This is a genomic window from Streptomyces vulcanius (genome assembly GCF_042653945.1).
Classification (GTDB): Bacteria; Actinomycetota; Actinomycetes; order Streptomycetales; family Streptomycetaceae; genus Streptomyces; species Streptomyces mangrovi.
Genome location: NZ_JBHSFK010000048.1, coordinates 1 through 88661, shown reverse-complemented (window position 1 = coordinate 88661; position 88661 = coordinate 1). Strand labels below are relative to the sequence as shown.

Here is an 88661-nt window from a genome sequence, read left to right as displayed (position 1 = left end):
GAACCTCGTTGAAGCCGAGTGCTTCGCGGAGCTGGACCAGCGCCGAGCGGAAGGATTCGTCAGGGAAGACGGGCGCCGCGACGAAACGTGCGCCGTTTGTGGCGAGGTAGAGCGAAACGCGGCCGGAGCGGCCGGCGGCTCCGAAGTCGCCTGTATGCCGGGCGTGGTTGTCGGCTGCGACGGGGGTGCCCTCGTTGTGGCAGAAGGTGCAGGTCATGCCGCAGGCGTCGATGACCTTTACGCGTAAGGTCCGGTCCATCGAGATGCGGACGGGAATGGCACTGCTGATACCCCGCAGGGCATGGTGCTGGATCATCTCAGGCTTCTCCATGGTCTGGGGCAGGGCGGACCAGCCAGCTCCTCGCCTCCGCCACGGCCGAAGGATTTCCGTGAGCGTTAACGGGTAGAGGCGGGCGTGTATGAGGCCGAATCGGCGTCAGCTCCGGGGCGACAGCCGGTGACAGAGGATGCTGTCCGCCTGGAGCACCTCCGGATCGATGCCCTGCGAACACTCCAGAAACGACGCGGTTGGCATGGGACGGGCGGACAGCACGTAGTGCGCTTCGTCGTCGTACGTGGTGACGGCGGACAGATCACCCGCGCCCAGCACCCGTAACGCGGCCTTGTGCTCGACGGCGCTGCCACACCACTCCCGCACCGGATGGGCGGCTGCGGCATCAAGCTGCTCCACGCTCCAGTCGGCCTCATGCTTGAGCCTGAAGTCGCACCACACCGTCTTGCCGCCTTGTCCGTCAACGACGCCCCAGTCATCGGACAATGCCTCGACCAGCAACAGCCCCCGGCCAGAGGTGCCCTCCAAGCGAGCCGCCCGCTGCACCGGCAGTCCGGCACCGTGGTCTTCCACCTCCACACGCAGGAACCGGGCCCATGCGAGCAAGCGGAGGGTGAAGCCGGACTGAGATGCCGCGTGCACGACGGCGTTGGTGCTCATCTCGCTGACACAGAGCTGTATGTCGTCGGACCGCTCCGTGATGCCCCAGTGAGCCACGGCACCCGTCACGAACTGCCGGGCCGCAGCCGCTGCCGCCGGGCAGCTGCCGAAGGACCGCTCGTCGGATCGGAGCGGCCTTCCACCATCTGCGTAAGCGTCTTGCAACATCGTCATTCGCACCGCTTCCTCCAGGAGAAGCCGACGGCCTCTGCGAAGGCGTCCAAGTGGTCCCGCCCGCGTATGTCCGAAGACTCGCTGCGAGCGCGAGATCAGGTTGGCTCGGGGGAAGGGCTACGAATAAGGCCCAGGTGATTACCCAACATGGGTAATCTCCTTGAACGCCCAGATCACCGCACGCCATGTCAGAAACCCTCGGAGGGAGGGGATCCGACGATGCCCGCCCCGGAACGACCCTGCGAGCTGCCCACTGCGCTCCTGCACGATCCGGAGATGGCGCACGCCTGCCGGATCCGGGACTTCGCCGCGATCTTCTACCTCGTACGTCGGCGAGCAGGGATCTATCCCTCCCGCATCGCAGCCCTGTGCGGGATGACTCCGAGCCGGGTCGGCGAGATCATGAGCGGCCGACGCAAACTGGCTCACATCGACGTCATCGAACGCGTCGCCGATGGACTCCGCATCCCCGGCGCCATGCTTGGGCTCGCTCACCGCCCCTGGGAAATCCCGTCCCGAGCCATGGTCACCGAGCCCGAACTCTCCTCGGTGGCACGAACAGGGCAAGAGGAGGAAGCCGACCGAGGCGGCATGAAGGGCCTCGACGACATCCTGTCGCTCGTCAACGAAGACCGCGTCACCCGCCCCATGCTGACCGCGATCCAGTCGTCCATCGAGGACTACTGGCGTCGCGACGACCAGCACGGCGGAGCAGCCCTCCGCCCGGCCGTAGTCGGCCAGCTGCGCCATGTCCAACGTCTCATCGTCAGCACTACCGACGGTGGCCTCAAGCGCAGCCTGCAGTCCCTGGCCGCCGAGTTGGCGCGGCTCGCGGGGTGGGCCTACTTCGACGCCCGCCGGTACAGCACAGCGCGGTCATACTTCTCCCAGGCCCTCTTGCTCGCAAAAGACATCGGCGACCAGCAGTTCACCGCCAACGTCCTGTCCTGCATGAGCCTGCTAGCCACATACGAGGGTGGCGCCGGCGAAGCTGCTGCCCTTGCCTGTGCCGCTCAGGACACCGCCCGTGACACAGCACCGTCCGCGCTCGTGATGTCCATGCTGCACATGCGCGAGGCCTTCGCCCTTGCGTCGCTCCGCGACGCCGCGGCTTGCTACAAAGCCATCGACAAAGCCCACCAGAACTTCGAACGGGCAGCTGACGAAGGCCCGGCACCTCAGTGGGTGCGCTACTTCGACGAAACCAAGCTTGTCGTCGACACCGGCATCGCCCTGGCCCAGCTAGGTGAACCCCACAAGGCCGAGCCTCTCATCGCCGAGGGCTTGCGACGCGAGAACGCCACCCAGCAGCGAGGGCGGGCCTTCCACGCGTTCTGGCTCGCCACCACCCAGCTCCAGCAGGGTGCCCTGGATCAAGCCTGCGACACCGCCGGCCTCGCCCTGGAGCTGGCGACCAGCGTCGAATCACCCCGCGTAACGGGCCACGTCCGCGAATTCCACGCCCGACTTCATCCATACGCCCGCGAGACCTCGGTGATCGCCTTCGAAGCCAAGATGCGCGAAGCCCTTTCCTAACCGGCCGTCGCCTCGTCCAGAAGCAGGTAAAGCAGCCCGATAAGGGAGCCGCTGCTGACGACCTCCCGACGGTCGATCATCCCCCGGATGTCCTTGAGCGGGATCCACTCGATCCGGTCCGACTCGTTCTTCTCCGTCGGCGGACCCACATACGAGGCAGCGTCCGCCCGGAAGACGTAGTGCTCGGAGTCGGTGATGCCATTGGCCGGCTGCCCATAGATCAGCGGTTTGGCCCCCTCGACCCGCCAGCCGGTCTCCTCCTCGACCTCGCGCACGGCCGCCTGCTCCGGTGTCTCGTCCGCCTCGATCAACCCCATGGGCAACTCCCACGCCCAGGTGTCCGTGATGAACCGGTGCCGCCACATCATCAGCACCCGCTTCTGGTCATCCACCACCGCAGTGACCGCCAGATGCCGCATCCGTACGACATGGTGCTCCCACCGCCGCCCATCGGGCTGCTGGACATCCACCAGCCAGAGATTGACCCAAGGGTTGCTGTAGATCTGCCGCTCACCGTGGATCTCCCACTGCATACGTCCAGCCCCTCTCAACGCCAGGACTCCAGCATGCCAGCCCTCAACTGTCGTTGGTTCAGTGCAGTGCAGTGCAGTGCAGTGCGGAGAGGAGAGGTTCAGCCGGGTCCTACCAGTTGGCTTCGCCGGGGACCAGGCGGCCTGCCTTGCGGTATTCGCGGCGGGCGCCCTCGAGGAGGTCGCCGTCGCCGACCTCCGCGCCGCGTCCGGCGGCCAGGTAGGCGGCGGTGACCACGGCGCTGCGGATCGAGCCGCCCGCCAGTTCGAAGGCGTCGGCCAGGGGGCTCGGGTCGACCCCCTCGACGCACGGCACATGGGCCAGCCCGTGCCGCCACAGGGCGAGCCGCTGCTCCTTGTCCGGGAACGGGAAGTCCACCACCAGGTCGAGCCGGCGGGTGAACGCCTCGTCGATGTTGGCGCGCAGGTTGGTCGTGAGCAGCGCGATGCCGTCGAAGGACTCCAGGCGCTGCAACAGGTAGGCGCTCTCCATGTTGGCGTACCGGTCGTGGGAGTCCTTGACCTCCGAGCGCTTGCCGAAGACCGCGTCGGCCTCGTCGAAGAGCAGTACGGCGTCGGTGCGGTCGGCCTCGGTGAAGATGCGCTCCAGGTTCTTCTCGGTCTCGCCGACGTACTTGTCGACGACGGAGGAGAGCTGGACGACGTAGAGGTCGAGCCCGAGTTCGGCGGCGACCACCTCGGCCGACAGGGTCTTGCCGGTGCCTGATTCGCCCGCGAACAGGCCGAGCACCCCTCGCCCCCGTCCGCCGCCCGCGCTGAGCCGCCAGTCGCCGAGGACGCGGTCGCGGTGGCGGGCGCGCAGGGCGAGTTCGTGGAGCTGGGTGAGGGGGCGGTCGGGCAGGACGAGATCCTCCCAGCCGACGGCGGGGCGGATGCGGCGGGCGTGCCGCTCCAGACCGGACGCCGACTGCTGGCGGGCGGCGAGGCGTACGTGGTCGGCGGTGAGCGGGCCGCCCTCGAAGGCGGCGAGGGCACGGGCGGCGAGCGCGGCGCGGGCGACCCGTTCGCCGCCGAGCCGGTACGGCGCGACGGTCGCGGCGAGGTCGAAGTCGAGGCGCGCGTCGAGCGCCGCTTCCCAGGCGGCCGTTCCGCCGGCCGGGCGGCGCGGGGCGTCCAGGACGAGCGGGTCGTCGGCCGACCAGTGCGGGTCGTAGGGGCGCGGGTCGGCGATCAGCACGGTCACGTCCTGCGCGGCGGTCAACGCGGCGACGAGCGCGGCCGGCTGGTCCGGGAGCCCGGACACGACGACCGCCCGCCCGGTGAGCCGGGCCTCCCGCAGCAGACCGGGCAGCTGTTCGACGGGCCCGGTGAAGCGGAGGGCGTCCATCCGGGCCGCGTCCAGGGCGGTGGCCACGGCGGCCAGTCCGTCACCCTCGCGGTGCTCACGCAGATAGACGCGGGTGGGGGCGTACGAGACCAGCTCGGCCAGCCGGCGGGCGAAGTCGTCGGCGGGCAGCGGGTGCGGCAGCGGCTGGAGGTGTCCGCGCAGGGCGGCGTCCGGGCTGTCGTCGCCGAGGAGATGCGCGAGCACCCGGTCCGGGACGCCCAACGAACGGCCCAGAAAGGGCCGTTCGGGCTCCTCGACCTCCAGCAGCCCGTACGAGGTGAGCGGGGCGGAGGAGTGGAAGCGGGCGCGGGCCGAGGCGAGGTGCGCGGGCGCCCCGCACAGGTCAAGGGCGAGCCCGGCCGTCGCCCGCCGGCGGCTGACGTCGTCGTTGAGATAGCCGTAGAGCGGCTCGAAGGTCCGGTCCAGATCGGGCGCGAGCGCGATGAGGAGGACGGCGACGTCGAACTCGGTGAGCCGCAGCCGGTCGGCGAGGGCGGTGAGCCGGTCGGCCGCGTGCCCTGCCACCGGCGTTCCGGAAACCGGGATCTCCGGAGCCCGGTGCAGCAGGTGCCGTACCGCCTCCTCCGACAGGTACAGCCCCCGCAGCGGATCCGCGGCGGTGGGATCCCCGGCGGCCCGTGCCTCGACGAACTCGCCGACCCGCTCCCGGAGGGCGGCGAGCCGGGCGAGCAGGGCCGAGGAATCGGTGGGTGCTTCGGTGGGCGCGCCGGTGGGTGCTCCGGTATCGCGGTCCGCCGTCGTGGTCACTGGCGGGCCTTGCGGGCGCTGCGGGCCGCCGCGACCTGGTGGGGGCGGTGGGCCCGTTCGCCGCTCTGCGGCGGATCGCCGTCGATCCCGCCGACGCGGACCGCCGCGCCCTCGGTGACCGGCGGACCGGCGTCGTACTCGGGGTACGCCGGGAAGGGCGCCGTGACCACCAGGTCGAGGGAGGGCTTGAGTTCACCGCCGAGGGCGGACCAGATCTCGGCCAGCGAACGGGACTCGGTCTGCACGCCGGCCACGCTCACCGGGATGGCGAGCCCCAACGCGCCCAGCGAACCGGGCAGCTCGTCGGCGGTGAGCAGCTCACGCGGAATCAGGTTCGCCAACACGGCGGACAGCAGCCGGTGTTCGTCCTGCGGCGTCTTGGTCCAGGCGGTGACAAGGTAGGAGAGACGGAACCAACGCGGCGGCTGACGCCTCTTCACTACGACATCACGCTCGTCGCGCACGGGTACCTGCCCGCGCTGGCGACGGGCAATGTCCTCGCGGATGTCGTACAAGTAGGCGTTCACCACGGGGGCGTTGCGGCGGGCCGACCAGTCACGCGTGGGAGCTTCGAAGGAGACATCGATGCCAGATCCGGTCAGCGCGCCGCCGCCGAGCAGGTCCTTGAGGACCTCGTCGACCTCGTGGATCACCGTCGCGCTCCTCAATCACCGTACATCGGCAGCTGTTCACCGATTATCCGCTCCATCGTCTCCCGGCGGCACGTTGATTCGCAGGCGCACGGGGGCCGGAGGCCGGGCACGACACGCTGCCCGCGTGTCCTCCTTCGAGTGCCCGTTCGGTCAGATGTAGCCTTCCCGGAGGGCATATGCCACTGCGTGTGCCCGGTTCCGCAGATGCAGGCGGGTCGTGAGTCCGTGCATCACGTTCTTGACTGTTCGTTCGGAGTAGGACAGCTTGCTGGCGATCTCTCCGGTGTCGAGGCCCTCGGCGACCAGCCGCAGGACGTCCACCTCTCGTGGCGCGAGGCCCAGTGAGGGCGCGCCCGGCCGCCCCGCCGAGCCCCGGTGCAGCGTGCCGACCTGGCTGATCAGCCGGCCGAGCAGATCGGCGGGCAGGTCGCCGTCGCCGCGCGCCGCGGCCGTCACCGCCTGCACCAGCCGGTGCGCGGTGGCCTCGCGGCGCCAGACGATGGCGCCGACGCCGCACTCGATGACGTCCAGGAGTTCGGTCTCGCGGATGGTTCCCACGACGAGCACGGCACGGGTGCCCTCGGTGCGCACGATCCGGCGCAGCCGGGCCAGCGCCGCCTCGTCGAGGGTGTCCTCGACGAGCAGCGCGACCGTGCCGGGGACCGGCGTCGGCTCCTCGCGGATCTCGAGCTCGGGGCGCCCGCGCAGCTGGCTGACCGCGCCCTCGCGGGAGATGGGGTCGGTGGCCAGCACGGCGACGGGTACACGCCGTCTGGTCGTCGGCGTCGGCGTCGGCACGGCGCCGCTGTCCGGTGTCCGGGGTGAGTTGAGCAACCGAGTCCCCCATGTTCACGGTCCCGCCGGTCGGTGGGAACCGGGGGCGGGTGGGTCGGTTCCAGAGTTCTGTGACGTACGGGGCGGCGCAATCGTGGACCACCACGAGGTGGACCACGAGAGCAGCGCGCACCACACCACGGGGTGCATGAATGACCGCAGGTCACTGCGGTCAACGGGGTCAACGGGGGTTGGTCGGTCGAAACAGGGGTTCCACGTGAGCCTCGCCACAGCGGTCGTACGAGCGGTACGACGGAGGAGGCAGAGATGACCACAACACCCGAATCCAACGGGTTTGCCGGGGCGACCGGGTCAACTGGCGCGGCCGGGTCTGCCAGGGCGGCTGGGTTTGCCGGGGCGGTCGGGATTACCGGGCTGGCCGCGTTCACCGGGGCGGCCGGGGTGGCCGGGTCCATCGGGGCGGCCGGGTCCATCGGGGCGGCCGGGGCGCCTGGGTCTGCCGGGTCTGCCGGGACTGTGGGGCTTACCGGGTCCGCTGGGGCCGCCGGGCTGTCCAAGGCAGCAGGGTCCGTTGGGTTTGTGGGGTCCGTAGGGCCCGTGGGGCTAACCGGGTCTGCCGGGCCCACCGACTCTGCCGGGGCGGCCGGGTCCGCCGGGGCGGCCGGGTCCGCCGGGTTCACCGGGCCAACCGACTCTGCCGGGCTCACCGGGCCAACCGACTCTGCCGGGCTCACCGGGCCAACCGACTCCGCCGAGTCCGCCGGGGTATCCGGGGCATCCGGGTCCGTCGGGCCAAGTGGGGCAGCTGGGGTGACCGGGGTTGTCGGGGGCTTGGGGGAGCGGGGTGATGCGTATGCGTTGCTTGCGGCGGAGGCTGAGCGGGCACGGGGTGGCAGTGGTCGGCTGGTCCTGCTGCGCGGTGCCACCGGAACCGGTCGTTCCGCGGTGCTGGAGGCCGCGGCGGCGGACGCCGCGGCGCGCGGAATGCGGGTGCTGCGGGCCCGCTGCTCCCCCGAGGACACCGCCCTGCCCTTCTCCTCGGTCCTCCATCTCCTCGGCCCCGTACCGGAGTTCGCCGGTGACGTCGAGCCCGGCCTGGACGACCGGGGAACCGCGGCGCGGCTCTGGCGGCTGCTGCGCTCGTACGCCGCCCAGGGCCCGGTACTGGTGGCGGTGGACGACGTCGACCTCGCCGACGACGCCTCGCGGCGCTGGTTGCTGGAGGCCGCCCGCCGACTCGACCGATTACCGGTATTGCTCGTCGTCACCGAGCGACGCCAGTACGACATCGACCCCCAGCCCCCTGGACTCACCCACGCCCTCACCCCGTCCCTGATCCGCACCCACACCCTCGCCCCGCTCTCCGACGCCGCGTCGGCCGAGCTGGTCCGCGCTGCCTTCCCCACCGCTCCGCCCCACTGGACGGCGGACTGCGTACGCGCCGCCGCGGGCAACCCCCTTCTCCTGCACGCCCTCCTCGACGACCTCGCCGGCGCCCCCACGACGGCACCCGTCCCGGAGACCTGCGCCGCGCTGTACCCGGGCTCCTACCCGGCCGCCGTCTCCTGGTGGCTGGACAACGCGGGCACGGCGACGGCGGAGGTCGCGAGAACCCTGGCAGCCCTGGAACAGGCGGCGGGCGCCACCCCTCCCACGGCGACCGCCGACACGTCCGCCGCGGCGTGGCCCACGGCGGCGACTCCTCCCGCCGCGGGCCTGCCACCCGCGTACCGCCCGGCAGAGGTCGCCGGTGCGGCCTCCGCAGAGGTCGCCGGGGCAGGCGTTTCAGACCCCTCCGGGGCAGGCGCCCCCGGTCCCGCCACGGCGCGCTCCTCGGAGGTCGTCGCCGTTGCCGGGGGCGGCGGTCAGGTGGATGCGGGGGTGTACTCCGCGGGTGCCGCGTACCTGGGGGCCGGTGGGGTGGAAGCCGGCGGTTACGTTGTTGACATCGGTGTCAGTGACAGCGTCGCCGGGCTGCTTGCCGAGGCATGTGGAGCCGATTCCGCTCGGGTCGCGGGGTGGCTCACCGCGATGACGCGGCTCGGGATGCTCAGACCGGACGCCACCGGCCGGCCCCGCTACGCGCATCCCCTCCTGCGGGACGCCGTACTCGCGGGCTGGTCGGCCGCCCGCCGGCAGGGCGCGCACCGGGCCGTCGCCGAGGCGATGCTGCGGCGCGGCGAGGGAGCCGAGGCGGTGGCCCGGCAGTTGCTGGGCTGCGCACCCGTCGGCCTGCCCTGGGCGCTGCGCGTGCTGCGCGACGCCGGCACCGTCGCCCTGCGCGCGGCCCGCACCGCCGACGCCGTCGGCTATCTGCGCCGCGCCCTGCGCGAACCCCTCCCCGACGATCTGCGCCAGCGCCTGCTGACCGAGCTCGGATCGTTGGAGTACGCCTGCGCCGACACCCCGGGCGGCATCCCGCGTCTCTCCGAGGCGCTCGACCTGCCCGCCGAACCGCGCGACCGGGTCCGTACGGCCATCGCCCTCGCCACCGCGCTCGCGGGCCGCGGGGAGGTCCGTACGGCGGTGGACGTGCTGCGTGGTCTGGAGGAGCGGCTGACCGGCCACCCCGACCTGGCCCGCACCCTCCAGACGGCGTCCGCGCTGCTCTCCGACCGCGACCAGACCGTCCGCCGGGACGCCTACCGCTGGCTCGCCGACACCGCCGACCGCTCCCCGGAACTGGTCGGCGCCGCCGGCCAGGCCCTGCTGGTGCGCTACGCGGCGACGGCCGGCGATCTCGGCGCGCAGGAGGCGATGAGCCGGCTGCGCACCCTGCTCACGGAACCCGCCGACCCGATGGCGGAGCCGTTCCTGCTGGGCACGGCCGCGGTCGTGGCCCAGTGGGCCGACCAGCTCGACGACGCGGAACGCCTCGTGGAGCGCGGCCTGGCCGGGCAGCGCCCGTCCCTTCTGCACCCGATGGGACAGGCCCTGCTGGACACCCGCTGGGACATCGCCGCGGCCAGGGGCGACTACGACACCCTGCTCGCCGCCTGGACGGGCCGCCCCGCCACCCGCGCACGCGGATCCGGATCCGGGCCCGGGCCAGGGCCCGAACCAGGAGCGGCACCCGGAGCGGCACCCGGATCCGGGCCGGGCAACGCCGACGCGCACGTCCTGCTCGCCCTGGTCGAGACGGGCCGCACCGACGAGGCCCGGCGCCTCGCCCACGGCTTCGACCTGCGCGAGGCCCCCGACTCCTGGGAACTGAACCGCTTCCTCTACGCGCGGGGAGTGCTGCGGTACACCGACGGGGACGTCACCGGCGCCCTGCACGACTTCCTGGAGTGCGGTCGCCGGCAGTCCGCGCGGGCGGTGCTCAGCCCGGTCGTCACCCCGTGGCGGACGGCCGCCGCGGAGTGCCGGCTGGCCCTGGGCAGCCCGCAGGAGGCGCTGGTGCTGGCGGAGGAGGAGCTGCGCCTGGCCCGGGTCTGGGGCACCCCGCGCACGGTGGGCCGCGCCCTGCGCGTCCTGAGCCGGGCGACGCAGGGCCGGCGCGGCCTGGAACTCGGCGACGAGGCGGTGTCCGTCCTGCGGGGCTCACCGGCCGAGGCGGAACTCATCGCCTCCCTCCTCGCCCAGGGCTTCCAGCTCACCGAGGCCGGCGAACGCGCCCGGGGCCGCGAGTACCTCCGCGAGGGCGCCGAACGCGCCGAACGCCTCGGCAGCGCACGCCTGTTGCGCTCCGCCGACCAGGCCCTGCGCACGGCCGGCGCCCGCCGCGCCGGCACCGCCCACACCGGATCCGCCGCCCTCACCAGCAGTGAGCGCCGGATCGCGGAACTCGCCGCGGGGGGCCGTACGAACACGGAGATAGCGAAGTCCCTGCACGTGGCCCGCCGCACGGTCGAGACCCATCTGACCAGCGCGTACCGGAAGCTGGGGATACGGCGGAGGGGGGAGCTGCGAGGCGTGCTGTGACGGTGAAGGTGCCGGTGCCGGTGCCGGGGTCAGCGCTCGAACCGCCAGGTCAGCCGCGCCCCCGCCACCTCCACCACCCGCACCGGGATGTCCACCGTCGTCCCGTCCGTCCGCCTGCCCGTACAGGTGATCCGGGTCCCCTCGACCGCCGTGAGCCCGGTCGGGCAGGACACCCGCACGTCCGTGCCGACCCACGGCAGCGGGTGGTACAGGCTCTCGGTGCGGCCGGCGACGATGTTCGGGGCGAGCGCCCGGTGGCCGTCGACCAGGACGGTGTCGTACCGGTCGAGGGTGGTGGTCGACTCCGTCCGGGCGATGAAATGCGTGACGACGCCGAAGGCGGCCAGCACCGCCGCCGCGCCGCCCGCGAAGCCGACGAGGAACCGGGTGTCGGGCATGGACGGGACGGTATCAGCCCACATCTGCCCCTTCCTCGACCATTCGGCCGATACCGTGATCGTCGCGCGCGCCTACCGTGAGCTGCATGAGAACCGGATGGCTGAAGGGCTGCGCGCGCGGCGCCGCCGTCGGCGCGCTGCTGGCGACGGCGCTCGTCGACCTGGCGGCGGCGAGCGAGATCGGCTACCCCCTGTGGCGTCCGGCGGCCGTGCTGGCGGTCGGGGTGACGGCCGTGCTGTGGCCGGCGGCCCGGCGCCCCGCCTGGCTCACCCCGCAACTCCGCACCGCCGTACCGGCCCTGGTCTCGCTCCTCTATACGGCGACCGCGTACGTCCTCCACCGCAACGCCCCCTTCGGGCCGGGCGAGGTGGCCGTTCTGCTCTGCCTGCTCTTCATCGCCGTACGGCACTGTCCGCCCCGATGGTCGGCGGCGTGCGCCGCGCTGGACGTCGTCGCGATGCTGACCACGCCGCTGCGGTACTACCGGGAGCTGGGGTCGGGAGAGGCGTCGGGCTTCGCCCTGGTCGGCCTGATCCTGGTCGGCCTGGTGGCCGCCTTCGCCGCGTACCTCCGCTCCCTGGACTACCGCCGTACGGTCGCCGTGGCCGACACCCGCCGCGAGGAACGCCTCGCCATCGCCGCCGACCTGCACGACTTCGTGGCCCACCACGTGACCGGGATCCTCGTCCAGACCCAGATGGCCCGCATGATGGCGGCGACCCGCCCCCAGGATCCCCATGACCCCCGGGACCCCCATGATCCCCAGGATCTCGATCCGGTGCTGGCCGGCATCGAACGCGCCGCGACCCAGGCCCTGTCCTCGATGCGCCGCACGGTCGGTGTGCTGCGGGACGCGGGCGAGGAGGCCGACCGCCGCCCGGCCGGCGACCTGGCCGCCATCACCGACCTCACCACCACCTTCGCGACCCCGGCCCAGCACGTCACCCTGTGCCGCGACCCGTCCCTCCCCGCCGACCTCCCCCACGAGGTGCAGGCCGCCGCGTTCCGTGTCGTCCAGGAGGCCCTGACGAACGTACGGCGCCACGCCGCCGACGCCACCACGGTCACGGTCGGCCTCCGCCACGCCGCCGGCCACCTGGAGGTCACCGTCCGCGACGACGGCCACGGCGGCACCCAGCTCCCCGCCGAGGCCCGCGGCGGCGGCTTCGGCCTCATCGGCCTCCGCGAACGCGTCACCGCCCTCGGCGGCCACCTCCACACGGGCCCCCACCCGACGGGCCCCGGCTGGGAGGTCCGAGCCCGCTTCCCGGCCTGATCGCTGCGCGTGGCCAACTCGTCGGCTTTCCCGCGCAAGCAGCGCTTACCGTGTGACGACGGGCCGTCGGCACGCGTCGTCGGCATCCATCGAACGCCCGTGAGGGAGGGACATGATCCGGGGGCGGTTCCGCCGCTACGGCGTACCCCTGCTGGTGCATCTGCTGATCGGCCTTCCCACGCTGCCCGCGCTCCTCTGCGCCCGCTGGTACGCCGCTCACGGCCACTGCGACATGGACGACTACGGCCGGTCCGGCCTGCGCGGATGCTCGTACGACCAGATCGAGGACAGCGGGTTCGTGCTGATCGGGCTGTTCCTGTTCGGCGGGATCGTCCTGCTGCTGCTCCTGCTCTACGACGTCCTGCGCGTCCGGTACGCCGGCCTGGCGCTCAGGCCACGACTGCTCACCCTGCCCGCCGTCCTGGTGCCGTACGTGGCCTACGTGGTCGCCGCGTCCTGGCGATGATCACCGGCCTCGGCTCCCAGCACGTTCAGAAGGGCCAGCGCCTCGGCGCCCGGGGATCCCGTCGGCGCGCTGTAGAGCACGAGGTGCTGGTCGCGGTCCGCGAGTGTGAGCGTGTCGCAGTCGACGGTGATCTCCCCGACGACCGGGTGGCGGAAGGTCTTCGTGAGCATCGGCGCGGCCTGCACGTCGTGCCGCTCCCAGAGCCGGGCGAAGTCGGGGCCGGCGTCGCGGAGTTCGTCGACGAGGCCGGTCACCGCGGGATCCGTCGGATAGCGGGCGAGGGTGGCGCGGAGCTCCATGACGACGTGGTGCCGGAACTCGGCGGCGTCGGAGATCCCGTACAGCGTCGCGTCGGAGTGCGTCGGCCCGAGGAACGCCCGGCGCGCGAGATTGCGGTCCTTGGGGGCTAGCCCGGCGAAGTCCTCCATGAGCGCGGCCGCGAGGTCGTTCCACGCGAGCACCTCGAACGCGGCGGAGATGACGAAGCCGGCCGTCTGCGGTATCCGCTCCAGGAGCGCGAGGATGCTCGGGCGGACGTCGCGCCGGTGCAGCCGGGTACGGGTCGGCGCGGTACCCGCGAGGACGTGGAGGTGGTCGGACTCGGCGTCCGTGAGCCGCAGCGCGCCCGCGATCCCGGCGAGGACCTCGCCCGACGGCCGCGGTGCCCTGCCCTGTTCGAGCCGGACGTAGTACTCCGTGGAGATGTGCGCGAGGACCGCGGCCTCCTCACGGCGCAGACCCGGTGTCCGGCGTCGCGGTCCGGAGGGGAGGCCGACGTCCTCCGGCCGGAGCCGCTCGCGACGGCTGCGGAGGAACGCCCCGAGCTCCTGTTTGTCCATACGCCCAGTGTGCGCGCGGCGCGGCGGCGGATCCTGGTACAGCCTGTGCCTGTATCCGGCCGGCAGCCGGCCGGACGCTGTTGCCATGACGAACAACACGAACAACACGAACACCACCGACAGCGCACTCGTCGGCCTGCTCACCGGCAAGGTCGTGTTCATCACCGGCGCCAGCCGCGGCATCGGGGCCGCCGCGGCCCGGCTCTTCGCCGCCGAGGGCGCCGCGGTCGTGCTCGCCGCCCGCAGTACCAAGGCCCTCGACGACATCGTCACCGAGATCCGCGCCGACGGAGGCGTCGCCGACGCCGTCACCATGGACCTCGCGGACCGCGCGAGCATCCGCGCGGCGGTCGACCGCGTCGAGGAGCTGCACGGACGGCTCGACGGCGCCTTCAACAACGGCGCGGTGATCCAGCGGCCCGGTCCGCTCGACACCACGAGCGACGAGGACATCGACGAGCAGTTCGCCGTGAACTTCCGCTCGCACTGGACCGCCATGACCGCCGAGGCCGCACTCATACGACGCGGCGGCGGCGGAGCGATCGTCAACACGTCGAGCATCGGCAGCCGCCGCGCGAACCCCGCCCTCCCCGCGTACGGCGCCATGAAGCGGGCCCTCAACAGCATCACCGAGACCGCGGCCGTGACCTGGGGCCGTCAGGGCATCCGCGTGAACGGCATCACCCCCGGCGGCACCGCCACGGAGATGATCGACGCGTGGGAGGCGGCGTCCCCGGGCATCATCGAAGCCGGCAAGGCGGCGACCCCCCTCGGCCGCATGGCCGAGCCCCGCGAGGTGGCCGAGGTCGCCGCGTGGCTGCTCAGCGACCGTGCCTCGATGGTGACCGGCGCGATCGTGCCGGTCGACGGCGGCCTCGGCGCCTGAACACCGACTCCGCGCCACCGGCGGGGAGTAGCCCGAAGCGCAGTCCCGGCCGGCGGTCTCAGGCGTCCGCGTCCGTCGCCGCGTGGCGGGCCAGGATCTCCAGTTCCTCCTCGTCCAGGCGGCGGGAGCAGCGGGCGGCGAGGTCGTAGGCGACGAGGGTGCTCAGACAGGTGCAGTAGATCCGCGGGCCCCGGGTGACATGGCTGACCAGGTGGAAGGAGGCGCGGCGGACGGAGGTGACCGTGGTGCGGATGGTGACCGGTTCCGGCTGGGCGGCCAACGGCTCGGTGTAGTCGAGTTCGTGGCGGGCGTAGACGATCCTGGGGCGGATCTCCTGCCCGGGGCGGGCCCGCTGGACGTAGACGAGGTCCATGTGGGCGTCCTGGATCATCTCCAGGAGGCGGACGTTGTTGACGTGGTTGAAGGAGTCAAGGTCGCTCATCCGGACCTGGCGGCTGTAGAGGTGCGGACGGACGGCGGGGGCGGCCGTGGCCGCGGAGGCCAGTGCGGGGGTCAACGGGTTCCTCCGAGCGCTGACTCGATCAGGTCGGCCGCCGCTTTCGTCCCTCCCGCGTGGGCGAGTTCGGTCCGGAGGGCCGAGATTCCGGCGCGGATCTGCTGGGACGACCTCACGCGCCATACCGCCTCGCGCAGGGCCTCCGGGGTGGCCTGCTCGCGGGGGAGGTGGGCGCCCAGGTGCAGGGCCTCGATCTGGGACGCGTTCACCCGCTGCTCCGACATCTGCGGGACCGCGACGATCGGCACCCCGTGGTGCAGTGCCTCCATCGTGCCGCCCATGCCGGCGTGCGAGACGAACACGTCCGTGTGGGTGAGCACGGAGAGCTGGGGCACGTGCGTGTGCACCTCGAAGTGGGAGGGGAGCGGGCCCAGTTGGTCCAGAGCGACCCGCGGGCCCACCGACATCACGACGTGGTCGTCGCCGTCGGCGAACGCCTCCACACAGGCCCGGTAGAAACCCGGCCGGCAGGTGAACTGGGAGCCCAGGGAGATCAGCAGGACCGGGGCGTCCGTCTTCGGATGCCAGGTGCCCTGGTAGGTGCGGTCGTCCAGGGCCGGTCCGACGTAGGCGACGTTGCGGGCCGCCACCGTCTCCGGGAGGCGCTGGAAGGTGTACGGGAGCGTGGCGACCGCGTGGACCGGGGCCTCGATCTCGTGGATGCGGGAGCTGTCCAGGCCGCGTTCCTCGAAGGCGGCGGCGAGTTCGGCGTAGCCGGGGAGGGCGGCGAGGCCGGGGGCGCCGTCGAAGAGTTCCGGGACGACACCGTCGTAGAACATGTGGGTGGGGGAGAAGAGGACCGTGGGGATCCGCCACTGCTCGGACAGGACGAGGCCCGCGAAGCCGTAGACGTCGTAGACGATCAGGTCCGGGCGGTCGGCGGAGTAGGCGCGGGTCAGGGCGGGGAGGGAGCCGAGGGAGGCCTGGACGGCCAGGGCGAAGCCCTCGGCGAGGCGTTCCGGGGGCTCCGGGGGCCGCGAGCCGTCGCCGTCGCCGACCGGGTAGAGGACCGGTTCGGCGCCCGCCGCCTTCACCGGGTGTACGAAGTCCTCCGTGATGGCGTACGTCACCCGGTGGCCCCGCCGGACGAGTTCCCCTACCACCCCCAGGGTCGGGTTGACGTGCCCCTGCATCGGCAGGTTGACGACGGCGATATGAGCGGGTCTCGTGCCAGACACGTTGCGTATGTCCTGTCCTGTGCGGTGCGTTGGAGTGCGCGGTTCTGCACAACGACCCGCCGGACCGGTCCGTGACCGTCACCCGTTGAAAGGTCACTCGATCGGGGAGGGCGAGGGTGTGGAGCGTTGACAGCGTGACTGGTGGTGGTACTGGGCCGTTGGGGTACCAGACCCCACGACAGGAGCAGTCACATGCCCGGATCGACGCGTCTGCCCTTCATGGAGGAGGGCATGGCCCGCTGGCCGTTCGGCCCGCCCCACGCCGGGATCGCCCTGGACTTCACCGGCACCCCGCCGACCCCCGACGAACTGCGGACCCTGGTCGCCGAACGGTGGGGCGGGCTGCCGAGACTCGCGCACGAGCTGGTCGCGGGGGGACGCCGGCACCGGTGGCGGGCGGGCGCCGGCTTCGACCCGGCCGCGCAGGTCGGGAGGGAGGACGTCACTCTGCGGGAGGCCATGGGGGAGTGGTTCCACGCCCCGTTCCCGCCGGGGACGCCGCCCTGGCGGCTTCATCTGCTGCGCGGGGCGACGACGGGCTCCGGTGAGTTCTCGCTCCTCTTCCGGATGCACCACAGCCTGCTCGACGGACGGTCGCTGACCACCCTGCTGCGGGCACTTCTCGACGGCGCGCCGCAGGTCGACGTCCCCGCGTCCCTGGCCGAGCCCCGCACCCGTCGCCGTACGGCGGTCGGCGGTCCGGGCATGCTGGCGGCGGGCCTCGCGGTACCGCTGCCGGGCAAGGGGGAACGGGCGCCGGCGTACACCGTCGTACACCTGCCCGCCGGCGCGCTGCGGGCCGCCCGCGCGGCGGGAGCGGGTGCGGTAGCGGGAACGGGCGCTGCGGCGGTGGGTGCGGAGGAAGGCCCGGCCACGGCGGGTCCGGGGGCCGGTCCGGCGGCGGAGGGTTCGGCCGCGTCAGCTCCGGCTGCGGCAGCTGCGGCGGGGCGGGTGGCCACGACCAACGAGGTGTTTCTGGCGGCGGTTTCGGGCGTGCTGCGGTCCTGTCTGCTCACGGCGGAGGGCGACTGGGGGGACTCCGGTGGCGCGCGGCGGGTCTGGCTCTCCGTGCCGGTCGACCAACGGCCGTCCGAGCACGGCGACTTCCTCGGCAACGCCTTCACCAACGTCCGGGTGCCCGCGCCCGTGGACCTCGCCGACCCGGCCGCCCGGCTCGCCGCCTGCACCGGGCTGCTGACCACCGAGACCCGGCCGCGCCGCACCGCGGAGAAGGTGACCGAGAGTGCCTTCGCGGCGTTTCCCGCGGTGACCCAGGCGCTGGCCCGGGGGCGTTTCTTCGCCGCCGACTACGCTCCTGCGGCCTGTTCCTACGTCCATCTCCGCGAGTCGGGCCGTACCCTCGCGGGCCGGGCGCTGCGGCGGGTCACCGTCGTCCCGATGGTGCCGCCGGACGACACCGTCACCTTCGGCCTCGGCGGCTGCTCCCGCGGCCACACCCTGAGCGTCGCCACCAACTCCGGCACCGAGGACGCGGATCTCCTCGCGGAGGCGTTCCTGCACGAACTGGGCCTGCTGGGCAGGCGGACCGAGCCCCGCAGGACCGTACGACCGTAGGCTCGTAGGTCGGACGCCGCCCTCGACCGGGGTCGCTGCTCGGTCACTTCAAGGACGCCGGCGATCCGCGGCGCAGCGAGACCGTCGAGATCAAGTGGGGCGTGCACCCGCGCGGCGACGAGCGTGCCCAATGGGTGAACGGGGAGGAGCGGACCGCCCTCCTCGTCCCCGTCAGCGACCACTCCTGGTACGCGGAGGAGGAGTCGGCCGTACTGGCCGTCCGCTGGCCGTCCGTCGGTCGGTCAGTCGAGACAGAACTCGTTGCCCTCGATGTCCTGCATCCCGAGGCACGACTCGTTGAAACCATCGGCACGCAGGAGTTGCCCGCGTACCGCGCCGAGCGGGACCAGTCGTGCGCATTCCGCCTCGAGTGCGGCGACGCGCTCTTCGCCCACGAGCCCGGTGCCGACCCGCACGTCGAGATGCACCCGATTCTTGACGACCTTGCCTTCGGGGACGCGCTGGAAGAACAGTCGCGGGCCGACACCTGAGGGATCAACGCAGGCGAACGCCGCACCCTGACGCTCGGGCGGCAGTGAACGATCGAAATCGTCCCAAGTGGCAAAGCCCTCCGGTGGCGGCGGTACGACGTACCCCAACACCTCGCACCAGAAACGAGCGACGCGCTCAGGTTCCGCGCAGTCGAAGGTGACCTGGAACTGCTTGATCGACGACATCGGCCCATCGTACACGTCCATCCATGTGAACAGAAATCATGTACACGTCCATTGACGTGTCCAGGGCGACAGTTCTAACTTCCCCGGAGAAAGCGCTTTCTGCACTTCTCTCCGCACCTTTCTCCGCACCTCTCTCCGCACCTCTTTCCCGGCCGCAGCGGCACCGCACCCGCACCTGCATCCGCACCCGCGCCCGCCCGTCGTTCTGGACATGGAGATCAACGATGCGTCATGTGCTTCACGTGAGACCCGCACTGGCCTGCACCGGTCTGCTGGCGAGCACTCTCGTCGCGCTCGCCGGCAGCGCCCCCGCCCAGGCCGCCACCGTCCGCCACGAGGCCGAGACCTCCCCGGCGGTCTGCACCGGCACCATCGACTCCGACTGGACCGGCTACTCCGGCAGCGGATTCTGCAACGGCACCAACGCGACCAGCGGATACGCCCAGTTCACCGTGAACGCGGCCACCGCCGGCACCGCGACCCTGAACGTCCGCTTCGCCAACGGCGCCACCACCGCCCGCCCGGCCTCGCTCGTCGTCAACGGCACGACCGTGCAGACTCCGTCCTTCGAGGCCACCGGCGCCTGGTCGACCTGGGTCACCAAGACGCTCACCGTGACGCTGAACGCCGGCAGCAACACCATCCGCCTCAACCCCACCACCGCGGACGGGCTGCCCAACGTCGACTACGTCGACGCGACGACCACCGACAGCACCACACCCCCCGCGAGCGGCGCGATCTACGTCTCCCCGAGCGGCACCGACGGCGCCGCCGGTACACAGTCCGCCCCGACCACGCTCACCTCGGCGATCAGCCGGGTCACCGCCGGCGGCACGATCTATCTGCGCGGAGGCACGTACAGCTACTCCTCGACGGTCACCGTCCCGCAGACCAGCAACGGGACCTCGGCCGCCCCGACCACCCTGTCCGCCTACCCCGGCGAGACCCCGGTCCTCAACTTCTCGGCGCAGAGCGAGAGTTCGTCGAACCGGGGGCTCCAGCTTTACGGCTCGTACTGGCACGTCCAGGGCATCGTCGTCGAACGCGCCGGTGACAACGGCATCTACGTCGGCGGCAGCCACAACGTCATCGAGCGCACGGTGACCCGCTACAACCGCGACACCGGGCTCCAGCTCGGCCGGATCTCCTCCAGCACGCCCGCCGCGCAGTGGCCCTCCGACAACCTGATCCTCTCCGCCGAGTCGCACGACAACGCCGACTCCGACGGCGAGGACGCCGACGGCTTCGCCGCGAAACTCACCACCGGGACCGGGAACGTCTTCCGTTACTCCGTCTCGCACAACAACATCGACGACGGCTGGGACCTGTACACCAAGACGGACACGGGGGCCATCGGCCCGGTGACCATCGAGGACTCCCTGGCGTACGGCAACGGCACGCTCTCCGACGGCACCGTGAACTCCAACGGCGACCGCAACGGCTACAAGCTGGGCGGCGACGACATCGCGGTCAACCATGTGGTGCGGCGCAGTATCGCCTACCGCAACGGCAAGCACGGGTTCACGTACAACAGCAACCCGGGCTCCATGGCCGTCTCGAACAACCTGAGCATCGACAACGCCACCCGCAACTACTCCTGGGACGCGGGGACCTCGGTGTTCCGCACCAACACCTCCTGCCGCTTCAACGTCAGCGGCTCCAACGACAAGACCGTCGGTGACGCCGACACCACCAACCAGTTCTGGACCGGGACCAACGGCTCCCGCTGCGCCTCCTCCTACGGCGGCGCGCTCGGCTGGTCCTTCGCCTCCGGCGGGCAGCTGGTGGTGACGCTGGGCGGCAGCCGGGTGACCTTGTAGCAGGGAGCGGCGGGTGCGGGGGAGGCCGGGGCCTTCTCCGCACCCGTACGTTCCGGAGAATTCGGTTTCAACCTTTGGCGGGCGGCAGCGCTCAGGAGAGGGGTGACAGGACAGGGCCTCATGGCAGGGCCCGGAGAGGAGAGCAGATGCCGGAGAACGGCCGGGGCTCCGAAGAGCCGGCGGGCTCCCGGAGACCCGAGAGCTTCGAGGCCTTCGCCCGCGTGAGCCAGAGACGGCTGTACCGGACCGCGTACCTGCTGTGCGGGGACCCGGACGCGGCCCGGGACCTGACCCAGACCACGCTCGCCAAGCTGTTCCAGCACTGGCGGCGGGCGAGCGCCGCCGACCACGTCGACGCCTACGCCAGGACCGTGCTCACCCGCACCTACCTGGCCGAACGGCGGCGCCGGCTGCGCGATCTGCTGGCGCACTCGCGCCCCGACCCCCGGCCCGCGTCCGAGCACGCCGACCTACGGGTGACCCTGCTCGCGGCCCTGGCCGGGCTCCCGCCCAGGGCCCGCGCCATGGTCGTGCTGCGGTACTGGGAGGACCAGAGCGTCGAGTCGGTCGCCGAACTGCTGAAGTGCAGCGAGTCCACGGTCAAGAGCCAGTGCTCACGCTCTCTGGCGAAGCTGCGCGCCCAACTGGGCGATGCCCATATCTACACCGCAGGGAGCTGAGGAACCGCCATGGGAGAGAACATGCCCGAAGCCGACCGCCGGAACGCCCTGCTGGTCCGGGACGCGATGGAACGCACGGTGGCGGAACTGCCGCCGCTGCACGACCTGGTGCCCCCCGCGGTCACCCAGGGCCGGCGCCGCAGGGCGCGGACCCGTCTCGCGGTCGCCGCCGGAGCCGTCTGTGTGGCCGGGGCGGTGGTGCTCGGCGCCGTGACGCTGCCGGGCGGGACCGACGGCGGTACGACGGTCGGTCCCGCCGCGAGCGGCAGCCCCACCCCGAGCGAGTCGCCCGACCCGGCCGGGGTCCGGGCGTTCCGGACGCCGGTCCACGTCGAACCCACGGACGACACCCAACGGACCATGGCCGACCTGCCGCCCGCCGAGCGGAAACGGCAGGAGGAGTTCCAGCAGCGGGCGGCCGTCCTTCTGGACGAACTGCTGCCGGACGCGGTGGGTCTGATCCGGCCGGTCGACAGCACGGTGCGCCGCTATCAGGGGGAGACCGAGGCCGGGAGGGTGTTCCCGATCATCTTCTCCGTACGGCCGTCCGGAGACGGGTCCGCTTCGACGCCCTGCTCGGCCGGGGCCGTCGGTCTCGCGGTCGGAGGCTGTGAGCGGGCCACGCTGCCCGGCGGTATCGAGGCGACGGCGTTCCGTGTCGTCGCCGACTCGGCGGAGACCACGGCCACCGCGGCGTTCTTCTCCTACGGGGACAGCAATGTCTCCCTGACCGTCGACCCGGACACGGACGCCACGGTCTCCGCCCCGGTCAGCGGCGAGGAGCTGCTGGCGGTGGTCGGTGACGCCCGCTTCCTCGAACTGGTGCGGTACGCCGACGCCGACCCGATGCGGGACTCCGGCTGAGGGTCCTGTGCCGTGGACTCCCGGCCGGTCAGCCGTCGATGTCGAGCGCCGTTCCGTACAGCCGGTCCACCTTCAGCCGGACGACCACCCGGCGTTCGGCGACCTGTTGGGCCAGGAACGGCTCCTCGTCCGCCGGCCTCGCGTCCGCCGGGATCATCCCCAGCAGCTCCCGTCCGACCGCGTCACCGGGGACCGTCGTGACCTCGGAGACCTCCGCCTCTCCCTCGGCGACGGCGAACGACCACACGTCGTCGCCCCGCACATGCAGCGCGGCATGCGGGTCGCGGCTCAGGTGCCGGAGCTTGACGCGGTCGGCCGTCGTCGAGAACCGCGCGATGCGGGCGTCGGCGTCCCACCTGTAGACCATGGTGGTCAGATGGGGGTGGCCGGTGCTCCGGACGGTGGCGAGCGTGCCGAACCGTTGGCTGCCGAGCAGTTCGGAAAGGGCGTCGCCGGACAGTGCGCGGGGCGCGGGGCCTTGAGTCATGACGTGATCAACTCCCTTGGCCGCCTTGGTATTTCCTCTTTCCGCCGGGTGCCGGCGAGCGCGCCGGTTGGTCTGCTCCATCCCTTCTCCCTACGGTGACATGACGGGCTTTTTGCGTGTCATGTCCTTCGGGGGGAGCCGTGGTGCGGGTACGGGAGTGGGTGGGCGGCCGTTGGCCGCTGGTGGGACGTGAGCCGGAACTGGACGCGTTCCGCGCGGCGTTGACGGACCCGGAGTGCCGGGGGTTCTTCGTGGCCGGAGCGGCGGGCGTGGGCAAGTCCCGGCTGGCCGAGGAGTGCGTGGAGCGGGCCGCGGCGGACGGGTTCAAGGTGGGGCGGGCCACGGCGACCGCCGTGGCCCGCGCGGTGCCGCTGGGTGCCATCGCGCACCTGCTGCCCGCCGGGGTGGACCTGTCCGACCCGGTGGCCGGCTTCGCCGCGGTCGCCAGGGAACTCGCCGCGGGGCCCGGGCGGCGCCGGCGCGTGCTGCTGGTCGACGACGTGCATCTGCTGGACTCCGCCTCGGCGGTGCTGCTCCGGCAGCTGATGGACACCGGGGCCGTCCGGCTGATCGGCACGGTCCGTACCGGGGAGCCGTACGGTGACGCCGTCGCGGCGCTCGCGGGCGGCGACACGGTGTACCGGGTCGACCTGACCGAACTGGGCCCGGAGCAGATCGCGGAGCTGCTGCAGGCCGCGCTCGGCAGACCGGTCGCCCGGGACACCGTGCACGAGTTGTCGGCCGCGAGCGGCGGCAATGTGCTGTACCTGCGCGAACTGGTCCTCGGCGCCCTGACCACCGGGGATCTCGCGGAGGACGGGGAGATCTGGCACCTGCGCGAGGGCCGCCTGCCGGGCGGGCCCCGGTCGGCCGACGCGGGCGGGGTGTGGGGGGCTGATGCGGTCGGTTCCGGGCTGGCGGGCGGGGTGCGGGGGGTTGATGCGCTCGGTTCCCGTTCGGCGGGCGGGGTGCGGGGGATTGAAGCGCCCGGCTTCCGTTCGGCGGGCGAGGCCCGGCGGGGTGAAGCGCGCGACTCCTGTTCGGCGGGCGGGGTGCGGGGGGCTGATGCACTCGGTTCCCGTTCGGCCGGCGGGGCGCCCGGTTCCCGTTCGGCGGGCGAGGTCCGGCGGGGTGAAGAGCCCGGTTCCCGTTCGGCCGGCGAGGCGCAGGGGGCTGAAGCGCCCGGCTTCCGTTCGGTCGGCGGGGCGCAGGGGGCTGAAGCGCCCGGCTTCCGTTCGGTCGGCGGGGCGCAGGGGGCTGAAGTGCCTGGCCCTCGGTTGGCCGGCGAGGCACGGCGGGCTTATGCGTCCGGTTCCGGGACCGCGGGCGACGCGTGGTCGGTCGAAGGGGGTGGTTATCGGCTGGCGGGTACCGTGCGGCTTGCCGAGGTGATCGGGGCGCGGCTGGCGGGGGCCGACTCCGCGGGGCGTCCCGTCCTGGAGCTGCTCGCGCTGTGCGAGCCGTTGCCGCTGGCCGACGCCGAGGCGCTCGCGCCGTCGCGCGTGGTGGCCGGTCTGGAACAGGCCGGGCTGATCCGGGTGACGCAGGACCGGCGGCGCACCACCGTGTCCCTGGCCCACCCCCTGTACGGCGAGGTGCTGCGCGCCGGGCTGCCGGTGCTGCGCCGCCGGGCCCTGTTACTGGACCAGGCGGCCCGCACCGAGGCCCGCGGCGCCCGTCGGCGGGGCGATCTGCTGCGCATCGCGACCTGGCGGCTGGGCGCCACCGGCACGGCCGACCCCGCCCTGCTCGTCCAGGCCGCGGTGCTGGCCCGTCACGCCCACGACTACGCCCAGGCCGTCGCACTCCTGGAGGCCGTACCCGACGACCACCACACCATCGCCACCCGCTCGATGCTCGGCGACGCCTTCTTCGAGATGGGCCGCTGGACCGAGGCCGAGGCGGTGCTCGCCCGGGCCGACGCGCTGGCCCGCGGTGAGCGGGAGAAACTCGCGGTCGCCCTGGTCCGTACGACGAACCTGCTGTGGAGCAACGCCCCCGTCGCCGAGGCGCTCGCGGTCAACGACGCGGCCCTCTCCCACATCACGCATCCGGCCGACCGCCGCAAGCTCAAGATCAACGAGGGTTTCATGCGGATCGCCGCGGGCCAACCCGCCGCGGGGCTCGCCCTGTTGGAGGACCTGGAGACGGACGTCCGGGACGCCTCCGACGTCGACGCCTGGCTGCGCGGGGCCTGGATGAAGCCCGCCGGGCTGGCCCTGGTGGGCCGTAGCCGCGAGGCCACGATCTGGGCGGAGCGCGCTCACGCCGCCCACCGGCAGGTCGACGAACTCGCCCTGGCCTCCCATCCCGCCTTCCAGCGCATTCCGCTCGTCCTCGCGCTCACCGAGGCGGGGTGCCCGGCCGAGGCGCGCCGGGTGGGCGAGCGGGCCTTCGCGGAACTGGTCGCCGCCGATTCCGTGGTGCGGGTCTGGATGGCGGTGCTGCTCGGCCGTACGGAGTGGCTGGCCGGGCGTCCGGCGACCGCCCGCCGCTGGTGGGCCGAGGCCGCCGCGCTGGCCCGTACCTTCGACCACGCCATGGCCCTGCGCCCGGTACTCGCCGGACTCGCCGCCTGTGCGGCCGTACTCGGCGACCTGGACGCGGCCGAGACGGCGCTGGCCGAGCACCGCACGCTGCCCCTGCTGGCGCCGGGCCTGCTGTCCGCCGGCGAGGAACGCCTGGGCGAGGCCTGGCTGCTGGCCGCCCGCGGGCATCTGGGCCGGGCCCGGTCCGTCCTCACCGCCGCCGCCCGCACCGCCCGTGCCACCGGTCATCGCACCGGCGAGGCGCTGCTGCTGACCGACGTCGCCCGGCTCGGCGGCGCCAAGGAGGTCACGGACCGGCTGACCGAACTCGCCCGGAGCTGCGACGGCGAACTCGCCCCCGCCCGGGCCCGGCTGGCGGAGGCGCTCACCGCCGACGACCCCGGCCGGCTCCTGGGGGCCGCCGACGCCTGCGAGGCCGTCGGCGCCGATCTGCTCACGGCCGAGGCGGCGGTGGCCGCGTCGGTCGCCTGGCACCGGGCGGGCGAGCCGCGCCGCGCCTCGGCCGCCGGCCGGCGGGCCGCCACGGCGGTGGCCCGCTGCGAAGGCGCCCGTACACCACTGCTGGCCACCGCCCGGGCGACGGCTCCGCTCACCGTCCGCGAACGGGAGATCGCCCTGCTCGCGGCGGTCGGCAACGCCAGCAACGACATCGCCCGGGCTCTCACCCTCTCCGTGCGCACGGTCGACAACCACCTGCACCGCGCCTACGCCAAACTCGGCGTCACCACCCGAGGAGAGCTGGCCAAGAGCCTGGGAACACCACTGCCGTCGAGGAGACCGGCGCCATGGGATTCGCCGTCTTCATGAACTCAGGGAGCGCCAGTCGGCGCTGATCCTGCGGGACGACGAGGAGGACGGGGCTCCGCCGCACCGTACGACGGTGGCGGTGGTCCGGATGCCGCAGAGGGAGTCACAGCGTCGTCGGCCGGATAGAACTGGGCGTACCAGCGCCGGAGTTGCCGGATCCCCTGTTCGTGGGGGAGCAGGACCGGGCGCGGCTGATGCACCTTGTGGTCCCAGATCCGTACCTCCTCGCGCACCTCGCCCAGCGCCTCCGCGCGGAAGACGAGCTTGAGCGCGGGCGTCAGGAAGCGGACGGGGCGGCCGGCGCGGCCCGGATGCCGGAGGTAGTACAGCATCCGCAGTTCGCCGGTGGTGTCGTCGACGGGGGTCGAGAGCGCGACGGCGGTCACGGAGAGGGCCGGGCCGTGGGTCCGCACCACCATCACCCCCGGCCCGTACATGAACGCGTCGAAGGTGTTGTCGATGTCCCACCCGAACACGCGCCGCCGGATCCGCCCGCGCGCCTCGGCGAACGGCCCGTCGGCCCGCCACTCCTGCACGGGGGGTTCGCTCTGGCCGTGGATGAAGTGGAAATGCGACTCGTCGACGATGTTCTCGCGCATCTCCTGGATGTGGATCCGGGCGCGGCAGGTGTCGTCGACGGGCGAGGAGAAGTCCCGGGACGTGGTCTCCGGGATCTCGGGCACCTCCCACTCGGGCTCCCCGGGACCCACGTACACGAACACGAGCCCACTGTGCTCCCGCACCGGGAAGCCGCCGAGCGCCACCTTGGGTGTGCGTACCGCGAACGGCGCCTCGACGCACCGGCCGTCCGGCCCGAACCGCCAGCCGTGGAAGGGGCACTGCACCGTCCCGTCCACGACCTTGCCGCCGGCGCCGAGATGCGCGCCGTAGTGCGGACAGTGCGCGTCGCGCACGGCCGCCCGTCCGTCGGCCCCGCGGAAGGCGATGAGCGCCCTGCCGAAGTAGTGCAGGCTGACGACCTTCCCCGCGCGCAGTTCACCGCTCCGCAGCACCCCGTACCAGCCGTACGGCACGACGGGCATCGGATACTCGTCGGCTCGCGGATCCCGGGGAAGCGTGTCGAGGCTGCCGAACCTGGTCTTGTCATGCCTCCGACGTAATGCCATGGGGGGATGTTAGCGGGGTGTGCCGGTGCGGGTCTGGATCTCCGCCGCCGCGCGGTGCAGTGCGGTGAGTGCGGTGCGTACGGCCCGTCGGGCGGTGCGTTCGGGGCGGTGGAGCACGTCGATGTGGCGTCGGGTGTGCACGCCGCTGAGCGGCCGGAGGACCAGCGCGGGGTGCGGACGGGTGGTCCACCGGGGCATCAGGGCCAGACCCCCGCCGGCGGCGACGACTTCGGCGGCCACCGCGAAGTCGTTGACCCGGTGGACGAGGTCGAGCCGCCGGTTCGCGGCGGCTGAGATCGCGTCGATGACGGCCAGCAGCGGGAAGCCGTCGTGAACGGTGATCCAGGGATGGTCCGCGACGTCCCGCGGGGTGAGGCGCCGCTTGGCGGCCAGGGGGTGGCCGGCCGGCAGGGCGATGTCGAGCGGCTCACGCAGCAGGGTGACGGCGGTGACCGAGGACGGCCACGGCGGCGCCTGGTCGAGCCGGTGGGCGAGGACGAGGTCGTACTCCCGGGTCAGCCGCGGGAAGTGGTCCTGGGTGACGTCCTCGTCGGCGAACGAGAACCGCGGGTGCCCGGGCTCGGTCCCGCCGAGGAGCAGGGGGAAGAACGTCGACGCGGCGCTGTGGAAGGCCGCCACCGACACCTCCGCGTCCGGCCGGTCGACGAACTCGTCGATGGTGTGCCGCGCCCTGGCCAGCGCCGTCTCCACCTCGATCGCCGCTTCGGCCAGGGCCTGTCCGGCATCGGTCAGTACCAGCCGCCGCCCGTCGCGTTCGGTCAGGGGGACGGGGATCGAGCGTTGCAGCAGCCGTAGCTGCTGGGAGACCGCGGAGGGGGTCATCAGCAGCGCCTCGGCCGTCGCGGTGACACTGCCCAGCTCACCGAGCTCCCGCAGGATCTGCAACTGCCGTTCGTTCACCCTCCCAGTGTAGGGATACCGTGCAGTGATGCTTAAGGGTCGATGAAGAAGCTGGTCCTTGGCTTCAGATTGGCGGCGGTGCACCGTAGGCGGTGTGATCGATGTCCTCGGCGTTCGCCGCACTGACGCAGTGCTTCTCCTCGTTGCCGTCGTCTGGGGTTCCAGCTATCTGGCGGCGAAGACGGCCACCCAGGCCCTGCCCGTCCTGGTGGTGCTGTTCGCGCGCTACGCGCTCTCCGCGCTCGCCTGTCTCGTCCTCGTCGCCCTCCGGGGGCGCTGCACCCGGGACGAGCTCCGGGCCGGGGCACTGCTGGGGGTCACCCAGGCCGCCGTCCTGGTGCTGGAGACGTACGGCGTCGCGAAGACCAGCGCGGCCAACGCGGGGCTGATCATCAGCCTCACCATCGTGCTCACGCCTCTGCTGGACCGCATGGTGGGTCCGGACTCCGGCCGGCTGCCCGCGCGCTTCTACGCCGCGACGGGCGTGTGCCTGCTGGCCGTCGCCCTGCTCATGGGCGGCAACGGCTTCCACGCCCCGGGCACCGGCGACCTGCTGATGCTCGCCGCCGCGGTGGTGCGCGCGGTGCACGTCGTCCTCGTGGGGCGGCTCACGAAGGGCCGCGCCGTACGGCCGTTGCAGCTCACGGCCGTGCAGATGGTCGTCGGCTCGGCGCTGTTCGCCGTACCGGCCGCGAGCGGTCTGCCGACGCTGACCCATCTCGGTCCTCCCGCCTGGGGGCAGCTCCTCTACCTCGCCCTGTTCTGCAGCGTGTTCGCCTTCCTCGCCCAGACCTGGGCGGTGCAGCGCAGTTCCGCCAGCCGGGCCAGTCTGCTGCTGGGCACCGAACCGGTCTGGGCGGTCGCGGCCGGTATCGGCCTCGGCGGCGAGAAGTTCACCGTCCTCGCCGGCCTGGGAGCGACGCTCATGGTCGCCGGAACGTACTGGGGACAGCACATCGAACGCGCCCACCGCACCGCGGACAACGAGGAGCCGTCCTCATCCACCGTGGTCCGCCGGCACCGCGTACACCCTGCCCCCGTTGCCGCCGAAGCAGATCACCCCGGCCACCACCTGCGATGACAGCGCCGCCTTGGCACCGGTGGCGAAGGACCGGCGTTTCCTGCCCGCCGCACAGCTGTTCGGCAGGCTTACAGGATCCGGCGCAGCAGGCGGTCCTTGCGGGTGGTGAAGGGTGGGTAGGCCAGGCGGAGGGTGTCCAGGAGGAGGGGTTTGTCGAGGACCGCCTTGGTGTGGCTGAAGGCGTCGAGGGAGTGGGGGCCGTGGTAGCGGCCGAGGCCGCTCGCGCCGACGCCGCCGAACGGCAGTCCGGGGACGGTGAGATGGGCGTTGGGGACACCGAAGGAGAGGGCGCCGGAGGAGGTTTCCGCCGTCAGGCGCTGCTTGGTGCGGCGGGAGGCGGTGAAGGCGTAGAGGGCCAGGGGTTTGGGGCGGCCGGTGATGAAGGTGATCGCCGCGTCGAGGGACGGGACGGGGACGATCGGGAGGATCGGGCCGAAGATCTCGTCGCGCATCAGGGGGGTGTCCACGGGTACGTCGGCCAGGACCGTGGGGGCCAGGTAGCGGGTCGTACGGTCGTGTTCGCCGCCGGTGACCACGCGGCCGGCGTCGGGCAGCAGGGCCAGCAGCCGGTCGAGGTGGCGGTCGTTGACGATGCGGCCGTAGTCGGGGCTCGCGGCCGGGGAGGGGCCGTACATCTCGTGGATGGCCGTGGTGAGGTGCGGCTCGATCTCCGTGGCGGTCTCGCCTATCGCCAGGAGGTAGTCGGGGGCCACGCAGGTCTGGCCGGCGTTCATGTACTTGCCCCAGGCGATGCGGCGGGCGGCCGTCGCGAGGTCCGTCCCGGGTTCGACGACCGCCGGGGACTTGCCGCCGAGTTCCAGGGTGACCGGGGTGAGGTGGCGGGCCGCGGCGGTCATCACGATGCGGCCGACCGTGCCGTTGCCGGTGTAGAAGATGTGGTCGAAGGGGAGGTCGAGGAGCGCTGTCGTCTCCGGTACCCCGCCCTCCACGACCGCCACCGCTTCCGGGTCCAGGGCTCGCGGGAGCCAGTGGGCCAGTGCGGCCGAGGTCGCGGGGGCCAGTTCGCTGGGCTTGACCACCGCGCAGTTGCCGGCGGCCAGCGCGCCGACCAGGGGTGCCAGGGACAGCTGGAGCGGGTAGTTCCAGGGGGCGATGACCAGGACGGTGCCCAGGGGTTCCCGTACCGTCCGGGCGCGGGCCGGGGCGAGGGCCAGCGGGACGGGGATACGGCGGGGGCTCAGCCAGCGGTCGAGGTGGCGCAGGGTGTGGTCGATCTCGTTGACGAGGAAGCCGGTCTCGGTGGTGTGGGTCTCGGTGGCGCTCTTGCCGAGGTCCGTCCGCAGGGCGTCGGCGAAGAGTTCGTGCTTCTCCGTCAGGAGGGCGCGCAGGGCGCGGAGCTGGGCCTTGCGCCAGGCGGTGGGGCGGGTGCGGCCCGTCGTGAAGGTGGCGCGGAGGCGGGAGAGCGTCGCTTCCGGGGCCTCGACGGCTGTGTGCTGGGTCGGCATGACCGGACCATATGCGAAACGGAAGCCTTTCGTTTCGTATTGGGTATGCTCGGGGGCATGGCCGCCACCCGCTCACCGAACGCACCGAACGCACCGATGCCTGACGTGCCGGAGCGGCGCCGGGGGCGGCCCCGGGACGTCGGGCGGGACCGGGCGCTGCTGGAGGCCACCCTCGCCGTGCTGGCGGAGAGCGGTTACGGCGGGCTGACCACCGGTGCGGTGGCGGCCCGGGCCGGCGTCTCCACCGCCACGCTCTACCGCCGCTGGTCCTCCAAGGAGGAGCTGGTGATCGCGGCGGCCGCGACCCGTGCCGAGGAACTGGTGCAGCAGCCCGACACCGGCAGCCTGGAGGGTGATCTACGGACCCTGCTGCGGGACAAGGCCGCGAGCCTGACCGGTGAGAGCGGGCGGCTGATGCGGGCCCTCGTCGGCGAGGCCGCGCACAACGACGCCCTCGCCGAGGCCCTCGGGAGCACCTTCCTCGCACCTGTCCACCGGAGGGTGGAGGAGGCGGTGGCCCGCGCGGTCGCCCGGGGGGAGATCCCGCCGGTGGACGACGACCCCGGCGTACCCGGCGCGCTCGCCGTGCTCGGCGATCTCGTCGTCGGGCCCGTCCTCAGCCATTTCCTGATCACTCCGCGGGACCCGGACCGGGTGCCGCCGGAAGCCGCCATGGCCATGGCCGACCGGCTGCTGCCCTTCGTGCTGCGCGCCCTCGGCGCCCAGGCCCGGGAGTCCGCCGCGCCGCCGCCGTAGACTCGGAAGTGGCCCGCAAGCAGGGGGGGGGAAGCGATCACCAGCGCTCACCCCAGGAGGTTGCGATGGCAGGGCAGCAGATCCGGCAGATCCGGCAGACCCGGCTGACCGGGGAGACGGCGGAGTACCTCGACGCCCGTGAGGAACTGCGCAGGGCCGAGATCGAGCTGATGCGCCACCGCGAGGAGGTCGCGGCGCGGCGGCGGGCGCTGCCGCCGGGGCCGGTCCTCGACGACTACGTCTTCCTCGAGGGCCCCGCCGACCTCGACGCGGGCGACGCGCCGGTCGAAGAGGTCAGGCTCGGCGAGCTGTTCTCCGCGCCGGACCGGCCGCTGATCGTCTACCACCTGATGTTCGGCAAGCTCCAGACCGAGCCCTGTCCGATGTGCACCCTGTGGCTCGACGGCTTCAACGGCGTCGCCCACCATGTCACCCGCAACGCCGACCTGGCCGTCGCGGCGGCGGCCGGGCTGCCCGCCCTCCGCCGGCACGCCCGTGACCGGGGCTGGCACCGGCTGCGGCTGCTGAGCTGCGGTGACAGCACGTTCAAGTACGACCTGGGCAGCGAGGACGACGAGGGATGGCAGGACTCGACCATCTCCGTCTTCACCCGTGACGGCGACGGCGCGGTCCGGCACCGCTACTCCGTGCATCCGCGCCTGGCCGAGGACATCGACGAGCGCGGCATCGATCTCTACGCGCCCGTCTGGCAGATCCTCGACCTCACCCCGCAGGGGCGCGGCGACTGGTACCCCACACTCGCGTACCACTGACCGGTCGGGCGCGTGGTTCGAGCCGTACCACCGGGCCCGGCAAAGGGGGGTCGCTTCCCCGTTCGTCCCCCCCTTCGCTCCCCGCCGCCGGGCCCGGTGGACGGGATCAGGTGCCGGAGAGGGTGATGGCCAGGTCCGTGATGTTCAGGGGGAACTGGGCGATCGGGGTCGCCTCGCCGGTGATGATGTTGACGCTGTAGAGGGAGGGGGTACTCGCGCCGTACGGGGTGAGGGCAGCGAAGGCGGCGACGGACGTCGTCTTGCCGTTGGTCAGGTAGCTGAAGATGTCCATGCCCGCGTTGGCGCCGGCGTCGATGCCGAGCGCGCCGGTCGGGGCCAGCGTGCCGTTGTTCGCCGGTGACTGGAGGACCACCTGGTCCGTGGCCGTGTTGATGTCGACCAGGGTGGTCACGGTGGCCGGGTCGAGGTCGTTGTTCGTGTACGCGGCGGCGGAGACGCCCGTGGCCGTCCCGGCCGGCGGGGTGGTGAGGGTGGCGTCCGAGGCCGTGGTGTGGTCGTTGAGGTTGTGCCGCAGGTTCTGGCCCTGGTCGCTGATCACCCGCAGCCGGTCGGCCGCCGGGTTGAAGTCGACGTCGAAGTTCGTGCCGTACAGGGTGACCTGGAGCTGGGAGACCTTGGTGACGACCACGTCCGTGGTGGCCGGCGGGGTCTTGATCGTGTAGATGCCGCCCCTTTCGCCGACGCCGTACATCAGGCCGTCCTGGGGCCGGACGTCGATGCCGACCAGCTTCGTGTCGCCGACCAGACCGGTGACGGCCCTGACCCAGTCGAGCACGTTCGGACGGTCGGTGGTGAACATGGCCATTAACGTGCCGTCGCCGGTGATCCCGAACGCGCGCAGGCTCGGAGTGGCCGCGGCGGCCGAGCCGCTGCTCGGCACGCCCAGCATCAGCGCGGTACTGGTGACCAGGGCCGCTCCCGCCGCCGCGATTCTCTTTCCGGTAGAGGATTTCATCGCTGTTTCCCTCCCGTTTGAACAAGCTGAACGAACTGAACGAACTGAACGAGCTGAACGAACTGAATGAGCGGTCGTATGCGGCTCCTATTAAGCCCAGTCCGCAGTTCCCTCACAACGGAAACGGGGGCGGAGAACGCCTCGATCCGGGAATTTTGCGCATCATGACAAAAGGGCCGTAGAAAAACCTGCCCGCCATTTATGCGGAGTGATAACGCGCCGTCCTGATTTCGGCTTTCGGTCGCCGAATCGGAATGCCATGATCGCGGGCATGGGGAGCCTCTTCTTGGAACTGTCCCGGCAGGCGGCGGCCAACGCACGCCGGGAGGTCGAGGCGTACACACGGGAGATCCCGGAGTTGGAGATCCTGGGCCGCAGCCGCCGGGCGCGGGACGAGACGATGGAGTACTCGGTGTGGCTGCGCCGCCGAACCATCGATCTCTCCCCGGACAACGACGCGTTGAGCGCGGACGACCTCGCATACATCGCCTCGATCGGCGAGACACGGGCCGCGGCGGGAATGTCACTGGACTCACGGCAGCGGGTACTGCGGCTGCACACCGAGCTCATGCTCCGGGACATCAACGAGGCGACCGTGGCGCAGCGCGGCGGCGGCGACGTCGACGAACTCATGCGGATCATGACCTGGTTCGCCCCGCAGGGAGAGCGCGGCATCGTCGCCTACAGCCGGGGGTTCGTCACCGCGCTGCGCCGCCGGATGCCGTACGCCGAACAGGCCGCCCTGCTGGTCCGCTCGCTGCTGGACGCCGAGCCCCTCGCGGCGGAACTCGCCACGGCCGTCGGCATGGAGGTGCCCGAGCGCTGCGCGGTGACGGTGATCCGGGTACCGGGCCTGTCCATGGCCGGTGACCCCGGCCTGGAGGGCGAACTCGAGGCGCTGGTGAAAACCCATCAGATGCCGGTCCTGTGGGACCCGGAGGGCGGGGGCGGGGACGGGGAGCTGATCGCGCTGGGACCGCTCCAGCAGGCGGAGCCCGACGAGTCCCGGCTCTCCGACGCCGTACGGGACTTCGCTGAGGCCCTCGGCCGGCCCTGCGCCGCCGGCACCGCCTCCGGGCCGGCGGACGGGCTCGGCGACGCCCTCGAACAGGCGCGGCGGATCAGCCGGGCGGCCCCGCTGCGGCCGGCGTCCGCGCGGATGCGGGCACACACCGTGGCGGACGTCTTCGTCGAACTCGCCGTCGCAGGGACGCCGTTCGCCGACGACTGGCTCCGTACGGTGGCGCGGCGGCTGGATCCGGGGCCGGACCTCTTCGTCACGCTCGACGCGTACTACCGGCACGACATGCAGCGCGGCGCCGCGTCGGCGGCCCTCAACGTCCACGCCCGCACCCTCGACTACCGGCTGCGCCGGGTCCGCGAGCTCACCGGCATCGACCCGGGCTCGACGCACGGTGTGCGCGTCCTCAGCGCGGTCGTCAACCGGCGGCTGTCGGGAGCGTGGCGCTGAGCCGGGGCGGATGCGGCAAGCTGGGACCGTGAACGACACGACTACCTCCCTGTTCATCAAGATCTGCGGGCTGCGGACCGAGCGGGACGTCGACACGGCCGTCGAGGCCGGGGCCGACGCCGTCGGGTTCGTCTTTTCGGCCAGTCCGCGCCAGGTCGACGCCGCCACGGCCGCGCGCCTGTGCCGGCGCGTGCCCGAGCACGTCCTGACGGTCGGCGTCTTCCGCGACGAACCCCTGCCCGATGTGCGGGCCCTGGCCGGCGAGGCGGGGATCCGGGCCGTCCAGCTGCACGGCTCGGAGGGGCGTGAGTACTACGACGACCTGGGCGCCGGCGGCTGGACGCTGATCCGGGCCGCCGCGTTCGGCGAGGCGGCACCGCCGCGCTGCGGGGAGCTGGGCGAGGACCTGCTGCTTCTCGACGCCCCCGTGCCCGGTTCCGGGGTCGCCTGGGACTGGTCCGGCGCGGCGGCGGCCGTCCCCGGGCCCGGGGAGAAGTGGCTGCTCGCCGGCGGTCTCACCCCGGACAACGTACGGGCCGCTGTCGCCGCCGCCCGCCCCTGGGGCGTCGACGTCTCCAGCGGGGTCGAGCGCAGCCGCGGCATCAAGGACCCCGCCCTGATCACCGCCTTCGCCGCCGCGGCCCGGGCCACCGCCCGACCCCCGGCCTGAGCCCCTCCCGCCGCCTCCCCGGGGGCGATCATGCCCGGGTGGCCGGAGAATGGTGGACGTACTCCGCTTCCTAGGCGGGGAGGTCGAGGGCCATGCGCGGGCTGAACGGGCGGAACGAACTCGACGCCGTCCAGGACGTGGTGCGACGCCTGGTCCTTGCCTACGACTCCGTCGACGCCGCTGTCGTCGAGGCGGCGGTGAAAGAGGCGTGCGAGGTGTTCCGGGAGGCCAGGGTGCGGGCCTTCGTGCCGATCCTGGTCGAACGCCGCGCACGGGGCGCGCTCACGTCGTACCGGCGGACCGGAAGTGGTTCGCACGCATCTGCACCGCGGCCGTACTCGCCCACACCCTTACGGCACCTCGACCCCCAGTACCCCACCGTCTCCGACACCGACGAGGCCCACAGAGCACGGCGGGAACTGGAGGCCGAGGGGCCGTAACGCGAGCCGGACGTCGGACGTCAGGGCCTCCACTCGGTTTCGGTTTCGAGCATCGAGTGCACGACCGAGTCACGCCGCCATGCGTCCGGCGAAAAACCCCGGCCCAGAACGCGAGCCGGGGCGGGTTCCGGGCCGGAAGGGGCGCCCTCGTCCGTACGGCGGGAGTCAGGAGCCGGATCGGCTCTTGGTTTCTGCGCGGGCGATGGACTCCGCCTCCGACTCGGCCAGGGCGATGGCGAAGCCGAAGGCCTCGGCGAGGTGGCCGGCCGCCGACATGACGCGGGCGGTGCCCACGACGGGGGCGATGGCGACCAGGACGTCCTGGAGGCGCTCCGCCGTCATGCCCGCCTTGATCGCGGGATCCATGTGGGCCAGGTAGGAGACCGGGGGTGCGTCCATCGCGACGAGGGCGGCGAGCCTGGTGAGGATCAGCGTCTCGTCGTCCAGGCCGCACCGCTCGATCGAGTCGACGGTCATCGCGGCGAGGGTGTCGAGGACGGGTGTGTCAGAAGCAGTGGCCATGGCTGGACCGCCTTCCCTTGCTGCTTCGGGGGTTCGGATTCGCCTCTTCACCGTACGAGCCCGACGCGGCCACCGCATTCGCGATCAGCCGAAGCGGCCCGCCACGTAGTCCGCCGTGCGGCTGTCCTTCGGGGTGCCGAAGATGTCGCCGGTCGGGCCCGCCTCGACGATGCCGCCGGGGGTGCCCTGTTCGGCCAGGAAGAACGCGCACTGCTGGGAGACCCGGGCGGCCTGCTGCATGTTGTGGGTGACGATGACGACCGTGACCTGCCCGGCCAGCTCCTGGATGGTCTCCTCGACGCGGCGGGTGGACGTCGGGTCGAGGGCCGAGCACGGTTCGTCCATCAGCAGCACCCGGGGGCGGACCGCCAACGCCCGTGCGATGCACAGACGTTGCTGCTGGCCGCCGGAGAGCGCGCCGCCGGGCTGGCGGAGGCGGTCCCTGACCTCCTTCCACAGGCCGGCCCGGGTCAGCGACTCCTCGACGAGGAGGTCCTTCTCGCGGCGGCCCGCCCGGGCGCCCGTCAGCCGCAGGCCCGCGACCACGTTGTCGTAGATCGACATCGCGGGGAACGGGTTCGGCTTCTGGAAGACCATGCCGATCCTGCGCCGGGCGTCGGTGAGGCGCCACGACGCGTCGTAGATGTCCTCGCCCTCGAAGAGCACCTCGCCGCCGAACTGGGCGGCCGGGATCAGCTCGTGCATCCGGTTCAGGGTGCGCAGGAAGGTCGACTTGCCGCAGCCGGAGGGGCCGATGAGGGCGGTGACCTCACCCGCGGGCATCGTCAGCGACACCTGGCTGAGCACCTGGTGGCTGCCGAACCAGGCGGAGACGGCACGGGCCTCCAGGGTGGCGGGGGAGGGGCCGCCGGGGGCCGCTGCGGGCAGGACCACCGTGTCGGTCAGCGGGTCGACTCCGGCGGCCGCGTCGGTCGCTTCGGCTTCTTTGATCAGGTCGGTCATTTCGGTCACCTCGGTCACAGCAGATTCGGGAGGAGCTCGGTGGTGCGGGTGGCGACCTGGAGGCCGAGGACCGCGACGACGGGGGCGAAGACGATCCACGTCTGGTGGCGGCCCCACCGGTGCCAGGTCCACACGGCGGCCACCGACGCGAGGAGCAGCGCCTGGAGCCACATCACCAGCGGCCAGGGCACCCCGGAGGGGCGGGCCAGGGGTTCCTCGGCGGACGGGAGCGTGCCGGAGCGGATGACCGCCGCCGGGGTCTGGAAGGGCGCGGAGACCAGGTCGGCGTCCACCCGCAGCAGGCCGGACGGCATGAAGCGGGTGCCGGTGGCGGTGACCAGGACCAGCCGGCCCTTGCCGGCGGCGAGCGGCGCCGGCGCCGGGTCTCCGGCCCGCCGTACGCCGCTGACCTGGTACGTCGACTTGCCCTGGCCGGTCGTCACGGTGAACCTGTCGCCCGCGCCGAGGGAGGCGAGCCGGCCGAAGGGGGCGCCGTAGGCGGCGGCGCGGCCCATCAGGACGCTGGTGCCGGTCTGGCCGGGCATGGGGGTGTCCCGGCGGTGGCCGGGGCCGTCGGTCAGGACGGAGGAGTCGGTGCCCTCCAGGACCACCTGGTTCATCCCCAGTCCGGGGACGGTGATCAGCGCGACCGGGGTGCCCGGCGCGAGCAGCCGGCCCTCCTGGTCGGTCTGGGCCACCGGGGCGGTGCCCAGGGCGAGTCGGCCGCGCAGTTCGTCGTACGCGGCCTGCTGCGCGGAGTGTTCCTGGACGCCGCTGACCAGCAGCAGTTGTGCGGTGACGCCGAGCAGCAGGGCGGCGAGGCCGAGCAGCCCGCCGCGGGCGAGGTGACGGACCGCGGTGACGGCGGTGACCCCGCCGGCACGGGTGAGCGTGAGGGGTACGGCGACCGTCACTGCGGCCCGCCTCCTTACTGGGTGAGATGAATCAGGTGGATCTGGTGGATCTGGTGGATCTGGTGGATCAGGTGGATCAGGTGGACTTGATGACGAAGTTGGCGCCGTTCCTGCCGTTCACCGTCGTCGAGCCCGCGTAGTAGGCGTGCAGGGTGTGGCGGCCCTTGCTGAGCTTCGGCAGGGTGATGACGACCTTGCCGGCGCGCAGGGTGCCGGTGGCGATCACCTTGGAGCCCTGGTAGACGCGGACCGTGCCGCCCGGGGTGGTGCCGGTCGCGGTGACCTTGACGGTGACCTTGGCGCGCACGGTGTGCTTCACGGACGTGGGCGCGGAGGTGGCGACCGACGGCGTGGCCTTGGTGACCTTCAGGGAGATCTTCGCCGAGGACGCGTTCAGCTTGGTGTTGCCGCCGTAGGAGACGGTCAGGCTGTGCGTGGCCACCTTGAGGTGGTTCGACAGGCTGACGGTGACCTTGCCGGTCGAGCTGAGGGTGCCGGTGCCGAGGGTGGTGGCGCCCTCCTTGACCGTGACCTTGCCGCTCGGGGCGACCGAGTGCGAGCCGGTGACGGTGACAGCGACCTTGGGGGCCTTGCCGTACGGGGTCGTCGCGGTGGTCGCCTTGGTGGTGCTGTTGTACTTGACCGTGCCGGTCCAGGTGGCGGCCGTGCCGGTGCCGTTGAGGTTGTTCGCGGTGACCGTGGCGGTATAGGCGCCGGTGGCCAGGCCCGTGAAGGAGTACGACGTGGTGGTCGTCGGCAGGTCCTTCGTGGCGACGACGGCGCCGTCCTTGTCGGTCAGCGTGAGGCGGTAGTCGGTGACCGGCAGTACGGGGGCGAGGGCGTTCGGGGTCCAGCTGAGCTTGAGGCTCGCGTCGCCGGCCGTGGTCTTCAGGGTGGGCTTGCCGGGCGTGGCGTTCGTCAGCCCGTTCTCCAGGCCGCCGACCTTGGCGTGCTTGGCCAGGTTGACCGAGCCGTTGTAGGACTCGTTCAGGAAGCCGAACTTCGCGATGACGTTCTCGGCGTTGTCGGAGGCCAGGGCGGCCTCGTGGCTGCCGCTGGTGACGAAGACGTCGTAGATGTCCTTGTCGAAGAAGACGCTGGTCGTGTCGATCGTCCGGCTCGGCACGACGTTGTAGACGTCACGGCCGAAGGTGGCGTTCTCGTAGTACCCGGCGACCGGGGTGAGCTTGCCGTTGACCGTGGTGACCGGGCTGGTCGCGCCGGTGTCGCCCGGCAGCTGGAGGCTCGCCAGGTGCGCGCCGGCGCTGACCGCGGTGGAGCTGTAGTCGGGGGCGATGCCGTTGTTCTGCGCGATCCAGCTGCCCACGGAGAACGGCGCGAGCGCGCCGTCCTCGGTGAGGGCGGCGTTGGCCTGGTTCTCCTGGACGGTCGGCAGAGTGGTGTCGACGGTGCCCTCGGTCAGACCGATCGCGTTGAGGAAGAACTTGCGGGTGCCGGAGCCGCTCTGGGGCAGGACCGGGTGCAGGGTCTGGCCGTTCAGGGTGCGCACGCCGCCGGACTTGTAGATGTCGAACAGCTGCGCGACCGTCAGCGTGTCGAGGCCCGGTCCGCGGACCGCGACGCCGACCGCGTCCCGCGCGAACGGGATGTACGTCAGGGCGTTGCCGGACGTGCTCGGACCGCCGGAGGAGCGGGCGAAGTCGACCTGGCCCTTGATGGTGGCGGAGTCGGTCGCGACGGCCTTGTCACCGGTCAGCGACGAGCTGAGCGCCGTACGGCCCGGTCCCGAGCCGTTCGGACGGGTGAACGACGGGCCGCCCGAGCGGGTCTGGATGGTGGCGGAGCCGATCGCGTCGTACGAGGCGATGCCCGCGCCGGACGCAGACTTCACGGCCGTCGAGGCGTAGGAGGTGCCGTTGACGGTGTCGCCGGCCAGGGCGTTGAGCACGTCCTGGGTGGTGTCGGAGCCCACGCCGACCAGCTGGCGGAAGGTCCCGGCGGGGGTGGGGTCGGCGTACGCGGGGCTCGCGAGAGCCATGCCGCCGGCCACCACTGCGGCGGCGACCAGGGCCGCCGTGGAGCGCGTTCTGCGCATCGAGAGTCTCCGTGACTGTGCGAGAGGGTGATGAGGAGAGGGATCTGGCAGGGTGGTGCGGGCCGTCCGCCCCGACTGTCCTTCGGGGCGGGCGGCCGTCTGTGGGGCGGCCCGGGAGCCGCCGGTGTGGGGCGACCCGGGAGTCGCCGTCCGAGGGGGCGCTCCGAGCTGCCGTCCGTGGTGCGGGCGAGGGCCGCCCTGCGTGTGGCGGCCTAGGGCCGCAGCAGCTTCCGCAGGCGTTCCGGAAGCGCGGGCAGGAGGGTCACCGTCCGGCCGCCGGGCAGCGGCACCCGCAGCGGGAGCCGCAGCCGGCCGCCGCCCGCGAAGGGCGCGCCCACCGCGGCCGCCGCGCCGAGGACGGCGCCCACGGGGACGGCGTAGCGCAGGGCGTTCGCGGGGTCGGCGGGGGTGGTGCCCAGGGCGGTGGTGCGCACGGCGTCACCGCCGTCGTACGACGGTGAGGCGGCCGGTGAGGCACGGGTGGGGGTGCCGGTCGCCGCGCCGGTGTCGCCGCCGGTCGTACCACCGGCCGGGGTGGCCTCGGTGCCGGCGCCCGTGCCGGAGCCGCTCGTGGCCGGGGTGCTGCCGGTGCCGCCGCTCGTGGTGCCGCCCTTGTAGTCGGAGAGGGCGTTGGCGGCGGCGGTGGCGCGCTCGCGCAGCGTCTTCGGCAGGGGGGCGTATCCGACGGGAAGCCGGCCCGGGTCGGCGCCGGTGACCTGGCCGGCGCCCGCCGCGTACCGCAGCAGGGTCGCGTAGTCCTTGCGGGCGGCCGGCTCGAGGCCGGCGGGGCGGGCCGCCGCGTAGACCAGCTGGGCGAGCGGGTAGGCGCCCTTCGCCGTGGCCCCGGTCGGGGTGATCTCGGCGACGCCCTTGCCGGCAGCGCTCGCGGCGGCCGTGGTCAGGGAGGTGACCGTGGGCGCGACGAACTTTCCGGCCGCGTTGCGCAGACGGGCGGTCTGCAGGCCGTACCGGGTGGCGGAGGCGGCGTCGGTGACGGTGATGAGGAAGCGGGAGCCGACGGTCTGCGGGCCGGGGCTCTTGTACGCGGGCGGGGTGGCCAGCGGGTCCCAGGACGATTTCCACAGGCCGTCCGCGCGGCGGGTGTGCAGCGCGCCGGAGTGCATGTCGTCCACGTACGGATGGAAGTCGATCATGCACTGCTTCTGGGTGGCGCCGCTGCCCGGCGGGATCGTGCACCAGGGGTCGCTCTTCGGGTAGTCGTCCGTGCGGGACGGGTCGAAGGCGGCGCCGGTCGGGTTCAGGTCGGCGTTGGTGGAGTAGTACGGGTTGACCCGCGTCCCGTCGTCGTCGGGGACGCCGGCGAGGAACTGCCGGGCGTCCTTGTCCGACTGGATCCACTGCCACAGCGCGCGGGCCGAGTCGGAGTGGCCGAGAGTGGTGAGCAGGTCGGTGTCGGTGGCCGGGGTCTCGGCGACCGAGAGTTCGGCGAACTCCGGGTTCAGCGCGATGAACTCGGGGTCCGTGGCGAGCCCGGCCGGATTGTTCCTCGCCCAGCCGTAGTGCTGGGCCGCGGTGCCGCTGATCACCGCGCCCCACGGGGAGTTGCGGTAGGACTCGGTGAGCAGCTTGGCGACCAGGCGCGGGGTGAGGTCGATCGACTCGACCTTGGTGCCGGCGAGTTTCTGTGTCGACTCCGGGGCACCGGCCCTCGGTCTGCGTTCGATCGTGAAGCCGATGACGGTTGCGGAGAGCGCGACCGGCGCGTACGAGGTGGTCCCCGAGGGTGCTGTGGTGCCCTCGTCGGCGCCCAGCGCGCGGGTGGTGAAGGCGAGGCCGGAGGCGCCGTCGCGGGTGAGACGGGCGCGGGTGTCGGGCTCGCCGTACTCGGTGTAGCCGTAGACCTTGCCGGTCGGGCACATGGCGGACTGCCAGCTGGTCATCGCGTCGGCGACCAGCTCGCTGCCGGTGGTGGGGAGTTCGGCGGAGCCCAGCGCGCAGTTGGTGCCGACCGGGTTGAAGCCGAGCGGGATCGCGACGCGGTTCTGCCAGTTGGTGGAGGAGACCGGGGAGCCCGCGTTGACCTGGCTCCGGTCGGCGTACGGTTTGCCGTCGAGGTCGAGGTGGCCCTGCGGGACGATCACCAGCCAGCAACTGCGCGGCTTCGTCACGCCGTTCGTCTTCACGGGGGTGCCGCAGCCGAGGTGCGGGGCCTCGTTGGCGGTCTGCACCTCGAAGAACTCCCGGCCGGTGCCGTCGGCGCCGGTGCGGGCGAAGTCGACCTCGTTGGTGGTGTTGCGGTTGAAGTAGGGGTTGTTCTGGGTGTTGCTGGTGACGGTGTCACCGCTGACCGGCTTGAAGGGGACCTCGCCCGGCGCGTTGGGGTTGGCGGCTCCGTAGCGGTTGTCCTGGCCGTAGTTGGCGGGGTCGGCGCTGTAGAAGACCCGGCGGGTGTCGTCGTAGTCGTTGCCGGGCCAGCTGCCCCGGTCGGTGGTCGGGGAGGCGCCGTACTGGCACTGGGTGCGCGACGGGCCCGGGTTGGCGGGGACCGTGCCGTCGTCGTCGCCCCAGCACTGCATGATCTGCACGAAGTCGGTGTTGAACTGCGTGCCGGCGAAGGCGGTCGGGGCGCCGCCGGTCCAGGAGACGGTGACCGCCTGGCTGGTGAGGTGCGTGGTCTGGTCGACCGTGAACCTCATGTCCTTGAACTCGCCGCGCCCGGCGACGGTGACGGCGGAGGACGAGGTGGCGGCCGTGGCGGGCGGGGCGGTCTGGGCGACGGCGAGTCCGGCGAGGGCGCCGACGGCGGCGCCGGCGACGAGACGGGTGAGGACGCGGCGTACGGGGTTCTTCATCGCGAACTCCCGTCGGCCGGGCGGTCGTTGCGGTTGCCGCCGCCGTTGCCGAGGAGGCGGGAGACGATCGACGGCAGCATGATCAGCGCCAGCACCAGGAACGCGGCGAGGAGCATCAGGGTCTGGGTGCCGGTCCAGCCGGTGCGTCCGGCGACCGCGACGGGCTGGGCGAGGGCGACCGTGCCGTCGGCGGCGGTGGCGGTGGTGCCGCCCGAGGTACCGCTCGCCGTGCCGCCGCCCGGGTTCAGGGTCTGGCCGGTGTCGGGGTCGACGGAGGGCTGGGCGCTGGTGCCGCCGCTTGTGGAGCCCCCGGAGGTACCCGCCGTTGTCGTACCGCTGCTGGTCGTACCGCCGGACGTTTCTCCCGAACCGCCGTTCGTCGTAGTCGACTTGGCGCCGCCGCTGCCGCTCGTGCAGGGCGCGGCGCCCTTCTTGTCGCAGGCCTTCGGGTAAGGCGCGGTCTCGGCGAGGCGGTTGCGGCCGTCGGAGGTGAAGGTGGGGTTGTTGCACTTGCGGATGTTGATGTTCTGCGCCGTCACGCCCGGGATACGGCGGATCTGGTCGAAGCCCGCCTGCACGAGGTTGATCGGCAGGGGCGAGTAGCCGAGATCGGGCGCCTGTTGCTGGCCCTGGCACATGAAGTAGTACGAGAACGCGCCGAGCGTCTTGCCCTTGGCCTCGGTGAAGGTGCCCTGCACCTTCAGCGGCAGGATCATGTACGAGTAGCTGGACAGCGGGTAGTTGCGGCGGTCGCTGTCGTTGTAGACACCGTCGAGCTGCTGCGTGAGGTAGTCCGCGGAGCTCTTGTTCGTGTTGATCTTCGCCTTGAGGAGCGAGACCGCGACGTTCTGCGGGGTGGGCTCGGTGTAGTAGCCGGCGTGGTTGAGGACCTTGGCGACCGGATAGTGCGCGTTGAGGGCGTACGAGTAGTTGACGTAACCGATCGCGCCCTCGCCGTAGTTCTGGGCGACGTAACCGGCCACGCCCAGGTCGCCGGACTGGGCGATCATGCCGGAGACGGTGGGGTAGTACGAGGTCTGTCCGCACGCCCCCGATCGGCCGACCTTGGCGCAGTACGCCTGCCACAGCGGCTTGTGCTGGTTGGCCATCCACATCGTGAACTGGGCGGTCGAGCCCGAGCCGTCGGAGCGGACGACGGGGACGATGGTGCGGTGGGGGAGCTGGAGCCCGGGGTTGTCGGCCTTGATGACCGGGTCGTCCCAGGTCTTGATCACCCCGGTGAAGATCTTCGTGACGACGTCGCCGGAGAGGCGGAGGTTGGTGACCCGCTTGCCGTTGACGGTCAGGTGGTACATGAACACCGTGCCGCCGGCCACGATCGGCATATACGCGTACGACCCCGAGCCAGGGCGTTCCGCCGCGCTGCCGTCGGTCGGGTTGGTCTGGAACGGGATGTCGGAGACGGCGAAGTCGACGGTGCCGGAGAGGAACTGGCGCCGGCCGTCGGAGGAACCGGTACCGGCGTAGCTGATCCGCATGCCGTACTGGTTCACGGCCCGGCGCCACTCGTCCACGGCATTCTCCGCCCAGGTGGAGCCGGCGCCGGCGATGGGGGTGTAGCTGTCGGCCGATGCGGGGGTGGCTGTGCTGAGGATGCCTATCAGCGCGGCCAGGATGCCCAGCCGTCTCAGGGCGTTGATCATTGGTGACGGTCTCCGTTGTCGGGTGCGGGTGCGTGGGGGCTGGTCGCGCCCCGCGGCGGAGCCGCAAATGGATGTGGCCCCGCGCCCCTGAGGGCGTTCGTCCCGGCGTATCTCTGGATGTCCCGGCGGGATGCTCTTGCCGTTCTGCGCGCCTGGCGTTTCGTCTGGTGGCCCGGGCCCCGGCCGCCGACCACCCGTGCGATGACGAACAGGACCAGGACCAGCGCCATCAGCACCGCCGCCGCACCGAAGCCGCGCGCGATCATCGTCGGCTCCGGGGACTTGACGAAGTTGAAGACCGCGAGGGGGAGCGAGACCATCGGGCCGTTCGTCGGGTCGGCGTTGAGCGCGGCGGTGAAGCCCGCCGTGAGGAGAACCGGTGACGTCTCGCCGATACCGCGCGCGGTACCGAGGATGACCGCCGTGGCGAGACCGGAGCGGGCGGTCGGCAGGACGACGTGCCAGACGGTCCGCCAGCGGGGCGCGCCCAGCGCTTCCGCCGCTTCCGTGAGCGTGCCGGGGACGAGGCGCAGGACCACGTCCGCCGCGCGGATCACGATCGGCAGCATCATCACGCTGATCGCGAACCCCGCCGCGAGCCCCGACTTCTGCATGCCGAGGCCGAGGATCCAGACGGCGTACACCATGAGGCCCGCCACGATCGACGGCAGCGCGGTCATCGCCTCGACGATGGTCCGGACGAAGCGGGAGAAGCGGCCGGGGATCTGGTTCAGATAGACCGCGCAGGTCAGCCCCAGCGGGACGGTGATGGCGAGCGCGATGGCGATCATGATCAGCGTGCCGAGCATCGCGTGGGCGACACCGCCGTTGCTCAGCGGGTCGAGCGGACCGGCCGCCTGCATGTCCTGGGTGAAGAAGTTGCCGTGCGGCAACGCCTCCCGGCCCCGCCACGCGGTGAACCCGACGACCAGGGCGAGGGCGAGGAACAGCAGCCCGGACGCGGTCCACAGGACCACCGTCATCACCCGGTCGCGTACCGCCTGCCCGTCCTCCTCCAGGCTCGTGAGCACGGCGTAGACGGCGAGGAAGGCGGCGTACCAGGTGACGGCGAAGCCCAGCCCGCCGGAGAACGGCGCGATCTGCCCGAACAGCAGCACCGCCACGCACAGCCCGGACGCGGCGGCACCGCACAGCGACAGCACTCCGGAGCGGGTCGGCCCGCCGACGCGGCGCGGCCGGTCGGGGAGTTCCGGGGTGACGGGGGCGGTTTCCGCCACGGTTTCGGCCACGGGCCCAGCCGTCGGCGGCAGGTGTTCCACGACGGTCATCTCATGCCTCGCTCTGTGCGCCGGACCGGGAGCGGGCCACGATGGAGGAGGCGGTGAAGTTGACCGCCAGGGTGAGCAGGAACAGCGCCAGGCCCGCCGCCATCAGCGCCGACATGCCGAAGGTGGACGCGTCGCCGTAGTGCAGGGCGATGAGGGAGGAGACCGAGTTGGAGCCGGTCTGCAGGATGTGCGGCTGGATGGCGAAGACCGGCGAGATGATCAGGTAGACCGCGATGGTCTCGCCGAGCGCCCGGCCGAGCCCCAGCATCGTGCCGCCGATGATGCCGCCCTTGCCGTACGGCAGGACGACCGCGCGGATCATCCCCCAGCGGGTGGCGCCCAGCGCGTACGCGCCCTCCCGCTCGCCGGCCGGGGCCTGCGCGAACACCTCGCGCATCACCGAGCACTGGATCGGCGCGACCATCAGCGCGACGACGAGCCCGGCGACGAACGCCGACGCGGTGTACACGCTCTCGGAGGCGAGCGGTTCGCCCGGCTGGGTGCCGTCGACGGTGAACAGCGGGATCCAGCCGAACCAGGTGGACAGCCACCGGGAGAGGCCGATCACGTGCTGCTGGAGGAAGAACAGGCCCCACAGCCCGTAGACCACGGACGGCACGGCCGCCATCAGGTCGACCAGGGTGACGAGCGTACGGCGCAGGCCGCGCGGGGCGACGTCGGAGATGAACAGCGCGGTCCCCACGGCCAGCGGCACGGAGATCGTCACCGCGACGGCGGCGATCAGCAGGGTGCCGGTGAGTACGGCCGCGATGCCGAAGTTGTGGACGTCCGGCTGCCACTGGGCGGTGGTGAGGAACCCGAACCCCTTCGCCCGCAGCGCCTGACCGGCCCGCAGGAGCAGGAACAGTCCGACGGCCGCCATGATGGCGAGAACGACGACCCCCGTGGCCGTCAACTGGTACCGGAAGATCCGGTCACCGAGCCCACGGGCCGTGTGAAGCTGCCGTGGTACGGACGTCACTGCGCCCCCAAAGAAACGTTTCTCCCCAAGCGGCTCCGTGATCGAGGCACGCGGGGAGAGTCAATGGCTGATTTCTTTCCCCTCAACCCGTTGGATGTGGACGAGATGTGAACGGGTCATGTCTCTTTCGCGGGGCAGCTGTGGGCTTTTCGGGATCTTTGCGAATTCCTCAGCCGCCGTTGATCGACCGGAACTCCGAAACGCCCGTGACAACGGCCGGTATCCCCGGAAGGATCACTGACGGCACATCAATCAACACATGGGGGAACACGACATGAGACTCACCCGTCCGGCACTCGCACTCGCCGCGGGCGCCCTGGCTCCGGCCCTGCTGCTCACCACGCCGGCCTTCGCCGCAGGCACGGCCACCGCCTCCGTCACGGCGCCGGCCACGACGGAGACGGCCGCCGAGTCCGACTCACCGTACGACTCCATGACCGAGGAAGAGCTGCGCATCGAGATCCTGCGCATCCTCGCCGACCCGGCCACCGGGGCGGGGGTGACCAGGGAGGCGAACAAGGCCCTCGACGGCACGGTCGAGGACCTGCGGGCCTTCCTGAAGACGGGCCGGGCGATAGCCCAGGACGAGGACAACACCGTGGCGATCGCGCGCCTGCTCGCCGATCCCGCCAGCGGGAAGGCGGTGATCAGGGAGGCGAACAAGGCCCTCGACGGCACCGCTGCCGACCGGGCGTACTTCCTGTCCACCGGCCTCGCCATCGCGCGGGACGAGGACAACAGGGTGGCGATCGCGCGCCTGCTCGCCGACCCCGCCAGTGGCAAGGCGGTGATCAGGGGGGCGAACAAGGCCCTCAACGGCACCGCTGCCGACCGGGCGAACTTCCTCGCCACCGGCCTGCGGCTGGCCCGCGCCGAGGACGACCGCGTCGCCGTCGCGAAGATCCTCGCCAGGACGGACATCAGCGCCGCCCTGCGCGCGGCGGCGGAGGCCGTCATCGACGGCACCCCGGAGGAGCTGCGCTACTTCATCGAGGTCGGCCAGTACGAGGTCGACGCCTGACAGCCGGAGGGCGGGCCGGAGCGGTTCTTCACCCGCTCCGGCCCGCCCCGCTGTCGCTGTCGCTCAGCCCTGGGCCTGGACGATGTTGACCATCCACGGGATGCCGAAGCGGTCGGTACACATGCCGAACACATCGCCCCACATCTGCTTGTCCAGCGGCACTCCGACCGAGCCGCCCTCGGACAGCTTCGCCCAGTAGCCGCGCAGATCGGCGTCGTCGTCGCCGCTCAGGCTTACGGAGAAGTTGGTCCCGGCGGTGGACTCCATGCCGGGCGGGGTGTCGGCGGCCATCAGGGTGAAGCCGCTCGGGGTCTCCAGCATGCCGTGCATGATCTTTTCGCCGCCGGTCGAGCCGGGGGCGTCCGCCTGGCCGAAGTCGCCGTAGGTGTTCAGCGACAGTTCGCCGCCGAAGACCTCCCTGTAGAACTCGAGCGCCTGCCGGGCGTCCCCGGTGAAGCTGAGGTACGGGTTGAGTCGAGAAGTCATGGAATCCTCCTGAAAGAGGCAGAGGGCCGGTTGTGCCGGTTGTGCGGAGATTAGCCCGGGGCACTGACAGCGGCACCACGGATCCCCGCCCTGTTCCGGTGTCGTCCCCCTTATGACCGGCGGGGTTCGCCGAACTCATCGGTGTTCCGGAAACGTGAACCGGGGCTCGCGGACGCGCCGGCCCCTTCCTCTTCCACCGGGTGCCGCATTCGTCATCCCCGCCGTGGAGGGGCGCACCGACCACGCCCCGGTGGCCGAGCAGGCAGGGACGTGGGGATCGATCCTGCCGGCCGTGTGGAGCTTCATGCTGGCCGCACGGGCACGCGGCCTGGGAACGGTGTGGACCACAGCCCAGGCGCCACTGGAGCGGGAGCTGGCCGGGATTCTCGACGTGCCGTACGAGGACGTCATGCTGGCCGCGTTGATCCCACTGGCCCACACCATCGGCACCGACTTCAAGCCCGCCCGCAGGATCCCCCGCGAGCAGGTCCTGCACTGGGACCGGTGGAAGCAGAGCTCAACCGGTCCCTCGCAGTAGAACCCCACTGCGGCTGCCGGCCGCAGGCAACACACACCCTCGTCCGCACCCGCCGACCCGCCATGGTGGCTCACGTCGCGCGGAGCGCGTCCGCCGGCGGGGTGCGCAGGGACTGGCGGGTGGGGAGTTCGACGGTCAGGAACGAGGTGAGGACGACCGTGGCCGCGATGGCGGGCAGCAGCCAGACCGGGCCCGTCGGCCAGGGGTGGCCGAGGAAGCCCTGGCCGAGGAGGGCGAGGGGGAGGGCGGACAGCAGCAGGCCGGAGACGAGCGCGGCGGCGGCGATCACCGCGGCCTCGCGGCGCATCATGGCGCGGATCTGGCGAGGGGTCGTGCCGACCAGGCGCAGCGCGGCGATCTCGGTGCGGCGCTGGGCGGTGGCGGCCACCAGCTTGTTGGCGATGCTGAGGAGGAGGTAGCCGAGCAGGACGACGATCGTCGCCAGGTTGATCCACACCTCGGGCGGGGTGTCCTGGTCGGTGCCGGAGTCGGTGGCGGTGTCCTCCAGGGCGAGGCCGGGGCGGGACGCGGTGAGCGCGGCAAGGCGGCTCTCGGTGGCGGCCGCGCCGTCGGTCCGGACGAGGAGGCTCTGGGCGAGGGCGGAGGTGGTGTGTCCGGCTGCCAGGTCCCGGGAGAGGACGAGCGGGCCGAAGCCGAGCCCGCGGTCGTACACGGCGACGACCCGCGCCTCGACCTTCGTGCCGTCGCCGAGGAACAGCGGTATCCGGCGCCCGAGTTCGGCGCCCCGGGACCCCGAGACCTCGCTGCTGACGGCGACCGTGGCGCCGGTGAGACGGCTCAGGCCGCCCTCCCGCACCCCCAGGTCGAGGACGTCCGCCGCGTCCGGGCCCGCGATCAGCGCGGAGGCGGACTCGGCCTGGGGGTCGCCGAACTCCTCGTACGGCCAGACGACGGAGGTCGTACCGACGGGGGCCGCCGCGCGGACGCCCGGCACCTTCCGTACGGCGGTCGGCGCGTCGGCCGGCAGTCCGCCGAGGGCCGGCGCGCTCAGCCGGTACTGGGCGAGGGTGCCGGTGCGGGTGTCCTGCGCGGTCGCGGCGAGCACGGTGGTCTGCGCGAGGGTGTACGTCAGCACGAACACGACCGCCATGGCCAGCGGGCTGACGACCCCGGCGACCCGCAGCGCGTAAGCCCGTACGTTGGCCAGCGCCAGCCAGGTCGGGGCCGAGGCCCGGCGCCCGAGGCGGCGTACGGCGGCCTCACCCGTGGAGCGGACCAGGGCCGGGCCGCACAGGGCCAGGCCGATCGCGGCGACGATGCCGGCGATGGAGGTGGCCGCGGCGCCGATCATGGTCCGGGCCAGCAAAGGGGTCACGGAGAGGGTGAACGCGGCGGCGATCAGCAGCACGCCGGTCAGGGTGCGGCCCTTCGAGGGCGTGCGGGGTTCGCTGCGGGACTCGGCGACCGCCTCGGTGGCCGGCATCCGGGAGGTGCGCCAGGCCGCGGTCCGGGCCGACAGCTGCACGGCCGCCGCCAGCAGCACCAGCGTGGCGAGAGCGGGGAACGGGCTGACGGTCAGGGGGAGTTCGGGCGGCAGGACACCCCGGTCGGCGAGCATGCCGCGGAACTGCCCCGCCAGCAGATAGCCGAGCGCCACCCCGGGCACCACGGCCACGGCCGCCACGGCCGAGGACTGCGCGGCGGCCAGCCGGCGGATCTGCCTCGGGGTCGCCCCGACCGCCCGCATCAGCGCCAGGTCCCGGCGCTGCCCGGCGATCGACACGCCGAGCGCGCCCGCCGTGACGAACCCGGTGATCAGCAGGACGATCCCGCCGAGCGAACCGGCGAGCAGGACAAGGAGCGAGCGGGCCGACCCCACGCCGGGCGCCGCGGTGTCGCCGATGTCGGCGCCGGTGACGACCTTCAGCCCGGTCCCCGCCACCCGGTTGCGGACCGCGTCGGCGACCCACCGCTCGGTGCCGGGTTTGGTCGTCAGGCCGATCAGGTCGACGGTGTCCCGGCTGCCGGTGAGCCGTACGGCGGTGTCGTCGGCGACGTAGACGCCCGCGCCGGGTGCGTCGACCACCGCCGTGACGCGGTAGCGCGCGGCGGGACGGCCGTCCGCGACGACCTGTACCCGGTCGCCCGCCTTGAGGCCGGTGGTGGCGGGCACGGCGACCTCGCCGTCTCCGGCCGGCGCCCGGCCCGTGACACGGGGGTGGGCGAGGAGCTGTGTCGAGGACCAGCCGTGACCGGCGGACGTGGGGTCGTCGGCGGTCGGCACGACCCGGCCGCGCGCGTCGACCAGCGCGGCGGGGAAGCCGACGTCGCCGACGGTCGCGGTCACGCCCGCGAGACCGGAGATCCGCTCGACGAGCTTGGCGGGGACCCGGGCGCGCTCGGGGAGCGCGAGGGCCGGATTCCCGGGGGAGTGGAACTCCTGGTCGGCCGCGACGACGACGTCCGCGCCGCCGAGCCGGCCGGGCGGCAGCGTCGAGCGCAGTCCGGACTCGGCCAGCACCCCGGTGCCGGTGATCAGGGCGGCCCCGCCGAGCACCGCGCACACCACGGCGAGCAGGGCGGTGAGCCGGTGGGCGGCCATGCGCAGAGCGATCGAGAACATGGATGTGGACATGGACGTGGACGTGGACATGGTCTATCGGTCTCCCAACGCGACGAGACGGTCGGCGAGTTGGGGCGCGGTCGGATGGTCGAGGGCGTCGACCACCCGGCCGTCGGCCATCACCAGGGCCCGGTGCGCGCGGGCCGCGGCGGCCGGGTCGTGGGTGACCATGACGACCGTCTGGCCGAGCTCGTCCACCAGGCTCCGCAGCAGCTCCAGTACCTCGTGCGCGCTGCGCAGATCCAGCGCGCCGGTCGGCTCGTCCGCGAACACGACGGCCGGTTTCGCCGCCAACGCCCGCACGACGGCGGCCCGTTGCTGCTGTCCGCCAGAGAGTTCGGCGGGGCGGTGCGCGAGCCGGCCGGCCAGCCCCACCCGCTCCACGAGCGAGGCCACCCACTCCTGGTCCGGCCGGCGGCCCGCCAGCCGCAGCGGCAGCGTGATGTTGTCCTCGATGCTGAGCGAGGGGATCAGGTTGTACGCCTGGAACACGAACCCGACGCGCTCGCGCCGCAGTTCGGTGCGGCGGTTCTCGTTCAGCCCGGCGATCTCGTGGCCGTCGATCCGGACGCTGCCCGAGGTCGGCGAGTCCAGGCCCGCCGCGCAGTGCATCAGCGTGCTCTTGCCGGAGCCCGAGGGCCCCATCACGGCGAGGAAGGTGCCGGGTTCGACGGTCAGCGACACGTCGTCGAGGGCCCGTACCCCGCCCTGGTAGGTCTTGGTGAGGTTCGCCAGCGCGATGGCGGGGGCGCGCAGGGCGGTCGTCGCGGTGCTCATCGACGGCCCCGCAGACGCCGTACGACGATCACGGTCGCGGTGAGGGCGGTGACCGCGCCGCAGGCCAGGTGGATGCCGACGCCGGCCCCGGCGAAGGAGGCGACCATGTTGGCGACCGCGCTGATCACCAGCAGCAGCCAGAGGAGGCCGCGGGTGAGGTCCCCGGTCGTGAGGCGGGTGGGGTCGGTGGCGGTCGTCATGGGGGGCTCCCTGGGTGAGCGGTTCGGCTGATGCCGGCTGATGTCCATGACGCTATGGACCACGACCCCCCTCGGCCGATCCCGCCTTCCGCCCGAGATGAAGTACAGCAGGCTGTACTTCACGCCGAAGTGGCGCGGGCCATAGGGTCGTTCGCCTACAGGAGCGGAGGGCCGCATGACGACCCGGACAGTGAGCCACGAGGACACCGAGGACTTCAGGGATCTCCTTGTACGGACCCTGAGGGCCTCCGGTGCCGCGCTCGGGCAGCTCGTCGGCGGGATCGGCACGGGCGCCATGGCACTGGGCCTCCTCGTCCTGCTGGCCGTCACCGCCGTGACCGCGCCGCTGGGCGTGGGCCTGCTCATGGCGCCCGGTGTGCTGCGCGCCCTGCACGCCCTCGCCGCCCGGGAACGCGAGCGGCTCGCCCGCTGGGGGCCCGAGGTCGTCGCCCCGGACCCGCCGCCGACGCGGCTGCGGGTCGCGCTCGTCGACCCGACCACCCGACGGGAACTGCGCTGGGCCCTGCGCCACGCCGGTCTGGGCTTCCTGCTGGGGCTGCTCGGCGTCTGGCTGCCGCTCGCCGCCTTCCGGGACATCGTGTTCCCGCTGGTGTGGCCGTTCTCGCCGGCCGGCACCTCCAGTACGTCCCTGGGGTTCGGGCACGCCCACTCCTGGCCGGAGGCGCTCTCCGTGAGCCTGCTGGGCGTCGGCTGGATCGCCATCATCCTGGGCCTGACCCCCGGCATGGCCCGGCTCCAGGCCCGCCCCGGCCGGCTCCTGCTCGCCGCGGGCCCGGGCACCGATCTCTCCCTCCGGGTCGCCGAGCTGACCGCCACCCGCGCCGCCGCCCTGGACGCCCACGCCACCGAACTGCGCCGCATCGAGCGCTCGTTGCACGACGGCACCCAGAACCGGATCGTCACGGTCACCGTGCTGCTCGGCGCCGCCCGCCGGATGACGGCCCGCGACCCCGCCCGCGCCGACGAACTCCTCGAACGCGCCCAGAGCGCCGCCGAACAGGCGCTGGCCGAACTGCGCGCGGTCTCCCGCAGCATCCTGCCGCCGGTGCTGTCCGACCGGGGCCTGGCCGGGGCGCTGTCCGGTCTCGCCGCCGAGTGCGCGGTGCCGTGCCGGACCGACGTCGACGCGCCGGAGCGGTGCGCGGCCTCCGTGGAGGCGACCGCCTACTTCGTGGTCGCCGAGGCGCTGACGAACATCGCCAAGCACAGCGGCGCGCAGCAGGCGTCGGTGACCGTCCGGGCCCGGGGCGGCCGGCTGCTGCTGCGCGTCGAGGACGACGGCCGGGGCGGCGTCGACGAGAAAGGGGGCTCCGGACTCACCGGGATCCGCCGCCGGGTGGCGGCCCACGACGGTACGCTCCGCGTGACCAGCCCGCCGGGCGGCCCGACCACCCTCGAGGTGGACCTGCCCTGCGGGATGTAGAAGTGAACTGCTTCCTCTGACAAGCGAGTTGCCGACATGCGGATTGTGATGGCCGAGGACGACCCGTTGCTGCGCGAGGGGCTCGCCCTGCTGCTGGGCGCGGAGGGTCTCGACGTGGTGGCCAAGACCGGGACGGCGGAGGAGGTCCTGGACGCCATCGACGAGCACAAACCCGACGTCGCCATTCTCGACGTCCGCATGCCGCCCACGCACACCGACGAAGGCATTCGCGCGGCCGTCGAGGCCCGGCGCCGCCGGCCCGACCTGGCCGTCCTCGTGCTGTCCGCGTACGTCGAGCAGAGCTTCGCGACCGAGCTGCTCACCGGCGGGGTGGCCGGCCTCGGCTATCTCCTGAAGGAACGGGTGGGCCGGGTCGAGGAGTTCCTCGACGCCCTGCACCGGGTGGCGTCCGGCGGCACCGCCATCGACCCCGAGGTCGTCGCCCAGCTGTTCACCCGCTCCCGCCAGGACACCCGGCTTGAACGCCTCAGCCCGCGCGAACGGGACGTACTCGCCCTGATGGCCGAGGGGCTGGGCAACAGCGCGATCGCGGAACGCCTCGTCGTCACCGACGGCGCGGTCCACAAACACATCCGCAGCATCTTCGCCAAGCTCGACCTGTCCCCGACGGACCACGTGGACCGACGGGTGGCGGCCGTCCTGCACTACCTGGAGGACGCGAGGCGACGCCTGTAGTACAGGCTGCTGTACCGGGACCTGGGGTGTGCGCGGCAGTGATCGGCGGGGCCGGCGCTGATGTGCTGAGGGCATCACATCAGCGCCGCTCAGACTCCCCGAAGGGACACCCCGGTGACGATCACCAGCCCCCCGAAGCCGCTCGACTCCCCCTTGCGTGACGGCATCCGCCGCCGCCCCCTGACCTGGTTCTTCACTCTCGCGATGGGGCTGAGCTGGCTGGCCTGGACGCCGTACATCCTGTCCGAGAACGGTCTGGGGATCTGGCACTACGCCTACCCGCGGATCGGCGGCACCACCCAGCTGCTCGGCGTCCTGCCCGGCGCCTACCTCGGCCCGATCGCCTCGGCGCTCATCGTCACCGCCGCCACCGAGGGCCGCGCCGGACTGCGCGCCTGGCGGGGCCGGATGACGAAACTCAGGGTGAGTTGGCGCTGGTACCTGCTCGCCCTCGTCTCGGTGCCGGCCGCACTGACCCTCGCCTCGGCCGCCCTGGCCGAGCGCACCCCGGTGCTGCCGCCGGTGGCCGTCCTCGCCGCCTATCTGCCGGGCCTGATCCTCCAGATGGTGACCACCGGGCTCGCCGAGGAGCCGGGCTGGCGCGAGTTCGCCATGCCGCACATGCAGCGCCGCTACGGCCCCCTGGGCGCCACCCTCGCCGTGGGCGTGCTGTGGGGTTCCTGGCACCTGCCGCTGTTCCTCACCGAGTGGGGCGGCGGACCGCACGTGGACCCGGTCCGGCCGCTGGAGTTCCTGGCCACGACGCTCGCCTTCAACTTCGTGATGACCTGGGTGTTCAACCGCTCCGCCGAGAGCATGCCGCTGGCCATGCTGGTGCACGTCAGCGTCAACAACTTCCTCTCCCTGGCCTGGTCCGACATGTTCCCCTCGCTGGGCATCGAGGACGCGGCCCACGCCCTCCTCCTCGCCTCGACGACGGCGGCGCTGATCATCCTGGCCGCCACCCGGGGGCGGCTCGGGCTGCCGGCCCGGCCGTCGGGGAAGCTGTCCTCATGACCTCACGCATGAACACGGCGGCGGACGCGGGTACTTGGCAGCTCGGTGACCTGACCGTCAACCGCATCGGCTTCGGAGCGATGCGCCTGACCGGTGACGTCCCCTTCCAGCCCGGCGCGTCGAGCGACCGTGACCGCGCGATCCGTGTGCTCCGGCGCGCGGTCGAACTCGGCGTCGACCACATCGACACGGCGGCCTTCTACTTCTCCTCGAAGCGTTCGGCGAACGAACTCATCAACACCGCCCTCGCGCCGTATCCGGAGGACCTGGTCATCACCACCAAGGTCTGGCCCGGCCGGGACTCCTCGGGCGCGTGGTGGTGGGCCACCCCGGAGCAGCTGCGCGGGCAGGTCGAGGACAACCTCCGCCAACTGGGCCGCGACCACCTGGACGTCGTGAACCTGCGCGTCCCCCCGAGCTACCGGACCGCGTCGATCGCCGAGCACTTCGGGGCGCTGGCCGAGCTGCGCGAGGCAGGGCTCGTCCGCCACCTCGGCGTCTCCAACGTCACCCCGGACCACCTGGCCGAGGCGCGGGCAATCGCACCCGTCGTCTGTGTACAGAACCCGTACGGGGTCGGCGCCCCGGCCGCGGAGCGTGAGTTCCTGCGGACCTGCGGCGAACTCGGCGTCGCCTACGTACCGTTCTTCGCGATCGCCGGGGCGGGCCGCGAGTCGGGAGCCGGTGCCGCCGAGAGCGAGGCGGTGCTCGCCGTCGCCCGCGCGCACGGCGCGTCGGCCGCGCAGGTCCGGCTGGCCTGGACCCTGCGCCAGGGCCCGCATGTGCTGGCCATCCCCGGCACCGGCGACCCGGACCATCTGACGGAGAACATCGCCGCCGGCGCGCTACAGCTGTCGGACGAGGACATGGCCCGCCTCGGCACGGACCAGGACCAGTAGGTGCCTCACCCGGCGACGTGCTGCAACGGCAGCTCGATCACGGCGTAGGCGACCGACGAGAGGACCACGGCGGTCAGCAGGGCCAGGCCCCGCTCCCGGTGCCGGCGTCCCATCAGCAGGGGCAGGAGAACGAGCATCGCCACGCAGGCCCACGCCTGCGTGGCGTAGTGCAGCGTCCAGGCGTACAGGGCGGCCTCCATCCCGAACACCCCGGCGAGCGCGGCCAGTCCGACGACCCGCCGCCACTCGCTGCGCCCCCGCCGCCACCAGTCCCCCGCGATCCCGAACAACGGCCCGCTGATCACCGCCATCACCAGCCACAGCAGCGGCGCCGTCAGAGCCCCCATCCCGTCGCGCCCGAACTCCGCGTAGGCGTAGTAGCCGACGACCAGACCGAGCGTCGTACACAGCCCGGCCACCGCAGGCCGCCGCGCGGTCAGCGCACCGGCGACGAACGCCGGAACGCACCACACCGCCCCCGAGTTGGCGATCTGGTTCCACGCACCGGGAAGCCACCCCTGAGCGAGGTTGGTGAGTACTCCGACCCCAAGACCCGCCACGGGCGCGACCGACCACCACCGGTTCAGCCGCACGACGAGCACCGACGCGCTGATTGCCATGCGGCGACTATACACACCGTCTATACATGGATTGCATAGAGGTGGTGGCGGGTGGAGCGTCCGAGGTCACTTTCCGTGCACAAGCGGGGCCTAGCGTGGCGGACCTTCCGCCGTGGACACGGCGGGGTGGAGAGGAGAGTGTCCATGCGTATCGGTCTTGCCGTGCCCCAGTACGGGGTGTTCGCCACGCCGGAGGCGGTCACGGAGGTGGCCCGGGCCGCCGAGAGCCTGGGGTACGGCAGCCTCTGGGTCGCGGACCGCATCCTGAACCCGCACGAGCCCAGCGACCCCTACCCCGGCGGCGACGGCAGCATGCCGGAGGAGTACCGCACCTTCCTCGACCCGCTCACCGTCCTCACCCTGGCCGCGGCCCGCACCGAACGGGTGAGGCTCGGCACCAGCACGCTCAACGCCCTGTGGTACCCGCCGGTCCTGCTCGCCCGCACGCTCACCTCGCTCGACGTCGTCAGCCACGGCCGGCTGGACATCGGCATCGGCCTCGGCTGGCTCGGCGACGAGTACCGGGCGGTCGGCGTGCCCTGGGAACGGCGGGGGGCGCAGCTGGAGGAGTGGCTGGACGTCGCGGAGACCATCTGGGCCGACGGGGACGTGCGGTACGAGGGCGAGCGGTGGACGATCGCGCCGTCGGTCGTCGAGCCCAAGCCCGTCCAGCGGCCCCGCCCGCCCGTCCTCTTCGGCGGCTTCTCGCGGGGCGCCCTGGAGCGGGTGGGCAGGCGCGGGGACGGCTGGCTGTCGGCGGGACTGCCGCTTCCGGCGCTGGCCGCGATGTGGAGCGTCGTCGTGGGCGCGGCCGACGCGGCCGGCCGGGACGCCGCCGCCCTGCGCACGGTCGTCCGGGTCAACGCCACGCTGACCGACACCGAGGCACCCGAGGACCGCGTCCCCAACCTCGGCACCGTCGCGCAGATCGCCGACTACCTGCTCCGTACGGCCGACGCGGGCATCGGCGGGGTGGAGGCGCTGGTCGACTTCCAGCAGACCACCGGCACCACCGGTGAACTGCTGGACGCAGCAGCGGAGTTGGCGAAGCGACTGCGCTAGCGGCTGCGTCGGCGACGACGTGAGCGATACGTCAGCGGCTGCGTCGGCGGCTCGTGGTGTCGTCCGGGGCCGCGGACACCGCCGTGAGCCGTGGCGCGGGGACCGCGTCGCCCAGGGCCAGCAGTCTCGTCCGGATCTCCTCCGCCCCCGTCGGGTCGGTCCGGGCGAGAAAGCGCAGGGCCCGTTCCCAGACGGTGCGGGCCGCTCCGGGGTCGCCCGTGGCGAGGTAGGTGTCGCCGAGGTGGCGGAGGGTGCCGGCCTCGCTGAAGGTGTCGCCGACCTCGCGGTAGAGGTGCAGCGCGCACAGGTACGCGGCGACGGCCCGCAGGTGTTCGCCGAGGTGGTGGCGGGCGATGCCGAGACTGTCCCAGGTGTTGGCCTCGGCGTACCGGGTGCCGTCGAACGCGGCGAGGCCGGTCAGCGCCTCCTCGAAGTAGGCGGCGGCCCTGCGGTGTTCACCGCGCAGCACATGGGTCCAGCCCAGGGCGTGCAGCGCGGTGGTCGCCACGATCGGGGTGCCGACGGACCGGGACAGGGTCAGTGCCCGGCCGGCCGCTTCGAGGGCGTCGTCGTGGTCGCCCGTCCGGTCGAGCAGCCAGCCGAGGCCGAGCTGGGCGTGGACCAGGCCGAGCCGGTCGCCGAGTTCGGCGAACAGACCGAGGGCGTGCCGGGCCTGGGCGAGGGCGTCGTCGTATCGCTCCAGCCGGCCCGAGGCGCGGGCCAGGGCGCGGTGCAGATGCGCCTGAGCGGCGCGGTCGCCGTCGCGTACGGCGGCGTCGAGACCGGAGCGCTGGAGCGCCGCGTACTCGTCCCAGTGGCCCTGACGGTCCATGAACCGCTCCAACGCCCAGGCCAGCCGCCAGACATGGCCGTCGTGGCCGCGCTCCCGGGCCGACGCGGCGAGGGCGTGCAGCACCCGCCGCTCGGCCGTGTACCAGCGCAGCGCCTGTCCGTCGTCCGCGAACGACTCGGGACGCGCCCCGGGAGCGGCCTCGGACAGCGAACTGGCCATGAACCAGGGGGAGTAGAGGCGCGCGGCGGTGTGCGCGGTGTGCAGGTAGTGGTCGAGGGTCCGGCGTACGGCGGCCTCCCGTCCGGCCGTGCCGTCGTGCTCGGCGGCGAGTTCCATCGCGTAGGTGCGCAGCAGGTCGTGGCAGGAGAAACGCCCGGGCGCGTGTTCCGTGAGCAGATGGGCGCCGGTGAGTTCGGTCAGCAGACGGCGGGCCGCCGCCGGAGTCCCGTCGGCGACCGCCGCCGCGGCCGGCACGGTGACGTCAGGACCCGGGTGCAGCGACAGCAGCCGCAGCAGCCGGGCGGCCGGCGGGCTCAGCGCGCGGTACGAACAGGAGAGGACCGCGCGGACGTCGCCGGCCGGGTCGGAGTCCGCGAAGGCGTCCAGGCTGTCGCGGGCCTCCCGCAGGTCGGCGGCGATCGCGGCCAGCGGGAAACCGGGGTGGGTGGCGGCCCGCGTCGCCACGACGGCCAGGGCCAGCGGCAGCCCCGCGCACCGGGCGACGATCTCCTCGACGGCGGCCGGCTCGGCCGAGACCCGCTCTGCGCCGAGCCGCCGTACCAGGGACTCCCGGGCCTCGGCGGGCGGCAGCCGGTCCAGCGCCACCGGGTGGGCGGCCTCCGCGGTGACCAGGCCCAGGAGACGGTCACGGCTGGTGACGACGACCATGCAGCCGGGGCTGCCCGGCAGTAGCGGACGGACCTGTTCGGCGCTCCGCGCGTTGTCCAGGAGGATCAGCACGCGACGCCGGGCGAGAAGGCTGCGGTAGAGGCCGGTCTGGGCGTCGGTCCCGGCCGGCATCCGCTGCGGCGGCACCCCGAGCCCCTCCAGGAACCCGCGCAGCGCCTCGCCGGGGTCCGTCGCCGTGCCGCCGGGGTCGAAGCCGCGCAGGTTCACGTACAGCTGCCCGTCCGGGAAGCGGTGCGCGATCCGGTGCGCCCAGCGGACGGCCAGCGTGGTCTTGCCGATCCCGCCCATCCCGCTGACCACGGCGATCCGCATCCCCGGCGCGTCCGCCGCCGACAGCGCGACAACCCGCGCGAGCTCGGCCCGCCGACCGGCGAACGTCGCGAGATCGGCGGGAAGTTGGGCGGGGCGGACGAAGGGGTCGGGGGGATGCGGTGCACTCGTGCCGACGATCGAGGGTCTCTCGGGAACCTCGGGCACGACGGACAACCGGGCAACGGCACGGGCACGGGTACGGGCACGGGCATTGGCTCCGGTTCCGGTACTGGCTTCGGCTTCGGCACCAGCTTCGGCTTCGGCGGCAGCGGCAGCGGCAGTGGCAGTGGCAGTGGCGCGGGCTTCGGCTTCGGCCTCGGCGGCAGTGATGGTTGTGCGGCGCGGTGCCGGGGGCGGCGGTTCGGTCTGGGCGGGGGCCGGCGGCGCGGGGGCGGCCGGCCTGTCGGCCGACGTGGTCCGGGTGGGCCCGGTGGCGCCGGTGGCCCGGCCGACGGCGGGCGCGGGGGGAGCCGTCGTATCGGCGGGCGCGGGGGGAGCCGTCGTATCGGCGGGCGGGGTCCGGGTGGGGCCGGGAGCGGAGTCGGCAGGGGTCCCGCCGGCCGGGAGCCGGTCGGCTGGGACGCGGCTGTCGGACGACGGGCCGACGGCGGCCCGTCGGGCGGCCTCGGTGGGGCCTTGGAGGGGGGCGGGAGGTATGCCCTCGTTCAGGATCTCCCGCTGTGCGGAACGTAGTTCGGCGCCCGGTTCGACGCCGAGTTCCGTGGCGAGCACGGTGCGTACCCGCTGCCAGGTGTCGAGGGCCGCCGCCCGCTGCCCGGTGGCGGCCAGGGCGCGTACGAAGCGGGCCTGGAGCTGCTCGTCGAGCGGGTGCTCGGCCGCGGCGCGGTGCAGGACGGCGAGCAGCTGCCCGGCCGCGCCCACCGCGAGGACCACGTCCGCCGCCTCCTTCACCACCGCCAGGTGCTCGCGCTCCAGCGCGTTGAACGCGGGGTGGGACCGCGCCTCCACGGGGACCCCCGTGGCGACCGCCCCGGTGCGCAGGTGCAGCGCCTCCAGCAGAAGCGGTACGGCCGCCTCGGCGCCCCGGGCGCCGCCCTGCCGTGCCTGCCGTGCCTGCCGTACCAACTCCCGCAGCCGCAGCACGTCCAGGGTCTCGGGCGACACCCTCAGCCGGTATCCGCCCGCGTCCCGCACCAGCCACCCGCCGGGTGCCCGCAGCGGCAACTCCGGTTCCAGCAGCCGGCGCAGCACACCGATGTGCCGGTACACGGCGTTGGCGGGCGAACCCGGCGGCGACTCGCCCCAGAGCGCCTGCTGCAACTCCTCCATCGCCACCGGGCGTCCGGCGTGCGCCATCAGCAGGGCCAGCAGCAGGCGTTGCTGGGCCGCCCCGAGCCGTATCTCCTCGCCGTCCCGCCACACCCGTACCGGTCCCAGCACCGCGAACCGCATCGTCACCGTCGTAGTCCCCGAGTCCCCGTGATCATGAAAGTCCCCCTCTGTGCGTGGGCTCTGCTCAGGCGGGCGGAAGCCCGTCGATCCAGCCCAGCACCAGCGAGTTGAACTCCGCCGACCGCTCCTGGAACAGCCAGTGCCCGACCCCCTCCAGCACCAGCGACGCGCTGTACGGGTGACGGCTGAGGGACGGCTCCCAGTCCCCGTCGATCCCCTTGGCCTTGAGGGAGGCGGCGGCCGACACCGACAGCACCGGGCAGGTGCGGCGCGAGAGGTAGGTCTCGACTCCCGGCCGTACGGTCAGCGGGGTGGCCGCCTCGTCGAACAGGCCGTGGAAGACGTCCCGTACGGTCATCGGGTCCATGCTCAGGACCCGCCGACGGTGCCAGACGCGCAGGGCGTCCGCCTCGGGTCCGGACGTCGCCTGGTTCTCCAGACCGCCGAGGACGGCGGCGGCCGCGCCGACCGGGTCCGGGACCCGGAAGGCGGCGGCGACCTGCGGCGCGAACTCCGCCTCGAAGCCGTAGCCGGGGTCGACCGACACCACCGCCCGCACCAGGGACGGGTACTCGACCGCGAGGACGGAGGCGACGACCCCGCCCAGCGAGTGCCCCACGACGACCGTCGGCCCGGCGTCCACGGCGTCCAGCAGCTCCGCCAGGTCCGCCGCGAACTCGCGCGGGCGCTGTCCGCCGGTGAGCCCGGAGGACCTGCCGTGACCGCGCAGGTCCGGCGCGATCACGCGGTGCCGCGCGGCGAACGCCTCGATCTGCGCGGACCAGTCGTGCGAGTCGCAGGTCGCGCCGTGCACCAGCAGCACCGTCCCGCCCGCCCCGGCCCCCGCCCGGGCCGGCCCCTCGTCCGTGTGGAACAACCGGTTCCCGTTGATCATGCTGTACGTCACTGCACACACTCCTCGTTGTGGGTGGCGGGAGCGTAGGCAGGGGGCAGTGGACGAAGTGTGCCTGCCTTGTGACCGACAGAAGAGTGGTGGTCGAGCACGCGGCGCAGGGCGGCCCGCCGCTCGCCCGGGCTCTCGGTGGCGTGGACGAGTTCGGTGGCGTACGCCCGCAGCAGGTCGTGGCAGGTGTAGCGGCCGGGCGAGCGTTCGGTGAGGAGGTGGGCGTCGGCGAGCTCGGCCACCAGCGCGCGGGTCCTGGCGAGCGGTTCGCCGGCCAGGGCCGCCGCGGTGTGGACGGTGACTTCGGGTCCGGGGTGCAGGGAGAGCAGACGGAAGAGCCGGGCGGCGGCCACCCCGAGTGCGTCGTACGACCACGAGAACACCGCCCTCATGTCGGTTGCCGGGTCGGGGTCGGGGTCGCGGAACGCGTCGAGCCCGCCGTGCGCGGCCCGCAGCCGCTCGGCCAGTGCCGCCAGCGGGAATGCGGGGTGCGTGGCGGCGCGGGCGGCCACCATCGCCAGGGCGAGGGGCAGCCGCGCGGTGAGGGCGACGATGTCCGCGATCGCCCGGGGCTCGGCCGCCGCCCGTGCGGCACCGATCCGCAGGGCCAGCGCCGCGTGCGCCTCGGCCGGCGTGAGCACGTCCAGGGTGAGCGGACGGGCACCGTCGGCGGAGGCGAGTGCGGTGAGCCGGTTGCGGCTGGTGACCAGCACCAGACAGCCGGGCGTGCCGGGCAGCAGCGGACGGACCTGGGCGGCGTCGCGGGCGTTGTCCAGCAGCACCAGCACTCTGCGGCCCGTCAACAGGCTGCGGAACAGCGCGGCTTGGGCGTCGAGGCCGTAGGGTGCGCGGGCGGCCGGTACACCGAGGGCGTCCAGGAAACCCCGTACGGCGTCCTGCGGGCGGGTGGGGGGTGCGGCGGGGTCGAAGCCGCGCAGATTGACGTAGAGCTGCCCGTCCGGGAACCGTCCGGCCACCTCATGGGCCAGGTGCACGGCGAGCGCGGTCTTGCCCACACCGGCGGGCCCGGTGAGGGTGCTGACGACCAGGGCGGGCGCGGCCCCGGCATCGTCGAGCAGCACCCGCAGCCGCCCGAGCTCGACCGCCCGCCCGACGAAGACGGGCAGTGCGGGCGGAAGCTGCGCGGGCCCCGCGACCCCGCCACCACCTCCCCTGAACCCCACCCCTGCCACTCCGACACCCGCACCCGCTTCCCCGAGCTGATCCCGGGTACCTCCGGCGCCCGCGCCCGCTTCCCCGAGCTGAATCCCGGTACTTCCGGCGCCCGGCGCCGTTCCTCCTGCGCCGGCGCCCGCTTCCCCGGGCTGCGCCCGGGCCCCCGTTCCCCCTGCGCCCGCTCCCGCTTCCCCGGGCTGAGCCCGGGCGCCGTCGACACCCGATGCCGTTTTTCCTGCTCCTGCTTCCCCGGGCTGAGCCCGGGTACCTCCGGCGCCCGGCCCCGCTCCTCCTGCGGCCGCTCCCGCTTCGTCGGGCTGCGCCCGGGCGTCTTCGGCGCGTGGCCCCGCCGCTTCGGCATGCGCGCTCCTGGGCTGCGCCCAGGAACCGTCGGCGCCCGGCCCGGCCTCCGGCCCCGCCGCCTCCAACCCCTCCGCCTCCGGCCTCAGCCCCTCCGCCTCCGGCCCCGCCCTCTTCGCCTGCTCCTGTGCCGCGATCAGTTCGCAGCCGGGGTCGACGCCCAGGTCTTCCGTGAGGCGGGTGGCCGTCGTCCGGAAGACGGTCAGTGCCTCGGCGCGGTGGCCGCACGCCGTGAGGGTGTGGATGAGGAGGGACTGGAGCCCCTCGTCGAGGGGGTGCCGGGCCGCGCTCGCGGTCAGCGTGGGCAGCACGCGGCCCGCCCTGCCGCAGCCGAGCGCCACCTCCGCCGCCTCCCGGACCACGGCGTCGTACTCCCGGTCCAACTCGGTGAACACGGGATGCGCGGGAGCCTGCGCCGGACAGCCCGCCGTCGGCCCCCGCCGCAGCGCGAGCGCCCCGGCGAACTCCTCGACGGCCGACGCCAGTTCACCGTCGCGCCGTAAGTCCCTTGCTGTCCGCACCCGTTGGCGGAACAGCAGCAGGTCGACCGAGTCGGCCGGTGTGCGCAGCCGGTACCCGCCGACGCCGCGCAGCAGCAGGTTGCCCTCCGCCCGGTTGGGCAGTCCGGGCTCCAACAGCCGCCGCAGTTCCCCGACATGACGGTGCACCATGTTGACCGCGCGGGCCGGCGCCCGGTCGGCCCACAGCGCCTCGACGATGTCCGCCAAGGGCACCGGGGATCCGGCCCGGGCCAGCAGCAGGGCGAGCAGGGTCCGGCGCAGGGGTGGACCGGGGTCCACCTCCGCCTCGCCCCGCCACACCCGTACGTCCCCCAGGACCGCGAACCGCAACGGCATCCGCGTCATCGCACCCCTCCGCGCCCACCACCCCGACCGGGCCTCATGCTAGGCAGCGGCAGGGGTGGCACTCACGGGGCTGGACATTCCGGGCGTGGCTCACGATCGGCCGCTGCCTCACACATTCGCCGGCGCGTCACGCGTCACGCGTTCGCGATTACCTCACGCATCCACCCTCACCTCACGCCCCCGCCGCCGCGACCACCTCCGCGATCGCCCCGAGCGGGTCATGGCGCTCGAACTCCGCCCGCAACGTCCTCGCCCGCGCGCCGTACCCGGGGTCGCCCAGTACGGCCCGCACCGCGTCCCGTACGGCGGCCGGCGACGGATCCCCGCTGCGCAGGTCGAGCCCCGCCCCACTCCACTGGACCCGCGCCGCCACCTCCGGCTTGTCCTCCCCGTCGCCGCCGACGACGAGCGGTACCCCGTGCCGCAGCGCGGTGTGCACGCCGCCGTATCCGCCGTTGGTGACCAGCACCGACGCATGGGGCAGGAGCGCGTCGAAGGGGACGTATCCGCCGAGGCGCACGTTCGTCGGCACCGGCCCCGCCGCACGGAGCTCGGCCGGTCCGTCCGCGCGTGCCGTCACGGCCACGACCAGGACGTCGTCCCCGGCCAGCGCGTCCACGGCGGGCCGCACGAGCCGTCCGAGATCGCGGTTGTCGAACGACCCCTGGGTGACCACGACGACGGGCCGCTTCGCGTTCACCACCTCCGCCCACCAGTCGGGGAGCGGCTGCGGCCCGCGCGGCGCGGCGGGCAGGGGCCCGACGAACCGGAACGAGGACGGCAGGTCGCCGCGCGGATACTCGAACCCGGGGACGGTCAGCTGGAGATAGTGGTCCGGGACGGTCACCAGACAGTCGAGGAAGAAGCCCGGCAGTTCGACGCCGCTCTCCCCGAAGTTCTCCTGGATGTGCCGCTGGGCCCCGGCGAGACCCTCCCTGACCTGGTCGTTCATCTCCTGGTGTCGTTTCTTCGCGCCCTCCCCGCACAGGGGCGGCAGCCCGAAGCCGACCGGGGGCGCGTCGTCGCTGAGCAGGGTCGGCAGGGTGAGCCCGAGGCTGACGGTGACCGGCCGGTGCCCGCGCCGCTCGGCCAGGGTGAGCGCCATGCCCCCCAGGAAGAACGGATCGCCGATGACGACGGCCGCGGGGAACCGGCGGGCGAGCAGGATGCGCAGTGCGCGGTACTGGGCGGCCGTCGGATCGCCCCAGATGTGCTTCAGGTCGTACTCGAGCTGCGCCGGGCCCGCCGGGAGGGCGGCGCGCTCGGGGAAGTACAGGTCCAGCTTGCGGTCGTCGAAGTCCGCGTCGGGCGGCAGTGACACATGAAGGGCCCCGGCGGCCCGTACGTCCTCGGCGAACCGGCTCCCGGTCAGCACGACGACCTCGTGCCCCCGCCGTACGAGATCGGCGGCCACGGTGAGGACCGGCTGCACATGGCCGTGGAACGGTGTTGCGGTGGCGATGACCAGTGTCATGGAGGACTGACTCCCTGCGCTCGGCGGACGGCGGACGGCGGTGCGACGGAAGCGTAGGAACCCGTTGTGCAAAACGAGTGCGTGCCGCCGCCCACATGCCGTGCTGGACACCCGGAGTCGTGCCGGTGCTCAAGTACCGCCCACAAAATAAGGTGAAACGTGAAGAAACGGGGCAATACAAGAGGGTGCCGGACGAGAGTGAGATGAGCGGTCATGGAGGACGTCGTGGGTGAGGCGCTCACCGCCCGCGTCACCGTCGACGAACACGGCGTCGTGACCGGGTGGAACGCCGGCTCCGAACAACTGCTCGGTTACTCGTCCGCGGAGATCGTGGGCCACCCGGTGGCCGAGCTGCTCGCGGAGGACCCCACGGAACACCCGCCCCTCTCGTCCCTCCCGAGGTGGCACGGCACGCTCGTGCTCCGCCACCGCGACGGCCACCGCGTGGAGGCCAAGGTCCTGGCGCACCACAGAGGACTGGACAGGCCCCCGGACGAAGGGACCCCCGACTGGCTCCTCGTCTCCGCCGTGACCGGCGCCCGGCCCACCCCCGACGACGACGCGCTGATCACGCGCGGTTTCCTCGCCTCCCCCTCCTGCTCGACCTCGGTGTACGACACGGACCTGCGCTTTCGCCGGTCCACCCGCTCAGGGCAGGAGGCCCTGGGCCTGAGCGAGGACGACCTGCTCGGGCTGCGGCCGACGGACGTACTGGACCAGCCCCTGGCCGAGGAGATGGAGCGGGCGATGGTGCGGGCCATGGAGACCGGCGAGACGCAGTACCTGGAGAACCATGCCCGCGCCCACGGCGAGAACCGGGAACACGCCTGGTCGGTCCATGTCTACCGGCTGAGCGACCCGGACGGCCGGGTCCTGGGCGTGGCCACCACCGGGCACGACATGACGGACCACTACTGGGCCCGCAAGCGCCTCCAGCTGATCGCGGAGGCCAGTACCCGGATCGGCAGCACGCTGGACGTGGCCCGGACGGCGCAGGAACTGGCCGACGTGGCGGTTCCGGAACTCGCCGACTTCCTCAGCGTGGACCTCCTCGCCGACCTCGACGGCGTGGACCGGCTGTCCGGCCTCGACGACATGCCCGAGCCGATCGCGCGACCGCCGCGGCCCGGCGGCACCTCCCTCGCGCTGCGGCGCATCGCCCACCAGTCCGTGCTTCCGGGCGTCCCCGACGCCGCCGTGGCCCTGGGCGCGGTGGACGTGTACCCGGCGGGCTCCCCGCCGGCGGAGAGTCTGCGGTCGGGCCGGCCCGTGCTGTACCAGATCACCGAGCAGGCGATCTCCGACTGGGTCGCCGAGGACCCGGTGCGGCGGGCCCGGGTCCGCGACTTCGGCTTCCATTCGGCGATGACCGTGCCCCTGCTGGCCCGCGGTACGACCCTGGGCGTCGTCCTTCTCGCCCGGCACCGGCACCCCGGCCCGTTCCAGCAGGACGACCTCGTCCTGGCCGAGGAGCTGGCGGCCCGGGCGGCGGTCTGCATCGACAACGCCCTGCGCTACACCCGCGAGCGGCGCACGGCCGTCACCCTGCAGCGCAGTCTGCTGCCGCAGAAGCTGCCCGAGCAGACCGCACTGGAGGTCGCCTCCCGCTACCTTCCGGCCGGTGCCCGGGCCGGGGTGGGCGGGGACTGGTTCGACGTGATCCCGCTGTCCGGGGCCAGGGTGGCGCTGGTCGTGGGCGACGTCGTGGGGCACGGCATCCACGCCTCCGCGACCATGGGCCGGCTGCGGACCGCCGTACGCACCCTCGCCGACATCGATCTGCCGCCCGACGAGCTGCTCACCCACCTCGACGACATGGTGGCCCGGCTGGCCACCGACACGGCGCCCGCCCCGGGAAGAGCCGGAGGCGCGGGGGGCGTCCCGGGGGAGAGCGCGGGAGACGTCGGGGCGACCTGCCTGTACGCCGTCTACGACCCCGTGTCGCGCCGCTGCACGCTCGCCCGGGCCGGCCATCCGCTGCCGGCCGTGGTGAGCCCGGACGGCACCGTGGAACTGCTCGACCTTCCGGCGGGGCCTCCGCTGGGCCTGGGCGGACTGCCCTTCGAGTCGTTCGAGACCGAGCTGCCGGAGGGCAGCCTGCTCGCGCTCTACACCGACGGTCTGATCGAGTCCCGCGACAGCGACCTCGACGAGGGCATCGCGCGGCTGCGCCGGGCGCTCGCCGGTCCCGCGGACTCCCTGGAGCTGCTGTGCGACTCGGTGCTGGCCGCCCTGCTCCCCGGGCGGCCCGCCGACGACGTGGCGCTGCTCGTCGCCCGCACCCGGGCGCTCGACGCCGACCGGGTCGCCACCTGGGACATCGCCCCGGACCCGGCCGCCGTGGCCGATGCCCGCAAGAACGCCCTCCGCCGGCTGGAGGAGTGGGGCCTGGACGAGGTGGCCTTCGTCACGGAACTGGTGGTCAGCGAGCTCGTCACCAACGCCATCCGGCACGCCGAGCCGCCCATCCAGCTGCGTCTCATCCATGACCGGGGCCTGATCTGCGAGGTCTCGGACGGCGGCAACACGGCACCCCACATGCGGCGCGCCCGCACCTACGACGAGGGGGGCCGGGGGCTGCTCCTGGTCGCCCAGCTGACCCGGCGGTGGGGAACCCGCCCCACCTCCACGGGCAAGACGATCTGGGCGGAGCAGAGTCTCGACGCGGACCTGTCATCTTCATGATGTATGCATGACAATAACGCCATGACGACGGTACGGCTGGTACGGCTGGTACGGGCGGCCCTGACCGCCGTACTCCTGCTCCTGCTCACGCCCGCGACCCCCACCCCCGCGAGCGCGGCCCCGGCGAGCACGGCCCCGGCGGCGCCCGGCTGGACCGCGCCGCTCAGCACCCGGGGCCGCTGGATCGTCGACGCCGACGGCAACCGCTTCAAGCTGCGCTCCGGCAACTGGCACGGAGCCAGCGGCACCTGGAACGGCTCCGGCAGCACGGCCGACGACGCCGACCACCACGCCGGGGAGAACTCGGGCCGGATCCCGCTCGGTCTGGACCGCGCCCCGATGGCCGAGATCATCGCCGGCTTCCGGGAGATCGGGATCAACAGCGTCCGACTGCCCTTCTCCAACGAGATGATCCACGACGGGGTGCCCGTCACGGACGACGCCGTCGCCGCGAACCCGTCCCTGCGCGGCATGACCCCGCTCCAGGTCTACGACGTCGTGGTCCGCGAACTCACCGCCGCCGGCCTCGCGGTGATCCTCAACAACCACACCAACACCACCCGTTGGTGCTGCGGAGTCGACGGCAACGAACGCTGGAACGCGAGCCAGGCCACCGCGGCCTGGGAGAACGACTGGCTGTTCATGGCCCGCCGTTACAAGGACAACAAGCGGGTCGTCGGCGCCGACCTCTACAACGAGGTCCGCCGCGACATCTGGGACGACCCCAACTGGGGCCTCGGCGACGACCACGACTGGTTCGCCGCCTCCCAACACCTCGGCGACCGGCTCCTGTTGGAGGCCAACCCCGACCTGCTCATCATCGTCGAGGGCATCAACTGGACCGGCATCCCCGTCGACGGCCTCGCCCACGGGCGCCCCACCCTGGAACCCGTACGCCGTCTCTCGCACACGCTCGTCGACTCCGGCAAGCTCGTGTACTCCGCCCACTTCTACGACTACACCGGACCGAACCACAGCGGTGCCACCGGAGTCGGCGAGACGAGCGACCCGCGCTACCGCGACCTCACCCCCGCCGAACTCGTCGCCGTCCTCAACCGCCAGGCCTTCTACGTCACTTCGGAACCCGACCAGCACTTCACCGCGCCCCTGTGGATCAGCGAGTTCGGCGTCGGCGGCCGGGAGGAGACGGGTGCCGCGCAACGCGCCTGGTTCGAGAACTTCGTCGACCAGCTCATCCGCGCCGACGCCGACTTCGCCTTCTGGCCGCTCGTCGGATGGCACGAGAACCGCCGCGGCAACGGCTGGGCGCTGCTGCACTGGGACGCCGCGGGCCACCGTATGGGCGTGTACGACGGCGACGACTGGCGGGCGGCGGCCTGGTCCCGGCTCGTCCAGGCCGCCGGCCGCACCGGACCGGTCGCCTCCGTGCCCGAGTGGTCGATGCTCAGTCCCGACCACGGCGACTTCGTCGCGTCCCGGCGGACGAGGGCCCTGCCCGACTGGGACTCCGGCGCCCGCAAGGCCGTCTGCCCCGACGGACAGCGCCTCCTCGGCCTCAGCCACACGGGCAACCGCGGCCTGTGCTCCGACGTGACGGCCGGCCCGTTGGGGGACCCGGCCGGCGGACAGGTGGCGGTCGTGGACGAGCGGTATGTGCCGGCGGGCGGCGACTGGGCCTCCGGCTACACCAAACTCCAGTGCCCCACCGGCCACTTCCTCACCGGCTACAGCGTCCGCGGCGCCGCCGTCTCCGCCGCGCTGTGCAGGGCCGCCCCGCCCGGCTCCCTCACCGGCACGACCGGCCGCACACTCTGGTTCGACCGCGGCGACAACAGGGGTACGGCACCCAGGGGCGGCGACTTCGCCACCGGCCACTACAAGGGACAGTGCGCGGACGGCGAATACGCGGCGGGCATCGCCTACACCGCCCGCGCCGGCTCCGCACGCACCCCGGACGCCCTGTACTGCCGCACCCTCTGAACCCGTGCTCAGGCGGTGTCGACCGCGCCCCGCCCGGTGCTCTGGCCGTTCGCCGCGCGGCGGTACTCGTCGTTGATGCGCTGGGCTTCCTCCAGCTGATCCTCGAGGATGACGATGCGGCAGGCTGCCTCGACCGGAGTGCCCTGGTCGACGAGTTCGCGGGCTCTCGCGGCGATCCGCAGCTGGTAGCGCGAGTACCGGCGGTGCCCGCCCTCCGAGCGGAGCGGAGTGATCAGCCGGGCCTCCCCCACGGCCCGGAGGAATCCGGGGGTGGTGCCGAGCATCTCGGCAGCCCGGCCCATCGTGTAGGCGGGGTAGTCGTCGTCGTCCAGCCGACCGTTGAGCGGAGTGCCTGCTGTCATGTCACCTCGTAGTGCAAACGCGTCTCGGGGCCCCGGCGCGCCCTACGGCACCCCCGAGCCCCGATTCAACACTACCCGGCGTGCCGCCTCACACGATCGGGGAGGTGGCGTCGCGCAGCGGTTCCGGGGCGGGCCAGTACTCGGAGGGGGAGAACTGGGGCGCCGGTTCCGGCTCGGGCTGGGCGTGGCAGGTGAAGCCGAGCCGGGTCATGGCCCGGGTGACCTCGCCGCCGGTGAAGTCGCGGCGGTCCTGCCGGGTGATGACCTCGCCCACCTGTTTGACGGGGTAGCGGCGGCGGCCGATGGTCACGGACTCACCCGTGACGGGCTCGGGGGTGATGCCTTTCATGGCGTCCAGCACCCCGTCCTTGGTCAGGTCGAACGGGTAGCGGGCGATGACACAGCGCATGGATGTCTCACAGGGGGAGCGGGATCGGGCTGACGTCGCGCAGCCGGATGCGGTCCGGGTACGCGGGGACGGCGCGGACGGCGACGGGCTTCGGCCGGGTGACCGATCCCGTGCGCCGGTGGTCCGCGTCGCACAGATACAGAACCTCGACTCGGGCGTCGGCCATGACGGACAGGGCCACCTCGACGGTCATGTCGTCGCTCACCCGCGGCCCTGTGGCGTCATCGCGGGTGTCGTCGCAGACCAGTGGCCCTGTCGCGGTCGTCATGGGATCAGGCGGCCGCGCCGGAGGCGGGCTGCCGTCGCGGCCTGCGGGCCGCCGCCTCGCCGGTGGAGCGGCCCCGGCCCTCGCCGGTCGACCGGCCCTGTGCCTCGCCGGTGGAGCGGCCTCGGCCGCCCCGTCCGCGACGGCCCCGGGAGGAGAGCGACCCACCGGCGGAACCGGTGGAACCGGCGCGGCGGGGGCGTTCCACGGCCGGTGCGGCGATGACGACGGGGACACCGGAAGGGGTCCGGGCGCCGGTGATACGGCTCAGCGCCGCCTCACCCGAACGGACCACGGTGATCTCCGGGGTGATACCGGCGGAGGTCATCAGCCGGCTCATGGAACGGCGCTGGTCGGGGGTGACCAGGGTGACCACGCTGCCGGACGCGCCGGCCCGGGCGGTACGGCCGCCGCGGTGCAGGTAGTCCTTGTGGTCGGCCGGCGGATCGACGTTGACGACCAGGTCGAGGCTGTCGACGTGGATTCCGCGCGCCGCGACGTTCGTCGCGACCAGGACCGTCACCTGGCCGTCCTTGAACTGGGCGAGGGTCCGGGTGCGCTGCGGCTGGGACCGGCCGCCGTGCAGGGCGGCGGCGCGGACGCCGTTGCCGAGCAGGTGCTTGGTCAGCCGGTCCACCGCGTGCTTGGTGTCCAGGAACATGATCACGCGGCCGTCGCGGGCCGCGATCTCGGTGGTGGTGCGCAGCTTGTCCGCGTCGTGCACGTGCAGGAGGTGGTGCTCCATCGTGGTGACCGCGGCCGACGACGGGTCCACGGAGTGGACCACCGGGTCGGTGAGGTAGCGGCGGACCAGCAGGTCGACGTTGCGGTCCAGGGTGGCGGAGAAGAGCATCCGCTGTCCGCCGGCGCGCACCTGGTCGAGCAGGGCGGTGACCTGGGGCATGAAGCCCATGTCGGCCATCTGGTCGGCCTCGTCGAGGACGGTGATCGTCACGTCGTCCAGCATGCAGTCACGCCGGTCGATGAGGTCCTTGAGGCGCCCCGGGGTGGCGACGACGACCTCGGCACCGCCGCGCAGGGCGCTGGCCTGCCGGCCGATCGACATCCCGCCGACCACGGTCGCCAGGCGCAGCCTTACGGCGCGGGCGTAGGGGGTGAGCGCGTCGGTGACCTGCTGGGCGAGCTCCCGGGTGGGGACGAGGACGAGGGCCAGCGGCCGTCGCGGCTCGGCGCGGCGGCCTGCGGCGGCCGTACGGGCCAGGAGCGCGAGGCCGAAGGCGAGGGTCTTGCCCGATCCGGTGCGGCCACGGCCGAGGACGTCACGTCCGGCGAGCGAGTTCGGCAGGGTCGCCCCCTGGATGGGGAACGGCACGGTCACGCCCTCGTGGCCGAGTGCGGCCAGCATCGCCTCGGGCAGGTCGAGGTCGGCGAACGACTCGACGGCCGGCAACGCGGGCGTCACCGTCTTCGGCGGCGCGAACTCGCCCTGCGGCGCGACCGGTCGGCGACGGGTGCCGAAACGTTCTTGGGAGCGCGGGGAGCGGGTCTTTCGCGCGTAGTTCATGCGGAACCTTCCTTGATTCGGGCACGTATCAAGGAATTCCCGCAGCAGAATGAACGGCGCAGAGAATCGCGAGAACGAGCCGGAGAAGTTGAGGGGAGTAGCCCTCGAGGCGATCCTCTTGCGGAGATATCTCTTGAAGAGTCTGAAGAGTCTTGAAGAGATGTCTGTCGAGGTGCCGGGAAACACAGCGAGCTGGGGCCCGCACCCCAAGGTGCGGGCCCCAGCTGCGAAGTTATGCGTCAGCGCCGATGATCAGGCGGGGACGATGTTCTCCGCCGTCGGGCCCTTCTGGCCCTGCGCGATGTCGAACGACACCTTCTGGCCTTCCTGCAGCTCGCGGAAGCCCTGGGTGGCGATGTTGGAGTAGTGCGCGAAGACGTCGGGGCCGCCGCCGTCCTGCGCGATGAAGCCGAAGCCCTTTTCGGCGTTGAACCACTTCACGGTTCCGGTGGTCATATTGTTTCTCCTTCAGGGGAACGGTTCGGAGTCGGCCTTGTGCGGACCCCGGTCGCCGTGATGATCACCCGTCGGAAAAATCCACTGGGAACCACAACTGCAACTGGTATCGACAGTAGCATGGGGCGATCGTCCATGTGCGCTGGATAATCTCCGCAGGTCCTGGGCCTCGGGAATATTCCGTCCGCGCGGTCGAGATTTCTCATCCCGCCGGCACAGATATTGCTCCGCCCGGACGGCAGCGTCACCGCCGAAACCCTGGTCAACGGAGTACGGCCCGGACCCCGGCGAACAGGCCGGGACACCGTTGCTGCGACGAAGGCCACAGTGTCAGCCGGGCTCGTCGGTGTGCGCGCGCCGGGCGTGGGAGCTGCTGCTGTCCAGCCAGCGGGAGGGCCCGGACGGGATGTCGGTGGCGCCGCCGGTGTCGACCGTCAGGTGGAGCAGGGTGCCGTGGCCGTCCGGGCCGGTGGGATAGCTGCGCGGTTCGTCGGTGGGGAACACCTGGCGCAGGACGAGGGCGACGCGCCGGGCGACGTCGGGGTCGGCCGCGATGATGCGTACTTCGGCGAGCCCCTCGCCCTCCGGTGGGATCTCCGGGGCGCCGGGACCGCGGTCGACGGGGTCCGGGTGGTCCGGGCGGCCGGGCCTCGTCGCGTGCGTGGACGTCACTGCGTTCTCCTCTGCCACCGGCCCCCCGATACCTTCACCGTACTCCCGGCCGGGCCGGGCCGGAGGAGGCCGGGAGTACGGTGAAGGAGCCGAGGGTTCTTCGCGCGCCCGCTTCCACGCGGGGCCGTTCTCGGCGAACGACGACGCCGGGCCGGTCCCGTCCGGACCCGGGGCGGGACTCGCCTCATGACCGTGAACGTGCCCGATCGGAGGGGCCGGCAGGGGTCGTCGCCCCTGGAGGGGGAGCACATCCGCCGGTTGTCCCGGTGGCAGCTCCAGGACCGGTGGGAGGAGATCGGCGACCTGTACGCGGAGACCTCCGGAGGGGACCCGCGGCTGTGCGACCGCGACCGTGCGCTGTTCCTGCGCCGGCTCGCCCTCGACGTACCGCGACCGGGTTTCGCCCTGCTGGTCGCGGAGCGGAGCGTGCTGCGGGGGCCGGGCGGGGTGGAGGAGACCCCCAGGGCCGCGGCGACCTGGGCCCGGGCGGGCAAGGCGGAGGAGACGTGGCCCCGGGAGGGCCGGGCCGAGGAGGCGTGGGCGCGGGTGGCCAGGGCCGAGGAGGGCAGCTCCCGGGCGGCCAGGGACGAGGCGGCCAGGACCCGGGGCATGGGGGGCGCCCGGGGCGAGGCGGCCAGGGCCTCGGAGAGCAGGCCCTCGGAGAACGGGACGCTCGTGAGCCGGGGTCCGGAGAGCCGGGGTCCGGAGAGCAGGGTGCTGGAGAGCAGGGCCCGGGACATCACCGGACGCGGGACGGAAGCCGTCGAGCTGACGGGTTGCGCCTACGGTTTCCCGTTGCGTGCGGACGGACCCCCATGGCAGGGCCTGGACGGGTATCTCCCGCGGGAACTGCTCCCGCTCGCCGCGTCCGGGAGGCTCTTCGCGATCTCCGGGCTGCTGGTCCACTCCTGGGTACGCAACGAGAACCAGGGCCGCGACTGGAACCTCGCCCGGCGTCTCCAGCGGCGGCTGCTCGCCGACCACACCACCGGACTCGCCGACCACCCCGCCGTGCTCGGCGTCACGCTGGTGGACCGCGGCGACACGGCGACCCTCGGCGCGTTGCGCTCATGGGGCTGGCGCTCCGTCACGGCCGCCCCCAGGGACACACCCCCGACGGCGCGGTGCCGGGCACTGGTCGTCGGCCCTTGATCCCGTAGGTCTTCCACCGGACCGGGACCGAACCGGGCCTGGCGTCGATCACCGCCGTACGCCGCGTGAAACGCACGGTCCTTCACCCGCGTGCGGGCCTGCCCGGCGGGTGCGGGTCGTGCTGCGGCTGTACGGCGGTGAAGGGGCTCGTGCCACGGTCACTGGCCGGAGCTGCTAGCCGTTCATGCCTGGAGCCGCACCCGTCCCTGAGACGGATGCCGGCCCCTCCATGAACAGGAAGTTCTCGTCCTCCCCGAAGTCCGGGGCCTGGAAGGGGTTCGTCGTCGGAGGCGGCGATGCCGCGGAGGCACTGCGGGGCGCTCCTTCCGGAGCGGAGAACAGCGAGGTCAGGTCGATGAGAGGTCTCCCATTCGGTACAGGGCCAGGAAAGGACCTGGAGTGCCGTGACCGGGCACAGCGGTCCTACAGCTTGCTCATCTTGGCGTACGGGCTCAAGATCCGCTCTTGCGTCGAGCCGAAATCCACGAGTACCGCGATTCCGTCCTCGATGCCGATCACCCGGCCGAGACCGTACATGTCGTGGGTGACCTGGTCACCCACGGCGAAGTGCTTGGGCGGTGGTGCGACCGGGGCCTTGAAGGGACTGGTGGGCAAATGGCGCTTCGGTGCAGCTGGCTTGGTCATTGCCTCCAGTATGCGTGCGCGGGTATCCGTTCGCTGCGGCCGTAAGTATTCCTAGTTGGTCACGGGACCTGGACGGCGCGCTCCGTTTCCGGCGGGGAAACCTGGCAAATACGCGGCTGACCTGCGCTTCGGCACTCGCCGGACCTTCGACGCAGGACACCGTCACGCACGGTTTTTTGCCGCGTCGTGCTCTTCGCGGGCCTTCGGCACCCGGTCCATCGGTCAGTCGGACGGGTTCCGGTCGGCGCGTTCCGCGGTCCAGGTGATGTGCGGGGGCTCGACGCGTGCGCACAGGGGACCGCCCTGCGCGTCGGTCAGACCGAGGCGGCCGACCAGCAGGCCGTCGCGTGCGGCGGCGGCCAGTACGTCGGCGGGGACGGCGTCGAGCATCAGTTTGGCGCGGCGGAACATCGTGAAGAGGCCCGACTCGTCGACCGTGCCCCACGAGAGGTAGACGAACCGCCGGCCCAGACGGTCCTGCACGTAGGGGCCCTTGACGTCGACGCCGGCCGCCGAGGCGCTCGTGGTGCACTCCAGGGTCCAGGTCGCGGACGGGGCGTCGCCGGGCTGCGGTTCGAGGAGTTCGGCCGGGCGGTCCCGGCGCTGCACGGCGACGTGCACGTTGTCGTAGGAGTCGGAGGCGGCGGTGGCCGCGCGGGTACGGCCGGGCAGGTCGACGGCGTCGATGCGGATACGCATACGGCCATCATCGCGCCCGGCGTCCGCGAGAGGGCGTTTCGCGTGCCTTCCGGGTTCCGTCCGCGCACTAGGGTCGGCGCCGTGGGACAGCCCGAGCAGCGCGCCGAGGGTGGCGTAGGACCGTTCACCACCAGGCTCACCTGGGACCTTTCCGGCGGCGGCAGCGCGGTGTGGGAGTCCCGGCTCGCGCGGCGGCGTGGTGTGCTCGCGGTCCGTCCGCCCGGTGCGGCGGCCGGTGGGCACAGCCGTGCGGATGCCGTCGCCGTCACCCGGCTGGCCAGGCTGAACGTCATCGCGGCGGTCGCCTTCGTCATCGGCGGGGCCCTCTTCGCGGCCGGCGCGGCCGTCGCCCAGTTCGGCTCCGGCGACGCCACGGAGTGCGCGTCGATCTACTTCGCGGGCGGTCTGTTCTTCAACACCGGTGGCTATGTCTCACTGCTCCAGGTGATCAACGCACCCCGTCACGCCGTCGGCGTCGGCGGCGAAGGCCGGCTGGTCACCCTTCCCTGGCGCTGGTGGAGCTACGAGCCGATGCGGGTGGACTGGCTGGGCGTGTTCGTCCTCTTCGCGGGCACCCTCGTCTTCGCCGTCGCCCTGCTGGACTCCTTCCTGCAGGGCCTGAGCGTCCAGCGGGTCAACCGGCTGATCTGGGCGCCCGACGTGGTCGGCTGCGTCCTGTTCCTGGTCTCAGGGCAGCTGGCCCTCGCCGAGGTCTGCCACGGCCGGCCGCGCGTCCGGCCGCGTGACCTCGGCTGGTGGATCGTCGCCGTGAACCAGCTCGGCTCCGTCCTGTTCATGCTCTCCGCGCTCGCCGCCTTCACCCGCCCCGCCACCGGCAGCCTGGTCAACGCCGACCTCGCCAACTGGGGCACCCTCGCCGGCGCCCTGTGCTTCTCGCTCGGCGGCCTCCTCCAGCTCTTCGAGCACCCCTGAGAACCCGACCGTTGCGTTCCGTCAGTCGAGCGTCCATTATCAGGAATCCTGATAATGGAAAGTTACAGTGACGGGCGGGTCGAACCATGTCGTTCAGTTCCGGAATCCAGGCGAGGGGCATACAGCTGCTGCTCAGCGGCATGATGAGCCGCGTCCACGAGGATCTGCGCTTCACCGACATCCCGAAGCGGACCGAAACCCTCCGGGTGGAGACCGGCGCCGGACCGGTGACCTGCACCGTCTACCGCCCACAGGGCGACACCCCCGGCACCCCCGCGCCTGTGTACGTCAACTTCCACGGCGGCGGCTTCGTCGTCGGCCGCCCCGAGCAGGACGACCACATCTGCCGCTACATCGCCGCCACGGCGGGCTGCGTCGTGATCAACGTGGACTACGCCGTCGCCCCGCAGCGGCCGTTCCCCGCCGCCGTCACCCAGGCCTACGACGTCACCGCGTGGGTCGCCGCGAACGGCCCCGCGAACGACTGGGACGGCTCGCGGCTCGCCGTGGGCGGGCACAGTGCCGGGGCCAACCTCACCGCCGCGGTCTGCCTCACGGCCCGGGACCGCGGCGCCTTCTCGCCCCGGCTCCAGATCATCGACTCCGCACTGCTCGACCAGGTCGCCGACCCGGCCGCCAAGCAGTCCCCCATAGCCAAGCCGCTGCTCAGCCCTCACCTCATGCGGGTCTTCACGGCCGCCTACGTCCCCGACCCGGCCGACCGGGCCGATCCCCTCGCCTCGCCCGGCCTGGTCGACGACCTCGCCGGTCTGCCGCCCGCCCTGGTCATCACCGCGGAACACGACCGTCTGCGCGACGAGGGCGACGCCTACGCCAAGGCCCTGGACGCCGCCGGTGTCCCGGTCACCCACCGTGTCTTCGAGGGCGTCGACCACTACTTCACCCACACCGGCCCGGTACCGTCCGGAAAGGAGGCCATCGAGCTGATGGCGTCCACCCTGCGCACGGCACTCGGCGCCTGACTCCGCTCAGCCCCGCCCGCGCGAGTCCGCGGCGCGGCGGGCCAGCGAGTCGAAGACCACCGCCGTGTACAGCACCCCGCCGGTGATCATGAACTGGACCGGGGGCTCGACTCCCAGCAGGGCCATCCCCGAGGCGATCGACTGGATGATGAGCACCCCCAGCAGCGCGGACCAGGTCGAGCCGCGTCCGCCGAACAGGCTGGTGCCGCCGATGATGGCGGCGGCGATGGCGTTGATCAGCAGCATGCCGGAGCCCGGGACCTGGCTCGCCGAGGTGAGCCGTGACGCGACGAACAGGCCGCCGACCGCCGCCAGCGTCCCCGACACCATGAACACCGAGATCCGTACGCGCGTCACGTCGACGCCGGACCGCCGGGCCGCCTCCACACCGCCGCCCAGCGCGAGGATCTGCCGGCCGTAGGGCGTGCGGCGCAGAAAGAGGTCCGAGGCGACGATGACGGCGAGGAAGATCAGGAGCGCCAGCGGCAGCCCCTCGAACCGGCCCAGTACGTAGACGGAGACGAACGCGACCACCGCCAGGAGGGCCGTGCGCGCCCAGATCTCGCGCACCGGCCGGCACGGCATCCCGGCGGCGCTGCGGCGTCCGCGGTCGTGGAGGGAGACCAGGAGATAGGCGGCCGTGCCGAGCACCGCCAGGCCGTAGGTGACGGCGACGGCGCTGAAGTAGCGGCTGGTCAGCTCGGCGACCAGCCCGTCCTCGCTGAAGTTGATGGAGGTCTCGGGGCCCAGCAGGTAGAGCATCAGACCGTTCCAGGCCAGCAGACCCGCGAGGGTGACGACGAACGCGGGTACGCCGATCTTGGCGAAGGAGTACCCGTGGACGGCCCCGGCGGCGGCACCGCAGACCACCGCGATGATCACGGCGAGCCATTCCGGCATGCCGAGGTTCACGTTCAGCGCCGCGAACACCGCGCCCGCCAGGCCGGCGAGCGAGCCCACCGAGAGGTCGATCTCGCCGATCAGCAGTACGAAGACGATGCCGACGGCGATCATGCCGGTCCCGACGATGTCCACGCTGAGGACGGACAGGTTGCGCGGCGAGAGGAAGTTGTCGTTGAGCGCCTGGAACACGATCCAGGTCACCGCGAGACCGAGCAGGGCCGGGACGGGACCGAGCTCACCCGCGGGAAGTCTCCGGCGAAGCGCTCCGGCGTACGCCCCGACCCGTCCCGCGTACGGCTTGAGACGCCCCGTGTTCCACTGGCGTCTCCGCCCCCTCACGGCCATGCCTCCTCCGGGCGGGTCGGGCGATGGGACGCGGAGTTGTCCGCCGCTCCGGTGACGGAGGCGATGATCTGCTCCTGGGAGGTGGTGTTCACGTCGAAGACACCGTTGTTGCGGCCGAGGCGCAGGACGGCGACCCGGTCGGCGACGGCCTTGATGTCCCCCATGTTGTGGCTGATGAGGAGCACGCCGAGGCCCTGGTCGCGCAGTTCCTCGATGAGGTCGAGGAGCTGACCGGTCTGCTCGACGCCCAGGGAGGCGGTGGGTTCGTCGAGCAGGAGCAGCCTGGGGGTGCCGAGGATCGAGCGGGTGATCGCGACGACCTGCCGCTGGCCGCCGGACAGGGTGGCGAGCGGCACCCGTACGTCGGGGATGCGGATGGACAGGGTGTGCAGCAGCTCGCGGGTGCGGCGCTCCATCTCCACCTCGTCGAGGACGCCGAGCCGGTGGATCTCCCGGCCGAGGAAGAGATTGCCGACGACGTCGAGGTTGTCGCACATCGCGAGGTCCTGGTAGACGGTCGCGATGCCCAGGACCTGGGCGTCCTGGGGACGCTTGATCTGGACGGCGCCGCCCTGCCACTCGATGACGCCCCTGTCGGCGGGACCCACCCCCGAGATCACCTTGACCAGGGTGGACTTGCCGGCCGCGTTGTCACCCACCAGGGCGACCACCTCGCCGGCCCTGATCTCCAGCTCGACGTCCACCAGCGCCTGGACGGCGGCGAATCGCTTGCAGACGCCGCGCAACGCCAGCAGGGGCTGAACCGGCACGGCCCCACCTCCTTCTCCGTCCACTCCACCTTCGGGGAAAGATCGCCGGGGTGCTCGTCAGGAACTCATCTGGAACTCATCCGGACGAGCCGGGTGGTTCGGGCGGGTCAGGTGAGCCCCGCCTTGGCGCAGGCGGACCGCAGCTGCGGGGTGCAGATCTGGTCGACGGTGTACATACCGTCCTTGACCACGGTGTCCTTGATGTTGCCGACCGTCACCGAGACCGACGGGAGCAGTACGGCCGGGATGTCCTTGGTGGAGGCGTTGTCGACGGTCCCGGTGGCGATGGACGCCACCGAATTGCCGCGCCCCAGGGCGACGGCCATCTCGACGGCGGCGTCGGTCGCGGGCTTGAAGGGCTTGTAGACGGTCATGTACTGGTCCCCCCTGACGATCCGCTGTACGGCCGCGAGGTCGGCGTCCTGGCCGGTGATCGGGGGCAGCGGCCGGACCTCGGTGGCGTTGAGGGCGGAGACCACGGCACCGGCGAGGCTGTCGTTGGCGGCCAGCACGCCGTCGATGTTGCCCGCGCCCAGGGCGGCGATGGCGCCCCGCATGTTGACGAAGGCGTTCTCCGGCCGCCAGCCGACGGTGTCGTACGACTTGCCGATCTTCACCTTGCCCTTGAGCACGGAGAGCGCTCCCCGCTTGAACCAGCCGGCGTTGGGGTCGGGCGTGGCGCCGTTCATCATGACGATCTGGCCGCCCCGGGCCTTCGCGCCCATGGCCTGGAGGAGAGCCTCTGCCTGGAGCTTGCCGACCTTCGCGCCGTCGAAGGTGACGTAACCGGAGATCGGGCCCTGCGCGAGCCGGTCGTAGGCGACGACCGGGATGCCGGCCCGGTGCGCGTCCTCGACCGCGGGGCGCAGCAGCTGGGGGTCGACGGCGGCGATGATCAGGACGTCCACCCCTCTGGTGATCATGGATTCGAGCTGCTGCCGCTGGACCGCCGGGTCGGAGGTGGCGTCGAAGGTGGCCGGGCAGTCCGGGCAGAGCTCCTTCAGCTTCTTCTCGATCAGGGGCCCGTCGAACTGTCCGAAGCGGGAGGCTCCGCCGCCCGGGAGCAGTACCCCGACGGTGGGATTGCCGTCGTCGTCGCCGCTCCCGCCCCCGCCGCAGGCGCCGACGAGCGTCAGAGCGGCGGCGGCCGAGAGTGCCACGGACGCGCGGCCGAGCGCCCCACCCCGCAGAGCCGGAAGGCTGACACCGCTGACACCGAGACCCATGTTTCGGTCCTTAGAAATTTTGCCCGATTTTATCCCGTAATGGTCGTCTGGTGCCAAGGGTAACCAGGACTGGGCTTCAGGCCCGGTGTGCTCCGGTGGGCAGTGACTGTTCCGCCCAGATGGTTTTGCCGGTGGGCGTCTGCCGGGTGCCCCAGCGCTCGGCGATCTGGGCGACGAGCATCAGCCCGCGCCCGCCCTCGTCGAAGACCCGGGCCCGCCGCAGATGCGGCGCGGTGCCGCTGCCGTCGGAGACCTCGCAGATCAGCGTCGTATCGCGGATGAGCCGCAGCACGATGGGGTCGGCGCCGTAGCGGACGGCGTTCGTGACCAGCTCGCTGACGATCAGTTCGGTGGCGAACTCCGCCTCCGCCAGCCCCCACGCGGCCAGCTGCTCGCCCGCCAGCTTGCGGGCCCCGGCCACGGCCGCCGGATCCCGCGGCAGCCGCCAGGTGCGCACCTTCCCGGAGTCGAGCGCGGCCGTGCGGGCCAGCATCAGCACGATGTCGTCGCCGGGACGGTCGCTCAGCACGGTACGCAGCACCTGGTCGCAGGTCTCCTCCAGCGGCGCGGCCGGACCGCCGAGCGCATCGCGCAGCAGTGTCAGACCGACGTCGATGTCCCGGTCGGCCGCCTCGACCAGGCCGTCCGTGTAGAGCGCGAGCAGACTGCCCTCCGCCAGCTCCACCTCGACGGACTCGAACGGCAGTCCGCCCAGGCCGAGCGGCGGCCCGGCCGGCAGATCGAGGAACCGTACGCTGCCGTCGGGGGTCACCAGGGCGGGCGGCGGATGTCCCGCGCGGGCCATGGCGCAGCGCCGGGACACCGGGTCGTACACCGCGTACACGCAGGTCGCCCCGACCTCCCCCGACGCGTCCTGCGCCCGTCCGCGCGCCTCGGGACCCTCCTCCCGGTCGAGCCGGATGACGAGATCGTCCAGCTGGGTGAGCAGCTCGTCCGGGGCGAGATCGACGTCCGCGAGGGTGCGTACGGCGGTCCGCAGCCGGCCCATCGTGGCCGACGCGTGGATGCCGTGGCCCACCACGTCGCCCACGACCAGCGCGACCCGCGCGCCGGACAGCGGGATGACGTCGAACCAGTCCCCGCCCACGTCCGCGCCGGAACCGGCCGGCAGATAGCGGTAGGCCACCTCCATCGCCGCCATGTCCCGCGGCCGGTCGGGCAGGAGGCTGCGCTGGAGCGCCAGCGCCGTGCGGCGTTCACGGGTGTAACGGCGCGCGTTGTCCACACTCACCGCCGCCCTGGCGACGATCTCCTCCGCGAGCAGCAGATCGTCCTCGCTGAAGGACTCCGCCGTCCGGTGCCGCAGGAAGTGCACCAGGCCCAGGGTCACCCCCCGGGCGCGCAGCGGCACCAGCATCACCGAGTGGATCATGTACTTGGTCACGGACTCGGCGCGGGCCTGCGAGGCCCTGATCCACTGCTGCATCCCCGGCTCGCCCGCCGTGTGCCGGGTGCCCCGGCCGCCGGTCAGCGACCGCATCGGCGGTGTCCCCACCGGGTAGCGGATCGTGCCGCCCGCGGCGACCACCGACTCCGGGCAGCCGTCGAGGACCGACCGCTGTGCCGTACGGAGCACGGTGACGGGTTGGTCCGGCGGCACCGGCCCCGGCTCGTCGCCCATCGCGACGGACTCCAGCAGGTCCACCGTGACGAAGTCCGCGAACCCGGTCACGGCCACGTCGGCCAGTTCCTCGGCCGTCCGGGACACGTCCAGGGTGCTGCCGATGCGCAGGCCGGCGTCGTTGAGGACCGCCAGGCGCTGCCGGGCCCAGTACTGCTCCGTGGTGTCGAAGACGGCCGCGGACACCCCCTGGACGGTGCCGGTCTCGTCCTTCAACGGGGACATGAACATCGACCAGGCGTGCTCCCGCGTCTCACCGGGGGCCTTGCCGTGGTTCTCGTGGAACACCGTCTCGCCGGTGCGCAGGACCTGCCGCTGGAGGCGGTCGTACTCGTCGAACGGCGGACTGGGCTCGATCTCCGCCAGGGTCCGGCCCCGCATCTCGGCCACGGTCATGCCCATCACCTGGGCCATCACCTCGTTGGCGGCCACCAGCCGGGCCTCGCGGTCGTAGACCGCCACCGGCACGGGGAGCTGCGCGAGCGTGAGATCCCACAGGGCCTCCGACCCCGGCTCGGGCCGCCCCGCCGCGCTCGCCGGCGCGGCTCCGGTCACGAGCCACAGCCGGCCGGGGCCCGCGTCCGACAGCGGCGTTCCCTGCAGCCGCACCACGAGACGGTCGCCGTCCCGGTGCCGCAGCGCCACCTCCGTGGCCACCCGGTGGCCGACGGCCACATGCCGCCGCGCGGACTCGGGCAGGCCGGCGGCGAGCAGATCGCCGGCCGGCCGGCCCACGACCTCGGCGGGTCCGTATCCGAGCAGCCGCTCGGCCCCGGCACTCCACACCGCGATCGTCCCACCGGCGTCGACGACGACCGCGAAGTCCTCCGGTACGCGTCCCATGGGTCTCTCCTCGTTCCCGACCCAGTCTGGCAGCGGGTGGACGACTCTGCGGGTGGCTCGGCCGCTGCGGCGTGGTCCGCAAAGGTATCGGCGGATCATCCTGACTGTGCAACAGGGCAGAGGGCCGACGAACCGCCTTGCCGGGTACGAAATTTGGCAGGTTGGGTTCAAGGACGCACCAACGCCGAAAGGGCACCTCGACATGTCACTCAGCCGCTCCCGCTCCCGTACGCTCGCCGCCGGCACCGGAGCGAGCGCCACGTCCGGTGCCGGCGTCGGTGAGGAAGGCAACGTGGACAGCGGCAAGGACACGGACAACGCGGACGGCAATGAAGAGGGGGAGGATGTCAAGGACTGCCGCCCGCTCCGGTCGTCGTCGATACGCGGGCGCCGCGCCACGGGAGCCTCCGCCGGGGAGTCCTGCGCGACCTCGGGAACGTCTTCGAGGACCTGCGAGCGTCGCCGCCCGCCCGTCGCTGCCCGCGAAGGACGGCAGCACAAGGGCCCGGGGCTTCCGACCCGGGCCCGTGTCATGGGCGAAGTCGCTAGAGGCGCAGCAGGCGTTGGGTGATCTCCCGGTACTGCCTCAGCGCGAGGTGCGGTTCGGCGGACTGCGACTCGGGGTCCTGGGCCTCCCAGCCCGCGCGGAGGGTACGCCGTCGTTCGGCGAGGGCGGCCATGAGCTGGTCGATGGCCTCGTCGAAGGCGCCCTCGGCTTCCTCCAGCGACTCGCGCGGGGTGTCGGGGAACGTGTTGAGGGCGTGTCCGAGGCGCTTGACGATCTTGTCCCGCTCGTCCGACGGGACCAGGGGTTCCGGGCCCGGGGCGCGGTGTGCCGCGGTCCCGCGGGGCTGGTCCGAGGGCATTTGGGCGCGTGTCTGGTCGTACATCATCGGGTGCCGCTTTCCTGTGGGGTTGTGCCGGATTTCCGGAGCGGCATGGCTCTGAGCCGTGTCGCCAGTCAACTTCCGCCGTCGGCCCGTGTCAACGCGACGCCCTTCCGGGCGGAGCCGGTTGTTACACAGGCGGGAGTACGGTGGAGAGAACCAGGACCTTTCGTACGTCACCGTCCTCACAGGGGCAGCCCGTGACCCCGGCCGCGCCATCCGCAGGCAGGCCGAGAAGCCGCTCATGCTCTCCACGATTCGGCTACGACAGGACGTCCCCTTTCCCCCCGGACGGCCCGGCGACCCGCACTCCCCGTACCGCTACGGCACGCATGTGCGGGGCCGGTTGCGCGGCCGGATTCTCGTCTTCAACCAGGTCGTACGACTGCGCAGGACCCGCGCGGCATCCGCACCGGATACGACCGAGAATGCGGCGGAAGCCCTCATGGCGGCGGCGGCCGACGGTCACGCGTGACGCGACCCGCCATGTACCGCTCGCCCGCCGCGCCGGGTAGGTGCCGCGAACCGGCGAGCCAGGCGGGTCGCGGCGACGGCCAGGATCAGCAGGGCGCTGACGGCCAGGGATGTGATCACGGCGGTCACATCCCCACAGCGCTCTGCCGGCTCCAGCCGTAACCGGGTGCCGAGAAGGCACCGCCGTTCTCGTCCTCCCCGCTCCCGCTCCCGCTCCCGTCCCCGCGCTCGGCCTCCGGGCTTCCGTGGCGGGCCCGTTCCGCCGTCATGAGCGTGGTCGCGGTCGACTGCCGGCCGGTGCTCGCGCTCGCGGCGGCCATCAGCCAGGCGGCCGACGGGGCACTGGTCTCCGGCGGAATCACCAGGAGGTCCCAGCGGCCCGCGGTGGCGGACAGCACCAGGATCTTGTGCGGGTCCAGCTCCGAGGTGAACCAACCGACCTTCACCACATGGCCGTTGACGTAGACCTTGGGCGGGAGGATCGGCCAGTGACGGGGGTTGACGGCGATTCGGGTGATCCGTCCCCCCAGCGGGTCCAGCACGTCCGCCAGGTCGGCGAGTTCGCTCGCCAGATCACGTGAACGTGGCCACCAGGCGCCGTTCAGCTCGGCGGGTCCTGCGGAAGGACTCTCGGACCTCAGCGCGAGGCGCGCGGCCGGGGCCCTGAAGGGAACCGTCCGCAGCGGGAGATGAGAGGAGGTGGTCGCGGACATCGCGCAAACCCGTCTCCGGAGCCGCGCGTGAGCACAGCCGCCCGGTGTTGTCGCTCACCGGGAACGACACCGGCATCGAGGCCGGTGCACGAAGTACTCCCGATGAGTTCACGCTACTCCCCGCGCGGGTGGTGTCCACGGTGCGTACCGTGAGAAGGGGAAGCCGCTCGGTTTCCTCCCTCCCTCCCGGCAGGCAGGCGAGAGCGATGTCCGACTCCGACGCCCCGCGTGTGACCAGGCTCCTGCCGGACGCCGTCCACCAGGCCGTGAAGCCCGGGACGGCCGTCGTACGGCTGGAGACGACACACGACCGGCGGGGAGTGCTCGACGGGGCGTGGTGGCCGCGGTCCCGTGACATCGCCGCCGAGCTTCCCGTCCTGGTCGCCGCCCTGACCGAGTTCCTCGGGCCGGTCACGCGCGTCGGCCTGGACGCGGGCGCCTGGGACGAACTGCCGACCCGACTGGTCGTCGCCGACCGCGTCGTCCACATCGACTCCTTCCCGGTCGGCGACGACACCGTCCTCATCACCCGGGGCGAACAGGACCACTTCTCGCTCCTGGTGGTCCCGCCGCACGCGACGCCCGACGCGGCACGCGCCGCGATGGCCGAGGCCGTCCGCGCCGACAACGTGACGCAGGCCGAACAGATCCTCATCGACACCGGCACCGATACCGGCGTCGGCCGGGCGGCGGCGCCGGAGACGTGAACAGCGGTCAGCCGGCGTGGCCGTCGGGCCCCTCCGGGGGCGGAGCCGGGATGGCTGCGGTGTCGAAGTCGCCCGAGATGATCCGCGTCGCGAGGTGCGTCAGGCGCAGGTGACGGGCGCGGGCGTAGCTCCGGAACGCCTCGAAGGCGTGGTCGACGGAGGTGTCCCAGCGCTCTGCGAGGACGCCCTTGACCTGCTCGATCAGGATGCGGCTGGTCAGCGCGGTCTCCAACTGGCTGTTCTCGACGTGCGACTGCTCCAGTGTGCGCTGCTGCAGGATCGCGATCGTGGCCACGTCGGCGAGTGCCTGGGCGAGCGCGATGTCGTCGTCGCCGAGGCGCTGCGGGGTGGTCTGGAAGAGGTTGAGCGCGCCGACGACCCGGCTGCGCAGACGCAGCGGGATGGCGTGGGTGGTCACGTATCCCGTCTCGCGGGCCCGTGCCGTGAAGCGCGGCCAGTCCGTGGTCGCCTCCGCCCGCGCCAGGTCGATGTTGGTCCGGGCGGCGCCGGTGCGGTAGCACTCCACGCACGGGCCCTGGTCGTGCTGGAGCGCGAACAGCTCCAGCAGACGGGTGTGCTCGTCCGAGGCGGCGATGATCTGCAGTTCGCCGTGCGCGTCGGCGAGCAGGATCCCGGCAGCCGACACGTCGAGCAGCTCGACGCAGCGCGCGGACAGCCGGTGCAGCAGGTCGATGACGTCGAAGTCCTCGACGAGGGAGTCCGCGACCTCCACGAAGATCTCGGCCAGACGTCGTTCGTGGGCCATGCCGATCATCCCTTTCCACCTGACTTTCGGGCAGGGTGCCCGGTCCTTCAGGGCCGGGGTGAATGCCCGCTCCCGCGGAGCGGGGCAGGGACAGCCGGATCGCCGCCAGGGCGATCCGGCGTCGTCGTCCGGGATGCCGAGGGTGGCCACGGACAGGTGGTGGTGACGGGGATGCGAGGATCCGGTGGCCGGTGGCCGGTGGCCGGTGGCCGGTGGCCGGTGGTGGGTGGTGGGCGGGGTGGTCACTCGCACGGGTGATGGTGATCGATGTTGTGCGCGGTCGGGGAATGTGTGGCCTACGTTCGCGGCATGGCGCGGTTTCGGTTGTACCCGACGGGCGGGCAGGTGCGGCAGATGCTGCTGCACTGCGCGCACGCGAGGTACGTCTGGAACCTTGCCGTCGAGCAGCACGCGCACTGGAAGCCGGGCCGCGGGTCCGCGCCGGGGTTTGCCGAGCAGTGCCGTCAGCTCACCGAGGCCCGGCGCGCCAATGAGTGGCTGGCGGCCGGGAACGCGGACGTGC

General features: G+C 72.6%; 77 protein-coding genes and 4 pseudogenes. 33 read left to right on the top strand and 48 right to left on the bottom strand.

Going from position 1 to position 88661, the window contains the following annotated elements:
* Positions 1-331, bottom strand: a pseudogene (locus ACFPIH_RS47000) (radical SAM protein); the annotation flags it as partial.
* A gap of 105 nt (positions 332-436) precedes the next feature.
* A complete protein-coding gene (locus ACFPIH_RS46995) occupies positions 437-1126 on the bottom strand; it encodes an ATP-binding protein (protein WP_381177293.1) in 690 nt (229 codons plus the stop codon).
* Between the two features lie 219 nt (positions 1127-1345).
* Here ACFPIH_RS46995 and ACFPIH_RS46990 point away from each other — a divergent pair, with 219 nt between their 5' ends.
* A complete protein-coding gene (locus ACFPIH_RS46990; protein WP_381177290.1) occupies positions 1346-2662 on the top strand; it encodes a helix-turn-helix domain-containing protein in 1317 nt (438 codons plus the stop codon).
* On the opposite strand, the gene ACFPIH_RS46985 is transcribed toward ACFPIH_RS46990, so the two are convergent.
* The 4 genes from ACFPIH_RS46985 to ACFPIH_RS46970 all read right to left on the bottom strand — a co-directional run bounded on the left by ACFPIH_RS46985 (position 2659) and on the right by ACFPIH_RS46970 (position 6795).
* The gene (locus ACFPIH_RS46985; RefSeq protein ID WP_381177287.1) at positions 2659-3195 is read right to left on the bottom strand and encodes an NUDIX hydrolase; all 537 of its coding nucleotides are present in this window, start codon (positions 3193-3195) and stop codon (positions 2659-2661) included. The genes ACFPIH_RS46990 and ACFPIH_RS46985 overlap by 4 nt on opposite strands.
* A gap of 109 nt (positions 3196-3304) precedes the next feature.
* Positions 3305-5308 (bottom strand): ATP-binding protein, encoded by a 2004-nt coding sequence (locus tag ACFPIH_RS46980; protein ID WP_381177284.1) that lies wholly within the window; start codon positions 5306-5308, stop codon positions 3305-3307.
* A complete protein-coding gene (locus ACFPIH_RS46975) occupies positions 5305-5961 on the bottom strand; it encodes a Pvc16 family protein (protein ID WP_381177281.1) in 657 nt (218 codons plus the stop codon). The genes ACFPIH_RS46980 and ACFPIH_RS46975 overlap by 4 nt, the downstream gene beginning before the upstream one ends.
* 150 nt (positions 5962-6111) lie before the next feature.
* Positions 6112-6795, bottom strand: a complete 684-nt coding sequence (locus ACFPIH_RS46970; protein ID WP_381177278.1) for a helix-turn-helix transcriptional regulator — start codon at positions 6793-6795, stop codon at positions 6112-6114.
* A 771-nt stretch (positions 6796-7566) separates the two neighbouring features.
* Here ACFPIH_RS46970 and ACFPIH_RS46965 point away from each other — a divergent pair.
* Positions 7567-10680 carry an AAA family ATPase gene (locus ACFPIH_RS46965; protein ID WP_417801385.1) on the top strand — a complete coding sequence of 1038 codons (3114 nt, stop codon included), beginning with the start codon at positions 7567-7569 and terminating at the stop codon, positions 10678-10680.
* Between the two features lie 29 nt (positions 10681-10709).
* On the opposite strand, the gene ACFPIH_RS46960 is transcribed toward ACFPIH_RS46965, so the two are convergent.
* Positions 10710-11078, bottom strand: coding sequence for a DUF4333 domain-containing protein (locus ACFPIH_RS46960; protein ID WP_381177272.1), 369 nt, complete (start codon positions 11076-11078; stop codon positions 10710-10712).
* 86 nt (positions 11079-11164) lie between these two features.
* Between ACFPIH_RS46960 and ACFPIH_RS46955 the strand changes: the two genes are divergently transcribed.
* Positions 11165-12355, top strand: coding sequence for a sensor histidine kinase (locus ACFPIH_RS46955; RefSeq protein ID WP_381177269.1), 1191 nt, complete (start codon positions 11165-11167; stop codon positions 12353-12355).
* Positions 12356-12467: 112 nt separating this feature from the next.
* Positions 12468-12821: a hypothetical protein gene (locus ACFPIH_RS46950; protein WP_381177266.1), complete on the top strand. Its 354-nt coding sequence runs from the start codon at positions 12468-12470 to the stop codon at positions 12819-12821.
* Here the strand turns inward: ACFPIH_RS46950 and ACFPIH_RS46945 are convergent.
* Positions 12794-13660, bottom strand: coding sequence for a helix-turn-helix transcriptional regulator (locus ACFPIH_RS46945; RefSeq protein WP_381177263.1), 867 nt, complete (start codon positions 13658-13660; stop codon positions 12794-12796). The genes ACFPIH_RS46950 and ACFPIH_RS46945 overlap by 28 nt on opposite strands.
* Before the next feature lie 85 nt (positions 13661-13745).
* Between ACFPIH_RS46945 and ACFPIH_RS46940 the strand changes: the two genes are divergently transcribed.
* Positions 13746-14546, top strand: a complete 801-nt coding sequence (locus ACFPIH_RS46940; RefSeq protein WP_381177260.1) for an SDR family NAD(P)-dependent oxidoreductase — start codon at positions 13746-13748, stop codon at positions 14544-14546.
* A gap of 58 nt (positions 14547-14604) precedes the next feature.
* Here the strand turns inward: ACFPIH_RS46940 and ACFPIH_RS46935 are convergent, their stop codons facing one another.
* Both ACFPIH_RS46935 and ACFPIH_RS46930 read right to left on the bottom strand, forming a co-directional pair.
* Positions 14605-15063: an acyl-CoA thioesterase gene (locus ACFPIH_RS46935; RefSeq protein ID WP_381177257.1), complete on the bottom strand. Its 459-nt coding sequence runs from the start codon at positions 15061-15063 to the stop codon at positions 14605-14607.
* The gene (locus tag ACFPIH_RS46930) at positions 15060-16241 is read right to left on the bottom strand and encodes a macrolide family glycosyltransferase (protein WP_381177254.1); all 1182 of its coding nucleotides are present in this window, start codon (positions 16239-16241) and stop codon (positions 15060-15062) included. Before ACFPIH_RS46930 ends, ACFPIH_RS46935 begins: the two co-directional genes overlap by 4 nt.
* Before the next feature lie 192 nt (positions 16242-16433).
* Here ACFPIH_RS46930 and ACFPIH_RS46925 point away from each other — a divergent pair, with 192 nt between their 5' ends.
* A complete protein-coding gene (locus ACFPIH_RS46925; protein ID WP_381177252.1) occupies positions 16434-17816 on the top strand; it encodes a wax ester/triacylglycerol synthase domain-containing protein in 1383 nt (460 codons plus the stop codon).
* A 12-nt stretch (positions 17817-17828) separates the two neighbouring features.
* A pseudogene (locus tag ACFPIH_RS46920) lies at positions 17829-18052 on the top strand (signal peptidase I); the annotation flags it as partial.
* A 6-nt stretch (positions 18053-18058) separates the two neighbouring features.
* On the opposite strand, the gene ACFPIH_RS46915 reads toward ACFPIH_RS46920, so the two are convergent.
* Positions 18059-18493: a VOC family protein gene (locus ACFPIH_RS46915; protein WP_381177250.1), complete on the bottom strand. Its 435-nt coding sequence runs from the start codon at positions 18491-18493 to the stop codon at positions 18059-18061.
* Between the two features lie 224 nt (positions 18494-18717).
* On the opposite strand from ACFPIH_RS46915, the gene ACFPIH_RS46910 reads away from it, so the two are divergent.
* The 3 genes from ACFPIH_RS46910 to ACFPIH_RS46900 all read left to right on the top strand — a co-directional run bounded on the left by ACFPIH_RS46910 (position 18718) and on the right by ACFPIH_RS46900 (position 21857).
* Positions 18718-20313, top strand: coding sequence for a carbohydrate-binding protein (locus tag ACFPIH_RS46910; RefSeq protein ID WP_381177248.1), 1596 nt, complete (start codon positions 18718-18720; stop codon positions 20311-20313).
* A gap of 146 nt (positions 20314-20459) precedes the next feature.
* Positions 20460-20993, top strand: a complete 534-nt coding sequence (locus tag ACFPIH_RS46905; protein ID WP_381177245.1) for a SigE family RNA polymerase sigma factor — start codon at positions 20460-20462, stop codon at positions 20991-20993.
* A 9-nt stretch (positions 20994-21002) separates the two neighbouring features.
* A complete protein-coding gene (locus ACFPIH_RS46900; RefSeq protein ID WP_381177242.1) occupies positions 21003-21857 on the top strand; it encodes a hypothetical protein in 855 nt (284 codons plus the stop codon).
* 28 nt (positions 21858-21885) lie between these two features.
* Here the strand turns inward: ACFPIH_RS46900 and ACFPIH_RS46895 are convergent, their stop codons facing one another.
* A complete protein-coding gene (locus ACFPIH_RS46895; protein WP_381177239.1) occupies positions 21886-22344 on the bottom strand; it encodes a TIGR03618 family F420-dependent PPOX class oxidoreductase in 459 nt (152 codons plus the stop codon).
* 143 nt (positions 22345-22487) lie between these two features.
* Between ACFPIH_RS46895 and ACFPIH_RS46890 the strand changes: the two genes are divergently transcribed.
* Both ACFPIH_RS46890 and ACFPIH_RS46885 read left to right on the top strand, forming a co-directional pair.
* Entirely contained in the window at positions 22488-25700 is a 3213-nt protein-coding gene (locus ACFPIH_RS46890) for an AAA family ATPase (RefSeq protein ID WP_381177236.1), read from the top strand.
* Entirely contained in the window at positions 25684-25968 is a 285-nt protein-coding gene (locus ACFPIH_RS46885; RefSeq protein WP_381177322.1) for a DUF6191 domain-containing protein, read from the top strand. The genes ACFPIH_RS46890 and ACFPIH_RS46885 overlap by 17 nt, the downstream gene beginning before the upstream one ends.
* Here ACFPIH_RS46885 and ACFPIH_RS46880 read toward each other — a convergent pair.
* A pseudogene (locus tag ACFPIH_RS46880) lies at positions 25883-26743 on the bottom strand (Rieske 2Fe-2S domain-containing protein); the annotation flags it as partial. The gene ACFPIH_RS46885 and the pseudogene ACFPIH_RS46880 overlap by 86 nt on opposite strands.
* A gap of 93 nt (positions 26744-26836) precedes the next feature.
* Positions 26837-27748, bottom strand: a complete 912-nt coding sequence (locus ACFPIH_RS46875) for a LysR family transcriptional regulator (protein WP_381177233.1) — start codon at positions 27746-27748, stop codon at positions 26837-26839.
* 130 nt (positions 27749-27878) lie between these two features.
* Here ACFPIH_RS46875 and ACFPIH_RS46870 point away from each other — a divergent pair, with 130 nt between their 5' ends.
* Positions 27879-28829 carry a DMT family transporter gene (locus tag ACFPIH_RS46870; RefSeq protein WP_381177232.1) on the top strand — a complete coding sequence of 317 codons (951 nt, stop codon included), beginning with the start codon at positions 27879-27881 and terminating at the stop codon, positions 28827-28829.
* Between the two features lie 68 nt (positions 28830-28897).
* Here the strand turns inward: ACFPIH_RS46870 and ACFPIH_RS46865 are convergent, their stop codons facing one another.
* Entirely contained in the window at positions 28898-30295 is a 1398-nt protein-coding gene (locus ACFPIH_RS46865) for an aldehyde dehydrogenase family protein (protein ID WP_381177229.1), read from the bottom strand.
* A 57-nt stretch (positions 30296-30352) separates the two neighbouring features.
* Here ACFPIH_RS46865 and ACFPIH_RS46860 point away from each other — a divergent pair, with 57 nt between their 5' ends.
* Entirely contained in the window at positions 30353-31051 is a 699-nt protein-coding gene (locus ACFPIH_RS46860) for a TetR/AcrR family transcriptional regulator (protein ID WP_381177226.1), read from the top strand.
* Between the two features lie 65 nt (positions 31052-31116).
* On the top strand, positions 31117-31824 hold the full coding sequence (locus ACFPIH_RS46855) for a DUF899 family protein (protein ID WP_381177223.1): 708 nt from the start codon (positions 31117-31119) through the stop codon (positions 31822-31824).
* Positions 31825-31930: 106 nt separating this feature from the next.
* Here the strand turns inward: ACFPIH_RS46855 and ACFPIH_RS46850 are convergent, their stop codons facing one another.
* On the bottom strand, positions 31931-32800 hold the full coding sequence (locus ACFPIH_RS46850) for a DUF4394 domain-containing protein (protein ID WP_381177220.1): 870 nt from the start codon (positions 32798-32800) through the stop codon (positions 31931-31933).
* Positions 32801-33071: 271 nt separating this feature from the next.
* Here ACFPIH_RS46850 and ACFPIH_RS46845 point away from each other — a divergent pair, with 271 nt between their 5' ends.
* The 3 genes from ACFPIH_RS46845 (at position 33072) to ACFPIH_RS46835 (ending at position 35381) form a co-directional block, all read left to right on the top strand.
* A complete protein-coding gene (locus ACFPIH_RS46845; RefSeq protein WP_381177217.1) occupies positions 33072-34271 on the top strand; it encodes a PucR family transcriptional regulator in 1200 nt (399 codons plus the stop codon).
* Positions 34272-34281: 10 nt separating this feature from the next.
* The gene (locus tag ACFPIH_RS46840; RefSeq protein WP_381177214.1) at positions 34282-34941 is read left to right on the top strand and encodes a phosphoribosylanthranilate isomerase; all 660 of its coding nucleotides are present in this window, start codon (positions 34282-34284) and stop codon (positions 34939-34941) included.
* Between the two features lie 92 nt (positions 34942-35033).
* Entirely contained in the window at positions 35034-35381 is a 348-nt protein-coding gene (locus ACFPIH_RS46835) for a three-helix bundle dimerization domain-containing protein (RefSeq protein WP_381177211.1), read from the top strand.
* Between the two features lie 165 nt (positions 35382-35546).
* On the opposite strand, the gene ACFPIH_RS46830 is transcribed toward ACFPIH_RS46835, so the two are convergent.
* From ACFPIH_RS46830 to pstC, 8 genes are all read right to left on the bottom strand, one after another.
* The gene (locus ACFPIH_RS46830; RefSeq protein WP_381177208.1) at positions 35547-35903 is read right to left on the bottom strand and encodes a carboxymuconolactone decarboxylase family protein; all 357 of its coding nucleotides are present in this window, start codon (positions 35901-35903) and stop codon (positions 35547-35549) included.
* Between the two features lie 84 nt (positions 35904-35987).
* On the bottom strand, positions 35988-36866 hold the full coding sequence (locus ACFPIH_RS46825; RefSeq protein ID WP_381177205.1) for a phosphate ABC transporter ATP-binding protein: 879 nt from the start codon (positions 36864-36866) through the stop codon (positions 35988-35990).
* A 14-nt stretch (positions 36867-36880) separates the two neighbouring features.
* Positions 36881-37780: a sortase gene (locus ACFPIH_RS46820; RefSeq protein WP_381177202.1), complete on the bottom strand. Its 900-nt coding sequence runs from the start codon at positions 37778-37780 to the stop codon at positions 36881-36883.
* A 76-nt stretch (positions 37781-37856) separates the two neighbouring features.
* Positions 37857-39836 carry an Ig-like domain repeat protein gene (locus tag ACFPIH_RS46815; RefSeq protein ID WP_381177199.1) on the bottom strand — a complete coding sequence of 660 codons (1980 nt, stop codon included), beginning with the start codon at positions 39834-39836 and terminating at the stop codon, positions 37857-37859.
* A 212-nt stretch (positions 39837-40048) separates the two neighbouring features.
* Complete coding sequence (locus ACFPIH_RS46810; RefSeq protein ID WP_381177196.1) at positions 40049-42649, bottom strand: hypothetical protein; 2601 nt, start codon at positions 42647-42649, stop codon at positions 40049-40051.
* Positions 42646-44313 carry a phosphate ABC transporter substrate-binding protein PstS gene (gene pstS / locus ACFPIH_RS46805; protein WP_381177193.1) on the bottom strand — a complete coding sequence of 556 codons (1668 nt, stop codon included), beginning with the start codon at positions 44311-44313 and terminating at the stop codon, positions 42646-42648. The genes ACFPIH_RS46810 and pstS overlap by 4 nt, the downstream gene beginning before the upstream one ends.
* A complete protein-coding gene (gene pstA / locus ACFPIH_RS46800) occupies positions 44310-45602 on the bottom strand; it encodes a phosphate ABC transporter permease PstA (protein WP_381177190.1) in 1293 nt (430 codons plus the stop codon). Before pstA ends, pstS begins: the two co-directional genes overlap by 4 nt.
* A 1-nt stretch (position 45603) precedes the next feature.
* Positions 45604-46584, bottom strand: coding sequence for a phosphate ABC transporter permease subunit PstC (pstC, locus tag ACFPIH_RS46795; protein WP_381177187.1), 981 nt, complete (start codon positions 46582-46584; stop codon positions 45604-45606).
* A 274-nt stretch (positions 46585-46858) separates the two neighbouring features.
* Here pstC and ACFPIH_RS46790 point away from each other — a divergent pair, with 274 nt between their 5' ends.
* Positions 46859-47605: an ALF repeat-containing protein gene (locus ACFPIH_RS46790; RefSeq protein WP_381177184.1), complete on the top strand. Its 747-nt coding sequence runs from the start codon at positions 46859-46861 to the stop codon at positions 47603-47605.
* A 63-nt stretch (positions 47606-47668) separates the two neighbouring features.
* On the opposite strand, the gene ACFPIH_RS46785 is transcribed toward ACFPIH_RS46790, so the two are convergent.
* Positions 47669-48091, bottom strand: coding sequence for a VOC family protein (locus tag ACFPIH_RS46785; RefSeq protein ID WP_381177181.1), 423 nt, complete (start codon positions 48089-48091; stop codon positions 47669-47671).
* Between the two features lie 205 nt (positions 48092-48296).
* Here ACFPIH_RS46785 and ACFPIH_RS46780 point away from each other — a divergent pair.
* Positions 48297-48629 (top strand): annotated as a pseudogene (locus ACFPIH_RS46780) (nitroreductase family protein); the annotation flags it as partial.
* A gap of 70 nt (positions 48630-48699) precedes the next feature.
* On the opposite strand, the gene ACFPIH_RS46775 reads toward ACFPIH_RS46780, so the two are convergent.
* The 3 genes from ACFPIH_RS46775 to ACFPIH_RS46765 are packed head-to-tail and all read right to left on the bottom strand — an operon-like array spanning position 48700 to position 52190.
* Positions 48700-51213, bottom strand: a complete 2514-nt coding sequence (locus ACFPIH_RS46775; RefSeq protein WP_381177319.1) for an FtsX-like permease family protein — start codon at positions 51211-51213, stop codon at positions 48700-48702.
* Positions 51214-51246: 33 nt separating this feature from the next.
* Positions 51247-51990, bottom strand: coding sequence for an ABC transporter ATP-binding protein (locus ACFPIH_RS46770; protein WP_381177179.1), 744 nt, complete (start codon positions 51988-51990; stop codon positions 51247-51249).
* The gene (locus ACFPIH_RS46765; protein WP_381177176.1) at positions 51987-52190 is read right to left on the bottom strand and encodes a hypothetical protein; all 204 of its coding nucleotides are present in this window, start codon (positions 52188-52190) and stop codon (positions 51987-51989) included. Before ACFPIH_RS46765 ends, ACFPIH_RS46770 begins: the two co-directional genes overlap by 4 nt.
* Before the next feature lie 175 nt (positions 52191-52365).
* Here ACFPIH_RS46765 and ACFPIH_RS46760 point away from each other — a divergent pair, with 175 nt between their 5' ends.
* The 4 genes from ACFPIH_RS46760 to ACFPIH_RS46745 all read left to right on the top strand — a co-directional run bounded on the left by ACFPIH_RS46760 (position 52366) and on the right by ACFPIH_RS46745 (position 56246).
* Positions 52366-53634, top strand: coding sequence for a sensor histidine kinase (locus tag ACFPIH_RS46760; protein ID WP_381177174.1), 1269 nt, complete (start codon positions 52366-52368; stop codon positions 53632-53634).
* 36 nt (positions 53635-53670) lie between these two features.
* The gene (locus tag ACFPIH_RS46755; RefSeq protein ID WP_381177171.1) at positions 53671-54330 is read left to right on the top strand and encodes a response regulator; all 660 of its coding nucleotides are present in this window, start codon (positions 53671-53673) and stop codon (positions 54328-54330) included.
* A 114-nt stretch (positions 54331-54444) separates the two neighbouring features.
* Positions 54445-55347, top strand: a complete 903-nt coding sequence (locus ACFPIH_RS46750; RefSeq protein WP_381177168.1) for a CPBP family intramembrane glutamic endopeptidase — start codon at positions 54445-54447, stop codon at positions 55345-55347.
* A complete protein-coding gene (locus ACFPIH_RS46745; protein WP_381177164.1) occupies positions 55344-56246 on the top strand; it encodes an aldo/keto reductase in 903 nt (300 codons plus the stop codon). The genes ACFPIH_RS46750 and ACFPIH_RS46745 overlap by 4 nt, the downstream gene beginning before the upstream one ends.
* 5 nt (positions 56247-56251) lie before the next feature.
* Here ACFPIH_RS46745 and ACFPIH_RS46740 read toward each other — a convergent pair whose 3' ends face one another.
* On the bottom strand, positions 56252-56866 hold the full coding sequence (locus ACFPIH_RS46740) for a DUF6518 family protein (protein WP_381177161.1): 615 nt from the start codon (positions 56864-56866) through the stop codon (positions 56252-56254).
* Between the two features lie 144 nt (positions 56867-57010).
* Here ACFPIH_RS46740 and ACFPIH_RS46735 point away from each other — a divergent pair, with 144 nt between their 5' ends.
* On the top strand, positions 57011-57928 hold the full coding sequence (locus ACFPIH_RS46735) for a TIGR03619 family F420-dependent LLM class oxidoreductase (RefSeq protein WP_381177158.1): 918 nt from the start codon (positions 57011-57013) through the stop codon (positions 57926-57928).
* Between the two features lie 31 nt (positions 57929-57959).
* On the opposite strand, the gene ACFPIH_RS46730 is transcribed toward ACFPIH_RS46735, so the two are convergent.
* From ACFPIH_RS46730 to ACFPIH_RS46715, 4 genes are all read right to left on the bottom strand, one after another.
* Positions 57960-61355: a BTAD domain-containing putative transcriptional regulator gene (locus ACFPIH_RS46730; RefSeq protein ID WP_381177316.1), complete on the bottom strand. Its 3396-nt coding sequence runs from the start codon at positions 61353-61355 to the stop codon at positions 57960-57962.
* A 64-nt stretch (positions 61356-61419) separates the two neighbouring features.
* A complete protein-coding gene (locus tag ACFPIH_RS46725) occupies positions 61420-62262 on the bottom strand; it encodes an alpha/beta fold hydrolase (protein WP_381177155.1) in 843 nt (280 codons plus the stop codon).
* Entirely contained in the window at positions 62259-64661 is a 2403-nt protein-coding gene (locus ACFPIH_RS46720; protein WP_381177152.1) for an AfsR/SARP family transcriptional regulator, read from the bottom strand. The genes ACFPIH_RS46725 and ACFPIH_RS46720 overlap by 4 nt, the downstream gene beginning before the upstream one ends.
* Positions 64662-64833: 172 nt before the next feature.
* Positions 64834-66135 carry a glycosyltransferase gene (locus ACFPIH_RS46715; RefSeq protein WP_381177149.1) on the bottom strand — a complete coding sequence of 434 codons (1302 nt, stop codon included), beginning with the start codon at positions 66133-66135 and terminating at the stop codon, positions 64834-64836.
* Positions 66136-66348: 213 nt separating this feature from the next.
* Between ACFPIH_RS46715 and ACFPIH_RS46710 the strand changes: the two genes are divergently transcribed.
* Positions 66349-68820 (top strand): SpoIIE family protein phosphatase, encoded by a 2472-nt coding sequence (locus ACFPIH_RS46710; protein ID WP_381177146.1) that lies wholly within the window; start codon positions 66349-66351, stop codon positions 68818-68820.
* A gap of 21 nt (positions 68821-68841) precedes the next feature.
* Positions 68842-70761, top strand: a complete 1920-nt coding sequence (locus ACFPIH_RS46705) for a glycoside hydrolase family 5 protein (protein ID WP_381177142.1) — start codon at positions 68842-68844, stop codon at positions 70759-70761.
* Between the two features lie 8 nt (positions 70762-70769).
* On the opposite strand, the gene ACFPIH_RS46700 is transcribed toward ACFPIH_RS46705, so the two are convergent.
* The 6 genes from ACFPIH_RS46700 to ACFPIH_RS46675 form a co-directional block, all read right to left on the bottom strand.
* Positions 70770-71123 (bottom strand): MerR family transcriptional regulator, encoded by a 354-nt coding sequence (locus ACFPIH_RS46700; RefSeq protein ID WP_381177139.1) that lies wholly within the window; start codon positions 71121-71123, stop codon positions 70770-70772.
* Between the two features lie 88 nt (positions 71124-71211).
* Positions 71212-71532, bottom strand: a complete 321-nt coding sequence (locus ACFPIH_RS46695; protein WP_381177136.1) for an SCO5918 family protein — start codon at positions 71530-71532, stop codon at positions 71212-71214.
* A 7-nt stretch (positions 71533-71539) separates the two neighbouring features.
* The gene (locus ACFPIH_RS46690) at positions 71540-71800 is read right to left on the bottom strand and encodes a CBS domain-containing protein (RefSeq protein ID WP_381177133.1); all 261 of its coding nucleotides are present in this window, start codon (positions 71798-71800) and stop codon (positions 71540-71542) included.
* A gap of 4 nt (positions 71801-71804) precedes the next feature.
* Positions 71805-73322, bottom strand: coding sequence for a DEAD/DEAH box helicase (locus ACFPIH_RS46685; protein ID WP_381177130.1), 1518 nt, complete (start codon positions 73320-73322; stop codon positions 71805-71807).
* A gap of 252 nt (positions 73323-73574) precedes the next feature.
* Positions 73575-73778, bottom strand: a complete 204-nt coding sequence (locus ACFPIH_RS46680) for a cold-shock protein (RefSeq protein WP_381177127.1) — start codon at positions 73776-73778, stop codon at positions 73575-73577.
* A gap of 330 nt (positions 73779-74108) precedes the next feature.
* A complete protein-coding gene (locus tag ACFPIH_RS46675; protein ID WP_381177125.1) occupies positions 74109-74450 on the bottom strand; it encodes a hypothetical protein in 342 nt (113 codons plus the stop codon).
* 186 nt (positions 74451-74636) lie between these two features.
* Here ACFPIH_RS46675 and ACFPIH_RS46670 point away from each other — a divergent pair, with 186 nt between their 5' ends.
* Positions 74637-75602 carry a hypothetical protein gene (locus ACFPIH_RS46670; protein WP_381177122.1) on the top strand — a complete coding sequence of 322 codons (966 nt, stop codon included), beginning with the start codon at positions 74637-74639 and terminating at the stop codon, positions 75600-75602.
* Between the two features lie 423 nt (positions 75603-76025).
* Here ACFPIH_RS46670 and ACFPIH_RS46665 read toward each other — a convergent pair whose 3' ends face one another.
* Positions 76026-76247: a hypothetical protein gene (locus ACFPIH_RS46665; RefSeq protein ID WP_381177120.1), complete on the bottom strand. Its 222-nt coding sequence runs from the start codon at positions 76245-76247 to the stop codon at positions 76026-76028.
* Positions 76248-76469: 222 nt separating this feature from the next.
* Complete coding sequence (locus ACFPIH_RS46660) at positions 76470-76946, bottom strand: DUF5990 family protein (RefSeq protein ID WP_381177117.1); 477 nt, start codon at positions 76944-76946, stop codon at positions 76470-76472.
* A gap of 81 nt (positions 76947-77027) precedes the next feature.
* Between ACFPIH_RS46660 and ACFPIH_RS46655 the strand changes: the two genes are divergently transcribed.
* Together ACFPIH_RS46655 and ACFPIH_RS46650 are read left to right on the top strand one after the other, a co-directional pair.
* On the top strand, positions 77028-77879 hold the full coding sequence (locus ACFPIH_RS46655; protein WP_381177114.1) for a hypothetical protein: 852 nt from the start codon (positions 77028-77030) through the stop codon (positions 77877-77879).
* Positions 77880-77965: 86 nt separating this feature from the next.
* Positions 77966-78862 (top strand): alpha/beta hydrolase, encoded by an 897-nt coding sequence (locus ACFPIH_RS46650; protein WP_381177111.1) that lies wholly within the window; start codon positions 77966-77968, stop codon positions 78860-78862.
* Between the two features lie 6 nt (positions 78863-78868).
* Here the strand turns inward: ACFPIH_RS46650 and ACFPIH_RS46645 are convergent, their stop codons facing one another.
* From ACFPIH_RS46645 to ACFPIH_RS46625, 5 genes are all read right to left on the bottom strand, one after another.
* The gene (locus ACFPIH_RS46645) at positions 78869-80110 is read right to left on the bottom strand and encodes a sugar ABC transporter permease (RefSeq protein ID WP_381177108.1); all 1242 of its coding nucleotides are present in this window, start codon (positions 80108-80110) and stop codon (positions 78869-78871) included.
* Positions 80101-80880 (bottom strand): ATP-binding cassette domain-containing protein, encoded by a 780-nt coding sequence (locus ACFPIH_RS46640; protein WP_381177105.1) that lies wholly within the window; start codon positions 80878-80880, stop codon positions 80101-80103. Before ACFPIH_RS46640 ends, ACFPIH_RS46645 begins: the two co-directional genes overlap by 10 nt.
* Before the next feature lie 107 nt (positions 80881-80987).
* A complete protein-coding gene (locus tag ACFPIH_RS46635) occupies positions 80988-82106 on the bottom strand; it encodes a sugar ABC transporter substrate-binding protein (RefSeq protein WP_381177102.1) in 1119 nt (372 codons plus the stop codon).
* A 76-nt stretch (positions 82107-82182) separates the two neighbouring features.
* Positions 82183-84591, bottom strand: coding sequence for a SpoIIE family protein phosphatase (locus ACFPIH_RS46630; protein ID WP_381177099.1), 2409 nt, complete (start codon positions 84589-84591; stop codon positions 82183-82185).
* A 545-nt stretch (positions 84592-85136) separates the two neighbouring features.
* Positions 85137-85484, bottom strand: coding sequence for a hypothetical protein (locus ACFPIH_RS46625; RefSeq protein ID WP_381177096.1), 348 nt, complete (start codon positions 85482-85484; stop codon positions 85137-85139).
* Between the two features lie 238 nt (positions 85485-85722).
* On the opposite strand from ACFPIH_RS46625, the gene ACFPIH_RS46620 reads away from it, so the two are divergent.
* Complete coding sequence (locus ACFPIH_RS46620; RefSeq protein WP_381177093.1) at positions 85723-85953, top strand: hypothetical protein; 231 nt, start codon at positions 85723-85725, stop codon at positions 85951-85953.
* A 124-nt stretch (positions 85954-86077) separates the two neighbouring features.
* Here the strand turns inward: ACFPIH_RS46620 and ACFPIH_RS46615 are convergent, their stop codons facing one another.
* The gene (locus ACFPIH_RS46615; RefSeq protein WP_381177091.1) at positions 86078-86665 is read right to left on the bottom strand and encodes a DUF5994 family protein; all 588 of its coding nucleotides are present in this window, start codon (positions 86663-86665) and stop codon (positions 86078-86080) included.
* A gap of 206 nt (positions 86666-86871) precedes the next feature.
* Between ACFPIH_RS46615 and ACFPIH_RS46610 the strand changes: the two genes are divergently transcribed.
* Positions 86872-87372, top strand: a complete 501-nt coding sequence (locus ACFPIH_RS46610) for a DUF5994 family protein (protein WP_381177087.1) — start codon at positions 86872-86874, stop codon at positions 87370-87372.
* A gap of 7 nt (positions 87373-87379) precedes the next feature.
* On the opposite strand, the gene ACFPIH_RS46605 is transcribed toward ACFPIH_RS46610, so the two are convergent.
* A complete protein-coding gene (locus tag ACFPIH_RS46605) occupies positions 87380-88147 on the bottom strand; it encodes a GAF domain-containing protein (protein ID WP_381177084.1) in 768 nt (255 codons plus the stop codon).
* A 300-nt stretch (positions 88148-88447) separates the two neighbouring features.
* Between ACFPIH_RS46605 and ACFPIH_RS46600 the strand changes: the two genes are divergently transcribed.
* On the top strand, positions 88448-88661 hold a 214-nt coding region (locus tag ACFPIH_RS46600; protein WP_385878928.1), incomplete at its 3' end, for a helix-turn-helix domain-containing protein.

Coding starts and splice junctions, on each gene's coding strand:
- ACFPIH_RS46995 (WP_381177293.1), bottom strand. CDS start 1,126: ATGACGATGTTGCAAGACGCTTACGCAGATGGTGGAAGGCCGCTCCGA.
- ACFPIH_RS46990 (WP_381177290.1), top strand. CDS start 1,346: ATGCCCGCCCCGGAACGACCCTGCGAGCTGCCCACTGCGCTCCTGCAC.
- ACFPIH_RS46985 (WP_381177287.1), bottom strand. CDS start 3,195: ATGCAGTGGGAGATCCACGGTGAGCGGCAGATCTACAGCAACCCTTGG.
- ACFPIH_RS46960 (WP_381177272.1), bottom strand. CDS start 11,078: ATGCCCGACACCCGGTTCCTCGTCGGCTTCGCGGGCGGCGCGGCGGCG.
- ACFPIH_RS46955 (WP_381177269.1), top strand. CDS start 11,165: ATGAGAACCGGATGGCTGAAGGGCTGCGCGCGCGGCGCCGCCGTCGGC.
- ACFPIH_RS46950 (WP_381177266.1), top strand. CDS start 12,468: ATGATCCGGGGGCGGTTCCGCCGCTACGGCGTACCCCTGCTGGTGCAT.
- ACFPIH_RS46945 (WP_381177263.1), bottom strand. CDS start 13,660: ATGGACAAACAGGAGCTCGGGGCGTTCCTCCGCAGCCGTCGCGAGCGG.
- ACFPIH_RS46940 (WP_381177260.1), top strand. CDS start 13,746: ATGACGAACAACACGAACAACACGAACACCACCGACAGCGCACTCGTC.
- ACFPIH_RS46925 (WP_381177252.1), top strand. CDS start 16,434: ATGCCCGGATCGACGCGTCTGCCCTTCATGGAGGAGGGCATGGCCCGC.
- ACFPIH_RS46915 (WP_381177250.1), bottom strand. CDS start 18,493: ATGTCGTCGATCAAGCAGTTCCAGGTCACCTTCGACTGCGCGGAACCT.
- ACFPIH_RS46910 (WP_381177248.1), top strand. CDS start 18,718: ATGCGTCATGTGCTTCACGTGAGACCCGCACTGGCCTGCACCGGTCTG.
- ACFPIH_RS46905 (WP_381177245.1), top strand. CDS start 20,460: ATGCCGGAGAACGGCCGGGGCTCCGAAGAGCCGGCGGGCTCCCGGAGA.
- ACFPIH_RS46900 (WP_381177242.1), top strand. CDS start 21,003: ATGGGAGAGAACATGCCCGAAGCCGACCGCCGGAACGCCCTGCTGGTC.
- ACFPIH_RS46895 (WP_381177239.1), bottom strand. CDS start 22,344: ATGACTCAAGGCCCCGCGCCCCGCGCACTGTCCGGCGACGCCCTTTCC.
- ACFPIH_RS46865 (WP_381177229.1), bottom strand. CDS start 30,295: ATGCCGACCCAGCACACAGCCGTCGAGGCCCCGGAAGCGACGCTCTCC.
- ACFPIH_RS46860 (WP_381177226.1), top strand. CDS start 30,353: ATGGCCGCCACCCGCTCACCGAACGCACCGAACGCACCGATGCCTGAC.
- ACFPIH_RS46855 (WP_381177223.1), top strand. CDS start 31,117: ATGGCAGGGCAGCAGATCCGGCAGATCCGGCAGACCCGGCTGACCGGG.
- ACFPIH_RS46850 (WP_381177220.1), bottom strand. CDS start 32,800: ATGAAATCCTCTACCGGAAAGAGAATCGCGGCGGCGGGAGCGGCCCTG.
- ACFPIH_RS46845 (WP_381177217.1), top strand. CDS start 33,072: ATGGGGAGCCTCTTCTTGGAACTGTCCCGGCAGGCGGCGGCCAACGCA.
- ACFPIH_RS46840 (WP_381177214.1), top strand. CDS start 34,282: ATGCGGCAAGCTGGGACCGTGAACGACACGACTACCTCCCTGTTCATC.
- ACFPIH_RS46835 (WP_381177211.1), top strand. CDS start 35,034: ATGCGCGGGCTGAACGGGCGGAACGAACTCGACGCCGTCCAGGACGTG.
- ACFPIH_RS46830 (WP_381177208.1), bottom strand. CDS start 35,903: ATGGCCACTGCTTCTGACACACCCGTCCTCGACACCCTCGCCGCGATG.
- ACFPIH_RS46825 (WP_381177205.1), bottom strand. CDS start 36,866: ATGACCGACCTGATCAAAGAAGCCGAAGCGACCGACGCGGCCGCCGGA.
- ACFPIH_RS46815 (WP_381177199.1), bottom strand. CDS start 39,836: ATGCGCAGAACGCGCTCCACGGCGGCCCTGGTCGCCGCCGCAGTGGTG.
- ACFPIH_RS46810 (WP_381177196.1), bottom strand. CDS start 42,649: ATGAAGAACCCCGTACGCCGCGTCCTCACCCGTCTCGTCGCCGGCGCC.
- pstS (WP_381177193.1), bottom strand. CDS start 44,313: ATGATCAACGCCCTGAGACGGCTGGGCATCCTGGCCGCGCTGATAGGC.
- pstA (WP_381177190.1), bottom strand. CDS start 45,602: ATGACCGTCGTGGAACACCTGCCGCCGACGGCTGGGCCCGTGGCCGAA.
- ACFPIH_RS46790 (WP_381177184.1), top strand. CDS start 46,859: ATGAGACTCACCCGTCCGGCACTCGCACTCGCCGCGGGCGCCCTGGCT.
- ACFPIH_RS46785 (WP_381177181.1), bottom strand. CDS start 48,091: ATGACTTCTCGACTCAACCCGTACCTCAGCTTCACCGGGGACGCCCGG.
- ACFPIH_RS46775 (WP_381177319.1), bottom strand. CDS start 51,213: ATGTTCTCGATCGCTCTGCGCATGGCCGCCCACCGGCTCACCGCCCTG.
- ACFPIH_RS46770 (WP_381177179.1), bottom strand. CDS start 51,990: ATGAGCACCGCGACGACCGCCCTGCGCGCCCCCGCCATCGCGCTGGCG.
- ACFPIH_RS46765 (WP_381177176.1), bottom strand. CDS start 52,190: ATGACGACCGCCACCGACCCCACCCGCCTCACGACCGGGGACCTCACC.
- ACFPIH_RS46760 (WP_381177174.1), top strand. CDS start 52,366: ATGACGACCCGGACAGTGAGCCACGAGGACACCGAGGACTTCAGGGAT.
- ACFPIH_RS46755 (WP_381177171.1), top strand. CDS start 53,671: ATGCGGATTGTGATGGCCGAGGACGACCCGTTGCTGCGCGAGGGGCTC.
- ACFPIH_RS46745 (WP_381177164.1), top strand. CDS start 55,344: ATGACCTCACGCATGAACACGGCGGCGGACGCGGGTACTTGGCAGCTC.
- ACFPIH_RS46740 (WP_381177161.1), bottom strand. CDS start 56,866: ATGGCAATCAGCGCGTCGGTGCTCGTCGTGCGGCTGAACCGGTGGTGG.
- ACFPIH_RS46735 (WP_381177158.1), top strand. CDS start 57,011: ATGCGTATCGGTCTTGCCGTGCCCCAGTACGGGGTGTTCGCCACGCCG.
- ACFPIH_RS46730 (WP_381177316.1), bottom strand. CDS start 61,355: ATGCGGTTCGCGGTGCTGGGACCGGTACGGGTGTGGCGGGACGGCGAG.
- ACFPIH_RS46720 (WP_381177152.1), bottom strand. CDS start 64,661: ATGACGCGGATGCCGTTGCGGTTCGCGGTCCTGGGGGACGTACGGGTG.
- ACFPIH_RS46715 (WP_381177149.1), bottom strand. CDS start 66,135: ATGACACTGGTCATCGCCACCGCAACACCGTTCCACGGCCATGTGCAG.
- ACFPIH_RS46710 (WP_381177146.1), top strand. CDS start 66,349: ATGGAGGACGTCGTGGGTGAGGCGCTCACCGCCCGCGTCACCGTCGAC.
- ACFPIH_RS46705 (WP_381177142.1), top strand. CDS start 68,842: ATGACGACGGTACGGCTGGTACGGCTGGTACGGGCGGCCCTGACCGCC.
- ACFPIH_RS46700 (WP_381177139.1), bottom strand. CDS start 71,123: ATGACAGCAGGCACTCCGCTCAACGGTCGGCTGGACGACGACGACTAC.
- ACFPIH_RS46695 (WP_381177136.1), bottom strand. CDS start 71,532: ATGCGCTGTGTCATCGCCCGCTACCCGTTCGACCTGACCAAGGACGGG.
- ACFPIH_RS46690 (WP_381177133.1), bottom strand. CDS start 71,800: ATGACGACCGCGACAGGGCCACTGGTCTGCGACGACACCCGCGATGAC.
- ACFPIH_RS46685 (WP_381177130.1), bottom strand. CDS start 73,322: ATGAACTACGCGCGAAAGACCCGCTCCCCGCGCTCCCAAGAACGTTTC.
- ACFPIH_RS46680 (WP_381177127.1), bottom strand. CDS start 73,778: ATGACCACCGGAACCGTGAAGTGGTTCAACGCCGAAAAGGGCTTCGGC.
- ACFPIH_RS46670 (WP_381177122.1), top strand. CDS start 74,637: ATGACCGTGAACGTGCCCGATCGGAGGGGCCGGCAGGGGTCGTCGCCC.
- ACFPIH_RS46665 (WP_381177120.1), bottom strand. CDS start 76,247: ATGACCAAGCCAGCTGCACCGAAGCGCCATTTGCCCACCAGTCCCTTC.
- ACFPIH_RS46660 (WP_381177117.1), bottom strand. CDS start 76,946: ATGCGTATCCGCATCGACGCCGTCGACCTGCCCGGCCGTACCCGCGCG.
- ACFPIH_RS46650 (WP_381177111.1), top strand. CDS start 77,966: ATGTCGTTCAGTTCCGGAATCCAGGCGAGGGGCATACAGCTGCTGCTC.
- ACFPIH_RS46645 (WP_381177108.1), bottom strand. CDS start 80,110: ATGGCCGTGAGGGGGCGGAGACGCCAGTGGAACACGGGGCGTCTCAAG.
- ACFPIH_RS46635 (WP_381177102.1), bottom strand. CDS start 82,106: ATGGGTCTCGGTGTCAGCGGTGTCAGCCTTCCGGCTCTGCGGGGTGGG.
- ACFPIH_RS46630 (WP_381177099.1), bottom strand. CDS start 84,591: ATGGGACGCGTACCGGAGGACTTCGCGGTCGTCGTCGACGCCGGTGGG.
- ACFPIH_RS46625 (WP_381177096.1), bottom strand. CDS start 85,484: ATGATGTACGACCAGACACGCGCCCAAATGCCCTCGGACCAGCCCCGC.
- ACFPIH_RS46620 (WP_381177093.1), top strand. CDS start 85,723: ATGCTCTCCACGATTCGGCTACGACAGGACGTCCCCTTTCCCCCCGGA.
- ACFPIH_RS46615 (WP_381177091.1), bottom strand. CDS start 86,665: ATGTCCGCGACCACCTCCTCTCATCTCCCGCTGCGGACGGTTCCCTTC.
- ACFPIH_RS46610 (WP_381177087.1), top strand. CDS start 86,872: ATGTCCGACTCCGACGCCCCGCGTGTGACCAGGCTCCTGCCGGACGCC.
- ACFPIH_RS46605 (WP_381177084.1), bottom strand. CDS start 88,147: ATGATCGGCATGGCCCACGAACGACGTCTGGCCGAGATCTTCGTGGAG.